This window comes from Sphaerimonospora mesophila (assembly GCF_001417795.1).
Classification (GTDB): Bacteria; Actinomycetota; Actinomycetes; order Streptosporangiales; family Streptosporangiaceae; genus Sphaerimonospora; species Sphaerimonospora mesophila.
Window position 1 is genome coordinate 31,632 of the sequence record NZ_BCBX01000037.1, and the last position, 113,230, is coordinate 144,861.

At 69.6% G+C, this 113,230-nt stretch carries 108 protein-coding genes, 1 tRNA gene, 1 pseudogene and 1 riboswitch (1 of these 111 running past the window's edge); of the genes and pseudogenes, 42 read left to right on the plus strand and 68 right to left on the minus strand.

Annotated elements, in window-relative coordinates; genetic code table 11:
* The 7 genes from AP234_RS17900 to AP234_RS17930 all read right to left on the minus strand — a co-directional run.
* The coding region (locus AP234_RS17900; protein WP_160330461.1) for an amidase at positions 1-753 on the minus strand (753 nt) is incomplete at its 3' end.
* The gene (locus AP234_RS17905) at positions 750-1,787 is read right to left on the minus strand and encodes a branched-chain amino acid ABC transporter permease (RefSeq protein WP_235558227.1); all 1,038 of its coding nucleotides are present in this window, start codon (positions 1,785-1,787) and stop codon (positions 750-752) included. The genes AP234_RS17905 and AP234_RS17900, both read right to left, overlap by 4 nt.
* Positions 1,784-2,650 (minus strand): branched-chain amino acid ABC transporter permease, encoded by an 867-nt coding sequence (locus AP234_RS17910; RefSeq protein WP_055480823.1) that lies wholly within the window; start codon positions 2,648-2,650, stop codon positions 1,784-1,786. Before AP234_RS17910 ends, AP234_RS17905 begins: the two co-directional genes overlap by 4 nt.
* Before the next feature lies 1 nt (position 2,651).
* Positions 2,652-3,392 carry an ABC transporter ATP-binding protein gene (locus AP234_RS17915; RefSeq protein ID WP_055480824.1) on the minus strand — a complete coding sequence of 247 codons (741 nt, stop codon included), beginning with the start codon at positions 3,390-3,392 and terminating at the stop codon, positions 2,652-2,654.
* Positions 3,389-4,153 carry an ATP-binding cassette domain-containing protein gene (locus AP234_RS17920; protein ID WP_055480825.1) on the minus strand — a complete coding sequence of 255 codons (765 nt, stop codon included), beginning with the start codon at positions 4,151-4,153 and terminating at the stop codon, positions 3,389-3,391. Before AP234_RS17920 ends, AP234_RS17915 begins: the two co-directional genes overlap by 4 nt.
* Complete coding sequence (locus AP234_RS17925; RefSeq protein ID WP_055480826.1) at positions 4,153-5,460, minus strand: ABC transporter substrate-binding protein; 1,308 nt, start codon at positions 5,458-5,460, stop codon at positions 4,153-4,155. The genes AP234_RS17920 and AP234_RS17925 overlap by 1 nt, the downstream gene beginning before the upstream one ends.
* A gap of 576 nt (positions 5,461-6,036) precedes the next feature.
* Positions 6,037-6,870: an IclR family transcriptional regulator gene (locus AP234_RS17930; RefSeq protein ID WP_235558228.1), complete on the minus strand. Its 834-nt coding sequence runs from the start codon at positions 6,868-6,870 to the stop codon at positions 6,037-6,039.
* A gap of 142 nt (positions 6,871-7,012) precedes the next feature.
* Between AP234_RS17930 and AP234_RS17935 the strand changes: the two genes are divergently transcribed.
* On the plus strand, positions 7,013-8,524 hold the full coding sequence (locus AP234_RS17935; protein ID WP_083502205.1) for an aldehyde dehydrogenase family protein: 1,512 nt from the start codon (positions 7,013-7,015) through the stop codon (positions 8,522-8,524).
* Between the two features lie 176 nt (positions 8,525-8,700).
* Entirely contained in the window at positions 8,701-9,054 is a 354-nt protein-coding gene (locus AP234_RS17940; RefSeq protein ID WP_055480827.1) for a hypothetical protein, read from the plus strand.
* 39 nt (positions 9,055-9,093) lie between these two features.
* Here AP234_RS17940 and AP234_RS17945 read toward each other — a convergent pair whose 3' ends face one another.
* Positions 9,094-10,161: an ABC transporter substrate-binding protein gene (locus AP234_RS17945; RefSeq protein ID WP_055480828.1), complete on the minus strand. Its 1,068-nt coding sequence runs from the start codon at positions 10,159-10,161 to the stop codon at positions 9,094-9,096.
* A 128-nt stretch (positions 10,162-10,289) separates the two neighbouring features.
* Between AP234_RS17945 and AP234_RS17950 the strand changes: the two genes are divergently transcribed.
* Genes AP234_RS17950 through AP234_RS17965 form a run of 4 tightly spaced genes read left to right on the plus strand, consistent with a single transcriptional unit; the run spans position 10,290 to position 14,105 of the window.
* Positions 10,290-11,372 carry a FecCD family ABC transporter permease gene (locus AP234_RS17950; protein WP_055480829.1) on the plus strand — a complete coding sequence of 361 codons (1,083 nt, stop codon included), beginning with the start codon at positions 10,290-10,292 and terminating at the stop codon, positions 11,370-11,372.
* On the plus strand, positions 11,369-12,397 hold the full coding sequence (locus AP234_RS17955) for an iron chelate uptake ABC transporter family permease subunit (protein ID WP_055480830.1): 1,029 nt from the start codon (positions 11,369-11,371) through the stop codon (positions 12,395-12,397). The genes AP234_RS17950 and AP234_RS17955 overlap by 4 nt, the downstream gene beginning before the upstream one ends.
* A 29-nt stretch (positions 12,398-12,426) precedes the next feature.
* Entirely contained in the window at positions 12,427-13,275 is an 849-nt protein-coding gene (locus AP234_RS17960) for an ABC transporter ATP-binding protein (protein ID WP_200926579.1), read from the plus strand.
* A 59-nt stretch (positions 13,276-13,334) separates the two neighbouring features.
* Positions 13,335-14,105, plus strand: a complete 771-nt coding sequence (locus tag AP234_RS17965; RefSeq protein WP_055480832.1) for a hypothetical protein — start codon at positions 13,335-13,337, stop codon at positions 14,103-14,105.
* 35 nt (positions 14,106-14,140) lie between these two features.
* Here the strand turns inward: AP234_RS17965 and AP234_RS17970 are convergent, their stop codons facing one another.
* Positions 14,141-16,708, minus strand: a complete 2,568-nt coding sequence (locus tag AP234_RS17970; protein WP_235558229.1) for a penicillin acylase family protein — start codon at positions 16,706-16,708, stop codon at positions 14,141-14,143.
* A 189-nt stretch (positions 16,709-16,897) separates the two neighbouring features.
* Between AP234_RS17970 and AP234_RS17975 the strand changes: the two genes are divergently transcribed.
* A complete protein-coding gene (locus tag AP234_RS17975; protein WP_152990477.1) occupies positions 16,898-17,245 on the plus strand; it encodes a hypothetical protein in 348 nt (115 codons plus the stop codon).
* A gap of 68 nt (positions 17,246-17,313) precedes the next feature.
* Here the strand turns inward: AP234_RS17975 and AP234_RS17980 are convergent, their stop codons facing one another.
* From AP234_RS17980 to AP234_RS17990, 3 genes are all read right to left on the minus strand, one after another.
* Complete coding sequence (locus tag AP234_RS17980) at positions 17,314-17,841, minus strand: DUF4276 family protein (RefSeq protein WP_063842978.1); 528 nt, start codon at positions 17,839-17,841, stop codon at positions 17,314-17,316.
* Positions 17,838-19,028: an AAA family ATPase gene (locus AP234_RS17985; protein WP_055480835.1), complete on the minus strand. Its 1,191-nt coding sequence runs from the start codon at positions 19,026-19,028 to the stop codon at positions 17,838-17,840. The genes AP234_RS17980 and AP234_RS17985 overlap by 4 nt, the downstream gene beginning before the upstream one ends.
* Before the next feature lie 354 nt (positions 19,029-19,382).
* Entirely contained in the window at positions 19,383-22,028 is a 2,646-nt protein-coding gene (locus tag AP234_RS17990; RefSeq protein WP_055480836.1) for an SCO7613 C-terminal domain-containing membrane protein, read from the minus strand.
* A 195-nt stretch (positions 22,029-22,223) separates the two neighbouring features.
* Between AP234_RS17990 and AP234_RS17995 the strand changes: the two genes are divergently transcribed.
* From AP234_RS17995 to AP234_RS18010, 4 genes are all read left to right on the plus strand, one after another.
* The gene (locus AP234_RS17995) at positions 22,224-23,243 is read left to right on the plus strand and encodes a serine/threonine-protein kinase (protein ID WP_083502206.1); all 1,020 of its coding nucleotides are present in this window, start codon (positions 22,224-22,226) and stop codon (positions 23,241-23,243) included.
* Positions 23,240-23,449 carry a hypothetical protein gene (locus AP234_RS18000; RefSeq protein ID WP_055480838.1) on the plus strand — a complete coding sequence of 70 codons (210 nt, stop codon included), beginning with the start codon at positions 23,240-23,242 and terminating at the stop codon, positions 23,447-23,449. Before AP234_RS17995 ends, AP234_RS18000 begins: the two co-directional genes overlap by 4 nt.
* The gene (locus AP234_RS18005) at positions 23,446-23,805 is read left to right on the plus strand and encodes a hypothetical protein (protein ID WP_152990478.1); all 360 of its coding nucleotides are present in this window, start codon (positions 23,446-23,448) and stop codon (positions 23,803-23,805) included. The genes AP234_RS18000 and AP234_RS18005 overlap by 4 nt, the downstream gene beginning before the upstream one ends.
* A gap of 76 nt (positions 23,806-23,881) precedes the next feature.
* Positions 23,882-24,469 carry a histidine phosphatase family protein gene (locus AP234_RS18010; RefSeq protein WP_055480840.1) on the plus strand — a complete coding sequence of 196 codons (588 nt, stop codon included), beginning with the start codon at positions 23,882-23,884 and terminating at the stop codon, positions 24,467-24,469.
* Positions 24,470-24,544: 75 nt separating this feature from the next.
* Here the strand turns inward: AP234_RS18010 and AP234_RS18015 are convergent, their stop codons facing one another.
* The 3 genes from AP234_RS18015 to AP234_RS18025 are packed head-to-tail and all read right to left on the minus strand — an operon-like array spanning position 24,545 to position 27,938.
* On the minus strand, positions 24,545-26,167 hold the full coding sequence (locus AP234_RS18015) for a pyruvate, phosphate dikinase (protein WP_055480841.1): 1,623 nt from the start codon (positions 26,165-26,167) through the stop codon (positions 24,545-24,547).
* Positions 26,161-26,790: a hypothetical protein gene (locus tag AP234_RS18020; protein WP_055480842.1), complete on the minus strand. Its 630-nt coding sequence runs from the start codon at positions 26,788-26,790 to the stop codon at positions 26,161-26,163. The genes AP234_RS18015 and AP234_RS18020 overlap by 7 nt, the downstream gene beginning before the upstream one ends.
* A gap of 14 nt (positions 26,791-26,804) precedes the next feature.
* Complete coding sequence (locus AP234_RS18025) at positions 26,805-27,938, minus strand: TetR/AcrR family transcriptional regulator (RefSeq protein ID WP_055480843.1); 1,134 nt, start codon at positions 27,936-27,938, stop codon at positions 26,805-26,807.
* A gap of 92 nt (positions 27,939-28,030) precedes the next feature.
* On the opposite strand from AP234_RS18025, the gene AP234_RS38710 reads away from it, so the two are divergent.
* Positions 28,031-28,273: an NAD(P)H-binding protein gene (locus AP234_RS38710; protein ID WP_055480844.1), complete on the plus strand. Its 243-nt coding sequence runs from the start codon at positions 28,031-28,033 to the stop codon at positions 28,271-28,273.
* Positions 28,274-28,411: 138 nt separating this feature from the next.
* Here the strand turns inward: AP234_RS38710 and AP234_RS18035 are convergent, their stop codons facing one another.
* The 4 genes from AP234_RS18035 to AP234_RS18050 all read right to left on the minus strand — a co-directional run bounded on the left by AP234_RS18035 (position 28,412) and on the right by AP234_RS18050 (position 33,609).
* On the minus strand, positions 28,412-30,046 hold the full coding sequence (locus AP234_RS18035) for a GH39 family glycosyl hydrolase (RefSeq protein WP_200926580.1): 1,635 nt from the start codon (positions 30,044-30,046) through the stop codon (positions 28,412-28,414).
* A 58-nt stretch (positions 30,047-30,104) separates the two neighbouring features.
* Positions 30,105-30,920, minus strand: a complete 816-nt coding sequence (locus AP234_RS18040; protein WP_055480845.1) for a carbohydrate ABC transporter permease — start codon at positions 30,918-30,920, stop codon at positions 30,105-30,107.
* 109 nt (positions 30,921-31,029) lie between these two features.
* Complete coding sequence (locus AP234_RS18045) at positions 31,030-31,983, minus strand: carbohydrate ABC transporter permease (protein ID WP_055480846.1); 954 nt, start codon at positions 31,981-31,983, stop codon at positions 31,030-31,032.
* A gap of 300 nt (positions 31,984-32,283) precedes the next feature.
* On the minus strand, positions 32,284-33,609 hold the full coding sequence (locus tag AP234_RS18050) for an ABC transporter substrate-binding protein (RefSeq protein WP_055480847.1): 1,326 nt from the start codon (positions 33,607-33,609) through the stop codon (positions 32,284-32,286).
* 192 nt (positions 33,610-33,801) lie between these two features.
* Here AP234_RS18050 and AP234_RS18055 point away from each other — a divergent pair, with 192 nt between their 5' ends.
* The 6 genes from AP234_RS18055 to AP234_RS18080 all read left to right on the plus strand — a co-directional run bounded on the left by AP234_RS18055 (position 33,802) and on the right by AP234_RS18080 (position 47,576).
* A complete protein-coding gene (locus AP234_RS18055) occupies positions 33,802-34,845 on the plus strand; it encodes a substrate-binding domain-containing protein (RefSeq protein ID WP_055480848.1) in 1,044 nt (347 codons plus the stop codon).
* Positions 34,846-35,212: 367 nt separating this feature from the next.
* A complete protein-coding gene (locus tag AP234_RS18060; RefSeq protein WP_063842991.1) occupies positions 35,213-42,850 on the plus strand; it encodes a type I polyketide synthase in 7,638 nt (2,545 codons plus the stop codon).
* 107 nt (positions 42,851-42,957) lie between these two features.
* Positions 42,958-43,977: a 3-oxoacyl-[acyl-carrier-protein] synthase III C-terminal domain-containing protein gene (locus tag AP234_RS18065; protein WP_055480850.1), complete on the plus strand. Its 1,020-nt coding sequence runs from the start codon at positions 42,958-42,960 to the stop codon at positions 43,975-43,977.
* Between the two features lie 4 nt (positions 43,978-43,981).
* Positions 43,982-45,667, plus strand: coding sequence for a fatty acid CoA ligase family protein (locus AP234_RS18070; RefSeq protein WP_055480851.1), 1,686 nt, complete (start codon positions 43,982-43,984; stop codon positions 45,665-45,667).
* Positions 45,664-46,653 (plus strand): NAD-dependent epimerase/dehydratase family protein, encoded by a 990-nt coding sequence (locus AP234_RS18075; protein ID WP_055480852.1) that lies wholly within the window; start codon positions 45,664-45,666, stop codon positions 46,651-46,653. Before AP234_RS18070 ends, AP234_RS18075 begins: the two co-directional genes overlap by 4 nt.
* A complete protein-coding gene (locus AP234_RS18080; RefSeq protein WP_055480853.1) occupies positions 46,650-47,576 on the plus strand; it encodes an alpha/beta fold hydrolase in 927 nt (308 codons plus the stop codon). The genes AP234_RS18075 and AP234_RS18080 overlap by 4 nt, the downstream gene beginning before the upstream one ends.
* A 216-nt stretch (positions 47,577-47,792) precedes the next feature.
* Here the strand turns inward: AP234_RS18080 and AP234_RS39570 are convergent, their stop codons facing one another.
* A complete protein-coding gene (locus AP234_RS39570) occupies positions 47,793-48,008 on the minus strand; it encodes a hypothetical protein (protein ID WP_055480854.1) in 216 nt (71 codons plus the stop codon).
* Here AP234_RS39570 and AP234_RS39575 point away from each other — a divergent pair.
* Entirely contained in the window at positions 48,007-48,390 is a 384-nt protein-coding gene (locus AP234_RS39575; protein WP_431998767.1) for an aldo/keto reductase, read from the plus strand. The genes AP234_RS39570 and AP234_RS39575 overlap by 2 nt on opposite strands.
* Positions 48,391-48,612: 222 nt before the next feature.
* On the opposite strand, the gene AP234_RS18095 is transcribed toward AP234_RS39575, so the two are convergent.
* The 5 genes from AP234_RS18095 to AP234_RS37300 all read right to left on the minus strand — a co-directional run bounded on the left by AP234_RS18095 (position 48,613) and on the right by AP234_RS37300 (position 52,488).
* Positions 48,613-49,401, minus strand: a complete 789-nt coding sequence (locus AP234_RS18095; protein WP_152990479.1) for a hypothetical protein — start codon at positions 49,399-49,401, stop codon at positions 48,613-48,615.
* Between the two features lie 168 nt (positions 49,402-49,569).
* On the minus strand, positions 49,570-50,229 hold the full coding sequence (locus AP234_RS18100; RefSeq protein WP_055480856.1) for a response regulator: 660 nt from the start codon (positions 50,227-50,229) through the stop codon (positions 49,570-49,572).
* Complete coding sequence (locus AP234_RS18105) at positions 50,226-51,380, minus strand: histidine kinase (protein WP_055480857.1); 1,155 nt, start codon at positions 51,378-51,380, stop codon at positions 50,226-50,228. Before AP234_RS18105 ends, AP234_RS18100 begins: the two co-directional genes overlap by 4 nt.
* Complete coding sequence (locus AP234_RS18110; protein WP_055480858.1) at positions 51,377-52,210, minus strand: CPBP family intramembrane glutamic endopeptidase; 834 nt, start codon at positions 52,208-52,210, stop codon at positions 51,377-51,379. Before AP234_RS18110 ends, AP234_RS18105 begins: the two co-directional genes overlap by 4 nt.
* Positions 52,211-52,341: 131 nt before the next feature.
* A complete protein-coding gene (locus tag AP234_RS37300) occupies positions 52,342-52,488 on the minus strand; it encodes a hypothetical protein (RefSeq protein ID WP_160330462.1) in 147 nt (48 codons plus the stop codon).
* An 81-nt stretch (positions 52,489-52,569) separates the two neighbouring features.
* Here AP234_RS37300 and AP234_RS18115 point away from each other — a divergent pair, with 81 nt between their 5' ends.
* Entirely contained in the window at positions 52,570-53,178 is a 609-nt protein-coding gene (locus AP234_RS18115; protein ID WP_055480859.1) for a dienelactone hydrolase family protein, read from the plus strand.
* A gap of 269 nt (positions 53,179-53,447) precedes the next feature.
* On the opposite strand, the gene AP234_RS18120 is transcribed toward AP234_RS18115, so the two are convergent.
* A complete protein-coding gene (locus AP234_RS18120; protein WP_083502209.1) occupies positions 53,448-54,677 on the minus strand; it encodes a PQQ-binding-like beta-propeller repeat protein in 1,230 nt (409 codons plus the stop codon).
* Positions 54,678-55,004: 327 nt separating this feature from the next.
* Here AP234_RS18120 and AP234_RS18125 point away from each other — a divergent pair, with 327 nt between their 5' ends.
* A complete protein-coding gene (locus tag AP234_RS18125) occupies positions 55,005-55,493 on the plus strand; it encodes a DUF5946 family protein (RefSeq protein ID WP_152990480.1) in 489 nt (162 codons plus the stop codon).
* Positions 55,494-55,515: 22 nt separating this feature from the next.
* Here the strand turns inward: AP234_RS18125 and AP234_RS18130 are convergent, their stop codons facing one another.
* From AP234_RS18130 to AP234_RS35090, 4 genes are all read right to left on the minus strand, one after another.
* On the minus strand, positions 55,516-56,181 hold the full coding sequence (locus tag AP234_RS18130) for a response regulator (RefSeq protein ID WP_055480862.1): 666 nt from the start codon (positions 56,179-56,181) through the stop codon (positions 55,516-55,518).
* The gene (locus AP234_RS18135) at positions 56,178-58,058 is read right to left on the minus strand and encodes an ATP-binding protein (protein WP_055480863.1); all 1,881 of its coding nucleotides are present in this window, start codon (positions 58,056-58,058) and stop codon (positions 56,178-56,180) included. The genes AP234_RS18130 and AP234_RS18135 overlap by 4 nt, the downstream gene beginning before the upstream one ends.
* Positions 58,059-58,098: 40 nt before the next feature.
* On the minus strand, positions 58,099-58,815 hold the full coding sequence (locus AP234_RS18140; RefSeq protein WP_055480864.1) for a hypothetical protein: 717 nt from the start codon (positions 58,813-58,815) through the stop codon (positions 58,099-58,101).
* A 114-nt stretch (positions 58,816-58,929) separates the two neighbouring features.
* Positions 58,930-59,109 (minus strand): transposase, encoded by a 180-nt coding sequence (locus AP234_RS35090; RefSeq protein ID WP_083502210.1) that lies wholly within the window; start codon positions 59,107-59,109, stop codon positions 58,930-58,932.
* A gap of 454 nt (positions 59,110-59,563) precedes the next feature.
* Here AP234_RS35090 and AP234_RS38065 point away from each other — a divergent pair, with 454 nt between their 5' ends.
* The 3 genes from AP234_RS38065 (at position 59,564) to AP234_RS18155 (ending at position 62,579) form a co-directional block, all read left to right on the plus strand.
* On the plus strand, positions 59,564-60,289 hold the full coding sequence (locus AP234_RS38065; RefSeq protein WP_200926581.1) for a hypothetical protein: 726 nt from the start codon (positions 59,564-59,566) through the stop codon (positions 60,287-60,289).
* Positions 60,290-60,368: 79 nt separating this feature from the next.
* Positions 60,369-60,602: a hypothetical protein gene (locus AP234_RS18150; protein ID WP_055480865.1), complete on the plus strand. Its 234-nt coding sequence runs from the start codon at positions 60,369-60,371 to the stop codon at positions 60,600-60,602.
* A gap of 87 nt (positions 60,603-60,689) precedes the next feature.
* Entirely contained in the window at positions 60,690-62,579 is a 1,890-nt protein-coding gene (locus AP234_RS18155; RefSeq protein WP_055480866.1) for an FtsK/SpoIIIE domain-containing protein, read from the plus strand.
* 77 nt (positions 62,580-62,656) lie between these two features.
* Here the strand turns inward: AP234_RS18155 and AP234_RS34320 are convergent, their stop codons facing one another.
* The gene (locus AP234_RS34320) at positions 62,657-62,977 is read right to left on the minus strand and encodes a winged helix-turn-helix domain-containing protein (protein WP_083502234.1); all 321 of its coding nucleotides are present in this window, start codon (positions 62,975-62,977) and stop codon (positions 62,657-62,659) included.
* A 108-nt stretch (positions 62,978-63,085) separates the two neighbouring features.
* Here AP234_RS34320 and AP234_RS18165 point away from each other — a divergent pair, with 108 nt between their 5' ends.
* From AP234_RS18165 to AP234_RS18175, 3 genes are all read left to right on the plus strand, one after another.
* On the plus strand, positions 63,086-63,391 hold the full coding sequence (locus AP234_RS18165; protein ID WP_152990481.1) for a hypothetical protein: 306 nt from the start codon (positions 63,086-63,088) through the stop codon (positions 63,389-63,391).
* 145 nt (positions 63,392-63,536) lie between these two features.
* Entirely contained in the window at positions 63,537-63,746 is a 210-nt protein-coding gene (locus AP234_RS18170) for a helix-turn-helix domain-containing protein (protein WP_055480868.1), read from the plus strand.
* Between the two features lie 56 nt (positions 63,747-63,802).
* A complete protein-coding gene (locus AP234_RS18175; RefSeq protein ID WP_055480869.1) occupies positions 63,803-64,393 on the plus strand; it encodes a hypothetical protein in 591 nt (196 codons plus the stop codon).
* A gap of 70 nt (positions 64,394-64,463) precedes the next feature.
* Here the strand turns inward: AP234_RS18175 and AP234_RS18180 are convergent, their stop codons facing one another.
* Positions 64,464-64,697: a hypothetical protein gene (locus tag AP234_RS18180; RefSeq protein ID WP_152990482.1), complete on the minus strand. Its 234-nt coding sequence runs from the start codon at positions 64,695-64,697 to the stop codon at positions 64,464-64,466.
* Positions 64,698-65,355: 658 nt separating this feature from the next.
* On the opposite strand from AP234_RS18180, the gene AP234_RS18185 reads away from it, so the two are divergent.
* The gene (locus AP234_RS18185; protein WP_152990483.1) at positions 65,356-65,748 is read left to right on the plus strand and encodes a hypothetical protein; all 393 of its coding nucleotides are present in this window, start codon (positions 65,356-65,358) and stop codon (positions 65,746-65,748) included.
* 158 nt (positions 65,749-65,906) lie between these two features.
* Here the strand turns inward: AP234_RS18185 and AP234_RS36365 are convergent, their stop codons facing one another.
* From AP234_RS36365 to AP234_RS18220, 9 genes are all read right to left on the minus strand, one after another.
* Positions 65,907-66,173 carry a hypothetical protein gene (locus tag AP234_RS36365; protein ID WP_055480872.1) on the minus strand — a complete coding sequence of 89 codons (267 nt, stop codon included), beginning with the start codon at positions 66,171-66,173 and terminating at the stop codon, positions 65,907-65,909.
* A gap of 54 nt (positions 66,174-66,227) precedes the next feature.
* Complete coding sequence (locus tag AP234_RS18195; RefSeq protein ID WP_055480873.1) at positions 66,228-66,803, minus strand: recombinase family protein; 576 nt, start codon at positions 66,801-66,803, stop codon at positions 66,228-66,230.
* 371 nt (positions 66,804-67,174) lie between these two features.
* Entirely contained in the window at positions 67,175-67,921 is a 747-nt protein-coding gene (locus tag AP234_RS18200; protein WP_055480874.1) for a hypothetical protein, read from the minus strand.
* Positions 67,922-68,031: 110 nt separating this feature from the next.
* Positions 68,032-68,199: a hypothetical protein gene (locus tag AP234_RS37305; RefSeq protein ID WP_160330463.1), complete on the minus strand. Its 168-nt coding sequence runs from the start codon at positions 68,197-68,199 to the stop codon at positions 68,032-68,034.
* Positions 68,196-68,495, minus strand: coding sequence for a hypothetical protein (locus tag AP234_RS18205; RefSeq protein ID WP_055480875.1), 300 nt, complete (start codon positions 68,493-68,495; stop codon positions 68,196-68,198). Before AP234_RS18205 ends, AP234_RS37305 begins: the two co-directional genes overlap by 4 nt.
* Positions 68,496-68,730: 235 nt before the next feature.
* On the minus strand, positions 68,731-69,921 hold the full coding sequence (locus AP234_RS18210; RefSeq protein WP_055480876.1) for an AAA family ATPase: 1,191 nt from the start codon (positions 69,919-69,921) through the stop codon (positions 68,731-68,733).
* Complete coding sequence (locus AP234_RS37310) at positions 69,918-70,271, minus strand: hypothetical protein (protein ID WP_055480877.1); 354 nt, start codon at positions 70,269-70,271, stop codon at positions 69,918-69,920. The genes AP234_RS18210 and AP234_RS37310 overlap by 4 nt, the downstream gene beginning before the upstream one ends.
* The gene (locus AP234_RS37315; protein ID WP_160330464.1) at positions 70,268-70,441 is read right to left on the minus strand and encodes a hypothetical protein; all 174 of its coding nucleotides are present in this window, start codon (positions 70,439-70,441) and stop codon (positions 70,268-70,270) included. The genes AP234_RS37310 and AP234_RS37315 overlap by 4 nt, the downstream gene beginning before the upstream one ends.
* A 140-nt stretch (positions 70,442-70,581) precedes the next feature.
* Positions 70,582-70,806 (minus strand): helix-turn-helix transcriptional regulator, encoded by a 225-nt coding sequence (locus tag AP234_RS18220; protein WP_235558231.1) that lies wholly within the window; start codon positions 70,804-70,806, stop codon positions 70,582-70,584.
* Positions 70,807-70,917: 111 nt separating this feature from the next.
* Between AP234_RS18220 and AP234_RS18225 the strand changes: the two genes are divergently transcribed.
* Together AP234_RS18225 and AP234_RS18230 are read left to right on the plus strand one after the other, a co-directional pair.
* On the plus strand, positions 70,918-71,319 hold the full coding sequence (locus tag AP234_RS18225; protein WP_083502213.1) for a helix-turn-helix transcriptional regulator: 402 nt from the start codon (positions 70,918-70,920) through the stop codon (positions 71,317-71,319).
* A 10-nt stretch (positions 71,320-71,329) separates the two neighbouring features.
* A complete protein-coding gene (locus AP234_RS18230; RefSeq protein ID WP_055480879.1) occupies positions 71,330-72,715 on the plus strand; it encodes a tyrosine-type recombinase/integrase in 1,386 nt (461 codons plus the stop codon).
* Between the two features lie 81 nt (positions 72,716-72,796).
* On the opposite strand, the gene AP234_RS18235 is transcribed toward AP234_RS18230, so the two are convergent.
* From AP234_RS18235 to AP234_RS18245, 3 genes are all read right to left on the minus strand, one after another.
* Positions 72,797-72,885, minus strand: a tRNA-Ser gene (locus AP234_RS18235).
* A gap of 214 nt (positions 72,886-73,099) precedes the next feature.
* Positions 73,100-73,903 (minus strand): alpha/beta fold hydrolase, encoded by an 804-nt coding sequence (locus tag AP234_RS18240; protein ID WP_055480880.1) that lies wholly within the window; start codon positions 73,901-73,903, stop codon positions 73,100-73,102.
* A gap of 75 nt (positions 73,904-73,978) precedes the next feature.
* Positions 73,979-74,623 (minus strand): dihydrofolate reductase family protein, encoded by a 645-nt coding sequence (locus AP234_RS18245; protein WP_055480881.1) that lies wholly within the window; start codon positions 74,621-74,623, stop codon positions 73,979-73,981.
* A 111-nt stretch (positions 74,624-74,734) separates the two neighbouring features.
* On the opposite strand from AP234_RS18245, the gene AP234_RS18250 reads away from it, so the two are divergent.
* Positions 74,735-75,232 (plus strand): winged helix-turn-helix transcriptional regulator, encoded by a 498-nt coding sequence (locus tag AP234_RS18250; protein WP_055481044.1) that lies wholly within the window; start codon positions 74,735-74,737, stop codon positions 75,230-75,232.
* Positions 75,233-75,298: 66 nt separating this feature from the next.
* Here AP234_RS18250 and AP234_RS38070 read toward each other — a convergent pair whose 3' ends face one another.
* Positions 75,299-77,794, minus strand: coding sequence for a MinD/ParA family ATP-binding protein (locus AP234_RS38070; protein WP_235558233.1), 2,496 nt, complete (start codon positions 77,792-77,794; stop codon positions 75,299-75,301).
* Between the two features lie 114 nt (positions 77,795-77,908).
* Here AP234_RS38070 and AP234_RS18260 point away from each other — a divergent pair, with 114 nt between their 5' ends.
* Positions 77,909-78,871 (plus strand): NAD(P)H-quinone oxidoreductase, encoded by a 963-nt coding sequence (locus AP234_RS18260; protein WP_055480882.1) that lies wholly within the window; start codon positions 77,909-77,911, stop codon positions 78,869-78,871.
* Between the two features lie 64 nt (positions 78,872-78,935).
* On the plus strand, positions 78,936-79,466 hold the full coding sequence (locus tag AP234_RS18265; RefSeq protein WP_055480883.1) for a bacterial proteasome activator family protein: 531 nt from the start codon (positions 78,936-78,938) through the stop codon (positions 79,464-79,466).
* Between the two features lie 99 nt (positions 79,467-79,565).
* Here AP234_RS18265 and AP234_RS18270 read toward each other — a convergent pair whose 3' ends face one another.
* Positions 79,566-80,369, minus strand: a complete 804-nt coding sequence (locus AP234_RS18270; protein WP_055480884.1) for an HAD family hydrolase — start codon at positions 80,367-80,369, stop codon at positions 79,566-79,568.
* 499 nt (positions 80,370-80,868) lie between these two features.
* On the opposite strand from AP234_RS18270, the gene AP234_RS18275 reads away from it, so the two are divergent.
* A complete protein-coding gene (locus AP234_RS18275; RefSeq protein ID WP_055480885.1) occupies positions 80,869-81,072 on the plus strand; it encodes a cold-shock protein in 204 nt (67 codons plus the stop codon).
* A gap of 300 nt (positions 81,073-81,372) precedes the next feature.
* On the opposite strand, the gene serS is transcribed toward AP234_RS18275, so the two are convergent.
* The 5 genes from serS to AP234_RS18300 all read right to left on the minus strand — a co-directional run bounded on the left by serS (position 81,373) and on the right by AP234_RS18300 (position 88,879).
* On the minus strand, positions 81,373-82,659 hold the full coding sequence (gene serS / locus AP234_RS18280) for a serine--tRNA ligase (RefSeq protein WP_055480886.1): 1,287 nt from the start codon (positions 82,657-82,659) through the stop codon (positions 81,373-81,375).
* Positions 82,660-82,695: 36 nt separating this feature from the next.
* Positions 82,696-83,616, minus strand: coding sequence for a prephenate dehydratase (gene pheA, locus AP234_RS18285; protein WP_055480887.1), 921 nt, complete (start codon positions 83,614-83,616; stop codon positions 82,696-82,698).
* Positions 83,617-83,781: 165 nt separating this feature from the next.
* Positions 83,782-85,509, minus strand: coding sequence for an ABC transporter ATP-binding protein (locus tag AP234_RS18290; protein ID WP_055480888.1), 1,728 nt, complete (start codon positions 85,507-85,509; stop codon positions 83,782-83,784).
* Entirely contained in the window at positions 85,509-87,401 is a 1,893-nt protein-coding gene (locus AP234_RS18295) for an ABC transporter ATP-binding protein (protein WP_055480889.1), read from the minus strand. The genes AP234_RS18290 and AP234_RS18295 overlap by 1 nt, the downstream gene beginning before the upstream one ends.
* Complete coding sequence (locus tag AP234_RS18300; protein ID WP_055481046.1) at positions 87,398-88,879, minus strand: MFS transporter; 1,482 nt, start codon at positions 88,877-88,879, stop codon at positions 87,398-87,400. The genes AP234_RS18295 and AP234_RS18300 overlap by 4 nt, the downstream gene beginning before the upstream one ends.
* 167 nt (positions 88,880-89,046) lie before the next feature.
* Between AP234_RS18300 and AP234_RS18305 the strand changes: the two genes are divergently transcribed.
* The gene (locus tag AP234_RS18305; RefSeq protein WP_083502214.1) at positions 89,047-90,249 is read left to right on the plus strand and encodes a sensor histidine kinase; all 1,203 of its coding nucleotides are present in this window, start codon (positions 89,047-89,049) and stop codon (positions 90,247-90,249) included.
* A gap of 146 nt (positions 90,250-90,395) precedes the next feature.
* Positions 90,396-91,055, plus strand: coding sequence for a response regulator (locus AP234_RS18310; RefSeq protein WP_055480890.1), 660 nt, complete (start codon positions 90,396-90,398; stop codon positions 91,053-91,055).
* Positions 91,056-91,143: 88 nt separating this feature from the next.
* Here AP234_RS18310 and AP234_RS18315 read toward each other — a convergent pair whose 3' ends face one another.
* The gene (locus AP234_RS18315) at positions 91,144-92,418 is read right to left on the minus strand and encodes a C39 family peptidase (protein WP_152990484.1); all 1,275 of its coding nucleotides are present in this window, start codon (positions 92,416-92,418) and stop codon (positions 91,144-91,146) included.
* A 75-nt stretch (positions 92,419-92,493) separates the two neighbouring features.
* The gene (locus tag AP234_RS18320; RefSeq protein WP_055480891.1) at positions 92,494-93,813 is read right to left on the minus strand and encodes a glycosyltransferase 87 family protein; all 1,320 of its coding nucleotides are present in this window, start codon (positions 93,811-93,813) and stop codon (positions 92,494-92,496) included.
* Between the two features lie 67 nt (positions 93,814-93,880).
* Here AP234_RS18320 and AP234_RS39580 point away from each other — a divergent pair, with 67 nt between their 5' ends.
* Entirely contained in the window at positions 93,881-96,127 is a 2,247-nt protein-coding gene (locus AP234_RS39580) for a hypothetical protein (RefSeq protein ID WP_431998778.1), read from the plus strand.
* Positions 96,128-96,311: 184 nt separating this feature from the next.
* Here AP234_RS39580 and mptB read toward each other — a convergent pair.
* The 3 genes and pseudogenes from mptB to AP234_RS18340 all read right to left on the minus strand — a co-directional run.
* Positions 96,312-97,595 (minus strand): annotated as a pseudogene (mptB, locus tag AP234_RS35100) (polyprenol phosphomannose-dependent alpha 1,6 mannosyltransferase MptB); the annotation flags it as partial.
* 299 nt (positions 97,596-97,894) lie between these two features.
* Positions 97,895-98,620 carry a glycosyltransferase gene (locus tag AP234_RS18335; protein WP_055480894.1) on the minus strand — a complete coding sequence of 242 codons (726 nt, stop codon included), beginning with the start codon at positions 98,618-98,620 and terminating at the stop codon, positions 97,895-97,897.
* Between the two features lie 4 nt (positions 98,621-98,624).
* Positions 98,625-98,975 carry an STAS domain-containing protein gene (locus AP234_RS18340; RefSeq protein WP_083502238.1) on the minus strand — a complete coding sequence of 117 codons (351 nt, stop codon included), beginning with the start codon at positions 98,973-98,975 and terminating at the stop codon, positions 98,625-98,627.
* Positions 98,976-99,199: 224 nt separating this feature from the next.
* On the opposite strand from AP234_RS18340, the gene AP234_RS18345 reads away from it, so the two are divergent.
* Positions 99,200-99,706: a hypothetical protein gene (locus AP234_RS18345; protein WP_152990485.1), complete on the plus strand. Its 507-nt coding sequence runs from the start codon at positions 99,200-99,202 to the stop codon at positions 99,704-99,706.
* Between the two features lie 53 nt (positions 99,707-99,759).
* On the opposite strand, the gene AP234_RS18350 is transcribed toward AP234_RS18345, so the two are convergent.
* Entirely contained in the window at positions 99,760-100,545 is a 786-nt protein-coding gene (locus AP234_RS18350) for a response regulator transcription factor (RefSeq protein ID WP_055480895.1), read from the minus strand.
* Between the two features lie 270 nt (positions 100,546-100,815).
* Between AP234_RS18350 and AP234_RS37670 the strand changes: the two genes are divergently transcribed.
* The gene (locus AP234_RS37670; protein ID WP_162842205.1) at positions 100,816-100,983 is read left to right on the plus strand and encodes a hypothetical protein; all 168 of its coding nucleotides are present in this window, start codon (positions 100,816-100,818) and stop codon (positions 100,981-100,983) included.
* A gap of 193 nt (positions 100,984-101,176) precedes the next feature.
* Here AP234_RS37670 and AP234_RS18355 read toward each other — a convergent pair whose 3' ends face one another.
* Both AP234_RS18355 and AP234_RS18360 read right to left on the minus strand, forming a co-directional pair.
* Positions 101,177-101,629 (minus strand): ATP-binding protein, encoded by a 453-nt coding sequence (locus tag AP234_RS18355; RefSeq protein ID WP_055480896.1) that lies wholly within the window; start codon positions 101,627-101,629, stop codon positions 101,177-101,179.
* A gap of 170 nt (positions 101,630-101,799) precedes the next feature.
* Entirely contained in the window at positions 101,800-103,728 is a 1,929-nt protein-coding gene (locus tag AP234_RS18360) for a PAS domain-containing protein (RefSeq protein ID WP_055480897.1), read from the minus strand.
* A 103-nt stretch (positions 103,729-103,831) separates the two neighbouring features.
* On the opposite strand from AP234_RS18360, the gene AP234_RS18365 reads away from it, so the two are divergent.
* Complete coding sequence (locus AP234_RS18365; protein ID WP_055480898.1) at positions 103,832-104,404, plus strand: methylated-DNA--[protein]-cysteine S-methyltransferase; 573 nt, start codon at positions 103,832-103,834, stop codon at positions 104,402-104,404.
* 6 nt (positions 104,405-104,410) lie between these two features.
* Here the strand turns inward: AP234_RS18365 and AP234_RS18370 are convergent, their stop codons facing one another.
* The 6 genes from AP234_RS18370 to AP234_RS18395 form a co-directional block, all read right to left on the minus strand.
* Positions 104,411-105,973 (minus strand): glycosyltransferase family 39 protein, encoded by a 1,563-nt coding sequence (locus AP234_RS18370; protein ID WP_152990486.1) that lies wholly within the window; start codon positions 105,971-105,973, stop codon positions 104,411-104,413.
* On the minus strand, positions 105,970-107,199 hold the full coding sequence (locus AP234_RS18375) for an acyltransferase family protein (RefSeq protein WP_083502216.1): 1,230 nt from the start codon (positions 107,197-107,199) through the stop codon (positions 105,970-105,972). Before AP234_RS18375 ends, AP234_RS18370 begins: the two co-directional genes overlap by 4 nt.
* A 270-nt stretch (positions 107,200-107,469) precedes the next feature.
* On the minus strand, positions 107,470-107,823 hold the full coding sequence (locus AP234_RS18380) for a hypothetical protein (protein ID WP_055480901.1): 354 nt from the start codon (positions 107,821-107,823) through the stop codon (positions 107,470-107,472).
* Positions 107,824-108,124: 301 nt separating this feature from the next.
* The gene (locus tag AP234_RS18385) at positions 108,125-109,492 is read right to left on the minus strand and encodes a cytosine permease (RefSeq protein ID WP_055480902.1); all 1,368 of its coding nucleotides are present in this window, start codon (positions 109,490-109,492) and stop codon (positions 108,125-108,127) included.
* A riboswitch (TPP riboswitch) is annotated at positions 109,483-109,608 on the minus strand. It overlaps the preceding gene by 10 nt.
* A gap of 359 nt (positions 109,609-109,967) precedes the next feature.
* Positions 109,968-110,291 (minus strand): rhodanese-like domain-containing protein, encoded by a 324-nt coding sequence (locus tag AP234_RS18390; protein WP_055480903.1) that lies wholly within the window; start codon positions 110,289-110,291, stop codon positions 109,968-109,970.
* 143 nt (positions 110,292-110,434) lie between these two features.
* Positions 110,435-110,893 (minus strand): MarR family transcriptional regulator, encoded by a 459-nt coding sequence (locus AP234_RS18395; RefSeq protein WP_055480904.1) that lies wholly within the window; start codon positions 110,891-110,893, stop codon positions 110,435-110,437.
* 75 nt (positions 110,894-110,968) lie between these two features.
* Between AP234_RS18395 and AP234_RS18400 the strand changes: the two genes are divergently transcribed.
* Positions 110,969-111,343: a cupin domain-containing protein gene (locus AP234_RS18400; protein WP_055480905.1), complete on the plus strand. Its 375-nt coding sequence runs from the start codon at positions 110,969-110,971 to the stop codon at positions 111,341-111,343.
* On the opposite strand, the gene AP234_RS18405 is transcribed toward AP234_RS18400, so the two are convergent.
* Positions 111,344-112,222 carry a DNA-formamidopyrimidine glycosylase family protein gene (locus AP234_RS18405; protein WP_055480906.1) on the minus strand — a complete coding sequence of 293 codons (879 nt, stop codon included), beginning with the start codon at positions 112,220-112,222 and terminating at the stop codon, positions 111,344-111,346.
* 28 nt (positions 112,223-112,250) lie between these two features.
* Positions 112,251-112,859, minus strand: coding sequence for a TenA family protein (locus tag AP234_RS18410; protein WP_055480907.1), 609 nt, complete (start codon positions 112,857-112,859; stop codon positions 112,251-112,253).
* Positions 112,860-112,923: 64 nt separating this feature from the next.
* On the opposite strand from AP234_RS18410, the gene AP234_RS38715 reads away from it, so the two are divergent.
* Positions 112,924-113,055 carry a GPP34 family phosphoprotein gene (locus AP234_RS38715; protein WP_235558234.1) on the plus strand — a complete coding sequence of 44 codons (132 nt, stop codon included), beginning with the start codon at positions 112,924-112,926 and terminating at the stop codon, positions 113,053-113,055.
* Positions 113,056-113,086: 31 nt separating this feature from the next.
* Here the strand turns inward: AP234_RS38715 and AP234_RS18415 are convergent, their stop codons facing one another.
* On the minus strand, positions 113,087-113,230 hold the 3' portion of the coding sequence (locus tag AP234_RS18415; protein WP_235558235.1) for an LCP family protein. Its footprint extends 1,173 nt past the window's final position; the window shows 144 of its 1,317 coding nt (coding positions 1,174-1,317); the start codon falls outside the window, past its right edge; it ends in the stop codon at positions 113,087-113,089.

Sequence of the window (113,230 nt, forward strand, 5' to 3'; positions counted from 1 at the left end):
CGCGTCGTACCAGCCGCCGAGCCAGCCGACCCGCGGCGACCGGGGTGGTACGGCACCGGGCACGGATGCGACGAGTCCGGACATCAGCAGCGCCGCGTCGTCCACCGTGCGGGCCAGCACGCCGAGGTGGTCGAGCGACGGGGCCAGCGGCAGCACGCCGTCGAGCGGGATCAGGCCGCGGGTCGGCTTGAACCCGACGCAGCCGCTGAGCGCGGCCGGAATGCGGACGCTACCGGCGGTGTCGGAGCCGAACGCGCCCAGGCAGCTCCCGGCGGCGACGGAGGCCGCCGAGCCGCCGGAGGAGCCCCCGGGGATATGCCCGTGGCGATAGGGGTTGTGGGTGGGCCCGAAGAACGCGCTGTCCGTGCGGCCGCCCCACGCGAGCTCGTGCGTGGCGTGCTTGCCGAGGATCACGGCCCCCGCTTCCCGCAACCGGCTCACCGCGCCGGCGTCCCGTACGGGAACGTGGTCGGTGAACCTGGGCGACCCGTAGGTCGTACGGACCCCCGCCGTGTCGATCAGATCCTTGATCCCGATCGGGATGCCGTGGAGCGGGCCGCGCCGTACGTCACCGGCGAGCGCGGCGGCCCGCTCCCTGGCCGCGTCGGCGGTCACCGTGGCGTAGGCGTTCAGCCGCGGCTCGGTGGCCTCGATCCTGGCCAGCATCGGCTCGACCAGCTCCACCGGTGACAGCTCGCCGCTCGCGATGGCGGCAGCGGCGGCCGTGGCCGTCTCGACTGGTGTGGTGCTCACGCGCCTCGCCCCCGTACGAAATAGCCGACGGGGAAGAGGCTCAGCCCGGTCCGGTCCCGCACCAGGCCCCACAGCCCGCCGGGCAGCCAGAGCGCGGTCGCGATGCCGATGGCGCCGAGGAGCACGAGATACCACGACCCGTAGTCGGCGAGCAGCTGCTGCAGCCCGAAGAAGATCAGCGCACCGAGCAGCGGGCCCTCGATGTGGCCGATGCCGCCGATCACCACGATGAAGATCATGTAAGCGGACCACTGCACGCTGAAGATGGCGTCGGGGTTGACGCTGAGCGAGCTCACGGTGATGACCCCGCCGGCCGCGCCGCATCCGGCCGCGGACACGAGATAGACCACGAGCTTGGCCCACCGCACGTCGATCCCGGCCGAACTCGCGGCGGTCTCCTCGTCGCGCACCGCCATGAGCGACAGACCGAGCCGGCCGCGCAGCAGCAGGTAGCACGCGACGATCGTGGCCAGCGCCAGCGCGAGAGCCACCCAGTAGGTCAGCGCGCCGCGCATGGTCTGGTCGAGGCCGGACAGCCCGGCCAGACCCTTGCCGCTGCCGCCGCCGACGGCGTCGATCCGTACGACCAGGAGCCGGTAGACCTCGGCGATCACCCAGGTCCCGACCGCGAAGTAGTCGCCGCGCAGCCGGAACGCGAGCCACGAGGTGGGCACCGCGAAGATCACGCAGGTGACGGCCGCGAGCGGGACCGCCAGGTACGGCTGCACGCCCTGGTCGGCCAGGGCGATCACGCTGTAGGCGCCGATGCCGATGTAGGCCTGCTGGCCCACCGAGACCAGGCCGCCGAAGCCGGCCAGCACGTTCCACATGCTCGCCAGCGCGATCAGCACGAACAGGTTGACCAGCGTGTCGGTGACGTTGCTGAACACCATGAACGGCAGCGCGGCGAGGAGCGCGACGACCGCGAGCATGGCGGCGGCCGACGGCTTCGACGACCGGGCCGCGCGGCTCACGTCCAGCGCGGCGGCCGCACGGGAGGTCAGCATCCCGGAGAGTGTCATGCGGTCCGTCATGCGGTCCGTCCTGCGATCAGGCCCTGCGGCCGGAAGGCCAGCACGGCGAGGAAGACGAGGTGGCCCGCGAGCAGGGTCAGCGCGGGGTCGATCTGCGAGCCCAGCGACTGGGTCACGCCGAGGACGATGCCGCCGATCAGCGTCCCCCACAGCGAGCCCAGCCCGCCGATGACGACCGCCTCGAAGGCGAAGATCAGCCGCGAGGGGCCGGTCGCGGGGTCGAACGACGAGCGCATCGCGAACATCAGGCCGGCGAGCGCCACGGTCGCGAACGCGATGGCGGTCGCGATGCCGTACACGTGCCGGCTGTCGGCGCCGACCAGGTTGGCGGTCTCGCGGTCGTCCGAGGACGCGCGCAGCATCCGGCCGAGGCCGGTGCGGGACAGGAACAGCTGGATGCCGACCAGTACGGCACAGGCCAGCACGAACGTCGCGAGCGACAGATAGCCGATCGAGATCGAGCCGTTGAGCTCGAACGATCCGGTGGCGAACGAGCCCCCGTCGAGGGTGCGGGTGTCCGCCGAGAAGACCTCGAGCAGCACGTTCTGCAGCACGATCGACAGCCCGAAGGTGACCAGCAGGGTGGCCAGCGGCCCGGAGGACAGGCTGCGCTGCAGCAGCACCCGCTGAGTCAGGTAGCCGAGCACGGCGAACAGCGGCACGGTCACCACCAGCACCACCCACAGCGGCAGCCCGGTCCCGCTGACCAGGGCGAGCGCCAGGAACGACGCCACCACGGCGAGGTCGCCGTGCGCCAGGTTGACGATTCTCATGACGCCGAACATCAGCGACAACCCGGTCGCGAACAGCGCGTACAGGCCGCCGAGCAGCAGTCCTTGGATGACGGCGTTGAGCCAGCCCATGTCAGTCGTGTCCCTCTCGGGCGCTCCCGGCGGGGAGTGCCTCTCCGATGCCGAAGTACGCGTGCTCGACCTGCTCGGCGGTCAGGTCCCGCGGCCGCCCTTCGAGTACGGACCGTCCCTCCAGCAGGCAGTGCACGCGGTCGGCCACCCGCATGGCCTGGGAGACGTCCTGCTCGACGATCAACGCGGTGGTGCCGGCGCCGACGATGCCGGGGAGGATCTCGTAGATGCGGCGCACGATCACCGGGGCGAGGCCCAGGGACAGCTCGTCGATGAGCAGCAGATCGGGGTTGGCCAGCAGCGCCCGGCCGATCGCCACCGACTGCTGCTCACCGCCCGACAGCTGCGAGGCGTTCTGCCTGCGCCGTTCCGGCATCCACGGGAACAGCTCGTAGACGCGGGCGACGGTCCAGGGGCCGGGGCGTCCGCGGTAGGCGCCGGTCAGCAGGTTCTCCTCGACCGTGAGGGAACGGAACAGCCGCCGTCCCTCCGGCACGAGGGCGATGCCCTCCGACACCCGCCGGTGCGCGGGTAGCCGGGTGATGTCGCGGTCGTTGAGTTGGATGGATCCCGACGTCGGGGCGTTCAGCCCGGCCAGGGCGCGCAGCAGCGTGGACTTGCCGGCGCCGTTGGCACCGATGATCGCGAGCACCTCGCCCTTGCGCAGCTCCAGGCTGAGGCCGTCCACCGCGCACAGCTGGCCGTGGTGCACGGTGAGGTCGCGGATCGACAGCAGCGTCACGTGCCCTCCTCGTCGGTCAGGCCGGTCTCCGGGCCGCCGCCCAGATAGAGCTCGCGCACCTTCTGGTCGGCGAGCACGCGCATCGGCTCGTCGTCCGCGATCACGTCGCCGCCGGCCAGGCAGACCATCCGGCCGACGGTCTTGACCAGCGCGTGCACGACGTGCTCGATCCAGACGATGCCGAGGCCCTCGGCGTGCAGCCGCTTCACGACCTCGACGAGCTCGAGCACCTCCGGCTCGGTCAGGCCGCCGGCCACCTCGTCAAGGAGCAGCAGCCGGGGGCCGGTGCCGAGCGCCCGGGCCATCTCGAGACGCTTGCGCTGGAGCAGCGCGAGCCGCCCCGCGGGGATGTTGGCCAGGTCGGCCAGGCCCGTACGCTCGAGCGTCTCCATCGCGTGCGTCCAGGCCTGCCTGCCCTTGAGCGCGGCGCCCTGGTGCGCGCAGACCAGCACGTTCTCGAACACGGTCAGGTGCTCGAAGGGCCGGGGCACCTGATAGGTGCGGCCGATCCCGGCGCGGGTGCGGGCGTGCGGCGGGACGTCGGTGACCTTCCGCCCCCCGAACCACACCGCGCCGCCGTCGGGGCGCAGGTCACCGGAGATCATCGCGAACAGGCTGGACTTGCCGGCTCCGTTCGGGCCCACGATGCCGAGTGCCTCACCGGGCCGGACCGTCAGCGTCAGGTCCTTGGCGACCGTCACCCTGCCGAACCTCTTGGTGATCTCGTCGAGGTGCAGCAGGGCATCCTGATGCCGCTCCATCAGCCGTTGGTGGGCCGCAGGTCGCCGCCGATCGGCACGGCCTTGTTCGGCGTGTTGTCCACGATCACGACGTCCCAGGGGAACTTCTCCCCCTTGCGCCACTGGCCGCCGACCGGGTGCTGGATCGCGATGCCCGGCTCGGGGCCGGCCGTGAAGTCCAGGTCGCCGCTCATGCAGCTGATCTTCATGCCGCGCAGCTTGGCCGCGACCTCGTCCCGGTCCTTGGGGTCGCCCGCCTCCTTGAACGCCTGGATCGCGATCTCGAACAGCGAGTAGACCGAGCCCAGGGCCTGGGTCCACTGCTTGCCGGTCTCGGCGGCGAAGTCGTCGGCGAGCTGCTGGGCGCTCTTGCCGTCCAGGATCGACTTGTACGGATGTGCCGGGCTCCACCAGAAGTCGGTGGCGATGTTGTCGGTGAGCGTGCCGAGCGCCTCGGCCTCCGACGGGAACAGCATGACCTTCGCGACCGTGGCCAGCTTGGGCCGGAACCCCTGCTGCTGGGCCTGCTTCCAGAAGGTCTGGAAGTCCGGGGGGATCGGGGTGCAGGTGAACAGCTCGGCGTCCGACTCCTTGAACTTCGCGATCTGCGCGCTGAAGTCGGTCGTGCCGTTCTGGTAGGCGCCGCCGTCGATCGGGGTGTAGCCGGCCTCCTTCATCATCGGGCCGAGGCCCTCGCGGAACGCGTTGGCGTCGGTGTCGTTGGGCCACAGCGCCGCCACGTTCTTGTTGGAGACGTCCATGCGCTCCCACATCGGGAAGAAGCAGTCGGCGAACTCCCGCATGCCGAAGAAGAACAGCGTCGTGTACTTGAAGCCCTCACCCGACTTGCCGTTCCGGCCGTGGAACCACGCCTCCCAGGGGGCGATCGTGGTGACGTTCGGGATGCCGTTGGCCTCGCACTGGTCGGCGACCGGGTTGGTGGTGTCGGGCGTGGAGGAGCCGACGATCAGATCCACCTTGTCGCTGTTGATGAGCTGCCGGGTGACCTCGGTGGCGCGGTTCGAGTTCGACTGCGTGTCCTTGACGATGATCTCGATGGTGCGCTTCTTGCCGCCTGCGGTGAAACCGCTGCGCACGGCCTCCTGGATCTGCTTGACCACGAAGTTGTCCGCGGTGGCGAAGCCGGCCAGCGGGCCCGTCTGCGGGCTGACGTACCCGATTTTGAGCACGTCCGACGACGAGCCGCCCGTGCCCTTCAGCCCGCCGCAGGCGCTCAGCAGGGAGCCGCCGCCGAGGGCGGCGGCGCCGAGACCGACCGCACTGAGGAAGGAACGGCGGCCCATCCCGCCGATGGAAGCGTCGCTCACGCCAAGGCTCCTTGCGTAAACGGTGTCCGCGCGCGGAGACGCATGGAACACCGGGGGTTGCTCTATGAGGGATCAGGCGAATCGCCCGAGATCGCTCGACCGGCCGGCGGCCGGGAACGACCTGGACCTTCGGCTATCGGGGAAGTTGCCCTGACCGTACGAGCACCCCAGAGCAGGGGCAACAGCCCGTTCCAAGGGTTCGAACGCGAATTGCCTCTTCAGAACACCCCTGGAGCCACCCCGGAAAACACCCCTGGAACCACCCTTGAGAGCACCCTCGTGAGGGCCCCCTTGCGGGCATCCTTGGCCGTGATCTTGTAGTTGCTCGCAGACCTGCTCCGCCACCTGCGGAAATCCACTTCATGATCTTGCAGTTTCTCGCACCTATGGGCGTCTACCTGCGAAAACAGCATTCGTGATCTTGCGGTCCGCCCTCGGCCACCGCTGCAAGATCCCGAAAGGAGCATTGCCTGGACAGTCCCCTTGGCTGCTGGTTTCTGCAAGATCACGAAGGGAAGAAGGCCAGGTGGGGCGCGTTGTATGCGAGAAACTGCAAGATCACGGTGGGGGGTGGCGTCAGGGGGTGGGGCGGTAGCCGAGTCGGCGGGAGATCTCGGCGGCGGTACGCCGCAGGGCCGGCTCGACGCGTCCCGCCAGAGAGTCGACGGAGGACGGTGCGATGGTCAGGTGGACGGCGATGTTCACCGCGGCGACGACCTCGCCGGTACGGTCCCTGACCGGCGCGGCGAACGACCGCAGCCCCGGGGCGAGCTCCTCGTCGTTGACCGCGACGCCGTTCTGGCGCACCTTGGCGAGGGTCGCCATCAGCTGCTCCCGGTTGGTGATCGTCTTGGGTCCTCTGCGCGCCATGTCGACGCGGTCGAGGATCTGCCGCAGCGTCGTCTGGTCCTTGTACGCCAGCAGGACCTTGCCCATCGACGTGCAGTAGGCGGGCAGCCGGGAGCCCGCGTGCAGATTGAGGTCCATGGCCAGGGACGTACGGCGGTTGCTGCGCCGGCGGTCCACGTAGACGACGTCCGGCCCGTCGCACAGGCCCATGCTGACGGTGTATCCGGTCTCGTCGGCGAGCGCCTGCAACAGCGGCGCGGCGATCCGGGTGAGCTCCATCGAGTCGATCGCCGCGAAGCCGAGGTCCACCACCTTGGGCCCGAGGTGGTACTTCTTGGTCTCCGGGTCCTGCTGGACGTACTCCAGCTTGGCCAGCGTGGCGACGTACCGGTGGGTGGTGCTCTTGTTGAGGCCGACGGCTCGCGAGATGTCGGCGATCCCGAGGGTGGAGCGGTCGCCGGTGAACGCGGACAGGATGCGCAGGCCGCGCTCCAGCGACACGGAGAAGGATGCGGAGGGCTCGGTACGGCCGCGGGGGCGTGGGGATTTCTCGGCGGTCACAAGCGTCAGAATACGGACAGAGCGTTTTACCCACTCGAACGATGCCTTGACCATCGGGCCGATCACGTGAACGCTTCTCGGTCAGTCGGCAGGGGCTGATGTGAGCTGGTGCGAGTGGACGCGAGCGAGGAGATCGAGACGGATGGCGCCGGGGGAACGCATCGGGCACTCCATTGGAGACTTCATCGGGCGCTCCGATGGAGGCTTCATCGGGCACTTCATCGGAGGCGAGTGGGTGCCCGCCGAGTCGGCCAGGTCGTACCGGAAACGCTCCCCCTGGTCCGGTGAGGTCGTCGCCGACGTGGCGGCCGGCGACGGCGAGGACGCGCGGCGGGCGATCGCCGTCGCCCATGAGGCATTCGAGAGCTGGGCCGGGGCGCAGCCCTGGCGGCGGCAGCAGATCTTCCTGCGCGCGGCCGACGTCCTCGAACGCCGCCGCGACGAGGTGCTCGACTCCCTCGCCGTCGAGACCGGGTGCGGCCGCGTCTTCGGCGAGGTCCAGGTCGACTTCGCGCTCAAGCTCCTCCGGCAGGCCGCCCAGCTGGGCTATCGCCCGATCGGGGAGCTGCTGCCGTCGGACGTGGCGGGCGGCAGGGCGGCGGCGATCCGGCGGCCGGTGGGCGTGGTCGGTGCGATAGCGCCGTGGAACGCCTCGCTCACGCTGGCCGGCCGGGCGGTCATCGGGCCGCTCGCCCTCGGTAACACGGTCGTACTGAAGCCCTCGGAGGAGTCTCCGTACACGGGGGGCGCGCTCTGGGCGGAGATCCTCCAGGAGGCCGGTCTGCCGCCGGGCGCGTTCAACGTCGTCACCCATGCCCCGGGTGAGGCCGGAGCGGTGGGCGACGCGCTGCTCGTGAGCCGCCTCGTCAAGCGGATCAACTTCACCGGGTCGACGCCGACGGGCAGGCGGCTGGCCGAGAAGGCCGGGACGTACCTGAAGCGCGTCGTGCTCCAGCTCAGCGGCCAGAACCCGCTGATCGTCACGGACGACGCCGATGTCGGGTACGCCGTGGACGCGGCGGCGTACGGCGCCTTCGTCCACCAGGGCCAGGTGTGCATGTGCGCGCGGCGCATCTATGTCGAACGGCCACTGGCCGAGGAGTTCACCACCCGATTCGCGGCGAAGGTGGCGACGCTGCCGACCGGCGATCCCTCGGATCCGGCGACCGTGGTGGGCCCGGTGATCAACGAATGGGCCCTCGCCCTCCTGGATCGCCGGGTCAACGAGGCGGTCGAGCTCGGCGCCCGCGTCCTGGCCGGTGGCGTCCCGGCGCCGCCCTGCTATCCGGCCACCGTTCTCGTCGACGTCCCGGACGAGGCCGAGATCGCGCAGGGTGAGACCTTCGGGCCGGTCGTGATCGTGGAGGCCGTCGACTCGGCCGAGGAGGCGGTCGCCCGGGCCAACGAGTCGGACCTCGGCCTGGCCGCATCGATCATCACCGACGACGTCCGCCGTGGCCTGCGGCTCGCGTCGAGGCTTGAGGCCGGCATCGTCCACGTGAACGACCAGCCCGTCAACGACGAGCCGCAGATGCCGTTCGGCGGGGTCAAGGACAGCGGCTGGGGGCGGTTCGGCCTCGGTTTCGCCGCCGAGGAGTTCTGCGAGCTCCAATGGGTCACCGTACGCGACCAGGACCGCGAGTTCCCCTTCTGATCGGGGCGGAAGGACCCCGGCGGCCAGGGGCGGAGGTCCTGGCCCCCTGGCTTCGTCGCCGCGGCTCGCTCTCGACTCCGTGGCCGATGCCTCGCTCACCTGTATGCTGCCCCATGCCGGGAAGGATGCTGCTTGGCCGCATATGAAGCTCCTTGCCGGTTATGAGGAGGGGCTTCATGGCACGTTCGGTGGTCGCCGGTTGGGCGGGCGCGATTCTCGCTGTTCTCCTGCTGGCCGGGTGCTCCTCCGATCAGTTGGGCGACCGCGGTGGCAAGGAAGGCGCACCGCCGGACAAGGTCGGCGACGTCGACCACATCGAGGTCTTCCGCAACGCGGACAGTTTCCCCAACATCGCCCGAATCTGCGTCGAGGGTCTGGCCTTCGTCAGCACGTCGAGTGGGAAGCGCGGTGAGAGCGGCGTCGCCAATCCGGCGCTGCTGCGCGTCCCCGAATGGGACGCCAAGTGCCGGGGCTACGCGAAACCCGGCACGGTCCCCGAGACGACCTCAGCACCGTCGCCGCTCGGCTGACGCGCCCGAGGCCCCAGGCCCGAGCGTTCTCCGGATGGGTCAGCCGACCTTCTTGGCGTTCTGGATGGCCTTGGCGAGGTTCTCCAGCATGGGGGCGGCGCCGGCGTACGAAAGGCGGGGCACCCCGCCGTCCCACGGCTCCACCTGGCCCGCCTTGACGGCGGGGAGCCGCGTCCAGGCGGGCTTGGCCGCGAGGGCGTCGGGCTGGAGGGCGCTGCTGCGGTTGTCGAGCATGATCACGTCGGCCTGGTACTTGTCGGAGTTCTCCCAGCTCAGGCTCTCGTAGTAGCCGCCGGTGTCGAGCTTGTCCGGCTGCACGAAGTCGACCCCGAGCTCGGCCAGGTAGATCAGGTCGGTGAGGGTCTTCGGGTTCGACACGTACAGCAGGTCGGGGCTGCCGGAAGCGGCCATGACCTTGATGCCGGGCTTGGCGGCCACGGCCTGGCGCACCGACTCGGAGGCCGCCTCGAACCGGGCCTTGGCCTCGGCCACCTTGGGTGCGTTGAGGTCGGCGCCGAGGGAGGCGGCCAGCTCGGCGTACCGCTCGATCGGCTCGGTGATCGGCACCCGGGCGACGTTGATCGCGATGCTGGGGGCCAGCTTCAGGATCTTGTCCTTGCTCTCGTCCGGGACGTACCACAGCGCGCCGGGGTCGTACATGTGGGTGACGAGGAGGTCGGGCCGCAGGGTGGCGTACTTCTCGATGTTGAACTCGCCCCACACGTTGCCGACGATCGTCACCTTGTCGACGTTCAGGTCGCCCGCCATGGGGTCGAGGGTGCCGTCGTCCCGCACGGTCTCGCCGAAGACCCCGACGATCTTGTCATCGAGACCGAAGTCGATGAGGGCCGCCGCCGTGCCGGTGAAGGCGACGACGCGTGACGGGGCGGTGTCGGCGGTGACGGTCTCCCCGCGGTCGTCCTTGAACGACCACGGCCCGGCGGCGCTCTCCTGTGTCGCCGGGGCGGACGACTCGGACGCCGTGCCCGAGCCGCTCGCCCCACATCCGGCGAGCAGGACACCGGCCGCGGCGGCGGCGCCCAGGGCCAGCAGGCGACGGCGGGATGGCCTGGCGGGGGCCGCCGAGTATGACGGAAGTTGCGACATGGGGCGGATCCGCCCTTCTTTCGTGACGAGGTTTTTGGTTAGGCTTACCTAATGGTGAACATATTTTTAGGGTAACCTAACCTAAATTGTCCAGCCAGCGCGGCGCCCCGCCCCTCCCGGAGACTCCCATGGTCGTCACACAGTCCTCCGAGGTGTCACGATCCTTCGTGTCGGCGCAGCCGTCCTCGGAGGAGGCCGTACCTGCCGAGGGGACGCCGGGGACACGGCACGCGCCGCGTGCGGCCGGTCTGCTGGGCGCGGTGCTCGTGCTCCTCGCCGTACTCGTGCTCAGCATCGGATTCGGAGCCAGGCAGCTGTCCGTCGGCGAGGTCTGGCAGGGGCTCTTCGACGAGGGCTCGGCCGCCTCGACCGTGGTGCTGGACATGCGACTGCCGCGCACGCTGCTCGGGCTGCTCGCCGGGATGGCGCTGGGCGTGGCGGGCTGCGTGATGCAGGCCCTGACCCGCAACCCGCTCGCCGATCCGGGCCTGCTGGGCATCAATGCGGGCGCCTCGGCCGCCGTGGCCACGGCCACCGCTGTCCTCGGGATGGCGGCGTTCGAAAGCTACGTGTGGTTCGCCATGGGCGGCGCCGCCGCCGTCTCGGTGCTGGTCTACGTCGTGGGCGGCGGGCGCGGCGCGACCCCGGCCCGGCTGACCCTGGCCGGCGCCGCGCTCAACGCCGCGTTCTACTCCTACGTCAGCGCGATGATGCTGCTCGACGGCGATTCGCTGGAGAAGATGCGCTTTTGGACCGTGGGCTCGCTGGCGAGCGCGCAGACCGCGACGTGGGCCGGGATGCTGCCGTTCGTGGCGGCGGGCCTGCTGGTCGCGCTGGCGCTGGCCCGGCCGCTCAACGCCCTCGCGCTCGGCGACGACTCCGCACGCGCGCTCGGCGCCCGGCCCGCCCAGGTGCGGGCCCTCGCGCTCCTCGCCGTGACGCTGCTGTGCGGGGCCGCCACCGCGGCCTGCGGCCCGATCGTCTTCGTGGGTCTGATGGTGCCCCATCTCGTCCGCTCACTGACCGGCCCCGACCTGCGCTGGATGCTCCCCTACTGCGCGGTGCTCGCACCCGTGCTCCTGCTCGGCGCCGACGTGCTCGGCCGGCTGCTCGGCAGTCCCGGCGAGCTGCAGGTGGGGATCGTGACGGCGGTGCTGGGCGGCCCGTTCTTCCTCTACTTCGTGCGCCGGGTCCGGATGGTGCGGGTATGAGCGTCATACGCCTTCCCGGCGATCGTTCCGTACGGGTGCACCCGCGGGCGCTGGCCGTCGTGACGGGCTGCGTGCTGCTGGCGCTCGCCGTCGGCGTGCTGACGGTCGGCGACGGGGACTATCCGATGAGCCCGGCCGAGGTGCTGCGTACCATCGCCGGCGCGGGCACCCCGGCCCAGGACTTCATCGTCAACGAGCTCAGGCTGCCCCGGGTGGTCACCGCGCTGCTCGTCGGCTCGGCCCTGGCCCTGGCGGGCGCGCTGTTCCAGTCGCTCGTACGCAACCCGCTGGGCAGCCCCGACATCCTGGGCTTCACCCAGGGCGCGGCGACCGGTGCCCTCGTCGTGGTCGTCGCGGGCGGCGGCAGCCTGGCGCTGTCCGCCGGCGCGGTGCTCGGCGGTGTCCTCACCGGCGTCGTGATCTACGCCCTGGCCTGGCGGGGCGGCCTCCACGGTCAGCGGCTCGTGCTGATCGGCATCGGCGCGGCGGCCATCCTCACCGGCGTGAACGGCTATCTGCTGACCAGGGCCCAGCACATGGAGGCGGCGCGTGCCGTGCTGTGGCTCACCGGCAGCCTCGACGGCCGGGGCTGGGACGACGCACTCCCGCTGCTGGCCGCGATGGCCGTGCTCGTCCCGGTGGTGCTCCTCGGCTGCGGACGGGCCCTGCACGTGATCGAGATGGGCGACGACCTGGCGGGCGGCCTCGGCATCCGGGTCGCACGCGTCCGCCTGGTCATGCTGGCCGCGGCCGTGCTGCTCGCCGCGCTCGCGGCGGCCGCCGCCGGACCGGTGGCGTTCGTGGCGCTGGTCGCGCCCCAGGTCGCCAAGCGGATGACCGGCGCGCCCGGGCCGAACCTGGTCGCCTCGATGTGCACGGGCGCCGGCCTGCTGGTGACGGCCGACTGGGCCGCGCAGCGGCTGTTCGGCGACCACCTGCTCCCGGTCGGCGTGCTGACCGGCGTGCTCGGCGGCGGTTATCTCGTCTGGCTGCTCGCCGTGGAACGCAGGGCGGGACGGATATGAAGGAATCGGGTAGCCGGAAGGTTGAGGGAATGGGACACGAAGGAGCACCGTCACGGCTGGGCGGCAGCGGGCTGACCCTCGCCTACGACAGGCGGGTCATCGCCGAAGACCTGACCGTGGCCATCCCGGACCGGTCCTTCACCGTGATCGTCGGACCCAACGCCTGCGGCAAGTCCACGCTGCTGCGTGCGCTGTCGCGGACGCTCAAGCCGGCGGCCGGATCCGTGCTGCTCGACGGGCGGGACATCGCGGCGCTGCCAGCCAAGAAGATCGCCCGCGTTCTGGGCCTGCTGCCCCAGACCTCCATCGCGCCCGACGGCATCACGGTCGCCGACCTGGTCGGCCGCGGACGCTATCCACACCAGTCGCTGCTGCGCCAGTGGTCGAGGGAGGACGAACGCGTCGTGCGGGAGTCGATGGCGGCGACCGGGGTGGCCGATCTCGCCGCCCGCCCGGTCGACGAGCTGTCGGGCGGCCAGCGTCAACGCGTGTGGATCGCGATGGCCCTCGCGCAGGAGACGCCGCTGCTCCTGCTCGACGAGCCGACGACCTATCTCGACATCGCGCACCAGATCGAGATCCTCGACCTGTGCGCGCGGCTGCACGAGGAGGAGGGACGGACGCTGGTGGCCGTGCTCCACGACCTGAACCACGCCGCCCGCTACGCCACCCACCTGATCGCGATGCGCGACGGCCGGGTGGTGGCCTCCGGGACGCCGAAGGAGATCGTGACCGCCGACCTGATGCACGAGGTCTTCCGGCTTCCCTGCCGGGTGATCGACGACCCGGAGACCGGCACCCCGCTCGTCGTCCCCGCCGCCCGGCGGAGCGCCGGACGGGTGGCGGAGGGCGTCGTGGCGGAAGGCGCGATGGCGTGAGCGTCGCCGTACGCCGAGGGCTTCCGGGAGATTCCGCACCATCCCGACAGGAGAGACCAGTGCCGCTGCTCGACACCCTTTCCAAGCACCTGGAGAACCTCGCCGCCGCGCAGGGCGGCGTGCTGGGAGTGCCGCCGGAGCTGGTCGCGGACGACTCCCCGGACTGGGTCCGCGCCACCGACCTGCTGCGGAAGCCGTACGACGGGCTGCTCGCGCTCGTGGAGGAAACGGCGGGCCGGTGGGGCGCGGCGCCCCACGTGGGGGCGGCGCTGCTGTGGAAGACGTACGGCTACTGGCACACGCTTCCGATGGTGCTCGGCTGGGCGCTCGAACGCCGGGTGCCGCTGATGCGCCTCGACGACACGCTGGTCAAATCGTCACCGGCGGGGGTGACCGTCGCCGCCACCGAGGTGACCGTCGCCGTCCTTCCCGACGATCCGCTGGCCGGCGCCCCCGGCACACTCGTCGTGCCCGACCTGGCGGCGGCCATCCGCGGGTCGCTCATGGACGGCCAGCTCCCGGTGATCAAGGCGTTGAACGACCTGACCAAGGTGGGCGAGCGCACGCTGTGGGGCTCCACAGCGGAGGCGATCGTCTACCCGATCACCCGCCTCGGCGCGGACGGTACGGACGGCGGGGCGGCCGACGCCCACGGCGAGGCGGCGCGGCTGCTGGACGCGATCGGGGCGCCCGTGGCCGGGCTGGTCGTGCCCGAGGGCGATTCCTTCCGCCGCCGCACCTGCTGTCTGTGGATCACCGTCGAGTCCGCCGACCCCTGCTCAACCTGCTGCATCCGATCCCCGGACCGTCTCGCCAAGGCGTCTCGCTGAGGCGTCTTGCCCAGGCGTCTTGCTGAGGCGTCTCGCTAAGGTGTGAGCGTGAGCGTGTCCGCGGCGTCGGCGCGGGCCGCCCGCTCCGAGGAGCGCATCGGGGTGCTCTTCCCGTCGGCCCACAGCTCGGCCTGGTCGTCGTAGTTGGCGTGGAAGGCGTGGCCTGATGCGCCGGTGAGGTTGATCCAGCGCGAACGGTCGAAGTCGGCCAGGTCGACGACCATGCGCATCGACGGCACCCAGCTCACCTCGTAGCCGTCCGGGGCGTCCCAGCCGGTCGCGTCCACGGTGTCCTTGCCGCCCTGGGTACGCAGCGGGCCCCGGTTGAACAGCCACTCGATCGGGGCGATGCCGGAGGTGCCGAACGTCTCGTGGGTGAGCTCCAGCGTGTGCAGATCACCCCACCGCCAGCCGGACGGGTCGTCGCCGAGCAGCTCGGTGAGCTCGGCCTTCGCGTCCGACAGGGCGGCGGTGAGCATGTCGTCCCTGGTCTCGGTCCTGTCCTTGGTGCGTACGTCGTCCCACCACGGGTCGTCCGGCCGCTCCAGCAGGGCGCGGATCACCTCATACCAGCGGTCGCCGCCACCGGGCCGGGCAGCGCCGGTCAGCTCGTCCTCGAACGTCCGCCGCAGCAGGTGCCGCCACACCGCGTTGAAGTAGGCCGCCCCGGCCGACTCGCGGTCCTGGCCGAAGTCCCAGCCGCGCAGCGGATCGCCCGCCCCGACGCGCAGCAGGTGCGGCACGAGCAGGGGGGCGAGACCGTTGTGGGTGTCGCGCTGGATGTCCTGCATGCTCTCGACCGAGACCTTGCCCCCGGCGAGTGCCTGCTCCAGCCGCTCGACGATGCGCTGGGAGCGATAGCCGTACGACCAGTCGTCGGTCAGGAACGGACCGCCGTCCTCCTGGCGGATCACCGCGTTGTTCGCGGTGACGATATAGCCCTCCCGCGGATTGTAGACACTCGGCAGCTTCTCGAACGGGATGAAGCCGCGCCACTCGTGCTCACCGGTCCAGCCCGGCGCGGGCCAGCGGCCGTCGCCCTTGGCGCGGATCGGGATCCGGCCCGGGGCCTGATATCCGATGTTGCCGTCCACGTCCGCGTAGATCAGGTTCTGCGCCGGGACCTCGAAGGTCGCCGCGGCCGCGCGGAACTGCTCGAAGTTCTCGGCCTTGTTCAGCAGGAGGATCGCGTCGGCGGTGCGGCCCGGGTCCAGCGCGGTCCACCGCAGCGCGACCTCCAGCCGCTGCGACGCGTCCGGCGACGGCTCGCCCAGCTTGGCCGCGGCGCCCGGTACGGCCGCCTCAGCGTCGCCGAGCACCCCGGAGATGATCGGGCCGTGCCCGGTGGTACGCATGGTGAGGTCCACCGTCTCGCCACCGGCGACCTTGATCTGCTCGACGCGGGTCTCCATGGGCTGCCATTCGCCCTTGAACCGGTAGGTGTCGCCCTTGGTCCGCTCGAGGTAGAGGTCGGTGACGTCCGGGCCGAGGTTGGTGAAGCCCCAGGCGATGCGGTGGTTGTGGCCGATCACCACGCCGGGCAGGCCGGCGAAGGTGTAGCCGGTCAGGTCGAAGGGACAGGCCGGGCCGCGCTGCCGGCAGTGCAGCCCCGCCTGATACCAGATCGAGGGCATACGCGGGCCGAGATGCGGGTCGTTGGCGAGCAGCGGCTTGCCGGTCGTGGTGTGCGCCCCGCTCACCACCCACGAGTTGGATCCGATGCCGGCGAGGTCGCCACCGGTGCCCAGCAGGGCGGGTACGGCGCGCAGCGCCTCGGCCGTCCGTGCGAGAGCCCGCGTTTCCCGTTGCTCGAGCCCGGTCCGCCGTACGACCCGCGTCATGTCGTCCGCTGCCTTCTCGGTGTCGCCGTCACCCGTGACGATCGGCCGGTGCCGGTCGAACGGGTAGCCGGGGAACAACTGCTCGGCCCGGTCGACCGGGACGGAGGCGGCGGTCAGCGCCCGGTCCAGCTCTTCGCCCATGTTGGAGCGCAGGTCCCAGGCCATCGCCTTGAGCCAGGCCAGCGAGTCGGCCGGGGTCCACGGCTCGGGGGTGTAGTCGCCGTTGGTCAGCTTGAGCACGGCGTACTCGAGGCTCCGGTCCGCCGCGTCCGTGTGCTGGTCGAGCCAGGCGTTCACGCCCGCCGCGTAGTCCTCCAGGACCTGACGGGTCTCGGGCGTGAGCAGCGCGATCTCCTGCTCGGCGACCCGACGCCAGCCGAGCGTGCGTACGACCTTGTCGATTTCGAGGGTGCTCGTGCCGAAGACCTCTGACAGGCGGCCGGCGGTGGTCTTGCGGCGGAAGTCCATCTCCCAGAATCGGTCCTGAGCGTGGACGTACCCCTGTGCCTTGAACAGGTCGGCCGAGCTGTCCGCGTAGATCTGCGGGATGCCGTACGCGTCCCGATGGACGGTCACCGGCGAGGTCAGGCCCGGCAGTTCGATCTCACCGTCGAGCTGGGGGAACGACTGCCGCACCGTCCAGATCACCACGCCGGTCCCGGCGAGCGCCGCCACGAGGACCAGGACCAGGATCGTGGTCAGGAAGCGGGCGAGCCAGCGAAGCGGACGCGGCAGACGAGCGAAGGGAGCGATCCTGACCACGGGCGACCTTTCATGACATGTAGCCACAGCACATGCGGCCATGGCCCAGCCTGGTGGGCGGCCGTGTAAAGCGGGTTACTTCCCGGTAGCGTTTCGGCCTCGCCCGTCCGTCGCCGGCCGGTGTGCCGGGACGACCGAGGCGGCTGCGACGGTCGGGGCGCCGCGAAGCGGACGGTTATGCTCGCGCCCGTGACTTTCAAGCCGTCGACATCCCCCGGTCCACGAGCCTCCGAAGGCCGGCGTACGCTACTGGGCCTGGTGTGGGCGTCCCTCGCCTTCCTGACGTTCGGCCTGGCCGTACCGTTCCTGCTGGCGCACGCCGCGTACCGGCTGCGCAGCCGGGCGCAGGCGATCGCGGTGGCCGTCTACTGCGCGGTTTGGGCGGGTGTGCTCGGCTTCCGCGCCACCCTCGCCGGAGTGCCGACCGGTGACTGGCGCTGGTCCGTCGCCGCCGCCGTCTGGCTGTTCGGACTCTGGGTCGGCGGCACGTTCCATGTTCTACTGCTCCGCGATCGGATGTTCCGTGACGGCCGGTGATTCGCTCACCGGATCAGGCGTTCCACGTCTCGCCAGAACTTGTCGAAGGAGGCCGCGTGCTTCCGGGCCTATGCCATGTCGAAGACGGCCGCGAGCGGTGCCTGGTCGATGGTCTCCTTGTACGGACTGCCATCGATCTTATGGTGTGTGAGCCATCCCTTGGCATCTCGGATTCCTTCGGGGTTCGACGGGGGTGGTAACGGGTCGGCGAGCCCCCGATGCCCGGCCAACGACGCGGCGGCGGCCAGGAACCATCCCTCGAACTCCCGGTTCGCCAGCACGACCGACATCGCTTTGTCGCTCCGTACGGCCTGGGCCCGCTTGAGCAGAGCGGGCCCATAGTCGGCGGGGCAGTCATCGTCCGCGTCGAACAGCACCAGGATTCCCCCGAGGCCGGTCACTTGACGGGACGCCTGAAGGACTGCGTTCTCCACTCCGCCCGCCGCGATCAGTTTGCCGCGGGGTATGCGGTGGGGTTCCGGAATCCGAGCATCCCATATTCCGCACTCCTGCATGATCCGGCGCAGCAGAACCGGCAGCGCGGTCACCTCGCCGTAGCCTTCGACGATCGAGGCGATTGTGATCCGTCCGCTCATCCGTCGCCCTCCGGCCGGAGTTGGCGACCCCGCATCAACTCGCCCACCGTGGCCAGCTTGTCCTTGACGAGACCGCGACTGATCCCGTCGATGCCCCCGATTTCTGTGACACCGCCGTCGATCGTCACCACGCGAACCCAGTCCGGATCGATGTCCTCGCGTTCAAGTAGATCGGCGCTCTGGGTCGTGACGATGACCTGGCAGCGCTCGCTCGCCTCCGTCAGCGCGTCGAACAGCGCCCCGGACGCGGCCGGATGAAGCGCTGTCTCCGGCTCTTCGATTGCGAGTAGCGTCGCCCTGCCCTCCAGAACAATGGGTTGAAACAGCGCCGCGAGCACTCCCGCCGCATGCAGCGTCCCCTCGGAGATCGACTCAGGGCCGAAGGCCCGCTCGCTTTCGCGAGTCCGCAGCTCCACTGTCGAGTAGGGGCCCGCGAGCCGCTGGTCCACGCCGGCGACCCCCGGAACGATCGCCGACATGTAGTCGTCCAGACGAGCCTTGAAGACGGGAAAACCCTGCTTCAGCGCTCCGAGTACTTCTCCCAGGCCTTCCCCCGAATAGCCGAGCTGCCTGCTTACCCGTTCAGGCTCGACTCGCCGCATGAGATCGGTGTCCAGGTGGTAGAAAAGCATGGCCCTCAGTGCCTGGTAGACCTCACTGAACTCACCCTGTGTGGCTGCCAGTGGGAGGTAGAGACGATCAGGCTCGATCTGGCCGCGTGTATTGCGGCGAGTTCGATTTGTTTCCCCGCTTTGCAGGACCCGGCCGGATTCCGCCTCGAATGCGGTCCACGAAGTCTCGTCCGCGCCGTTTCGCAGAAGGCATCGCTCGTGCCGTACGATCAGAGACCCACGGCTGGTGAGATCCCGGCCGATGGTGAAGCCGTACAGGACCGGGATCAGCTGTCCATGTACGTCGAGCGAGAGTTCGAGCTCGATGCTGAACTCATCCAATGCTTCGGGAACGCGTCGGATGACCGCATCCAGACCACCCCGCCTGGCCACGGCGTCGGCCGGTGTTGATTCCAGAACGTCGGTGACGAACAGCAGCGCATCGATGAAGTTGCTCTTCCCCGCACCGTTCGGGCCCACCAGGATGAGCAAGGGCGTGAAAACGACTTCGCAGGAAGCGATGCTTTTGTAGTTTGTCACTCGAACCCGGTTGAGGACCGGTGCCGGCTGCTTCATCGCACCCCCCTTGCCATTGCGACATCGACCTGGACAGCGGCTGCGGCTGTCATCACAGTCTGATACCGATCGGGAGATCGATCCATTCGACCGCTCCCAGCACAGCCGCCCCGGGGCGTTTCGGTCGCCTCCCAGATCCCAACCTTCTGTTTGCTGTTACCGATCTTCGCAGCGGCCCTGCTCGCCTTCCACATGAACGGAGTCAAACACATCGATCGTCGGGCTCGTCGCGGGCCGTCCGTACGACATCCTCACAGAGGGCGGCCGGTGATGCGGGAGGTTGGGAACCGCGGCCCATCTGACGGACCAACACAGGAGGCGCGGTCGCAGCATCTATGGTGATCCATCCCTCGACTACCGAAGGGATCGAAGACCGTCGCGTATCCGGCGGACGTCCCTCAGCCGGGCCTCGTAGGTCGCACCGATCAGGAGCAGCGCCAGGCCGCCGACGGCCACCGGGACCCAGCGCGGGACGAGCGTCATGAGCTGGGCGATCCAGGGCGCGAGCTCGTGGACGGCGACGGCGGCCAGCGTGAATCCGCCCAGTATGGCGGGTGCCTGAAGCCGGAATCTCGCTCCGGCCAGCAGGACCGTCATCGAGGCCAGGCCGAGCGCCAGCGGCCGGATCCAGCCCTCCGGCTGGATGTAGAGCGCCAGCAGACTCGGGAGCAGGGAGAAGGACAGGCCCGGACCGTACGCCAGCCACGACGACGACCGTCGTGCCCGCCACCAGCCGATCGCCAGCAGCACCAGGGAGAACGGCACGGTGTAGGCCTCCACCGCTCCCACCCCGTCCGCGAGGAGCCGGGTCCAGTGGGCCAGCAGCAGGAAGGCGGTCCCGGCGTATCCCGCCATCCGCCGGTCGGGGCGCAGTGCCGTACCGAACCCGAGGACACCCGCGACGGCGCACGCGAGGCTGAACATCCGCAGATCGGCGGCCAGGAGCAGCCCGATCGTCCCCAGCACGTATCCCGCGGTTTCCACCGCGGTTCCCGGGCCGGCGGCCCTGAGCCGCGCCGCGACGATCCCGGCCGCGCAGGCCACGGCGAGGAGGACGAAGGTGATGAACCGCGGTTGGAGGCCGGCGGCGATCCACAGCGCGACCGCCTCGCCGCCGACCAGCAGCGTCGCGGCCGCTGCGGCGCCGACGCGTACGGCACGCGCGCGAGCGGCGACGACCGTCACGGCGGCCGCGACGGCGAGAACGGGCAGCGTGATCAGCGTTGCCGGCTCGGCGGCGAGTGCCCATGTGCAGACCTCCAGCGCGGCCGCGAGCGCGGGCAGGCCGGCCAGAGGGATCCGCGCCGAGAGCAGCACGAGCGCGATCGCCTGCGCGAGCTGTACGGCGATCACCGCCGGATAGGGCAGATCGAGCGCGACGGGACAGACGGCCACGGTCACCGCGCAGAACGCCATGGTGACCATGGTGAGCACCTGGCGCGGACCGTACGGCGATTCGGCCCGGTCCGTCTTGCGAGATCTTCGGAGCAGCGGTGCGGCCGCCACGGAGGCGAGCGCGAGCACGGTGAGTACGACCAGGTCGGGGGGCCCGGCGACGGACCACAGGGCGCTCGATGTCGCATCGACGCCACCCCAGACCCCGACCCGGTGCAACGGTCCGGCGAGGGCGTCGGCCACCGGCGGCAGCACCGGCGTTGACAGCAGTGCCGTCATGATCGCGGCGGTGATCGCGGTGGCCGTCACGGGTGCCTGGACGGTCGCGGAAGCCGTACGCAGGGCGAGAACCGCGAGCATGGTCACGAGCAGCGCGGCGACGGGGCCGGGGACGACCGCCCAACGCCCCTCCAGGAGCAGGCGGCCGGGGAGCGCGAGCGCCATGATCAAGGTGATCGCCGATGACGCCGCGAGCAGGACCGACCATGATCTCCTTGTGGGCCCGCTCCCGGGCCCGCTCCCGGGTCCGCTCCCGGGCTCGTTCATGGGCCCGCTCCCGGGCCGGTTCATGGGTCCGCTCGCGCGGACGGCGAGGACCAGTCCTGCCACCGCGGCGACGAACAGCGCGGCGGACAGCCGCCAGGCGACGCGTGGTTCGTACGTTCCCAGGGATGCCACGATTCCGATCGCCACCCCGAGCGACCAGGTGGCGCCGAAGCAGACGGCGAGCGCCATCCGCTGCTTCACCAGCCACAGCGCGGCATCGGCGCAGGCGGTGGCGAGCAGCGCCGCGACGAGCCAGACCGTGCCCTGGCCGAGCGCCGGCACGGTGAGCGGGAACTGCGCGAGCACGACCGCTGCGGGAACCGGCCACCTGAGCCGGGCGAGCCGCCCATAGGCCGCGAACACCCCGGCGACGACCGCGACCAGCCCGGCCGTGTAGTGCTGGGGATGGATCCGGTCGAGATCGGCCAGCCCCAGGTGCCAGGCGGCGTACCCGTCGAGGAGCAGCAGCGCCAGGCCGAGCATGGCGAGGGTCTCCGCTGTGGCGCCCAGACCCCGGCTTCGCAGCCAGAGCGGGGCCGCGAGGACCAGGCCGGTGAAGCCGAGCAGGATCGCAGCGCGGCCGCCGATGCCGAGGTGTCCCCAGTTCACGGCCGTGAACACGACCGCCGCCACGGCCAGCAGGATCCCGCCGAGTGCCAGCAAGAGGTTCTGTACGGCTCTCGCGGACAGATCCCGTGGCCGTTCCGTGCCGGGCATCGGCGGCGGGAGAACGCCCGGGGCGTCTCCCACCTGTTCTGTCCCGACTTCGGTCCCGCCTGTCGTCCCGCCTGTCGTCCCGGCCGTCGTCCCGGCCGTCGCCCCGCCTGTCGTCCCGGCGCCGGCCCCGGCACGGGCCGCTCGCAGCATCGTGAGAAGCTCGCCGCGCCTCGCCATCAGCTGTGCCTCACGCCGTCTGAGCGCGGCGCGCTCCGCATCGACCCGCCACAGTTCGGCGGCGACGGGACCGGTCAGCGGCAGCGCGCAGCTCGGGCAGGCGGCGTGCGGGGCGGTGAGCGGTGCGCCGCAGTCGGGACACCCGGGGTGTCCATAAGGGGACATGGCAGTACCTTCCCGCAAACCGGTCGTCGGCGCATGCGCCTCGGTTGCTCGTCCACCCATGAAGGGCGCCGCCGAAAACCCGCTGCCGCGGGTGCGATCGTGGCCTCCTCGGCGACGGCTCTTCGCGCAGCGGCGGACCGATAGATCAATTACTCTCGAATCTTTCGCCGGCTGCCACTGACATTCGGAGGAACGATGCGGTCGGATCCGGGTCGGCCCCTCGGCATGGGAGACCCCGAGCGGATAGGCGGGCATGCGGTGCGCAGCGTGCTCGGCGAGGGCGGGCAGGGCGTCGTCTACTTCGCCGAAACCCCGGACGGGGCCAGCGTCGCGATCAAGGTCCTGCACGGGCACATCGCCAGAGATCCCGCTGTCCAGCGTCGTTTTCTCCGTGAAGCGGAGATCGCGCGCGAGGTCGCCACCTTCTGTACGGCTCGGGTCCTGGAGGTGGGCGTCGAGGGAGACCGCCCCTATCTGGTGAGCGAATACATTCCCGGCATCTCGCTGCAGGAGTTCCTCCGTACCACGGGGCCCTCCACGGGGAGCAGCCTGGAAAGGCTGGCCGTCACCACGCTGACCGCTCTGGCCGCCATCCACCGGGCGGGGATCGTGCACCGTGACTTCAAACCGGCCAACGTCATCCTCGGGCCGGAAGGCCCGGTAGTGATCGACTTCGGCATAGCCCGGGTGCTTGAACAGACGACCATTCATTCCGGGGTGCTGGGAACGCCCGCCTTCATGGCGCCCGAGCAGTTCAGCTCGGGCATGGCCGATCCGGCCTGCGACATCTTCAGCTGGGCGGTGACCATGGCGTACGCCGCGAGCGGACGCCTCCCTTTCGCGGGGGACACGCCGCCGGTCGTGATGCACGCGATTCTCACCCGAGAACCGGATCTGTCCGGCGTGCCCGAATCCTTGGCCGCCACCCTGGCCGCCTGCCTCGGCAAGGACCCCGCCCGGCGGCCGAGGGCCGACGAGCTCCTGCGCCATTTCACCGGCCTGGAGGTGCTGCCACCACCGGCGAAGCAGGCCCAGCGGGCGAAGCAGCCCGAGCGGACCGGGCGGACCGAGCCGGCGACCAGGCTGACCAGGCCGGGCGGACCGGGCGGGCCGAGCCGGTCGAGAGGGTTGAGCGGGCCGAGCGGGTTGAGCGGACCAGGCCGGTCAGGCGGACCAAGGCGGCGCCTTTCATCCTGGCGGCGGGTGCACAGGTGATCGTCGGAGTGGCCACCTTGATCGTGGCGCACTCCGACTACAACCGGCCACCGGTCCACCCCTGGTCGCCGATCCTCTGGATCCCGACCATGCTGTGGGTCGCTCTGGGGGCGGCGCTGCTCGCCGTACGCCTCGCGGCGCGACGGAAGAGGGCCGCCGTGGCCGGACCCGTTTCCGACCGAGCGGAAGGTGAAGAGCGTCAGTGAACGTAATACCGTTGCTCGGGTTTCTGCTCACCCCGATCACATGGGTGATCATCGCGTTTCCCCGGGTCAGGAGGGTCCTGGCACGCCACCGCGTGCTCGTGGCGGTCACGATGCTGCCGATCCAGCCGGGGGCGGCCGTCGCACTGATTCACTCCGCGTCGTTTTCGCTGCGCGAGCTCGACGTCTACTGGGAGGACATTCTCTTCGTCGTGGCCGCCTACCTGAACGGTTTGGTCGCCTTCCTCGTGGTCGTCCACCTCCAGGAGAACGTGGCTCGGATGAGGGCACGGTCCGCGCCGTCCCCGGGTCGGCCGGATGACGAGCCCGCGATCCGCCGTACGAACTCGTCCATCTGAGGTGGACATGACCCCTTCTGGCGTTTCCGGATGATGTTAGCATCTGGATTCTTGCAACATTCGGAGGGGGATGGGGATGGCGACGCGGCATCTGTACGTGGTGAGGCACGGCGCCGCGGACCCGTTCGGCGAGCTGACGGACATCGGGCGGCGGCAGTCGAAGCTCCTGGCGGATCGGCTCGCGCGTCTGCCGGTCGACGCGGTGTGGCACTCGCCCCTGCCCCGCGCGGTGCGCGCCGCCGAGATCATCGGTGCGCGCCTGCCCGGTGTTCCGGTACGGGAATCACCCGAGGCGGTGGACCATGTGCCGCATGTTCCCGATGATCCGCCACCGGCCTGGAGGGGGTTCTTCGATGGATACGACCCGGCGGAAGCGGCGGCGGGTGCCCGCCTTGCCGAGGCGCTGATCGAGCGGTTCGCGCACCCGGCCGAGACCGAGACCCATGAGGTGCTGGTCACGCACGCCTACCAGGTGGCCTGGCTGGTGCGACATGCGCTCGACGCGCCCCCGGCGCGGTGGCTGGGGTTGAGCTGCGGGAACGCGGCGCTCACCGCGATCGACTATTACGACGGTTCGAAACCGGCGCTGCTGCTGTACAACGACATGGGTCATCTGCCTGCCGACCTGCGCTGGACCGGATTCGGGCCGGGCGTTCGGCCCTGAAGGCGTTCGGCCCGTGTTCGGCCCACGTTCGCCCTGGCAGGAAGGCGGGCAGGCAGGCCGGTCGGCGCCGCTCGATCAAGACGATCGGGCCTGACGGAGCGCGGCCTGGGCGGCGGCCAGGCGCTCGGCCTCCTCATGCTCAGAGTGATCGCCTGACACCTCGTCCGCCCAGGTGAGCAGTCGGCGCAGGTGCGCGTCCGCGGTGTCCGTGACGATCCCGGGGCTGCCGAGCGCGACCTCTCCGCTGGTCCCGTCGATGGTCACGAGCGTTCCCGCGCCGATGAAGCGCCCGTCGGCGCGGATCCCGGTCGGGCCGACGGCGAGGTCGCCGATCCCGACGACGGCGGGTTTCGCCATCGCCCGTGCCACGACGGCGGCGTGGCTGGCCGCCCCGCCGCGAGCGGTGACGATTCCGGCGGCCGCGGCCAGGCCGGCCATGTCGTGCGGGGACGTCTCGGGACGCACGAGGATGACCGGGCCGTCGACGGCCATCCTGATCGCCGCGTCGGTCGTGGTCGCGATCTTGCCGACGGCCGTCCCGGGGCAGGCTCCGATGCCGCGGGCGAGGATGTCGGCCTGCGCCGATGGCGCGATGCGGGGCGTGCGGGCGTGCCGCAGATGCTGTGGTGAGACCCGGAGCAGCGCCTCCTGTCGCGTGATCAGGCCCTCGTCGGCGAGCTCGGTCGCGACACGGACCGTCGCGCCACCGACGAAGCGGCCGGGCCGCGCCTGCAGCAGCCACAGCTCGCCCGACTGGAAGGTGAATTCGACGTAGCACGCATCGCGGTCGTGCCGCTCGATCCGGGCCAGGGCATCGACCAGCGCCGCCCACACGGCCGGTTCTCGCGCGCCGAGTTCACGCAGGGGACGGGTCGGCGTTCGGCCCGAGACGACGTCGTCGCCCTGGTGTCCGAACAGGACATCGCCGAACGGGACGTTCTCCCCGGTGTTGGGGTCGCGGCTGAAGGCCACTCCGGTGCCGCTGTGCTCGTCGCGGTTTCCGTACACCATCGCCTGGACGATCACGGCCGTGCCCAGGTCGTGCGGGATGCCGTGAAGCTCGCGGTAGGTCCGCGCGCGTGGTGTGTCCCACGAGGAGAAGACGGTCTCGACGGCCAGTTCCAACTGCGCGAGCGCGTCGTCCGGGACCGCGCGTCCGTGGCGCCGCTCGATGACCGCTTCGATCGCCGCGATCTCGCTCGTCAGCCGTGCCGGTCCATCGGCGGTGTCCCGCCGGGCGAGAACGCCGGAGTCGGCGGCGCCGCCCGTGAGCGCGGCGGCGAAGGTCGAGAGGAGCCGCGAACGCGACTCCAGGGCGAACCACGCGTCGCCGGTCTCGGCGGCGAGTGCCGTCGTGGCGTCGGTCGTGAGGCCCAGGTTGAGGATGGTGTCCATCATGCCGGGCATCGACACGCTCGCCCCGGACCGGACCGAAACGGCCAGCGGAGTGCGCGTGCCGCCGAACCGGCGTCCCGTCGCGGTCTCCAGGCCGCCCATCGCGGTGGTCAGCTCCGCATGAAGCCCGTCGGGGAGGCGGCCCCGGCGCAGGAACGCCCGGCACGCCTCGGTGGTGACGACGAACCCGGGCGGCACCGGCAGCCCCAGACGGTGGAGCGTCACCAGACCGTGTGCTTTGGCGCCCAGCACCTCGGCGGTCTCGTCCGGCCGCGCGCTCAGCGGGCGAACCCATCTCACCATCGTGAGATCCCGAGGGTGGCGAGCAGATCTTCGTGCAGCTCGGCCCACACAGTGTGGTATGAACCGATGCTGTCGGCGACGTACTCCAGCTCGCCCTTGCGGGCGCGATCGAGGGCATCGGCGAGCCGGGTTCGGTAGCGGGCGAACCGGGGCAGTGCCGTGGCCAGTTCGCCACATATGGGTACGACCCGGTCGTGCAGCTCGGTGAATCGGTCGAGGACCCGGGCGTCGTAGGCGGAATCACCGTGATCGTTGATGGTCGTCACACCGTCGACGGACCGTAGCTGCCAGGCCGTGCAGAGGTCGAGCAGCTCCGGGTTGAGCACCATGAAGCGCTCGTAGGACGCGGTCACCGCCGGGCGGGCACCGGCCGAGTCCAATTCGTGGCCGATGCGCTCGGCATCGGCGGCCCGGCCGGCCTCCGTGAGGCCCCAACCGCCGAACTCGCCGCCGAGACGCGTGACGTGGCCGTCGAGCGCGAGGTCGATCAGCTCGGACTCGACGTCGGACTCGTCCAGTCCCGTGGCCGCCGCGACGCGGGCGATGCCGGAGTAGCCGGCGCAGCGCAGGGCATGGAGCACCAGAAGTCGGTCGCCGTACTGCGGGGAATCGCTAGGGGACATGTCCTGGCCTTCGGTCAGCGTGTGTCGTGTACGGCGTCGATGGTCGAGACGGCGTGGGCGGCGCCTCGACCATGGGCTCGGGCGATGATCGCGCCATCTCGGACGCGTACGGCGGCTTCGGTCTCGTCGTCGACGTCGGGCAGGCCGGCGGCCGAGGCCACCGCGGCCGCGTCGTCGATGACCAGCCGCAGGTGCCGCCAGGTCCGGGAGGGGAACACCCGCCGCAGGCACGCGACAAGATCGCCGACCCTGAAGCGGATGAGGTTGCCGGTCTCGGCCGGGTCGCTCGTGACGATCACCATCGTGAGCTGCTCGCCTGGGCGTGCCGACCGGACCGCCTCCTCGGCGGCGCCCACCCGCCGGGCGCCCAGCACCGTGACCAGACCGTCGACGCCGACGTCCACCGGAGCGCCGGTGATCTGGTCGGACAGGCCATGGGGCGGTGTCCAGGGATCGTGGCATGCTGCGGCGGGCCGGACGTAGGGCAGGTACGGCGGCGCCCAGGTGTCGGCGAGGTCCAGGCCGGCCAGGTGCTCGCAGGCGCGGGTCTGGTCGAAGGGGTCGCCGAAACCCGGCGCGAGCTCGGCGAGCATGCCAGAACCGCTCAGCAACGTGAGGACGATCTCGGCCAGCCGCACCCGTCGCGGCGCGGCGTCGTCCGGCGTCGCGTCATCCGGCGCGGCTCCTTCCGGCTCGGCGCCCTCCCGCTCGCACGCCTCCAACGCGACCGCGAGCAGCAGCGCCTCCAGCCGCGCGACCTGGGCGAGCACGGCCCGGCCGGGCTCGTCGTCGATCACGTTCACCAGGGAGCGCAGGTGCAGGCGGCCCTCCGTCACGGTGTCCCCGGCCAGCGGCAGCCGCTCCAGCCAGGCACGGGCGAACGCGCCGAGCGCGTCGCGCGTAGACTCCGGCCGCCGAGGCGGTTCGACGGCGTCGGCGCTCTCGACCAGGTCGGTGAGCACCGCCAGATACAGCGCCCGTTTGCTGGGGAAGTTCGAGTACACCGCGCCCCGGGTCAGCTCCGCCCGCTCGGCGATCCGATCGACCTTCGCCGGGCCGTAGCCGTACTCGACGAACTCCCGCCTGGCCGCCGCCAGCACCGATGCGCGGGTGCGCGCCTGCTGCTGGGCCCGCGTGAGCCGAGCCATCACACCGCTCCCTCCATCGACGTACGGCAATCAGGATACTCTGACAATCCAGATGTTGTCATCATCTGGATTCGAATGGGCGCGCGAAGCCGGTGATCGCGGTGTTCGGCGCGTACGGGCACACGGCCGGGTTCGTGACGGCGGAGCTGCTGGAGCGTGGGTGGACCCCGGTGCTGTCCGGCCGGGACGCGACAAAGTCGGCGGCGGCGGCCGCGGCCCACCCCGGCGTGGAGTGGCGGCTCGCCTCGGCCGACGACCCTGCCTCGCTCGACCGCGTGATCGCCGGCGCGGACGCGGTGATCAACCGCCGTTCGGCGACACCGCGCCGCCGCTGATCGAGGCCGCGCTGCGCGCCGGGATCCGTCGTCACCGCCGGGGAGATCTTCGATGCGGAGGACTTCCTACGATCCCTGCCGCTGGACGAACTACGCCTCCCCGGCGCAGGGTGAGACGCCCGGCGTGCCGTCACACGGTCATGCCGACGGCCGCAACGACATCACCGCCCACGGCGCGAGTTCGACGTCGAGGTCCAGCACCCCGGTGTCGGCCACGGTGAGCGTGAACCTGCGGAGCGAGTCGGCGACCTTGCTCAGATGCTCGCTCTCGGCCCGCGACGGGTTGAGCGGAGACCCGAGCCGATACCAGGCCTCGGCGGCGTTCCCGTGCTCCCAGTCCATGATCTCGACGAGGAACGTGGTGCCCGGCTCCAGTCCGCCGATCGAGTGGCGGATCCGCCGGCTCGGCCCCATCTCGGCCAACACGCGTGCCGCGGCGTACGAACTCGCCGAGCCGACTCCCCTCAGGGCCATCTCCTCCGGGTAGTTGAAGAACACCGCTGACACGGCCGACGTCCGGCTGTCACGGGTCACGACCCCGTCGGACGTCGCGCGGAGCAGCCGGTCGCCGAGCCGTTCCAGCATCGCGAACGCGTGGAACGTGGGCTTGTGGACGCCGTTCTCGTTCACGAGGCCGAACCCGCCGTGGAACGGCCCGATCCCGGCGCCTCCCTCCTCGAACACGTCCGTGAAGGTCCAGTAGGAGATCGAGTCGGCGAGGGCGGCGCACTTCAGATACGACCGTGTGATGAAGGTCGCGGCGAACAGCGTGTCGTGGATGAAGTCGCGGGACGACGGCGACGACGACCACTCGGTGATGTGGATCTCCGCATCGGGATACGCGCTGTTCCTCACGAGCTCGCGCAGGAGGGTCAGGTCGTCGAAGGTGGCATCGGCGTACCGGGTGATCTGCACGCCCTCGCCGTTGGCGTCGAACGCGAAGTCGGTGGGGTAGAGGTGGGTCGAGATGAAGTCGATCGGGAGTTCGCGCTCCGCGCACCAGGTGATGAAGTCCTCGATCCACACCGGGCGCCAGTCGAGCGCGTCCACGTCGACGGCGGCGGCCGTCTCATGGGTCGCGGAGCGGTCCTCGACCTCACCCCGGTAGCGGTCGTCGGGCACGAAGACGCTCGTCGCGGGCCCGCCGACCTTCAACGCGGGATCGATCTTTTTGATCGCCCGCACGGTCTGCTCGTAAAGCTCGAAGTATTCGGTTTTCGTCCCGGTCCAGAAGTGGGGAACCAGGTTCGGCTCGTTCCACACCTCGAATCGCCACTCCCGCACCTCGGCGAGGCCGTACCGGTCGATCCAGTGCTCGACCGACCTCGTGACCAGCTCGACCCAGCGCGCCATGTCCCTGGGCGGGCTGCAGTGGGCGCCCCACCAGAACAGCGTCTCGGTCACCGTCGCCAGCTCGCGCGGCATGAAGCCCAGCTCGACGAAGGGACGGACGCCGCGGTCGACGATGAAATCGAACACCTTGTCCACATAGCTGAACGTGTAAACGGGCGAGGCAAGGCGCGTGTTCTGGCCGAAACCCCCGCCATAGCTCTCCCGATACACGAACATGTCGTCGTGAAAGAGGCCGTGAAAGCGGACGTACTGGAATCCGAAAGCGGCGACGACCTCGGCGAACTGCTGCTGCCAGTCCGCGCGCAGGGCTTCGTTCGCCCGTCCGGCGCCGACACACCTGCTCCAAACATGCGGGAACGCACTGTCGCCGCATGGCTCACCGTCGATACTGATTTGGGATTCGAATACGTTTTCGCTCACGATGGTCTCACTTCTCTTCTCAGAATCGTTTGCGGATCGGGAGGCGGTCGGACGCTCCCTAGCCCTTGACGGCGCCCAGCGACAGGCCGGACCGCCAGTACCGTTGCAGGCCGAGGAACGCGACGACCATCGGGATGATCGTCAGCAGCGATGACGTGATCACGAGATTCTGGATGAGGGCGCCGTTCCCGGCCGTCGAGCCCAGCTTGTTCCACTGACTGATTCCGACGGTCAGCGGATACCAGGCGGGATCCTTGAGCATGATCAACGGCAGGAAGTAGTTGTTCCAGATCGACACGAACGAGAAGAGCAGGACCGTCACGCCTGCGGGCGCGAGCAGCGGGAGCGCGATCTGCAGAAAGGTCCGGAACTCCCCGGCGCCGTCGATCTTCGCGGCCTCGAGCAGGCCGGTCGGTACGGCCTCGGCCGTGAACACCCACATCAGATACAGCCCGAACGGGTTGATGAACGACGGGAGGAGAATCGCCCACGGGGTGTTGGTCATGCCGAGCTGCGCGAACAGCAGGAACTGTGGGATCGCCAGGGCGATGCCGGGGACCGAGATGGATCCGAGCACGACGAAGAGGAACACCCGTTTGCCGGTGAAGTCGAGCTTCGCCAGGGCGTATCCGCCGAGGGCGGCCAGGAAGGTCGACACGGTCGCGCCCACGACGACGTAGAGAACGGTGTTGAGAAGCCACCGGGAGAAGATCCCGTCCTGGTAGCCGAACACCTCCACGATGTTGTCCCACAGGGCGAACTCGCGACCGGGCGCGAGCCCGAACGACGACACGAAGTCGGCCTGCGACTTGGTCGCGTTGATGACCAGCCACACGAGCGGCAGCAGGCAGTACAGCGTGAACAGAGCCGTCATCACGGTGAGAGTCGTGCTCTTCCTGGGATTTCCCACCGTGTAGAGCCGGCGGGCGCGACCGGAATGACGGGTCGGCGTGCCGGAGGCCTTCCCGGCTTCGACTCGCCGGCTACTGATCGGATGCATTCCTCAACCCTCTGATCTGGACGGCGTAGGCGACCGCGATCGTGATCGCCGCCATGACGAGCGCGAGCGCTGCCGCATAGCCCTGCTGGGACCCGGTGAACGCCAGGTGGTACGCGTACAGGTTGGGTGTGTAGAAGGTGGTGACGCCGCTGCCCGCGACCATCGAGGGCAGGATCTGCGGCTCGTTGAACATCTGGAACGTGCCGATGATCGAGAAGATGGTCGTGACGACCAGGGATCCGCGAAGTGCCGGCACCTTGATCGCGCGGACGACCTGGAACTCGTTCGCCCCGTCGATCGCGGCCGCCTCGTACAGCTCACGCGGGACGGCCTTGAGCGCGGCGTAGAAGATGAGCATGTTGAAGCCGGTGAACGCCCACGTCACCATCAGGCCGATGGAAATGAGCGTGGTCCCGGGGGCGAAGGGGTCGAGGTCCGTACCCAGGGCGTCGTTGAGGCTGCCGAACAGGCCGTACTTGACGCCGAGCAGGAATCCCCACATGAGGGTCGACACGATCGCCGGCACCGCGTAGGGGAGGAAGATCGTCATTCGCATGAACTTGGCGCCGTGCACGCGCATGCCGTCCAGGGCCAGTGCCAGCGCCATGGCGAAGATCAGCATGATCGGCACCTGGATGAGCGTGAACCGGAAGACGCGTCCCACCCCGTCCCAGAACTGCGGGTCCCGGAACAGCTTGCCGTAGTTGGCGAATCCGACGAACGTGTCGCCCCCGATGAGCTTCTGCTGGAAGAGGCTGAGGTAGGCGGCGTACAGGATGGGCACGATGAACACGAGCGCGAACAGCGTCCCGAAGGGCGCGATGAACGCCAGCGCGATCCGTGTCCTCCGGTGCTTGCGGGTCGCCGTCTGAGGCCGCTTCGCGTCCGGCGACGCCGTGGCCGGAGGGTCGGCGTCGAACCGACGTGCCAGGTCCATGTCCGTGTTCCTTCCGATCCGTCGCGGTGCCCGGCTCGCCTCTTCACCGGCCGCGGTACGGCGCCGGCCGCGGTACGGCGCCGGCCGCCACCGCACTCCGCCCGGACACTCCTTGGGAGAGTCGGTCCAGTGATCGTGGGCCGGTGTGGCGGGGAGCGGAGCGGGAGGGAGTGAGGACCGCATGCCGGGCCCCGCCCGGTGGGGCCTGGCGGCGGACCGGAGCTTCCTCCCGGCGCAGCGACCGGAGCCGCCGATCGGGAACCGACGTTTCCTCGGGGGTGTCATTACTCGGCCGATGCGCTAGTCCACCTCGAAGCCCTGCTCGTTGCCGTACTGGATGCAGCGCTGCCTCCACTGTTCGAGGATCTCGGCGAGCGAGCCCTTGCCCGTGGTGTAGAACGGCGAGGCGATGTCGCCGTAGATCGAGCGGGCCCACTCGAAGAACGGCGGGTACTGCCAGCCGCTCCCGACGATCTCCGAGGCCTCGGCGAGCACGGCGCCGACCTTCTGGTCGCCGAAATACTCGTTGGCCTTGCTCTGGAACGCCTCGCTCTCCAACACCGACATGTTCGGCACGAAGGCACCCGCTGCCACCCGGGACGCGAGACCGCCGCCGTGCGTGAAGTGCTCGAGGAACTTGAAGGCCGCCTCCTTGTGCTCGGCCGCCGCGGGGATGCCGAAGGAGCTGCCGCCGTTCGCCGCTCCGACCTTCTCTCCCTGCTGCCACTGCGGCATCAGCGCGACCCTGAAGTCACCGGCGGCCTGCGGCGCACGCTCGGGCAGCGTCGAGGTCAGCCAGCCGCCCATGGTCTGGGTGGCGAGGGTTCCGTCGTTGAGCGCTCGGTTCCAGTCGTCGGACCACCCTGTGATCTTGGTGTTGACCAGGTCCTCGTCGAGCATCTTCTGCCAGAAGGACACGGCCTTGGTGGTTCCGGCGTCGGTGAAGTCGATGTGCACCTTGTTGCCGTCCACCTTGAACGGACGACCGCCTGCCTGCCAGATGAGCGAGAGCAGGAAGAAGAGGTCTCCCGTGTCCTGCGCGATGTAGTGGTCGTCGCCGAGAGCGCGCACCTTCTTGGCGGCCTCGTAGTACTCGTCCCACGTGGCGGGGGGCTTGTTCATGCCGGCCTTCTTGAGCGTGGCCGCGTTGTAGAACATCGCCGAGGGTCCGTAATCGGACGGTAGCGCGTAGACCTTGCCGTTGACCGTGACGTCGTTCCATGCGGCCTCGACGTAGTCCTGCTTGAAGTTCTCGACGCCGAACTCTCCGAGATCGGCGAGTTTGCCGGGAATGGCGAAGTAGGGCACCGCGAAGTACTCGAACATCACCAGGTCGGGTACGCCGGAACCGGCCTGGATGGCGTTGTCGAGCGCCTGGTACTCGTCCTGCGACGAGCCCGCGTTGACGACCTCGACCTTGATGTTCGGGTTCGCGGCCTCGAATCCGGGGACGGCCTGTGCGACGGTGCCGTCCCAGCTCCAGACCGTGATCTTCACCTGTTCTTCACCGCCGCCGCCGGCCGCATCGCCATCGCTCGAGCCGCCCCCGCCGCCGGAGCATGCGGCCAGCGCCAGCATCGGCACGAGTACCGCGGAAAGGAGCCTTACTTTCCGGGAGAGCCCCATGAGCCTCTCCTCTCGTCCTTGGCTACGAAACTATTTCGCAACTTATTCGGTGTTGCCAGGACAGTAGGTGCCGCTTCTGTCCTGTGTCAACGGGTAGGAAAGACAGAAATCACCGACAACAACGGGATAGCGGCGAAGGGAAAGGTAGCGTGGTAGGTTCGAAATAATTTCGTAGCCCCGAGAGGAGCCCTCATGCGACGGCGAGGTCGTTCCGAGCGAGCCACCCTGGCGGATGTCGCCCGACTGGCCGGTGTCTCGCCGACGACCGCCTCGAAGGTCCTCAACGGGCGTAGCGACGTGGGGACGAAAACGCGTGAGCGTGTCCTCGAAGTCATGGCCGAGATCGGCTACAGGCCGACGACGGCGCGTCACGAGCAGACACGGGACCGTTCCCTCGTCACCGTGCTCGACATCGTGGAGTCGCGTTACGCCGGGACCGTGCTTCAGGGGATACTCGTGGCCGCGACCTCCGCGCAGGCCGAGCTCCTCCTCCGTCTGCCGCCCGACGAGCCGATCAGCACGAGCCGTACGGCGGCCCGCGCCTGGATGGCGGAGCAGAAGGAGTCCGGCGTCGTCGGCATCATCGCGCTCGCCGTCGCCGTACCCGACTCGGTGCTCCTCGCCGCGGAGGATCTCGAGGTGGCCGTCGTGACGATCGACCCGATCGATACGACCGAATCACGCGTCGTCAGCATCGGCTCCACCAACTGGGCAGGCGGTCGTTCGGCGACCGAGCACGTCATCGGCCTCGGCCACCGCAGGATCGCCTGGATCGGCGGCCCGCTGGGCTCCGCCCCATCGGTGGAACGCTTCCACGGGTACCAGGCCGCCCTCGACTCGGCCGGCATCACGCCGGACCGCGCGCTGATCCGCCACGAGGCGTTCTCCGTCGAGGCGGGGCTCCGGCACGGCCGCGACGTCCTCTCACTCGGTGAGCGGCCGACCGCGATCGTCGCGGGCAATGACGAGATCGCCGTCGGGGTCCTCGCCGCGGCCAAGGAGCTTCAGATCGCCGTCCCGGATGAGCTGTCGGTCACCGGGTTCGACGACACGCCGCAGACCCAGTGGACCGCGCCCCGGCTCACGTCCGTACGGCAGCCTCTCGTCGGCATGGGCCGGATGGCCGTCGAGACCGTCCTCGGCATGGCGGAGGGCGTCCAGCCCGCCTCCCGGCACCTCCAACTGGCGACGACCCTCAGCGTCCGTGACTCGACCGGCCCCGCCCCGTCGTCCTGATCCGCCCAGGCCCGGATCCCGGGTATCAGGTCGCAGGTCTCAAATCTCAGGTCGCAGGTCTCGGATCTCAGGTCCGGATCTCAAATCTCCGGTCCGGATCTCAGATCTCGGGTCTCGGATCGAGCGGCTGGAATCGCGCTGGTGGAGCCGGGTGTCCTCGGCTGCCCCTCGCCGATTTTCCCATTACTCCTCATAACATCCTTCTCTTGGGCAAATACATAGAGTACCTAGGCATATACGAAGAGTTGTGATGACATAGTGCCGATCCGTCTAGCCCTACGCGAGGTGCGCTAGGCGGCCCCTGGCCGGGACAGCAAGCCGACCGGTGAGAAGCCGAGTCGTGGTGGACCTGAGCAGGAAGGGCGAGATGAGCGCGGACGACTCGTTGGCAGAGCGGGCATGGCCGGAGCACGCGGTGGCGGTGGTAGGCGTCGGATGCCGCCTGCCCGGTGGGATCGTGAACCTGGACGGGCTGTGGCAGGCGTTGCGGCAGGGCGCCGATCTGGTCGGTGAGATCCCGCCGAGCAGGTTCGAGGCCGATCGGTTCGTCGACGACACCATGCCGAGGCCGGACAGGAGTTACACCCGGGCCGGAGGCTTCCTCGACGAGGACATCACCGCCTTCGACGCCGCCTACTTCGGCATCTCCCCCAAAGAGGCCGCCGCGATGGACCCGCAGCAGCGGCTGCTCCTGGAGATCGCGGTCGAGGCACTGGACGACGCGGGCATCGATCCGGCGGCGCTGGCAGGCACGGACACCGGAGTGTTCATCGGCATCTCGGATCCCGCCTACGGCACCATGCAGGCGTTGGAGCCGGGCGGCATGGGCCCGTACTCGATGTCCGGGGGGACCCTGTCCATCGCGGCCAACCGGCTGTCGCACTTCTTCGACCTGCGCGGGCCGAGCATGAGCATCGACACGGCGTGCTCATCGTCGTTGACGGCCGTGGAGCGGGCCTGGCGGTCTCTCGCGGAGGGATCCAGCCGGATGGCGCTGGCCGGCGGGGTCAACCTGCTGCTCAGCCCATACCCCTTCGTCGGTTTCAGTCAGGCGTCGATGTTGTCGCCGTCCGGCCGGTGCCGGGCGTTCTCCGCTGACGCCGACGGGTTCGTACGCGCCGAGGGCGGCGGTGTGGTGGTGCTCAAGCGCCTGGCCGACGCGATCGCCGCCGGGGACCGCGTCCACGGCGTCATCGTCGGCGCCGCCGCCAACAACGACGGCCGCACCATGGGGCTGGCGTTGCCGAACGCCGAGGCGCAGGAAGCGCTGTTACGGCAGGTGTACGCCACGGCGGGCATCGGCCCCGACGAGATCGTGTACGTGGAGGCGCACGGCACCGGCACCCAGGCCGGTGATCCGGCCGAATGCCAGGCGTTGGGACGGGCGCTGGGCAGCCGGCGCACGCGCGGAGTCCTGCCCATCGGCTCGGTGAAGTCCAACCTGGGGCACCTGGAGCCGGCCTCCGGTATGCCGGGGCTGTTCAAGGCCCTGCTGGTGCTCCGGCATCGGGTGATCCCGCCCTCGTTGCACGCCGCGACGCTCAATCCCCGTATCGACTTCGACGCCCTGGGGCTGACCGTCACCGTCGAGCCGCGACCGCTGGACGAGGCAGGCGGACGTCCCGTGGTGGGAGTCAACTCCTTCGGATTCGGGGGCGCCAACGCGCATGTGGTGCTGGCCGCACCGCCCGCCCCCACGATGGCCGGGGACGAATCGGCGGCACCCCCCGCGGGGGCGCTGCCCGTCGTCGTGTCCGCGCGCAGCCGGTCCGCGCTGCGGGAAGCCGTGGAACGGACCGCAGCGCACCTGACGTCACTCGACGAACGGGATTTCTACCACGTGGCCTACACCGCGACTCGGCGGCGCGGCGGCCACCGGCATCGCGCCGTGGTGCTGGCCGATACCGCCGCCGCGGCGGCACGGGCGCTGACGACCCTGGCGGACACCCCGGAGTCGGCCGGCCGCGAGTCCGATGCGGGCAGACCATCCGATGTGGACAGACCGGGGGCCGGGGACGCGGCGGTCGCCGAGTCGGAGACGGTAGAGCACGGGCGGGTGGCGTTCGTGTTCTCCGGCAACGGTTCGCAGTGGGCCGGGATGGGCGCGGATCTGCTGTCCGACGAGACCTTCCGCTCGGCCGTGGCAGCGGTCGACGCCGAACTGACCGATCGGCTCGGCTGGTCGGTGCTCGAGGAACTGTCCCTGCCTGCCGACCAGGCGCGGCTGTCGGCGACCGAGGTGGCGCAGCCGTTGCTGTTCGCCGTCCAGGTCGGCCTGGTGGAGATGCTCAGGGCGGCGGGCGTACGGCCGGGAGCGGTGCTCGGCCACAGCGTGGGCGAGGTCGCCGCCGCCTACGCCGCCGGCGCCCTGTCACTGGCCCAGGCGGCACAGGTGATCGCCGAGCGCGGCATGGCGCAGTCGGTCACCCGGGGGTGGGGCCGGATGGCCGCGCTCGGGCTGTCCGAGGTCGCGGCCAGACAGATCCTGGCCGGCCACCCGCGACTGGAGATCGCGGCGGTCAACTCCGACCGCGACGTCACGATCGCCGGACCGGACGGATCGCTGAAGTCACTGGGCGAGGACCTCTCCTCGCGCGACGTCTTCTTCCGGGAGCTGGACCTCGACTACGCCTTCCACAGCGCCGCCATGGATCCGGTGCGGCAGCGTCTGGCCGAGGGACTCGCCGGGCTGCGGCCCGGCCCGGCGCGCATCCCCATGGCGTCAACGGTGACGGGCGACCTCGTCCGGGGGCCGGAGCTGGACGCGGCGCACTGGTGGCGGAACCTCAGAGAACCGGTGCGGTTCGCCGCGGCGGTCGAGCGGGTGCTCGGCGACGGCTTCGACGTGCTGCTGGAGATCGGCCCGCACCCGGTGCTGCGCTCGTACCTGCGCCGCGTGAGCGGCACCGCGCGGGTGCGCGCGGCCGTCGTGGCCACCTTGCGCCGGGACGAGCCGGGCCCGATGCGCGTCCGCTCCGCTGTCGCCGAACTCGTCGCGGCCGGTGCACGGCTCGACTGGGATCGCTACTTCCCCCGCCCCGGCGCGGTGCGATCGCTGCCGGCCTACCCCTGGCAGCGCGAACGGCACTGGATCGGAGGCCCGCACACCTGGGTGCCCACCCACATGGACACGACGATCCGGCATCCGCTGCTGGGACGGCGGATGCCGGTGCTGGACCCCACCTGGCAGGGGGAGATCGACCGGGTACGGGTGCCGTGGGTGGCCGACCACCGGGCCGGCGGCGCCGCGATCATGCCGGCCACCGGATACGTGGAGATGGCCATCGCCGCCGCCCGGCTGGCCATGCCGGACGCCGCCGAGGCGGTGGAGGTGGACAGGGTCGACATCAGCCGGGCCATGGTGGTGCCGTCACAGGCCGCAGCCGACCCGGTGTACGTGCAGACGTCGCTCCACGCCGAGACCGGGGTGGTCACCGTGGCCAGTGCCGAGCGGCAGGCCGAGCAGCCCCGCGAGCACTTCCGGGCCAGGGTACGGCCGCTGCTGCGCCGGATCCCGCCGCCGCTGGACGTGACCGCGCTACGCGCGCGCATCGGCACCCGCGTGGACGTGCCCGGCTACTACGCGCGGGCCGCGGAAGGCCACATGGTGTGGGGGCCGGAGTTCCAGGTCCTGACCGAGTTGTGGATGGGCGAGCGGGAGGTGCTCGGCGCCTACTCGTGTCCCGAGCAGGGGCAGGGGCGCTACCAGATGCATCCGGTCGTGCTGGACAGCGCGCTGCAGGCCGGCGTGCTGTGGCTGGTGGAGTCGCTGCACTCGGGCCGCGGCTACATGCCCGCCGCGATCGGCTCCGTCCGCCTGTGGGGCACGCCCGCCGCACAGGGGCTCGTGCACGTACGGGAACGTTCCAGCAGCGCCGAGGAGGTCTGCTGGGACATCGTGGTCGCCGATGCCGACGGTCGGATCGCCGCCGAGGTGGAGGGCTGCCGGCTACGCCGGATGCCCGGGGTCCACATCACCCCGGTCACCCGTTATGAGATGGCCTTACGTGCCGCGCCCCGAGCCGGCTCGCCCGGCACGTACGGCACGCCCGCCGAGCCGTGGCCGGCTCCCGGCCCCGGTCCGATCCTGTCCGGCGCGGCCGAGCAGATCGACCGGCTGCGCTCGGCGTGGCACGAGCTGGACTACCCGCGGTACGCGGCACGGCTCGAAGAGGTCTTCGCCCGCACGCTGGCCGGCGCGCTCGGCGAGTCGACCGCCGGACGGTCGATCGACGTCGAGGAACTGATCGAGGCGTGCCCGATGGCGCACCACCGGCGCATGCTCCACGCCGCCCTGCCGCTGCTGGAGCGGTACGGACTGCTGGAGCGGCCGGTCGAGGGCGGCCTTCGCCTGAAGCCGACGGGTGCGGCGGATCCGGGTGAGCCGCACCATGTCCACTGGGACCTTCACCGTGATCTTCTCTCCGGGGGAGCCGCCTTCGCCGCCCAGAGCGCCCTATCCGTCCTGGTCGGCCGGTGTCTGCCCGAACTGCTCGCGGGCAGACGTGCCGAATCCGACGTCCTGGGCTGCGGCGGCGGTCATGAGCTGATGGAGCAGTTTCACGACGTCGGGCCGGTCAACCTGTTCACCAATCGGATCGCGCGGGCGCTCGTCGAGCAGATCGTCCGGCGGTGGCCGGCCGACCGGCCGCTGCGTGTCCTGGAGGTGGGCGCGGGGACCGGCGGCACCACCGCCATGCTGCTGCCCGTCCTGCCCGCCGACCGCACCCGCTATCTGGTCACCGACCTCGCCGAGGCCACGTCGACCCGGCTGCGGCAGCGTTTCGCGGATGTCGACTTCATCGACCATTCCGTCCTCGACCTGGACGCCGACCCGGCCGAGCAGGGGCTGACCGCGGGCGCATTCGATCTCGTGGTCGCGGCCAACACCCTGCACCTGGCCCGTGACCTGTCCGCCGCGCTGCGTCATCTGGCCACCCTCCTGGCTCCCGGCGGCCAGTTGCTCATCGCAGAACCGCACCGGGTGGGCACCCTGCTGCCGTTCCTCGGGATGCGGGAGGAGTTCTGGGACTTCACCGACGGGCACCTGCGCCCGCGCTCGCCGCTGCTGTCCCGGGAAAGCTGGCGGGAGGTGCTGGCGGAGGCCGGCTTCACCGAGGTCGTCCAGACCGGAGACGACGACGAACGCGCGGCCGGCGACTTCTCGGTGATGCTGGCCGCCGCCGGGGCTTCGGCCGCCGCAGAGAGGGTTCCGGCCACGGTCGAGGGGGATTCGGCCACCGCGCATCCCGTGCCGGACGCCGTCGGCACGTGGATCCTCGCCGGTGAGGACGGCACCGACGAGCTGACCGCCGAGTTGCGCGCGCTGCTGCGAACCCGTGGCGGCGACGTGCTCGACACACCGCTCAGCGACGATCCCGACCACTGGATCGCGCACTTCCCGCCCACCGCCCAGACGATCACCATCGCGGTCATCCTGGGCGGAGCGGACGACACGGATTCGAAGGCGACCGTCGAGCAGATCACCCGGCGGGCCGCGGCGCTGCGGGCCATCGCGCTGGCCTGCGAGCAACTGCCCGAGCCCGTCGCGACCACGCTGTGGCTGGTGGCCCGCCCCTGCGCCGCGCTGCCGGAACCCCACCTCACCGATGTGCGGCTCCACCCCGAGGACGCGGCGACCTGGGGGACGACACGCTCGCTGAGCAACGAGCAGCCGCGGCCGGCGATACGCCGGATCTGCCTGCACCCCACCGGCGACGCCGTACGGGACGCCGGCCGCCTGGCGGCGGAACTGCTCGCCCCGGGTGAGGAGGACGAGATCCTGCTCACCCGCCGAGGACGTTTCGTGCCGCGGCTGCTGGAGTCGGACGAGCACGCACGCAGCGTGCCCGTCGGCTCGGGCGGCGCCTACCGGCTCAAGGTGTGCGATCCCGGGCTGTCGTACACGCTGGCCTGGGAGGAGATCCCGATGCCGCGGCCCGAGCCCGGCGAGGTCGTGGTCGAGGTACGGGCGATCGGGCTGAACTACCGCGACGTGATGTGCGCGGTCGACCTGCTGCCCACCGAGGCCGTCGAAGCGGTCTTCGGCGGGCATGAGCTGGGCCTGGAATGCGCCGGGATCGTCACCGCCGTCGGTGCCGACGTCACCGGGTTGCGGCCCGGTGACCGGGTCATGGCCGTGGGGCCCGTCGGATTCGCCAGCCACGCGAGGGTCAAGGCGTGGGCGGCCGTCTCCCTCCCCGAGGGGATGACCTTCACCGAAGCGGCCACCATGCCGATGGCGTTCTCCACCGTGCACCATTCGCTGGGGCACTGCGCACGTGTCAGGGCGGGCGAGACGATCCTGGTCCACGGCGGCGCAGGTGGGGTCGGCCTGGCCGCGCTGCAGTACGCCCGGGAACACGGGGCCCGCGTGATCGCGACCGCGGGCACAGCCGCCAAACGCGACCTGCTGTTCGCGATGGGAGCCGACCACGTCCTGGACTCGCGCAGCCTGCATTTCGCCGAGCAGGTCAGGGAACTGACCGGGGGCCAGGGCGTGGACATCGTGCTCAACTCGCTGGCCGGTGAGGCCATCAACCGGGGCGTGGAATGCCTGCGGCACGGCGGCCGGTTCATCGAGCTCGGCAAACGGGACATCTACCAGAACAGATCCCTGCTGCTGCGACCGTTCTCCGACAACATCGCGTTCTACGGCGTGGACGTGGGGACCCTCATGTGGAAGGCGCCCGAGCTGGTGGCCGAGAGCACCTCGCAGATCGCGGACCTCTACCGCTCCCGGCTGTTCCAGCCGCTGCCGCACACGGTGTTTCCGGCCGCCCGCGTCGCCGACGCCTTCGCCATGATGCGCCATTCCCGGCATATCGGAAAAGTCGTGGTGTCCTTCGATCCGCGCGACGAACCGGTCACAGTCCGGCCCCAGCGGGTGGCCCCGCGCCTGGACCCGGAGGGTACCTACCTGGTCACGGGCGGCCTGGGCGGGTTCGGGGCGGCGACGGCCCGCCGCCTCGCCCTGCGAGGTGCCCGCCACCTGGCCCTGGTCGGCCGCCGGGGCGCCGCGACGCCCGAGGCTCCCGCTCTGCTGGAGGAACTGGAGAGAACGGGGGTGGAGGTCCGCGCGTACGCGGCCGACGTGGCCGACCGCGACGCCATGCGGCGGATCCTGCACGACCTGGATGCCGGCGACCATCCGCTACGCGGCGTCGTACACGCGGCCATGCACCTCGACGACGGCCCGCTCGCCGACCTCGACGACGACCGGATCCGAGCCGTCCTGCACCCCAAGGTCGCCGGCGCGATGGTGCTCGACGAACTGACCCGGGATCGCCCCCTCGACCTGTTCGTCATGTACTCCTCACTCACCCCCATAGGCAACATCGGACAGACGTCGTACGTCGCCGCGAACCTGTTCCTTGAGGCGCTGGCCCGGCAGCGGAGCAGACAGGGCCTGCCCGGACTGACGGCCTGCCTGGGCGCGCTCGCGGAGACCGGGGTGCTGACCCGGGGCAGGCAGGGAGAGGTGCTGGCCAAGGCCGGGATCCCGCCGATGACTCCCGCACAGGCGCTGGACGCCGTGGAGGCCATGCTCGGCGAGCACGCCGACGTCGCCATGGTGGGCCGCTGCGACTGGGGCCGACTGCGGCAGGTCCTGCCCGGCCTGCAGCGTCCGTGGCTGTCCCCGGTGCTGCCGCCCGGCATCGAGCAGGAGTCAGACCCGCTGTCGCTGCTGACGGAGATGAGCCACGAGCAGGCGTACGCGCACCTCACCGAGCAGATCACCCGGTTGCTGTCCACCGTCCTGCTCATCCCGGCCGACCAGATCGCCGACGACCGGCGGCTGGACGAGTACGGACTGGACTCGCTGATGGCCACAGAACTGCTGACCTCCATCCGCGGCCGGTTCGGCGTCGACATCCCGCCGATGGAGCTGATGCGCGGCGGCGGCACCGTCACCGACATCACCAACAGCATCCTCGTCCGCCTCGGCCTGCGCGGCGAACGGCAGCCGGCCGAGGCGAGTCGCCGTACCGGAGAGCCGGCCTGAGCCTGACCAGGCCCGGCGCAGAAGACCGCGCAGAGACCGGCGCAGAAGGCCGTACAGAGACGGGCACAGAAGAGCGCGTAGAGACCGGCACAGAAGAGAGGCCAGCATTGACCCAGCCGCACACCCGGATCGCCGGGGTGGCCGCCCACCTGCCGAAGACCACGCTGAGCACGGCCGAGCTGGAAGATCGGCTCGCCGACCGCAACCCCACCCTGGACCTGCCCCGAGGGTTGATCCACGAGCACAGCGGGGTGCGGCGGCGGCATATCGCCCTCCCACACGAGAAACCGTCCGACCTGGCGGCGTACGCCGCCCGCCGGGTCCTGGAGGACAACGACCTGCAGGCCGCCGACCTCGATCTGCTCATCTACGCGGGGGTGTCGTCCGACGCCGTCGAGCCGGCCACCGGACATATGGTCGCCGCCAAGATCGGGGCCTGCTGCCCGGTGTTCGACGTACGCAACGCCTGCAACAGCGTGCTGAACGCCATCGAGGTGGCCGACGCGCTGATCTCCGGCGGCCGTCATCGGCGGGTCCTCATCTGCTGCGGAGAACTGCCCACCGCGGGCACGCCGTGGACCGTGGCCGACGTCGAGGAGTACATCACCGTCGCCGCCTCCTACACCGTCTCCGACGCCGGCGCCGCGCTGCTGCTGGAGGCGGGCACCGAACCGGGGGTGCTCGCCCACCGGTTCTCCGCTTACTCCGCCGGATGGCAGGCGGCGGTCTCCGCCGTGGACAACCTCACCACCGATCCGTGGTCGGGCCGGCCCACCGCCGGGCCGCTCATCGTCGACTCCGTCGAGTTGGTGCGCGGCATCGAGAACATCGACAACGCCGTTTTCCACAAACCCCTCGCCGATCTCGGGCTGACCTGGGACGACTTCGCGGCCATCTGCGTGCACCAGGCATCGCTGGCGGCGCTGTGGTGGTTCTGCGACCACGTGCGCATTCCGCAGGGGAAGGTCGTCGTCACCATCGCCCAGCACGGAAACCTCGTCGCGGCGACGCTGCCCGTGCAACTGGCGCGGGTGGTCGGCTCGGGACGGGTACGGCGCGGCGACCTGGTCGCCCTGGTCGGCCTGGCGAGCGGGGCCAGTGCCGGAATCGTCGTCGTGCGGTGGTGATCCGATGACCACGCAGGCGACGCCTCCGAGCGACTCCGGCTCGGCCGAGCCGGTGAGCGAGCTGATCGTCCGTGCCGAGCGCTGGTTTCGCGAGCAGCCCGACGTGATCGCCTGCCAGATCGGTGGTCGCACCCCGATGGCCACCACCTACGGGCAGTTGTCGCGATCGGTGGACCGTACCGTCGCGACTCTCGCCGATGCCGGGATCCGCCCGGGCATGCGTACCGGCCTGCTGGTGCCACCGGGTCCGGAACTGGGCGCGCTGGTCGTCGCCCTGGCGCGGCTCCGCGCGGTGCCGGTGCTGGTCGATCCCGGACTGCCGCTCAACGCGATCAAGCGCTGTCTGCGCCAGGCGGCGCCCGAGGCGTTCATCGGGATCCCCGCCGCGCAGGTGGCCAGGAGGCTGCTGGGCTGGACCCCCGACCTCAGAGTGTCCGTCACGGTCCCCTCGCGGCGACCCCGCGGCTCGGCCTGGCCGCACCTCGGGCGCGGCCTTCGGCCCGGCGATCCGGGACGACGGGCCTCCGCCGGCCCCGACGATCTGGCGCTGATCGCCTACACCTCCGGATCCACCGGCCCGCCCAAGGGCGTACCACTGCGTCATCGGCACCTGGCCGCGCAGCTCGACCTGTTGGGCCCGCTCGGCACGGTGGCGCCGGGAACGCCGGTGCTGTCGACGTTCGCGCCGTTCGCCTTGGGCGCGGCGGCGTTCGGGGCGACCGTGGTGATCCCGGACATGGATCCGCGGCATCCGGTGCGCGCCGACCCGGCCGCCCTGGTCGCCGACATCCGGCGATATCGCGTGGCCGGGATGTTCGCCCCTCCCGCGCTGCTCGACCGGCTCGCACGGCACTGCGCCGCCCATGGCCTGGTGCTGGACACGCTCGGCGACGTGGTGTCCGCCGGGGCGCCGCTGCCGATGCCGGTGATGGACCGCCTGCGCGGCTGCCTGCGCGACGACGCGCGGGTGCTGTCGGTGTACGGCGCCACGGAATGCATGCCGGTGGCCGCGATCGAGAGCCGCCTGCTCGCCGAGCAGGCCGCGGCCACCGCCGCCGGGGCGGGCACCTGCCTGGGGCCGCCGCTCCCGGGCACCGACGTGCGCGTCATCGCGGTCGGCGACGATCCCATCGAACGGTGGAGCGATGATCTGGTCGTGCCACCCGGCGCCATCGGGGAGATCGTCGTGGCCGCCCCCACCGTCGGCGACCCCTACCTGGACGATCCGGAGGCCACCGCGCTGGCCCGGATCGGCGATGGGGACCGCGTCTGGCACCGGATGGGTGACCTCGGGCGGCTCGACGAGCAGGGGCGGCTCTGGTTCGCCGGACGCAAATCGGAACGGGTCCGCACCATCGATGGCGACCTGTACACCGACCAGGTCGAACCCGTCTTCGCCGCCGTCCCGGGGGTCCGCCGCACCGCACTGGTCGGCGTCGGTCCCATCGGTGGCCGGCGTCCGGTCCTGGTCGTGGAGTGCGAATCGGGATCTCGGGACGACGACGCTCGCGCCAAGGCTCGGGTGAAGACCGACATTTTGGACATGGCGGCCCGTCATCCACACACAGCCGCGATTCGGGAGGTGCTGGTCCACCCCGGGTTCCCGGTCGACGCCCGGCACAACAGCAAGATCCGTCGGCACGAGCTCGCCCGGTGGGCGGCGCGACGCCTCCGGGGAGGCCGACGATGAGGGTCCTGGTGACCGGGGGCGGCGGCTTCCTGGGAGAGGCCGTCTGCCGGCGGCTGGCCGTACGCGGTGACACCGTACGCGCACTTCAGCGCCGCCACAGCCCCGCGCTGGCGGCACTCGGGGTCATCCAGCACCTGGCCGACGTCCGCGATCGCGCGGCGGTGCTCGCCGCCGTCGCCGGATGCGAGGCGGTCGTGCACTGCGCCGCGAAGGCCGGCGTACACGGGCGGGACCGTGACTACGAGGAGATCAACGTTTCGGGAACGCGGAACGTGCTGGACGCGTGCGAGCGCCACGGGGCACGCCTGGTCCACACGTCCTCGCCGAGTGTCGTCCACGACGGGCGGGACCTGGAGGGAGTGGACGAGTCCGTGCCCTACGCCCGTCACTTTCCCGCCGCCTATCCGCGTACCAAGGCAGAGGCGGAGCGGCTCGTCCTCACCGCAGCGGCGGCCGGGCGGGTGACGGCGGTCGCGCTGCGTCCGCATCTCATCTGGGGGCCCGGAGATCCGCACTTCCTGCCCAGGCTGGTGGCCCATCGCCGCCTGCTGTGGCTGCTGGGGGAGACCGACAAGACCATCGACACCGTCTACATCGACAACGCCGCCGACGCTCACCTGCTCGCGCTCGACCGGCTGCGTCCCGGCTCAGCGCAGGTCGGCCGGGCCTACTTCATCACCCAGGACCAGCCCTGCGGCTTCGGGGAATGGCTCAACCTGCTGCTGCGTGCCGCCGGGCTGCCTCCGGTGACGCGCCGGGCACCGGTCGGACCGGTCCTGTCGGCGGCCCGGCTGCTGGAGCGGCTGCGCCGGCTGCCGTTGACACGGCACCTGCCGCCGTTGATGTTCCTGGTGGAGCAGGCCTCGACGGCGCACTGGTTCGACATCTCCGCGGCCCGTCGCGATCTCGGCTACCGGCCTCGGGTGAGCACGGCGGAGGGACTGGGCCGGCTCACCGCCCACCTGGCCGCGGAGAACGCCCGGTGACCGGATTCCCGGACTACCCGTTCACCTCCCGCTGGTTCGCCTGCCGGGACGGCCTGCGCCAGCACTACCTGGACGAAGGGACGGGACAGCCGGTGCTGTTCCTGCACGGGAACCCCTCCTGGAGTTACCTGTGGCGGCGGCCGATTCTCGCGCTGCGCGAGGAGTTCCGCTGCATCGCCCCCGACCACATCGGCATGGGCCTGTCGGACAAGCCGGGAGCCGACCGTTACCCCTACGATCTGGCCGCCCGCGTGGACGATCTGGACGCCCTGATCGAACACCTCATCACCGGCGGCGGTGCCCCCGAACACGGCTGGACGCTCGTGCTGCACGACTGGGGCGGGCCGATCGGCATGGCCTGGGCCTGCCGCCACCCCGGCCGGGTCGCCCGCCTGGTCCTGCTCAACACCGCGGCCTTCCCCAATCCGTACGGCGAACGCGTACGGCCGCTGCTGCGGCTGCCGTTCCGGGTGCTGCGCGACACCCGGTTGGGGACCCGCCTGTTCCTGCGCCACAACCTCTTCGCCCGCGGCGCCACCTGGCGTCCGCTGGGAGTCCGGCGCAGGATGCCCGCCCAGGTGCGCTCGGCGTTCCTGGCCCCCTACGACCGGCCCGAGCATCGCGTGGCCATCCAGCGTTTCGTGCAGGACATTCCACTTCGTCCCGGCGACCCCTCCTGGCCCATGCTGCGGGACATCGGCACGTCGCTGGCGCAGTTCGCCGACCGGCCCATGCTGATCGCCTGGGGACTCGGCGACCCGGTCTTCGACCGCGCCATGCTGGACGAATGGCGACGGCGTTTTCCCGCCGCCCGGACTCGCCTGTATCCCGGTGCCGGTCACTACCTGCTGGAGGACGCCCACGCCGACCTCGTCCCCGCCATCCGCTCGTTCCTGCGCACCCCGCTCGATACCGAGGACTGACACGGGGTTGGTCGACTCAGACGAGAGGGCGGCCGTACACCCACCCGCGGCCGCCCCAGACCGGCCCCGGCGACGCATCGCCCATCGGGAGGCGCGAGCCGTGATCTTCCGTACCAGCCGTCCGGGACCGGCCGGACGGAATCGTTCCACTGCTCGGAGTTCCCCCGAGGCTGATTCGACATCACCGTGCACAACCGGTCCAGTGCCGACCGGCTCTCATCGTCCGCGGCACGGAAGATCACCACCCGCTGGTGGGGTGATCCCCTCTCGCATGAGGCGTTCCCGGTCGACGTGGAACTCGCGTATCTCCGGATGTATCAGGCACAGCCACGTCGAATTGCGCTGTGACGGAGGCAGGGTGTCGAAATCCAGCAGCAGCCTCGTCATTTCGTGGTTCCAGGCCAGGATGTCGTAGCGGTGGTTCATCAGCATGGCCGGCGGGGTGCTCACCGGCAAGTACAGCCGCGACGACCTGACCGCGGCGAACGTCGCATCCGGCGACGGCACCCGCAAGAGCTTCAACTCCAACCTGGGCCTTCTCACCGAGCGTAACCTCGCCATCGCCGATGTCGTGCGGGAGGTCGCCGCTGAGATGGGTCGCACACCCGCCCAGGTCGGGCTGGCCTGGACTGTGCGCAATCCGAGCGTGACGGCATCGATCATCGGCGCACGCACCCCGCGCAGCTGGAGGACGATCTGGGCGCCCTGGAGGTCGACTTCACCACCTCGCAACCGGCCCGGCTCGACGAGGCCAGCGCGTTCGAACTCGGCTTCCCGCACGACGGACTCGCCAGTGATCACGTCCGCAAGGTGACCTCAGGCGACCTGAAGATCGAAACCCGCCGCTGACGCCCGATGAAGCCCCGAGGGCGGCACAACCGCCGCGCTCGGGGCGACCATCGGCGAGTTCACCGCCTCAAGCGCCACCCGGCCGTGGCCGCGAGATACGACGAGCTTGCCGTCCGCTACGTACGACGCGACGGTGCCGGTCGCGGTCCTCGGCGAATGCTGTGACCGGCACTTCCGCCGGCGGACCCTAGCCCTTTCGGTCCGGCACCGGGGAGGCCGGTGACTGTTCGTGCGGCAGCAGATACCGCCAGGAGAGCACGAAGACCGTCCCCGAGCCGGTCCTGAAGAGCGACCGGTCATGTGTCCGCCCGGCGGGAACCGCCTTGGTGATCGCCCTGGCCGCCGCCCCCTCGACGTCCCTCTGCCAGACCGGGTCCACCACGCCGGAAGGCTCCGGAACGTCATCGGGCCACGGCGATGGCCTGCCCTCCGCCGACGTGACCCCTTCGGCGACCACCCTGACGCGGTCGGCGGCATAGTCGGTGCCCTCAGCGGCGGCCCGGGTCGCGAGCCCGTCCATCAGCTTCTCCGCGTCCACCAGTTGCTTCGGATAGAAGTCCGCGAGCTGCTCCAGGGCCGGGACCCGGACCTCCAGCATCTTTCCGTCCTTCCCCCGTACGCCGAGGACGGTGTCCGGCACGTCCGTCACCAAAGGTGCGCCCGGCTTCGGCTCCGCGGTCGGGGGTTGCCCGCTCAGGTGCTTCGCCATCCGCGCGACCACCTCGCCCGCCTCGGCATCGGTGAGCGTCATCCGCTTGCTCGCGTCGACGATCACCAGGCCGTCGCCGTACAGCACCACCCTCGGCGGACGCAGCACGTTCATGGTCGCGGTCACGAACCCGCCTTCCGCGCCCCACCAGGCGACCGGCCTCGCCGGTCCGTCGTCGGCCACGGCCACCGACGTGCCCGGTTCCACTCCTCCACAGGCCGCGGTCAGCGCCGTCGCCGCCACGAGCAGGATCATTCGCAGTCTCATGCCTCCACCACGTAAGCACCCTCACCGTGGTTCATCCTCGCGCGGCCATGATCCTTCAGCGTGGTGGAACCCCGGGCGTTCACGCCCGGGGTTCGCACACATAGCGCGTGGACGACGGTCCGTCCCCTGCGTACACCGGGATGTGTGTCCGATCGTGGTCGATGGGTCTCAGGTCACCAGGCCCCGGCGGTAGGCGTAGACCACGGCCTGTACGCGGTCACGCAGGTCGAGCTTGGTGAGAATGCGTGAGACGTACGTCTTCACGGTTTCCTGGCTGATCACCAACACCGCGGCGATCTCGCTGTTGGACAGGCCGTCGGCGATGAGGCGCAGCACCTCCAGTTCGCGCGGCGTCAGCGGGACGTCGCCCGGCGTGCCCTCGGCGGGACGGATCCGCGCCGCGTACCTGCCGACGAGCTGCCGCGTCACCTCCGGTGCCAGCAGCGCGGCACCCGTCGCGACGGTGCGGATGCCGTGCAGGAGTTGCGCCGGTGGGGCGTCCTTGAGCAGGAACCCGCTCGCCCCCGCGCGCAGCGCCTCGTACACGTACTCGTCCAGGTTGAACGTCGTGACCACGAGTACCTTGACCGGATGCGCCACCCCGGCGCCGGCGAGCAGGCGGGTCGCCTCGATGCCGTCGAGCACCGGCATCCGTACGTCCATCACCACGACGTCCGGGTTCAGCCGGCGGGCGAGGTCGACCGCGGCGCGGCCGTCCCCGCACTCGCCCACCACCTCCAGGTCGGACTGCGCGCCGACGATCGTGGCGAACCCGGTGCGGATCAGCGCCTGGTCGTCGCAGATCACGACACGGATCGGTGCGTTCACGAGGGCCTCCCGGCGGGGATGGACGCACGCACGGCGAAGCCGCCGTCCGCCCGCCGGTCCGCGCTGAACTCGCCGCCCAGGGCGTCGACCCGCTCGCGGAGCCCGGCCAGGCCCCGCCCGCTTCCGCCGGGGGAACCGGTCCGCGAGGTGGAACGATCGGTGTCGACCTCCACGGCGATCTCTCTCTCGCCATAGCGCACGCGCACCACGGTACGGCTGCCATGGGCGTATTTGAGGGCGTTTGTCAGAGACTCTTGCACGACCCGATAGGCCACGTACTCGGCGCTGCCGGCGGGTTCCGCCGGCTCGCCCTCCTCGGTGAACTCCACCGGCTGCCCGGCCCGGCGCGTCTGCTCCACCAGTGTCCGAAGTTCCCGGACGGACGGCGTCCTGACGTCGGTGTGATGGTCGGGGTTGAGCAGGTCGAGCAGGTGCCGAAGGTCGGTGATGGCCCGCCGGCCGGTGTCGGTGACGGCGCTCAGCGCCGCATCGAGTCGATCGGGTGCGGCGGTCAGGTAGCGTGCCGCCTCGGCCTGCACGACCATCGCCGTCACGTGGTGGGTCACGACGTCATGGAGCTCGCGGGCGATGCGGGTGCGTTCGGCAGTGCGGGTGGCCTCGGCGATGTGGCGGCGGCGTTCGGCCTCGGCGGCCCGGGTGGAGCGCAGCCAGGCCCCGATGCCCCACGCGAGGACCAGCACCAGGTAGAACGTCACGTATCCTTCCGGCCCCTCGACCGAGCCGGCCCGGTCGAGCGCGACCGCCAGCGGCAGGTACGCCGCGGAGAGCAGGGCCACGGTGACGCGCCGGTGACGCTCCAGACAGGCACCCGTGCTCACGAGCGCGATGGGCAGTGCGGTGCCCGCCACCGTGTGGTAGGCGCGGAGCTGGTCGAGGGCGAAGCCGAGCGACACCAGGACGAGACAGACGGTCGGCCACCGCCGGCGGACGGCGAGCGGGAGGCACTCGAGGGCGATCACCAGAACCGCCGGTGCGTCGAAGGGGCGGGTCGGCAGGTCGCCGAGCTGCGTCCCGTAGCCGCGCAACGCCGGCAGGAAGGAAGCGACGGCCAGCAGCAGCGCGAACGGGAAATCCCGGACCACGACGTCACACCGCCGCCACCGGTCCGGGACCCACCGCAAGTCGATCACCGGGCGAGCGTAGCGGTCGCGTCGGCCCGGGCGCCGCGCCGCCGGGGGACCAGATTGCCGCGCCGGCGTGCCAGCCACAGGAACACGATCGTCAGCAGCAGGCCGAACACGACCGCGTACGGGCTCGCCTCCGGCCCGAAGTCGCCGCCGGTGAGCAGGGCCGGGCCCGAGGACACGCCGTTCAGCAGCCCCTGCGTCGCGCCGCTGCCGGAGACCTCGGTGCTGAAAATGCCGGCCGCGGCGAAGTTCCAGCCGAAGTGCAGGCCGATCGGCACCCACAGGGTGCGGGTGGCGGCGTAGGCGGCGGCGAGCATGCCACCGGCCTCGATCGCGATGGCGATCGCGCCCCACAGAGTGGCGTGCTGGTTGGTCAGGTGCATCAGGCCGAACACCAGGCCGGTCAGCGTCAGCGCCGGCCAGGTGCCGGTCCGTTCCTCGACGATCCGGAACAGGATGCCGCGGAAGATCAGCTCCTCGCTCACGGCGACGGCGGCCATGACGCCGAGCAGCCCGATCGCACCCGTCACCGAGCCGAAGCCGTCGATCCGGTAGCCGCCCAGGAGGGCGATGTTCACGATGACGGCCGCGAACATCCCCATACCGATCAGTAGCCCCCGGCCGACGGCGGCGACGGCGCCTTTCCCGCCCACCTCCACCGGCGCGCGGCGCTCGGACCACCGCACCACCCGGGCGTACACGAACACCAGAAGTACGGCTGTCGCGACACCGAGGACCAGGGTGAGAAACGTGTTCCCCTGCACCGCACCCACGCCCATGCTGCCGACGAAGGCGACCACCCCGACGGCCACGAGCTGCTTCAACAGTCGCATGACGACTCCTTTACGAGATTCCGCGACACGAGCACCGCGGCTACGTCGAGAACGCTAGGGATTCGACGGCCTGGAATCGTCACCGCGCGGTGGACATTCGCGGGTAGCTCGCACGGGGGACAAGTACGCCGCTACTGATCTCGCGTCACCTGCCGGAGGTCGCCGGGACCGCGGAGCTCGGCATGGGCGGAGCCGGCGACCTTCTGCCCGACCGGTTTCCCCCGCCCCTCGTACGGCACCCGGACCGGCTCACCCGCTGAACCCCTGTCCGCGAGCATGACCAGGTCGGCAGCCCTGAAGACGGCGGGTCATACTCGTGCAGGGGCGCTATCCGGGTGCAGCGGCACGAGGGGAGAGACATGGCTGAGGTGCTGGTTTTCCACCACGGGCACGGACTGACCCAGGGCGTCCGCGAATTCGTCGAGCAGCTGCGACTGGCCGGACACACCGTCCACGTCCCGGACCTGTTCGAGGGGCAGGTCTTCGACAGCCTCGAGAAGGGCATCGGCTACGCCGAGAGCACCGGGTTCGGCACGATCATCGAGCGCGGAACCGCCGCCGCCGAGGGGCTGCCTGCGGAGCTCGTCTACCTCGGGTTCTCGCTGGGCGTCCTGCCGGCGCAGAAGCTGGCCCAGACCCGCCCCGGTGCAAAGGGCGCGCTGTTGCTCGAGGCATGCGTCCCGGTCTCGGAGTTCGGCGGTGCCTGGCCCCGGGACGTCCCGGTCCAGGTCCACGGCATGGACGCAGATCCGTTCTTCTCCGGGGAGGGCGATGTGGACGCCGCCCGCGCACTCGTCGACACGGCGGCAGATGCCGAGCTGTTCCTCTATCCGGGCGACAGGCACCTGTTCACCGACAGCGGTCTTCCGTCGCACGACGAGCACGCCGCAACGCAGGTCACCCATCGGGTGCTCGGCTTCCTCGATCGCATCAAATGGCCCGGCACCCTCGCGGCATGCTCGGCGTAGTCGTAGAGGACCTCCGCACCATCGGGCAAGGGGTGTTCCAACCCGAGTTCGTGTTTGATTGCGTCGATGGCAGGCCGGGTTCCCATCGTCACAGGTCCTTCTGGGACCTGACGAAGGACGAGCGTTGACGATGCTGACGTGCGGGTCGCTCACCGGAGGGCACCTTCGTCCACGCACAGCCCGTTGATGGTCTGCTTGAGGGGTTGTAGATCGTGCGGTGGCGCTGTCGCAGATGTCGCCGGTCGGCGGACAGAAACGGCTGGTCGGCCTTATCCCGTCGCCGCTCTCACGGCATGTACCTTGTCGCCGCTGGTGGAGATGTACACGACACCGTCGGCTACCACCGGCCTGTAGATCCCGCTGCCGGTTTCATAGGTCCAGCGTTGTTCGCCGGTCGCCGCGTCCAGGGCGTGCACCATGTTCTCGCCGTCATCGTCGAGATACACCACACCGTCGGCCACCACCGAATCATCGGGGTAGTAGTCGCCATCGGAAACCTCGTAGGTCCAGCGTTGTTCGCCGGTCGCCGCGTCCAGGGCGTACATATCGCCCTCGATGTTGCGGACGTACACGACACCGCCGGCCGGCGTCACGCTGACGTAGGGGCCGCTGGTTTCGGAGATCCAGCGTTGCTCGCCGGTCGCCGCGTCCAGGGCGTACACCCTGGCACTGCCGACGTACACGACACCGTCGGCCACCACCGGACGGACGTAGAGGCCGTAGCCGATTTCGTGGGTCCAGCGTTGTTCGCCGGTGGTCGCGTCCAGGGCGTACACCTTGCCCGTCTCGTCGCTGAAGTACACGGCGTTGCCGGTCACCGCCGGGCTGAAGTCGACCCTGGCGCGGTTACGGAGCTCGTGGGCCCAGCGTTGCTCGCCGGTGGTCGCGTCCAGGGCATGCACCACCCCGCCCGCTTTGTTGCCGACGTACACGACATCTCCGGCCACCACCGGCCTGAAGCCGCTGCCGCCGGTTCCGTGGGTCCAGCGTTGTTCGCCCGTGGCCGCGTCCAGGGCGTACACCCGGCCCGTCTCGTCGCTGAAGTACACGGCGTTGCCGGTCACCGCCGGGCTGAAGCCGACCCTGGCGCGGTTACGGGTGTCATAGGTCCAGCGTTGTTCGCCGGTGGCCGCGTCCAGGGCGTACACCCTGCCGTCATCGGTGGTGTATACGACACCCTCGGCCACCACAGGATCGGAATAGCCGACCGCTGAAGGAACTCTGGGAAGTCGGTGGGTCCAGCGTTGCTCGCCGGTCGCCGCGTCCAGGGCGTACATCCTGTCCTCGCCGATCTCGCCGCCGAGGACGTACACCACGCCGTCGGCCACCGCCGGCGCTGAGGTCCCGTAGCCGATGTCGTAGGTCCAGGAGGGGGTTATGGCCACGGTCGCCGTCACTGCCCGCCACACGAACCCTGAGACGACGACCAAAACGCCGATTGCCAGCCCTGTGACCGCCCGCTGCCATCTGCTCCACTGACGCCCGCCTACACTCTTCATCTCCCGGACTTCACCGCTATCTCTCCTCGGGGTGCTCGCATGCCTGGAGCCGGCTTTGGCTTCGCGCCCGGCGCGAAGGCTCCGAATGACGCTATGGGCGGGCGCTGGAGAACGGCTTGTCGATCACTGGGACGGTCGTGTCTGTCAACGGACGCCGACTACTGGCGCCGGGTAGTCCGATCGGCAGGGACGGGCCGCCGTCTACGGGTGCCGCTTCTAGCGTGTCGCCGGACGCGGCGGCAAGGTAGGCCAGGTGGTTCGTATGGACAGGTAGTGGCGCGGAAATCCCGTCGACAAGGCTCCTCCTGGCCACCTATGTTGCAGATCATGGCAGATAACCCCGTTGTGGGTCAGTGCGACTGCGGTGCAGCTGCCGGCCCGCTGGGCGTGTGCGTGGACTATTACCACGCAATCCTCTCTGAAGAGCAGGCCGATCCTCAGATGTACAGGTGGCACGCGCCTGTGGTCTGTGCCTATCTTCTGCAGCATCCTTCCAGAGCTCACGAGAAGTACCTTGATGGTCAGTTCCGCCAGCTGCAGCTCTATGTGGACAAGGGCCTTGACGCGCTGCTTCGCGCAGCGGCTTATCAGGTGGCGCGGAACAGGCACGGAGCACGGTCGAGCTACGACATGGCACCATTGGCGGCATATGAGCCGCTTCCGCCGGGCGGACCTCCCAGGCACTTCCGCGCTACGTTCTGCGGGTTGCCGTTCAGGGACGGCAGCTTCGTGTCTGATGGGCATCTGGCATACGGATACCGCATCGAGACCATTGCCGAGGCGACTGTGGAGTCCTGGAGATCTATCCAGGCCTGATACCCGAAGGCCGCGGCAGGGCTCAGGGGAGGCCGATCTGGGGTGCGTTCGTTCGTCCAAGCCGGCGCTCGTCTCCTCTGCGCATAAGCCGAGCGACGTCGTGCCGGTCCTCGGCCTGGAGCTTGAGCACAACGTTGGAGACGTAGTTGGCCACCGTCTTGCTTGACAACCCGAGACGTTCGGCGATGATCGGGTTCGGCAGCCCCTGGGCGAGCAGGTGGGCGATCGCCCGTTCCCGCTCGGTGAGCGACTGGTAGCCGGGCGGCTCGTCGTCCGTGGCCGGTGCCTCCAGACTCGGTAGCGGAACCCCCGGCCCGAGCATCGTCGCCCCGGACTCGGCGGCCCGGATCGCCGCGACGATCTGTGCCGGTAACGCGTCTTTGGTGACGAACCCGGCGGCGCCGGCCTCGAGTGCGCGGTGCACGGTCACACCGTCGTTGTACATCGTGATGACCACGACACGGACCTCGGGGTGCCGAGCGGTGATCTGGGCGGTGACCGTGATGCCCGACATATCTGGGAGTCCGAGATCCATGAGCACGACGTCCGGTGCCACGGCGTCGACGACGGCAACCGCCTCCCCGGCGCTGGCGGCCTCCCCGGCGACCTGCAGGCCGGACGCCTTCAGGAGCGCAGCGAGTCCGCGGCGGAAGACGGGGTGATCGTCGACGATGACGACGCGAGTCATGAGGTCACCTCCTCGACGGGCCGGGGTGGCGGGGCGGCGTGCGGGGTCGGACCGGAAGGCAACGACACGTGGACTCGAGCGCCGCCCCCCGGTGCGGCACCGAAGAACGCCGTCCCGCCGAGCTCGTGGGCGCGCTCCCGCATCGACGCGAGCCCGATCCCCTTCCCGCGGCCTGTCACCGCGGGGAAGCCGACTCCGTCGTCGGTGACCGTGATCTCGAGGGCCTCCTCCACAAGGGCGAGACGTACGGTGCACTCGGTGGCACGGGCGTGACGCCGTACGTTGGAGACGGCCTCCTGGACGATCCGCAGGGCGGCGATCTCGACTGCGGCGGCCAGCACGAGCCGGTTTGCGGGCGCGTCGATCCGGACCCGCAGACCGCCGCCCACCCGTTGCACCCGCGCCCGCACCGTGGCGACCAGGCCCTCGTCGTCGAGGATCGGTGGTCGAAGGTCGTGGGTCAGCTCGCGGGTCTGTGCCATCGCCGAGTTGACGTCCTTGACCAGCGTGTCGGCCACCGCGGCGGCCTCCGGGTCGCCGTCCCTGACGAGGGCGGCGACGGCCGCCGCCGACAGGCCCAGGCCGGCGAGGGTGGGGGCGAGGTCGTCGTGGATGTCGCGGCGCAGCGCCTTACGCTCCTCGGCGCGCAGCCGGACGACCCGCGAGCGCGCTTCGCTGAGTTCGGCGAGGGCCCGGGCACCGTGCAGCGCGGGGGCGGCATGCAGGGCCAGCCGCCGAAGCACGGCGGTGTCGCGCCGGGTGAGCGACGTCTCACCGCGCCGGGGCGAAACGACCAGGGTCGCCAGACGCTCATCCTGGTAGGTCACGGGAATCGCGAACTCCGGGTCGCCGACCGTCCGTACCCGTGCCCGCAGGACTCCGTCCCCTCGCAGCTCGGCACCGTCGAGGGAGAGCGCGTCGACGACGGCTCGCAGGACCACGGCGGGGACCCGGGCCGCGTCCGGCTCCTCGGCCAGCGCCCGGCCCAGGTCTCGTACGGCACGGCCCGGGTCCGGCCGGCCCCGGTAGACCAACCAGTCCGCTGCGGCGCCCGCGAACCGCGCGGCCGCGACCGCCGCGGCAGCGCCCGCCAGCGCGCCGATCCGACCGGCCGCCGGCGCCTCGGTGCCCAAGGCTTCGAGCGCCGTCGTCGTCGCCCAGTACGGGATGCCCACCGCGGCGAGGAGCACGAGGCCGGAAACGACGACGCGCAACGCGACATCGACATCGAGGAGCCGAGGCCGCAGGAGTCCGATCAGGAGCCCGACAGGGATGGCCAGCACGACCAGGTTGCCAACCGCGTGCACCAGAGCCGGGCTGTCATCCTCGATGGTCGTTCCCACGCCGACGAGGAGACCAACGCACCCGCTGAGCGCGACGAGCATCGACAGCACCACCCAGCGCACGCTCTCCCGCTCGGCGGTGGTGGCCCGCCGCCGGTAGCGGTAGATCTGGCCGGCGAGCAGGAGTAAAGTCGCCCAGCCGACCGCCCGCCACCACGGCTCCTCTATCACCGTGCCTTTGGTGACGATGGCCACCACCCCGAACCCGGAGAGTGTCAGGGCCGGTACGGCGAGCCAGCGTGGCGTGAACCTCCCATCGGGGTACGTGCCGAGCAGCACCGGCAGGGCGACGAAGCTTGCGCCCAGCACCACCGGGGTGATGCTCTCGCCCTGGGCCGCCGGGTTCAACACGTCGAAGACAAAGACAAGGCTCCAGGCGACCGACACGACCGCGAGGGCGCTCGCCACGATGGCGAACCTCGGCTCGGACCTCCTGCGCCGCACCGCGGTGGCCCCCAGGATCACGACCATGGGCCACACGACCCCGTGCCACGCGATCAGGGTGACCAGAAGGGCGATCTCCCCTGGCCTCATGAGATGAGCCTGCCAGGCCCGGGCGGGGCCGCCAATGGGCTCACCGGCTCCGGCGCAGCATCGACACCCCGGCGACGATGAACGCGGGCGCCGTCGCAAGGACACCGAACGGCTGGGACAGCGCAAGCATCGGCACGAGGCACACCGCCGCGGCGATCAGGGCGACCACCGCCGCAGGCAGCCCGATCACGCCCGCCCGGCGTCCCGTCCGCCCCAGGCCGATCAGCCAGCTGGCGGACGCGACAGCGGTCAGAGCGAGTACCCCGGCGATCACGACGCTGCCCATATGAAGTGCCACCCGCATGGTCGGCTCGTCCGCCCCGATCTCGGCCATGGCGCGCGCCACCGAGCTGTAGAGGCCGATGCTGAGCCCTGCCAGCAGGAGCCACCCGCAGGCGGCGACGATCCCCAGGACGTGCGCCACGCCCCACCACGGCGAAGCGTCCCGGGCACCGGTGCGCACGAGGCGGCCGACTCCGAGCACCGCGGCCAGGAGGCCGATGCCGACACCGGTGAAGACTGCCCCCTCCACCGGGCCCTGCCAGAAAACATCGGCGATCTCCGTGGGCGAGAGGAACACGTTCTCGGGGCCGGAACTGGTCGCCTCCATCACGGCTACCAGGATGGGCTGGAGGAAGTAGCAGACGCCGCTTAGCGCCGCCCCCCAACCCGCGAACCGGTACAGCTTCCGGCGGTCGACGGTGCCGGTGACGGAGGGGGTGGGCTCGGCGGACTGCGAGTGAGAGACGGAGGTCATATCGCGTTCCTTCTGCTTGGAGGCTGCTTGGTGTACTGGCTGACACTCCAATCAGTAGGAGCACGACTTCCCGGGAAGGAAGTGAGAGGCATTCCCAGGAAGCGTGGGACGCCCTCAGCATCCCGGGTGGCCTGCACCTGCGCGAGCAGACGCTCCAAGGTCCCGTCGGCCGACCAGTGGCCGCAGGTCCCGCCATGGCACCCCGGTACGAGCCCGGTACAGCACCCCGTTGATGACCATGCGGTGCTCACTCCACCGCGGCCGAGGGCTGCTCTTGGTGACGTATGGCTGCACGGCCTAGAAACGATCAACGGCGTCCGACCGGTGCGAAGTCGCTGGTCAGACGCCGTTTTAGCTGGGTGAGCGGAGAGCGTGGGATTCGAACCCACGAGGACCGTCACCGACCCTAGCGGTTTTCAAGACTCCTGCCCCGTATGGCGGCTCACGTTAGGTGGCGTTGACTGGCGTTGGCTGGCAGTAAACGCGCACGTCACAGCCGCTCTCATGCGTTGGCTGGCGTTGGTTGATCACGGCCGTATTCGGTCGTGTTGTTCCCATCGTGTTCCCATCCGGTCACGTGGACCTCCGGTCCCGATCAGGCAAGCCGTCCCCCTACAAGGCGGCCCCGGAAGGCGGTGATGGAAGCACCGGCCGGGGCCTTGATCGGAACAGAGGTCCGACCCATGCAAGACCGTACCAACCCCTGCCCTGCATGCTCTGCCGCCGCGATCCTCCTGGGGGTGGAGCTGTGACCCGTCGCTGGCCCCTCCTCCTGCTCGCGCTGCCCGCGTTCGTCGCGACCTGGTCCGGCTGGGTCGGCCTCGGCGAACTGACCGGCTTCGGCCCGGTCAAGCCGCTGCCCGGCATCTCCGACTTCGAGGTCAACACGGCGATCACGCTGCCCATCGGTGTCGAGACCTACGCCGCGTACGCCCTCGGCGCGTGGCTGTCCGGCCGCCAACTCTCGGCGGCGACGCGGACGTTCGCGAAGTGGTCGGCGATCGGCTCCCTCACCCTGGGCATGCTCGGCCAGGTCGCCTACCACCTGCTCGTCACAGCCGGGATGCAGCCCGCGCCCTGGTGGATCGTGACGGTCGTGTCGTGCCTGCCGGTCCTTGTGCTCGGGATGGGCGCCGCACTCGGTCACATGCTCCACCGGGACGCGGCAGCCGCCCCCGCGCAGGATGCGCCGGTCTCGGTCCCGGTCGTCGAGGTGGAAGCCGTGCCCGGTGACGAACCGGTCGAGCAGTCCGTCGAGGAAGCGCCGACCGCCCCGGAGCCGGACGACGACGCGCCCAGGTACGTACCTGAGGCCCTGCCCGAGGAGCTTGCGACGCAGGCCGCGAGCCGCTTCCTCGCCGATGTCATCACGGGCGACGTGCCCGGTGTCCGCCGTATCAAGGCCGAACTCGGCATCGGCCAGGACAAGGCGCAGCAGGTCAGGGCGTACCTGACCACCCTCGCGAACGCCTGACCCCCGTACCCGGCCCTCGGGTCCAAGCCGCCAAGCCGTACCTGAGGGCCGACCTTCCCAATGAGGAGAGGAGACCGTCATGGGTCTGTTCAGCAAGAAGAAGCCGACTCCTGAGCCTCCGGTACGTCGTGACCAGGTGCTCCGTCTGATCAAGCTCGGTATGGAGGAGACCGACGCGGCCGACCGGGACATCGACGAGATCGACAGCCCCCTGTTCAACGCGGCGAAGGCGCGCATGGATGCGGAGCTGAACCGGAGCACGCAGGCCGAGATCAACGCCGCCTACGACGCGCTCAAGCGACACGGCTACTGACCAGCACGTCCCTGTATCCGGCCCTCGGGTCCACGCCTGCAAGCCGTACCCGAGGGCCGACCTCCCACCTGGAGAGGAAGCCCCATCATGTCTCAGCCCGCCGAAGAACACGAGGGCATCGTCCTGCCGTTCCGTCCCGCAACCCTCGTGCGTGACGCACCTGACGTACCCGATGCGCTTGACGAGCCGATCGAACCTGCTCCGCGTGACCGGGTGCTCACCGCCGTCCGGGTACGTGCCCGCTCCGGCGCGCTCCGTCTCGCGACCGTACGGACACCACGGCGGCCCGTCCGCGCGACCCTCCGGCATGCCGGGTACGGCCTGCAGGGGTTGTCTCGTGGCGCGGGCCGGTGGTGGCGGTGGGTCACCACCGCGGAGTACGACAGGCGGAAGGACGTGCCGCCCGTCCTGGTCGAGACGGTACGCAGGCGCCGCCGTCGCACGTCCTACACGCTGGCCGGGCTCACCCTCGGCGGAGGGTTCGCCGGGTGGCTTGTGTGGTGGCCGGGCCCGGTCCTCGCCGCCGGGGTGGCCCTCGGCGTCGCGTCTGCTGTCGAGCAGCACATCACCCGCAAGGCCGCCCGCGAGCAGGGCAGGGAAGCGCTCGGCCCGAACCCTGGCAGCAAGGCCGTACGGCGCGCGGTGGCCGCCGCTGGAGAGCTGGGCAAGTTTGACGACATCCGCGTCCTGTCGCCTGGTGTCGTCCGCCTGGACGGAGCATGGTCGGCCCTGGTCGAGCTTCCGCCCGGCGTCACCGCCGCCAAAGCCGTACGGCGTCGTCTGGAGCTCGCGGCGGCGGTCGGTGTCGGCCTGGCCCAAGTGTCGATCGACCCCGTCAAGGGCCACGCGGGACGGTTCGAGCTGTGGGTTGCTGACGATGACCCGCTCGCAGGTGACGCCATCGCTTCCCCGCTGGTGTCCCAGACCGAGCCGTTCAACATCTGGTCGGACAAGGTCGCCGCAGGCGTGGACGTGCGCGGCCGACCGATCGCCTTCCGACTCCCCGAACGGTCACTGCTGACCGGTGGCGAGCCGGGTGCGGGCAAGTCCGTCGCGTCCAACAACCTGCTGTGCGCCGCGGGACTCGACCCACGAACGCGCCTGGCCCTGGTGGACGGCAAGGGCGGGGCTGACCTGCTCGACTACGAGCCGATCTGTGAACGGTTCCTCGACGAGCCCGACGTTGAGGCCGTGCTCGGTCTGCTCACCGACTACCAGGAGGAGATGACCGACCGGTACCGCAAGCTCAAGCAGGTCGGCGCTAAGAAGGTCACAGCGGAGATCGCCGAAGAGCTGGACATGCACCCGATCCTGCTGCACATCGACGAGTTGCAGGTGTTCACCACCGACGAGAAGAACGGCAAGAACATCGTCAACCTGCTATGGGACCTCGTGTCACGCGGCCGTGCGTCGGGGATTACCGTCTCGGGTGCTACTCAGCGTCCGGCCGCCGAGGTGGTGCCGTCCAAGCTGCGGGACATCCTGTCGATCCGGTGGGCGATGCGCTGCACCACCCCGCAAGCCTCGGACACGATCCTCGGCCAGGGCTGGGCGGGGCGCGGGTTCAACGCGGCCCTGCTCGACTCGACGCAGCGCGGCGCCGGTTTCCTTCTCGCTGAGGGTGCGCTGCCGCAGCCGATGCGGACCTACTTCATCGGCGACGACGAGGTGAAGTTGTTGATGCGGCGGGCGTACCGGTTCCGGGAGTTGGCCGGCACTTTGCCAAAATCGGATGCCCGGCCTGGTGTGCGGCTGCTGAAGGCGGTGCTCGCGGCGTTCGCCGACGAGGAGCGGCGTTGGACGATTGACCTGCTCTCCGAGTTGACCACGCATCAGGGGTTCGAGGGGTGGACCGCTGACCAGTTGGCGGACGCGCTACGGCCGTACGGCGTGACGCCCGGCCAGGTGAACATCGGCGGGACGAACCGCAACGGGTACCGGCGTGGGGACGTTCTCAGGGCGTTGGAGAGGGCCTAGAACCGGGTCTTAACCCCGTCTATGCGGGGTCTACAAGTAGGGCGGGAGGGTCTACCAAGTAGACACCCGCCCTACCCTCATAGACCCTCGTTGACCTGCGATGTAGACGGGTTAGACGGAGGTAGAGGGAGGCGGGGCGATCCCTCGTTTTCGGCCTCCTGCTGGCTGTCGTCGGTGGCCGCGACGAACGTTCCCTTCTGCGGCAGGGTGACGAGCACGCCTTCGTCTCGTAGGCGGGCGACAGCGCGACGGACAGTCCCGACAGCCACACCAAGTTCCTCGGCGAGCCGCCGTTCGGCAGGGATCGGCATGCGGGGCTGGTATCGGCCGTCCGCTATCCGGCGTTTGATCTCGTCCGCAACGGCCTTCCAGGCGTACACGTCGGGCGGGATTTCCATATGGTGCACGCTACTGAGCTGCACAGATGCGGTTACCAGCAGGTAGCAGCATGCTGCACTATCAATGAGGAGGTAGCAGTATGTAGCAGTGTGGTTCACACTGTGGGCATGACCGCCAAGCCAGACGACATCCCCGAGTTCCACGCCGTGCAGCGGGATCCGCATACGGGCCTGTGGTCGGCAATCCACACCCGCTCCTGTCGCGTCATCGAGGCCACCACCTTCGACGGCCTGGAGCAGCGGGCCTGCGCCGTCCGCATCGCCGAGTCCTGGCGCAACCCCGCCCCCGTGCGCGACCTCACCGACGCCGACCAGGCGCGCACCCATCTCCGCGAGACCGCCGAGCGTGCCCGCCAGGTGCTGCACCTGATCTCCCGTCGTTGGCGCGAAGAACAGGCCCGGCCCGCCGAATGAGCCCCCGGCCGTGCCCTGGACGTCCGGTCAGGGGCGCGGCTGGGATTCAGCGTGCGGCGGGGCCGACGCCCAGCGCGGGTGAGCCCACCGGCCCCGCCGTACTCTCCGGAAACCCGCCGAGTCGGGGCTGGCGTACCCTCACGTCATGCGTGGATGGGTCGATCTCGACGAAGCGGCTCAGCGGGCCGACGTGTCCCGCTCGACCATCAGTCGGTGGATCTCCTCCGGCCGGCTTCCGTTCGCTGAAGTCCTCGGCCGCCGCTACGTGAAGCTGCGGGACCTTCTGACGGTGGAGCGGGAACGCCATCTGTCACGAGGCCGCCCAGGCCCACGCCTACGGGTCAGGGACTCCTAGCCAGAAGCAACCCGGATCAGCCTCCAGTGCAACCTCTGTCGCGCTGGAATACGTCTGTGAGCAAGCACCAACATCGGAAGCCTGATCTCCTCCGCGCCGCAAGAGCTACCATCGCGCTGGGCGTCGTCGTGGCGATCCTTGGGATCATTCGGTTTCTCTATGCGGAGTGGCCAAACCGCGTCGATCTAGAGGCTGGCATTCAGTCTGTACTTGAGACATTCTCGAAGACACTGCTTATCTACGGGGGTGGCGTAGTTGCGCTTGCCGGAGCATGGCTCTATGAGCAGGGCACGAAGCGCGAATATCGGCAACGTCTGGAGAAAGCTGCCGAAGACCCCCGACAACGACTCGAGGAGCGGATCCAAGCGGTCAGCGCGGCGTTCGCCGAAGCAGCCGCACTCATGGGTGACCTACAACGTGACCTTGCTGCCCAGCAAGTTGCACGCGAAGCGATCCTGGCTCAAGCAGAGGAACAGCAGCGGCTACTGTCGCTGAACCAAGAGCAAGCGGAGAACATCCGGCACATCCTGCTCGGTGAAACCAAAGCTACGATCTGGGCCGAGCGGCGTCAGCAGTGGTTCTTCTTCGCCCTCGGTGCCCTGGTCTCGATCCCGATTGGCGCGCTCATCAACCTGCTGGTCCCGTAACGGGACTGCATTGGCCCTGAGCATGAATCACCTCCGCCGCCGGTCACCGAGGGGGCGGAGGTGATTGGTCTTAGCGTCGCCTTCTTAGCAGGCGGTCGATCACGTCGAGCGCTGCCGCCCGACGGGTCGATCGCCTCGACCAGACAGCCGGATAGATCACACCAAAGATCAGCGACGCGACCAAGGCCACACCCACGATGGCGACGGGCGTGGACAGTTCGGAGATCTCGGCCACGGCGGCGATAGAGAGCATGCGCCTTCCCGAATCGGCCAGCGTGGCGTCGAGTAGTACCGTGGTTTTCAAGGGCGGCACCCTTCGTAGGTCGTCCTACCTGCAATGAACGGCCCTTCCGCTGCAACGGGAGGGCCGTTCGCTTGCCAGCGACACCCTCCGGGCCTCCACGAACAATAGAGCGGCGGTACGTGAGCTGTTTCACGTACTCACGTCCCCGCGAAGGCAGGGAGCGTCTATATGCCCAGCTCAGCGCCTTTCTGCTACTCACGGATTTAGCGCACGCGGAAGATCGCCTTGGCCTCTTTCTCCTGGTAGATGACGGTGGCCCGTGGCAGGGACATCCATAGTTGTCCGAGTCGGCGAATAAGTCGTAGGAGAGAGCAGGAGCGCTCTGGGCCTGCATCTCGTTATGACAGGGAGGCCCTGCAGCCAGCACGTCTACACGCTGGGTCGACAGTTCATATCACTACTATGTCGACGGTCTGCTCTACCTCTTGGGAGTCTCATGGAGCAGGATTCCCAGCCAGAGCGGCAAGGGCTCACGATGCTGGTCTCGGTTACGAATGGATCAAGACGCCTTCCAAGTCCGGCAAATCCGATGGAGTATCGGCTTGCTTTGAATGGATCGACGGAGGTCGTCATGGGTTGGTTCAGCAGGCGTAAGATCGCGACACCACAGCCGCAGCCACGTCAGCGGCAGATGTCGGAACGCGAGCTGGAGACCCGCATGGCCCAGCTCGACCAGACCAGCCGCATCCGAGAGGCTGCCGAGCGTGCAAGCCGGGTGGACGGCCGCCGTCTCACCGATTGGATTCCTATCCTCGACCAGCTTCGAGCCCAGAAGCGGGAAGACGAAACCCTCGCACTGCTGGAGCGGCTGTTCCCAGCCAACGAGGCATTCGCACAGATCATGAGGGATGCGCCCCTTGCCACGGACACCGATGTCAATCCCTTGGTGAGCTTCTACGAGCGGGCCGCGATCATCTACCGGCGTAGGAAGAGCTACGCCGCCGAGGTCGCCGTCATCGAGCGGTACCTGTCCCACTGCCTGCCCGGCCAGGCATATCCGAAGATGGTCGAACGCCTCGACAAGGCGCGCAAGCTCCTTGCGGCCGGATAAGGCAGTAGCCAGCCGGTGATCCGCCGCCCGCACACGCGGGCACGCCCGTCCACACGGCTAGGCTCGAACCGTCGAGCATGACGGACCGTCCTCGGCAGGCCCGGAGACGAACGACGGCCGTGCACCCACACCGCCTGGGGTGCACGGCCGTCGCGTTCTCACCGCCAGCCCAACCGCTCCTCCAGCTCCACGACCGCCGGATCGTCGTCAGGCACACCATCGGCCCGCAGATCCGCCAGCCGCACCACCGCCAGCGACTGATCCCGGTCGAGCCGCGCCACCTCGCCGGCCTCGTCGTGGATGCCGGTCACCGTCCACCACATGGCGGCGACCATGCCGCGCTCGTCAAGGGCGAACCGCTGCAACGCGATGGTCATGCCGTCGAGGGTGCTGCGGATCACCCCGTCGCCGAACCTGATAGCCACACGATCAGCATGCCGTCTCGGCCAGCCCGGCGAGCAGGCCGGATACGCGGGTCGTCAGTCCTGCTTGAGGTAGCCGTATACGGTCGTGCGCTTCACGCCAAGCTCGTCGGCAATCTGCTGGACCGTCCACTTCCGCTTGCCGTCCTCGCCCACCTCGTCGTACATCTCCCGGGCGAGCTGGGCCTGACGGTCGCGGAGCTTCTTCGGCCGGCCCCCGTTGCGCCCACGGGCTCGCGCGGCGGCCAGCCCATCATGGGTGTTCGCGATGATGAGCTCCCGCTGGAACTCGGCGAACACGGAGAACATGCCGTACATGGCGCGGCCTTCGGGGGTACGGGTGTCGATGCCCTGCTCGGTGACGAGGAGGTCGATGCCGCGCTCCCGCAGCTCGTGGCCGAAATTGACGAGGTGGACCATCGAGCGGCCGAGCCGGTCCAGCCGGGTGACGACGAGGGTGTCCCCTTCGCGGAGGAGCTGCATCACGAGGTCGAACTTGGGTCGGCTCGCCTTGGACCCGCTGATCTTGTCCAGATGGATGTTCTCGGGGGCGACTCCGGCGCGAGTGAGGGCGTCGGTCTGGTGGTCGGGGTTCTGGTCCGTGGTCGAGACGCGCGCATATCCGATCAACATGTGTCGATAATAGCGAGCCAAGACCGTTTATCGTCATAGTTTTCCGACGCGAGTTTTCGACGTTCTTGACCTCATGGAACGCGAAACGATCACTCCTGTCGAGAAACGATCGTTTTTCGACAGCCCGTAGCGCTCCGGAGTGGACGCTTTCGCCACTCCATCACTAGCGTCACATCATGATCCGCTCTCTCAAGCGTCTCAGGTCCACGCAGAGACACGATTAGCACCATGCAAAGGTAAAGACACCAGGACGCTAGCAAAGCGCGTCAGAAACGCTCTCGGCGCTTCCTGAGGCATTTCAGCACGTCAGAACGCGAGAAAGCCCCGCACCGTTGCAGTGCGGGGCTTCCCAGCAAGCAGCGACGAGGAGATCACGCCGCCGCGCCGCCGAAGTCACCACCCGACCGCGACGGCACCCGCCGCTCCACCACGCCGTTCGTGACGCTGATGCCCGAGCCGTTCGCCTCGATGTCGGCCAGCAGCTCGTCACGACGCAACCGGGCCGGACTGTCCCCCAAGGCTGTGATGTGGGCGCGGCCCTCGTTGAGCGCCCGCGACACCTCCTCGGACTGCTCGGCCAGCTTGTAGCGCATCCGCTGGGCGACACCGGCCGTGCCGGGCGTCACGTCGGCCGCCGCGCGCTGCGCCGCGTCGAGCACCCCGCGGATCGTGGCCGGCGACACACCCCGGTCGCGCGCCCATGTGTCGTACTCCTCGGCGAGCGCCCTCAGCGCGGCCCGGTCCTTCTTCGACCTCGCCTCGGTGATCAGCGCGTCCACCTCGTCGCCGAGGTCGAGCCGCTTACGGGCGCGCTCCCAAGCGGCCTGCTTGCGGGTCTCGTCGAGTAGCTGCGTCTGCATGTCCGCGACCTCGGCCGACTTCTCGTCGATCCACCCGTTCATCTCGTCACGGGCGCGGGTCGCCTCTGCCCCGAGCTGGTCGAGCTGCGCGCGGGCCTCCTCACGCAGCCTCGCGGCCTGGCGCTCCTTCTCCTCGGCGTTCCAACGCGGGTCACGCTTGAGCGCGCCCAGGTCGTGCACCAGCTTGCGGCGGATCTGCGTCGCCTTGCCGGTGATGGCGGCCAGGGTCAGCTCTGCGTCCAACGTGTCGTACGGCAAGATCCTTCTCCCCCTTGATCATTCTCTTTTCGGCCCTTCCGACCGAACATGCCTTCGGTTTCGGCGTTAGCTCGTCTTGTGGGTTGTCTGTCGAGTGGTGTTTGTGCTGGTCAGTGGCCTATGCCGAGGTGGGCGACTTTGACCAGGGCGGCGTTGGTGTCGGCGTGGGTGGCGCTGTTTCGGGACGAAACCAGCTCGTTTCGGAGTGTTTTGACGTGGTTTTCGAGCAGGATCAGCCGGGTTTCGAGGGCTCGTAGCCGGTCGTCGTGGTCGCTCATTGGGTGATCCTCACCTTGGCGTGGGCCTGGTCGAGATCGCGTCGGAGCATCACCGGCGGCTGAGGTTCCGTCACGACTTCGAGGGGTGTTCCGCTTGCCTGGCAGGGCTTCCCGTTGGGGGCGCGGTGGTACCTGATCAGGCTGTCCAGCCGGCGGGCGATGTCACGGCCGCATCCGGGGCAAGTGGGGCGCTCGAAGGTCGCGATGAACTTGGCCAGGCGCTGCGCCATCTGCTGGGCAGTGATCCCGAGGTGCTGCGACAGCATGTTGATCGCGTTGGGCATGGTGTCTGCCATACGTTCCTCCTCGCGTAATTACGATGAGATGAAATAATTGGGAATATTGGTTCTGACCTGCGGTTTTACGGTGGAACGTATGGTGGAACGCATGGGCACGTATGGAACGTATGGACGGCCCTCGTGTTCCACCATTCGTTCCATACGTTTCACGCTCCCCTATGGATAAAAGCCCAGGTCAAGCCCATTCGTTCCATACGTTCCATGCGTCTCAGACACGTAGGAGGGATCGTGATCATTGATCGTCATCCGGTTGCGTGCCAGGCAGGGACCAGAACGAGGTGCGGTCTTTCCCGAACCCGGTCTGCTGCATCTTGACCTTGAGCTTGCCCCGCGCACGGTGAAGGCTGGAGGCACTGATGCCCTCCTTGCGTGCTGCCGCCTTAATGGCCGAAGACTCATCGCATCCGCCTCGGTCAAGCAGATAGCTGCGGAGCCACACCACCGTCTCGTTGGTCTCCTCCCGGTTGGCGTCCGGCATCGCTTCCCCGCGCATCACCTCGCGGACCGACGTGTCTGTCTCCGGGCCGAGAACGAACCGCGAGACGTGCGACGGCCCTTCCTCGGTCTCGACCGTGACCGGCTGGATCGTGTACGTGTACGACGGCACCTCCAGACGCCCCAGGTTGTTCTTCTCTTGGGAGACGACGAACTCCGTTCCGCCGTCCTCGGTGTCCCGCTGGGCGAACGCGATCAGGGAGCGGATGAGCTGGCCGAAGGCGCCGGAGCCTGCAACACGGGCGAGCGGGTCGGCCGACCCGCTTTTCGTGAAGTGGGCCAGGCCGAGGATCGTGAAGTGGTGCTTGTCCGCTGCGGTAACGAGCGGTTCGAGAGCCTGACGGACCTCAGCGGCCCGGTAGTCGTTGATGCCCTTGTCGATCATCGACAGGAGCGGGTCAGCGACAAGGAGCGCAATGCTGTAAGCCTCAGCGGCCTGCCCAAGGAGCGAGGTGTCCACCGGCAGCGTGAGCCGCGCATGCGGCTGTCCGTCGTCCTTCACATCAACGCGGAACACAAGGTCGAGGTCGGCACCTGCCGCGACAAGCCGCGGCGCGATGGTCTGCGACCAGGAGTCTTCCGTGGCCGCGTAGATCACCCCTCGCGGCTTGCCGTACAGCTCCCCGTGCAGTTCACCGCGTGTGATACGCGCGGCCAGCCACACGGCGAACTGCGACTTCCCCAGGCCAGGCCCACCAGCCGCGATCGAGAGTGTGTTCATGGGGATGCGCCCGTGTGACGTGGGCGGGGCACCTTCTGGGGTGGTGTCCCACAGCCACCACACGGGCCGGATCCGAATCGCCGATGCAGGCGTGAGGACCAGTTCCCGCCGAGGTTGATCGGCTGGCACCTCTTCGGGCCAAGGAACATCCTCGTCGGCGGCCTCCTGACCGTCGATGATTCGCAGGACGCGCTTGTGCTCGCTCACGCGGCCCCCCTCGTCGCCTGCTGGCCCAGGTAGTCGCCGCCGCGACGGCGGACCGAGTCGGCGCGGATGCACATCGAGCAGCGCCCGCACTTCGTGCTGCACGGCAGGCCGGCCGCGTCGGCGGCAACCCACCGGGCAGGGTCGGCACGGGTCGTGGTCCTGCGGACCTGCTCGGCCATGCCCCGCCACTCGGCGGCCATCTCCTCGACGGCGCGCTGGTAACCGACGTCGTATCCGTCCTGGTAGCCGACGTTGAAGCCCTCGGCGAACGCCTGGGTTTCGCGGCGGCGCTGGGCGTCGAAGTCGTCGACGAGACGGGCAGCGGCGAGAAGACCTTCACGGTCGATCACGCGGCCACCCCCTCGAACCGGGCTTCGAGCTCCCACGCTTGCCAGCCATCACGGATGCGGCGCTGCACCTCCAGGTACAGCTCCAGTCGGGTGAGGCCGAACGTGCTCGGCCCGCCCGCGCTGGCGAGGCAGTCGAGCGGGTCACGGTGACCGCAGGGGAGCGGCAGCATGCGCCACGCCGCGTTCCTGCGCCTTGTCGTTGTGTCGGCCTTGTCGTCGTCTATGCTGAGGGCAGTGTTGATGCCCCTCATGGACATCTGATCCGAAGGCCGAGCCCCGCCAGGCTCGGCCTTCGGCGTCTTAGAAGGGATCACGCGGACTCCCGCGCCTTCTCCTGCTCCCAGCGGAGCAGCTCGGACTCGCGGTAGAGCACCTTGCGCCCGAACTTCTCGCCTGTCGGGCCGCAGCCGATGTGGCGCCAGTAGCGGATGGTGCTGGGGGAGGTGCGGTAGCGCTGGGCAACCTCGGCTGTGGTGAGGAAGGCGTCCCCGAGGGTGCTCTTAGAAGGTGCTGCGTGTGCAGCGGGGGGCATCATGGATTCCCTTCTAGGTGAAGCTGTTTCACGTAAACGAGATACAGGTGTCCCGTTTGTAGTCGTTGATACACGATGATTGCGCGAGTCGCAACTTCTCTTTAAGGTGAAACCATGACACCTGAGGACCCCGTGCGAGTGGTAGCCCGCCGCGTGCGGGAACTCCGCCGCCGCAAGGGATGGACAGCGGCTCAGCTAGGGGAAGCCCTCACGGCACAGGGGGTGCCCTGGGACCGCTTTACAGTGTCGAACCTGGAGAACGGCAAGCGGCAGAACGTCACCCTGACCGAACTCCTGGCGCTCGCGACGGTGCTGGACGTTGCCCTGGTGCACCTGTTCGTCCCGCTGAACGACAATCCGGTCAAGGTCACCCCGAACCGCACCGAGGACGCCGACACCGTTCGCGCGTGGGTGCGTGGCCAGGAACCGCTGCCGGGGATGGACGAGCGAATCTTCATGACCGAAGTCGCCATCGCTGACCTGATCAGCGCGCGGCGGGCGAGCCGCGGCGAGTAGGAGGCCCAGAATGAAGGCGTCGTACTCCAAGCGGTGCGGCTGTACCGACCCCGAGACGGGTAAGCCGGTCGGTTCTCGGTGCCCGCGGCTTTCCAGCCGCCGGCACGGCACTCACGGGTTCACGACGCGCCTGGACACCACGGGCCAGCGTGCCCGCCAGCTCAAGCGGTTCGGCTTCCTGACGCAGAAGGCCGCGAAGGACGCCTTCGACCACGTGTGTGACCTGGTCAAGCTTGCCCGTGACGACGAGGCGATGCGCCGCAGGATCGGTGACCTGATCTTCGAGTGCAAGCGTGGCGAGCCCTTCCCCGACGTGGAAGAGGTACGGCGCAAGCTCAAGCTCGGCGTGGACCTGGCCGCCTCGATCGGCACCGTCGCCGAGTTGCTGGAGGACTGGTACGCCTCCAAGCGCGCGAAGAAGGAATCGACGCGGCGCGGCTGGCGGCAGCACCTGGACCACTACCTCATTCCGCAGCTTGGGGACATACCTCTCGACCGTCTTCGCGCTGCCCACATCGACGGCCTGTTCGACACGATCGAGGAGTGGAACGCCGAGATCCGAGCCGCCGCCGAGGAGAAGCGCGCACCGCATCTGCCCGGCGATGTCCGTGAGCGGCACAAGGTCACGGGGATCGCGACGCAGCACAGGATCTTCGCCACGCTACGGAACGCCTACAACTGGGCGGTGAAGCGGCGCATGGTCGAGTTCAACCCGTGCCTCGGAGTCGAACTCCCACCGGAAGAGCGTGACCCGGCACGAGTGTGGTCACCCGAGCAGGTCGGGACGTTCCTGGACGCAACTGAGGACGATCCGCTCGGCCTGCTGTACCGCATCGTGCTCCTGCGGGGACTGCGCCGCGGTGAGGCGTGCGGCCTGCGGTGGGATGACCTGGACCTGGCGGCCGGACACGCGAAGGTCGCACAGACGGTTCTCCAGCTCGGCGGCCGGATCGTCATCGACACCCCGAAGTCCAAGGCCGGGAACCGAGTGGTGTCCTTGGACGCGGAGACTGTGGCGCTGCTCAAGGCGCACCACAACGCCCAACGGCGTGAGCGGTTCGCGGCGGGCGACACGTACCAGGACCACGGGCTGATGTTCCCCCGGTCCGATGGCCGGCCGCTTCCTCCGGACCGGGTGACGGAGCGATTCAAGCAGCTCGCGAAGGGCGCCGGGCTACCGGTGATCAAGCTGCATGAGGCGCGGCACACGGCGGCGTCGCTCGGCCTGGAGGCTGGGCTGGATGTGAAGGTCGTCTCGGTGCAGCTCGGCCACTCGACAACGACGATCACGCGGGACCTCTACCAGCACGTTCGCCAGGCCGTACTCGACGACGCGGCGGAGAAAGTGGTCGCGCTGATTCCGGAGCGGAAGCCGGTTCGGGAGGCGCGATCATGACGCCGTGTTCCCATTTTGTTCCCATCGGAGCCGCCTCGGCGGTGATCGCCGAGACGACTATCCGACGTTTTCCCTGGTCAGCGGAGAGCGTGGGATTCGAACCCACGAGGACCGTCACCGGCCCTAGCGGTTTTCAAGACCGCCGCCATCGTCCACTAGGCGAGCTCTCCTCGGCCGACACCCGAAGGTGTCATACCGCACCTTAGTCTCTCATCACCCGCGCGGAGACCGCGACGGAAATAGGCGATCACTTGCTCCGGCAGTCCGTACCCGCGGCTCTGGGGTTGGGCGTCTCCCGGCTCGTCGTGCCGACCAGCCGGGATCGAGCATGCTCCGTCCTGGGTGAGCAGCGTTGGAGTCGCCGGGTGGCCCTTCGGCCGGCCTTCAGCCGAAGAACTTCGCGAGAATCGCCGCCAGCGCCGTCGGCCGCTGCAAGACCGCGTGGTCCTCCCCGGCCATCACCCGCAGTTCGGCACCCGGCACGGTCGCCGCGACCATCTTCGTGGCCGCCGCCAGGCCGGGTGAGGTCTGGTCGCCGTAGACCGCCAGCACCGGCACCTTGATGCCGGCGATCCGATCGAGTGGCATCAGCTGCCACGGTGTGCTGAGCAGCACGTCGTACGGCAGGCTCGGGGCCTTGTCGACCAGGAACGGCCACGTCTCTCCGGCCTTCATCCCGGCGATCACCTCGGCCGGGACACCGACCACCTCGCCGAGAAAAAGCTCTGTGGCGCCATCGCGGTCCCCGGCGGTGAGCAGGCCCTTGAGCCGGTCGTGGACGTCGGCCGGTGGCTTCGGCTGGTTCTCGTCGGCGCAGTACGAGGGCTCGTAGACGGCGACCCGGTCGATCGGCAGCCCGTGCATGGCCCCCTCCAGAACGAGGACGGCGCCCGAAGAGTGGCCGAACACCGAGGCCTCGCCGCCGACGTGCTCGATGACCGCCGCCAGGTCGTCGATCTCGTTGGCGACCAGGTAGTCGTCGCTTCTGTCATCGCTGGCTCCCCGGCCGCGCCGGTCGTAGGTCACCACCGTGAACCCCGACGCCAGTTCGGCACCCAGCTCGGCCACGGTCGAACGGTCGTTGAACGCGCCGCCGATGAGGATCACCGGTGCGCCCTGACCGATCGTGTCCACGGCGAGGGTCGTGCCGTCTTTGGTGGTGATGTTCGTGGTGATGTTCGTGGTCATGTCTGTTGTCTCTCCTGGCTTGCTGAAGGGAAGCATCGGGGTGCCGCGCCGTCCGAGGACGGTCAGAGCCGCGGACTACGGTCGTGTGAAGGTCATGTGAGTAACGCCACTGGGAGTGGTCACGGACTCGATCTGGAAGCGCTCCTCGAGTCCTTCGAGCCCGTCCCACAGCCGCTCGCCGCGGCCCAGGATGATCGGGACGATGACGACATGCAGGTGGTCGATCAGGTCGGCGGCCAGGAACTGGCGGACGGTGCTCGGTCCGCCGCCGATGTGCACGTCCAGGTCACCCGCGGCCTCGCGTGCCTGACGCAGCGCCTCCTCGGGGGTGGCGTCGATGAAGTGGAACGTGGTGCCCCCTTCCATCTCCAGGGTGGGGCGGGGGTAGTGGGTCAGGACGAACACCGGCGTGTGGAACGGCGGGTTCGGCCCCCACCAGCCGGTCCACTCGTGGTCCTCCCACGGCCCGCGCTGGTGTCCGAATTTGTTGCGACCCATGATCTCCGCGCCGATGTCCACGTTCCACCTGCGGGCCACGGCATCGTCGACTCCGGCGCTGCCGCCGGTCTTCCCTTGCCTGGCGTGGAAAGTTTGCGTTTCGAAGAACCACCGGTGGAGCCGGTCACCGGCGTGGCCGAACGGTGCGTCGAGGCTCTGCCCGTCACCTGTGCCGAAGCCGTCCAGGGAGATGGCGAAGTTGTGGACCCTGACACGCGACATGGATGATCCCCTTTTCTTCCTTAGTGGTTGCAACGTGCAATCACTAGAGGAGAAGAGTAGTCTAGGTGGTTGCGAACTGCAATCACCGAGGAGTCGTCAGGGAGGTTGTTCATGCGCGACGAACCGCGATCAGGGTGTGCGATCAACGCCGCAGTGGAGGCACTCGGGGACAGATGGAGTCTTATCGTGCTGCGTGACGTGATCTTCGGCGGCCGTCGGCACTTTCGCGATCTCCTCGTCAACTCGGAGGAGGGGATCGCGTCGAACATCCTCAGCAGCCGCCTCAAGGCCCTCGTGGCCGGAGGTCTCCTGACGCACGAGGAGGCGGAGCGAGGACGGCGAGGGACCTACAGTCTCACCGAGGCGGGCATCCAGACCGTACCGATCATGGTCGCGCTCGGCTCGTGGGGCCTTCGGCACCGCCCGACGACACCGGAGTTGAGCGTGCGGGCACGCCTGCTGGAGGAGGCCGGCCCGTCCCTGTGGAAAGACCTGATGGACGAACTACGCGAGGTGCACCTGGGCATCTCGCGCCCGAACCCCGACCGCCCACTGGCGTCCCGACTCCTGCAGGAGGCTTACGAACGCGTCATGGCGGAGTCGGCCTGACCCAGGAGTCGACCGATCCAAGAGGCCGACCAATCCAGGAAGTCGGCCTGACCAGGAGTCGACCGGCTACAGGTGGTCCGGGATCTCGGAGAACCGGCGCTGCGTCAGCGCCTGCGCGCCGACGAACCCGTCGCCCACGCTGGCGGCCAGCCGCAGGTACGCGTCCCGCGTCGCCTCCTGCAGCCGCTCGAGATCGATCTCCGCACCCTCCTCCAGGTGCGGGTCGTACGGCACGCGGACCACGGACCGGCAGCGGGCGGCGAAGTGGGACTCGAGCTTGTCCAGGTCGATGGTCGACTTCGACCTCGGCCGTACGCTGCAAAGCACCACGCTGGCGGCCCGCACCAGGTCGTCGTAGTGGTGCGCCTCCAGCCAGTCGAGCGTCGCCGACGCGGCGCGCGCGCCGTCCACGGACGGTGAGCTGACCAGCACGATCTGGTCGGCCATGCCCAGGACGCCCGACATCGCGGAATGAAGCAGGCCGGTGCCGCAGTCGGTGATGCAGATCGAGTAGAAGTTCTCCAGCACCTGCGCCACCGTGTGGTAGTCCGTCGCGCTGAACGCCTCGGACACCGACGGGTCACGGTCGGATGCCAGGATCTCCAGCCGCGAGGGCGTCTGGGAGGTGAATGCCCTGATATCCACATACCGGGTGATCTGTGCGCGTTCGTTCAGCAGATCCCGTACGGTCGCCGCCGTCTCCAGTTCGACCTTGTCCGAGAGCGTTCCACGATCGGGGTTGGCGTCGACCGCGATCACGCGATCTCCCCGTACCTGTGCGAGGGTGGCCCCGAGACCGACGGTCGTGGTGGTCTTGCCCACCCCGCCCTTCAGACTGAGCACGGCGACCCGATGATGCCCGCCCGCCACCGGCGTCCTGGCGCGGTTCATCAGCTCGCGGCGACGCCGCACCTCCGCGGGCTCGCCCGGCTTGATCAGCCCGGCCGACGCCCGATACACGAGCCGCCGCCACCCGGACGTGGGAGCGTTCCGACGTCCCCGCAGCAGGCTGACCGGGTCGAGACTGTCCGCGGTCGGCTTCCCCGCGCCCGCGCCGGTCCCGCGTGCCGGTTTGCCGCCGAACGGCGGGTTCGCCGGCGCCTGCCGGCGCCTCGGTTGGTACGGCTCCCGCTCGCCGGAGGCCGCCCGGTCGCGCCGGTGCTGTTCGTGCTCGCGCTCAGCGCCCGGACCGCGATCTCGATCGTTCAACCCGGAGTCGCCGTCCCGGTCGCCGGCCGGCTCACGGTCCCGCTCGTAGGCCTCACGCGCCTTCGTGACCGGAAAACCCCTGATAGGACCGGTGGAGCGGTCGTCCGGGAATCCGCCGGACTCGGCGAGGCCGGTCGCCGACTCACTCGACGACCCGGTGGCGAAGGTCGGCTTGGCGATCTCGCCGGTGTCGAACTCTCCGGTGTCCGACTGCCTTGCTTCCGGCTTCCCGCTGCCGAACTCACCGGTGCCGAACTCACCCGTGGTGAAGAGCGGCTTGCCGTCGAGAGGAGTGGGCGTCTTGCTCTCGGTGGAGGTGAAATCGGCGGAGGAGAAATCGGCCGAGGCGAAACGCGACGTGCTCTCCGAGTCGGGGGAGGCCGACGAGGAGGAGAAGGCGGGGAACGCGGGGAAGGTCGGCGACAGCGTGGCCGAGGAAGCCGGGGACGAGGGAATGTGTCCGAACTCCGGCTCTTCCTGCGCGTGCGGGTCGGCCGACGCCGCCTTGGCCGAGGGATCCACCGGCACAGCGGGCTCCAACCAGCCGCGCAGCGGCTGATCCCGCCCAGAGCCGGAAGACTCCGACGAACCCGAACCCGAACCCGAAGCCGAACCCGAACCCGAAGCCGAACCCGAAGCTGAGGCCGCAGTCGAAGCCGACGGAGCAGAAACCGAAGAAGACGAAGAAGACGAAGAGGAAGAAGACGAGGAGTCGTCCCCGAGGCCCGCCCAGGGCTTGTACGGCCCGTCGGCGCCACCGGCTCCGCTGGCCCCGGTTCCGCTGTCGCCGAAGGCCCCCAATCCACCCAGACTGTACGAGTCGGTGTCCGCCGGAGAGGACGCGAAGGCACCGCGGCCGAGGGCGGCCCCGTCTTCACCGGCGTCCCGCTCCGAAGTCTTGGCCTCGGCCGTGTCCGTCGCCGTCGGCGCGCCGTACACCCCGTCGGCCGTCGTACCGCTGAAGAACGGACCGGATGCCGGTCCCGAGAGCGGGTCGGCCGTCAGGGGGCCGGGGAGGGAGTCGGACGGCACCAGCCGCCAGGGGTCCGATGGGTACGGCGAGGCGCTCTCGGGCTCGGCTGCGGGCTGCTCGGCGCGTCGTACGCCGAAAGAAGCGCTGTCCTGCACCCCGAACGATCCGGTGCCCTGACCGCCGAAAGACACGGTGTCGTGTCCACCGCCCTGTTCCGCGTCCTCATCCTGCGCCGGCGTGGGCGGCTGCGGCGGACGTGCGAGGGTGGCCGAGGTCACGGCGCTCACCGCGATCTCCACCTCGTCGGGCATCTCCTTGATGGCGTCCAGCCATGCGAGCTGGTCCTCGAGGTGGGGATCCTCTCGATCATGTTTCGCCACCGGGTACCCCCTCGGGATGGGCTAATGGGGTAGCAAACACATTGCAGAGTAGCGCCATGTAATACGGTCAATGTGGGCAACTGTACGCTTCCCCGCCACGCTACTTTAGGTCACATGCGTGCCGTCGTGATTTCGGAGCCCGGTGACCCGGGGGTTTTGGTCTGGCAGGAACTCCCCGATCCGCGTCCGGCGCGAGGTGAGGTGGTCATCGACGTGGTCGCCTCTGCGGTCAACCGTGCCGACGTCCTCCAGCGCAGGGGCAACTATCCGCCGCCTCCGGGCGCGTCGGAGGTCCCCGGCCTGGAGTGCTCGGGTGTGATCGTGGAGGTCGGTGAGAACGTCGAGGGGTTTCGGACCGGCGACCAGGTCTGCGCGCTGCTCGCCGGCGGCGGGTATGCCGAGCGGGTGGCCGTCCCCTGGCAGCAGGTCATGCCGATCCCGGCGGGCGTCTCGCTGACCGAGGCCGCGGCCCTCCCCGAGGTGGCCTGCACGGTCTGGTCGAACGTGTTCATGGCCGCGCGGCTGCGCAAGGGCGAGACGCTGCTCGTACACGGCGGTGCCAGCGGCATCGGCACGCTGGCCGTACAGCTCGCCAAGGCGTACGGCTCGCGCGTGCTGGTGACGGCGGGATCGGCGGAGAAGGTCCGGCGCTGCCTCGACCTGGGCGCGGACGAGGCCGTGAACTACCGCGAGGAGGACTTCGCCGAGCGGTTCTCCGGCCAGGCCGATGTGATCCTCGACATCATCGGCGCCAAATATCTGCCACGGAATCTCAAGGCCCTCGCCGTCGGCGGGCGGCTCGCCGTCATCGGCATGCAGGGCGGCGCGAGGGGCGAGCTCGATCTCGGCAGACTGCTCGCCAAGCGCGGCACCATCCTGGCCGCCGGTCTACGGGCCCGTCCGGTGGACGAGAAAGGGGCCATCTGCCGCGGTGTCGTGGACAACGTCTGGCCGCTGATCGGCGCGGGCGCGATCCGGCCGGTGGTCCACGCCACCGTGCCCCTCGCTGACGCCGCGGCAGGCCACCGCATGATGGAAGCGGGCGAGCATGTTGGGAAAATCCTGCTGGTCCGGTGAGTTAGGTTGGACCGCGAGTCCAATCGCGAGCCCAGCCGAAGCGAATCAGGAGTGGTACCGACCGATGAACGCAGACGAGAGCACCCCACAGATCGTGGTCGTGGGGCCGGACGGCCTCTCGATCTCCGGCGGCGACGGCGGCAAGGGGGACGGGCAGGAGGAGCGCTCCGTCGCCGACCTCGTCGAGCAGCCCGCCAAGGTGATGCGGATCGGCAGCATGATCCGCCAGCTTCTCGAAGAGGTGCGGGCGGCGCCCCTGGACGAGGCGAGCCGCAAGCGACTCAAGGAGATCCATCAGAGTTCCATCAAGGAACTCGAGGAGGGTCTCGCGCCGGAGTTGGTGGCCGAGCTGGAACGGCTGTCACTGCCGTTCAGCGACGAGAACGGCAGCGCGCCCAGCGACGCCGAGTTGCGTGTCGCGCACGCCCAGCTCGTGGGCTGGCTGGAGGGCCTGTTCCACGGCATCCAGACCACGCTGTTCGCGCAGCAGATGGCGGCGCGGGCCCAGCTCGAGCAGATGCGCCGCGCCCTCCCGGGCGGCATGACGCAGCAGGGGCACGACGACGGCCACCGCGCCGGCGGCCCCTACCTCTAGATTCACCTCTGATCCTCCAGAGCATCCCCGGGCCTCGATAGGTCGTCCAGGCCGCTGGAGCGTCGGTCGAGTCAACGCGACGATCGCTTGGCCGACCCGCTAGAGGCCGAACAGGTCTTCCAGCACGAGGGCCACCCCGTCGTCGTTGTTGGCCGCCGTCACATGGTCGACGGCGGCCAAGACGTCGGGGTGGGCGTTGGCCACCGCGTACGCCGTACCGGCCCAGGTGAGCATCGGCAGGTCGTTGGGCATGTCGCCGAAGGCCACCACCTCCTGCGGCCTGATCCCTCGCTCGCTTGCCAGCGCGGCGAGCGCCGTCGCCTTGGTCACGCCGCGGGCGCTCATCTCGATCAGCGCGTGTCCGCTCGAATGGGTCGGCGTCACCAGGTCTCCGACGAGCTCGAGGACCTGACGATGCAGCTCGTCCGGATTCATCGAAGGATGCTGCGCCAGCAGCTTCGCGCACGGCCGGGAGGCCAGGGCCGTGAGCGCCGCCACCCGCACGCCGTGCGACCGCCGGGAGTCCCAGCCGTTGAGCACGTAGCCGGCCTCGTGGGCGAAACCCCCTTCGTACTCAACGGAGAACGCCAGCCCGGGCAGGCGCATGCTGAGCCGCTGGATCGACTCCTCCAGGACGGTCGGCTCGATCAGATGCGACTCGACGATCTCCTCGGTGTGCAGGTCGTAGACGAGCGCACCGTTGGCGCAGATCGCCAGCCCGTGATGCCGTACGGCTTCCGCGACGTCGTGCATCCATCGGGGCGGCCGCGCGGTGACGAAGACCAGCGTGCCGCCCGCGTCCTCCACCCTCGCGAAGGCGGTGGCCGTGCGGGGAGAGATCGTGCCGTCGGAGCGCAGTGCCGTGCCGTCGAGGTCCGTGGCGACAAGGCGGGGGAGGTTCATGGCAAGTTCCCGTTCACACCGTGGCGTGCCGACTTGCGGCTGCCCTTCCGGGCATGAGGTTACCCGTCGTGGACGACAGGACAGAGGCCGCCGCTCCGGCCACGACATCCGGTAGGGTGTTCGAGGTGCGGGATGAAGGGCCAGGTCCGGAGTTCCGCGCCGGCACGACTGACACAATTCACATGGCCACCGTCCGCCACCGTCCACACGGCGCAGCGTCGCCATCGGGATGGTGGAGACCGCGATCGTCCGGCTGCGGGCGTACGGCTCTGAGTAGGGAAGCCCTCGCGTCGACCACCTGGGTCCGCGCGGCGCGGACGGAAATCCTGCCCTTTGCGACTTGGCAGTGCGCCGAATAGTGTTAGATGTGTAGGCGTTGTATTAGCTGTTCCCGTAGCGAAAACCAGTTTGACTGTATGAGCCACCCGGGGAGCTGTGCGACACACCGGGGCCACGAGGTGTGGTCCCGAAAGATTCACTTCCTTAGGGAGAACGTTAAATGGCTCAGGGAACCGTCAAGTGGTTCAACGCTGAGAAGGGCTTCGGCTTCATCGCTCCGGACGGCGGGGAGCCCGACGTCTTCGTGCACTTCTCCGCGATCTCCGGTAGCGGCTACCGCAACCTGGAGGACGGTCAGCGGGTGGAGTTCGAGGTCATCGCCGGCCCCAAGGGGCCCCAGGCGTCCAACGTCCGCGGCATCTGACCCGAAGACGAAGTCACCCGAACGTGTCTGATTGACCGAAGACACCACATAGGAGGCGGGCCCCGCTCACGCGGGTCCCGCCTTCGTCATTTCACGGGAGGTCATGAAACATTCATGATGGGTCTTCCCGCAGATCACGATCCGGTTCCTGACCCGATCTGTGGGGGGCGACGCCCCGTCAAGTCAGGTAGGCGCAGGTCAGAGAGGTCTTCCGAAATTTCACCCGGCCAAGCATTTGCTCGGTCCCGGCCTGGCCGACCAGACCGGGCCCGTCGGGAGGACCGGTGACCAGAGGGTCGGTCAAGCAGTCGTCGGTCGGGGTGGCAGAGAGTCCGGCCGCAGGACGTCGAGGCCGACGTACGGCTGCAGGGCCTTGGGCACGACCACGGAGCCGTCGGCCTGCTGGTGGTTCTCCAGGATGGCCACGATCCACCGGGTGGTGGCGAGCGTGCCGTTCAGGGTGGCCACGTTGCGCGGCTTGCCGTCCTCGCCTCGATAGCGCACCCGCAGCCGCCGGGCCTGGAAGTCCGTGCAGTTGGACGTCGAGGTGACCTCTCGGTAGCGGCCCTGGCTCGGCAGCCAGGCCTCGCAGTCGAACTTCCTGGCCGCGGAGGTGCCCAGGTCGCCGCCCGCGATGTCGATCACACGGTAGGGCAGCTCGACCTTGGCCAGCATCTCCTTCTCCCATTCGAGCAGGCGCAGGTGCTCCTCGTGGGCGTCGTCCGGGTGGCAGTAGGAGAACATCTCCACCTTGTCGAACTGGTGGACCCGGATGATGCCGCGGGTGTCCTTGCCGTACGACCCGGCCTCGCGGCGGAAGCAGGACGACCATCCGGCGTACCGTATCGGCAGCGAGCGGGTGTCGAGGATCTCGTCGGCGTGGTACGCCGCCAGCGGCACCTCAGAGGTGCCGACCAGGTAGAGGTCGTCCTCGGGCAGGCGGTAGATCTCCTTGTCGTGGGCGACGTGGAAGCCGGTGCCCTGCATCGCCTCGGGCTTCACCAGCACCGGGGTGATCATCGGGGTGAAGCCGGCCTCGATCGCCTGCTGCATGGCCATGTTGAGCAGGCCGAGCTGGAGGCGGGCGCCGACGCCCTTCAGGAAGAAGAACCGCGCCCCGGAGACCTTGGCGCCGCGCTCGACGTCGATGGCGCCGAGCCGCTCGCCCAGCTCGAGGTGATCGCGGGGTTCGAAGTCGAAAGAGGGCCTTTCGCCGATCTCCTCCATGACGACGTAGTCGTCCTCGCCACCCGCCGGTGCGCCCTGTTCCACGATGTTGGGCACGTTCTGCAGCACCGTGTCGAGCTCGGCCGCGAGCTTCTCGGCCTCGGCCTCGGCGGCCTTCACCTGCGCGGCCAGCTCCTTGGCTCGGTCGAGCAGCGCCTGCCGCTCGTCCCCGGAGGCCCGTGACACCGACTTGCCGACGCTCTTCTGCTCGGCGCGCAGCGACTCGAAGCCGGTCAGTGCGGCCCGGTGCCGCTCATCGAGCGACAGCAGGGTGTCGACGACCGAGTCGTCTTCGCCGCGGGCGCGCTGCGACGCCCGGAGCCGGTCAGGGTTCTCACGAAGGGTACGCAGGTCAATCACGGATCAAAGGCTACCGGAGCGGGTCGGCCCCCGCTGTCACACGAGACCTGCGCGTACGCGGCCCAGCCAGTCGGCGGCCTCGGCGAAGTCCGCGTCGGCCGTACCCCGCTTGACCTGCGGCGCGACCGCGTCGGCGCGCGGATAACTGCCGAGGAAACGGATGTCGGAGGAGAGCCGGCGCAGGCCCGAGATGGCCTCGCCGACCCGGGCCTCCGCGACGTGGCCCTCACAGTCGAAGTGGAAGAAATAGTGGCCGATGCCGTCGCCGGTCGGGCGCGACTCGATGCGGGTGAGGTTGACGCCGCGCACCGCGAACTCGCTCAACATCGCCAGCAGCGCACCGGGGTGATCGTCTTGCAGGTACGCGACCAGCGACGTGCGGTCGGCGCCGGTCGGCTCGGGTAGCGGGCCGGGCAGACTCACCCGGATGAACCGGGTGACCGTGTCGGAGCGGTCACCGATGTTCGAGGCGATCTCGACGAGACCGTAGAACTCGCCCGCGATCGCCGGGCTGATCGCCGCGTCGTACGGCGAGGCGGGCGCGGCCACCTCCTGCGCGGCGGCGGCCGTGGACGACGCCGCGATCACGACGGCGCCGGGCAGCTCACGGTCGACGAACCCGCGGCACTGGGTGTGCGCGGCGGGGTGGGTGGTCACCCGCTTGATCTGGGCGAGCTCGGTGCCGGGCCGGACCAGCAGGGAGAACTCCACGGGCAGCAGCAGCTCACCGGTGATGAGGAGCGGCGTCCCCCAGGCCAGTTCGTCGAGGGTCTGCGTGATCGCTCCCTCGACCGAGTTCTCCATGGGGACGACGGCACCCTGGGCCACGCCGTTGCGGGCGGCTTCCAACGCGGCCGACACGTTCGCACACGGCACGCCCTCGACTTCGGGTGCCAGGAGCCGTAGTGCCGCCTCGCAGAAGGTGCCCCGGGGGCCCAGGTAGGCGAGCTTTGACATGCCATCAAGGTTATCCCCGCCTGACCACTCGGTGAGTGCATTCACACACCCCGCCACTCACCGCCCCCTCCCCACACAATCCCCATAAGCCGCAAACCCGCACAAGCCGTACAAGTCGCATAAGCCGTACGAGGCGCTGGGGCACGTCGCCAGGCCGAGAACGCTTCAACCCGCCGCGGTGTCACCCGCGAGCGATGTCGGCACCACCGACCAGAAGTCGGCGTAGCGGCCACCTCGGCGCAGCAGCTCGTCGTGGCCGCCTTCCTCCACGATCCGGCCGCCGTCCAGAAAGACGACGCGATCGGCGCGTCGGACGGTGCGCAGGCGATGCGCGACCATGACCACCGTCCGGCCCGCCATCAGACGCTCTATGCCCTCGTGGACGGCCGCCTCGTTGACCGGGTCCAGCGCGGAGGTCACCTCGTCCAGCAGCACGATGGGCGCGTTCTTCAGCAGTGCCCGCGCGATCGAGACACGCTGGCGCTCACCACCTGACAGCAGCGCGCCGCCCTCGCCGACGTTCGTCGTCCAGCCGCCGGGCAGTCGTTCGATCACCTCGTCCAACCGCGCGGCGGCCGCCGCCGCCCGCACCTCGGCCTCGCTCGCGTCGGGACGGCCGAGCCGTACGTTCTCCTCGATCGTGCCCTCGAAGAGATAGACCTCTTGGAAGACGATGGCGAACTGTGCCATCAGCACCTCGGGGTCGATGTCGCGCACGTCCACGCCGCCCACGCGTACGGCGCCCGCGTCCACGTCGTAGAACCGTGCCGTCAACTGCAGCAATGTGCTCTTCCCCGCACCCGACGGCCCGACGACGGCGAGCCGCCGTCCCCGCGGCACGGACAACGACACGCCGTCGATCACCGTGCGGTCGCCGTGCCGGAAGGATACGGAGTCGAATTCCAGGTCATGGCGTTCCGGCCGGATCGGCCGGCGGGCCTCCGGCAGCGGCTCGGTGCGCAACACCGTGTCGAGTCTCACCAGCTCGGCACGGGCGCCGCGCAGCCGGCCGCCGATGTCCGACAGCGACAGCAGCGGGTCGGCGCAGCGGGCGGCCAGCACCAGGATCGCCAGAACCTCCGCCGCGCCGATGTCCCCGCCGAGCGCGAGATAGGCGCCCAGCGCCAGCAGCGCGGTGAACATCGTCTGCACCGTGAGCGTCAGGCCGAGCACGCCGGGCAGCGCCGACAGCATGGAGCGGTGGGACGCGCGCTGGAGCTCACGCAGCGAGTCGTCGAGCAGCCGGAAGCGTTCTGCGGTCCGGCCGCCGGCGCGCAGCACGGGCTGCGCCTGGAGATACTCGATGACGCGCCCGGCGGCCTCGTGGTCGCGTTCTGCGCGTTCGGCGTCGGCGGCGGCCATCGAGCGTCCCGTCCAGACCTGGATCGCCGCCACGACCGGTACGGCGACCAACGCGGCCAGCCCCATCTGCCAGTTGAAGACGAGCATCACGGCGACGATCGTCAGCGGCGTGACGCAGGCGGATATGTACGGCGCCAGCAGATGCGCGATCACGCTCATCGCCTGCAGCACGCCCTGGCCGGCCAGGACGGACACCTCTCCGACGCGGCCCGCGCCGTACCAGCCGATGGGCAGCCGGGCCAGGTGATCGCCGAGGCGGTGATACATGCCGTGCAGCAGCGTGGTCCCGGCGCGGAAACCGGACAGATCGCTGATGTAGCGCAGCGCGGCGTAGACCGCGACCGCGGCCCCGAACGCGATCAGCCAGGGCATGGCGTCCGCCGGCGTGCTTGCGAACAGCGCCCGCAGCACCGGAACCAGCAGGGTGTAGGACAGTCCCTCGACCACCGCGGTCGCCGTCATCAGGGCCACCGTGCGGCGGACCGGTGGGGCGTACTCGTCTCCGAGCACGCGCAGCAGCATTCGGATCATCAGGGTTCGTCTCCTCGCGGTAGGCCGCCACGGGTCTCGATCTCGCCGGCGGCCGCCGATCGGTTGGATCGCCAGAAAGCGGCGAACCTTCCGTTCCGCGCCAGCAGCTCGGCGGGCCTGCCGCGCTCGACGATCGACCCGTTCTCCAGCAGCACGACGCTGTCGGCGTCGGCGATCGTCTCCAGACGGTGGGCGATGACCAGGATCGTGCGATCGACGGCCAGCGTCGTCAGGGCCCGGCGCACCGCCTGTTCCGTCCGGGGGTCGGCGAAGGCGGTCGCCTCGTCGAGCACCAGAACGGGCGCGTCGGCGAGCAGCGCGCGGGCGATCGAGATCCGCTGTGCCTCGCCGCCCGACAGCCGGGCGTCCGCACCGAGCACCGTTTCGTATCCGCGTGGCAGATCGAGGATCCGATCGTGAACATCGGCCAGCCGGGCGGCGCGGACCACATCGTCATGGTCGGCGTGCGGTACGGCCAGCGCGATGTTGTCCGCCACCGATGCGCGCAGCAGACGGACGTCCTGGAAGACGAAGGAGACCAGGCGGTAGAGCTCCCGGCTGTCGATCTCCCGTAGATCGACACCGCCGAGGGTGATCGAGCCGTGGGTGGGGTCGAAGAACCTGGGCAGCAACCGGACCAGCGTGGACTTCCCGCTTCCGGACGGCCCCACGACCGCGGTGACCGTACCGGGCTCGAGCACCAGGTCGATCCCGCGCAGCACCTCGTGATCGGCGGTGTCGTGCTGCCGGTGCCTGCGGCGCTCGCCGGCGAACTCGGGAGGGCGAGCGAGCTCGTGTTCCTCGCGCCGCACGCTCTGGTAACCGAATCGGACGCCGCGCAGCTCCACCCGGTGCCCCCGTGGTGTGACCGGGTGCGCGGGCTCCGGGAGCGACCGCACCGCGAGCACGTCCCGGATCCGCCCCACCGCGCGCCGGGCGGCCTGCGCATCGTCGAAGCCGTGGCCGATGAGAGCCGCCACCGGAGCGGTCAGTCCCAGTCCCAGCAGCAGGAAGGGCAGCAGGTCTGCGGGGGTCATGCCGCCGGTGCCGAGCAGAGCCGCACCACCGATCAGCACGGTCAGCAGCACGAACGGCGGGGACAGCGCCAGCTGCATCCCCGCGGCGATCCCGGCGACGCCGCGCACCATCCGGTAGAAGCTGCCGACGAAATCGTCCACGGCCGTGCGGAATTTGCGGTGCGCACGCCCCGACCCGCCGAACGCCTTGACCACGGCGATGCCCTGGACGAACTCGACGACCGAACTCGAGATCCGTCCCATGGCGTTGTCGAACTCCTTCTGCTCGCGCAGCCGAGCCGGGGTCATCACCAGGGGGACCAGCGCCACCGCCAGCGCCACCGGTATCAGCGTGATCAGCGTGAGCCGCCAGTCGACGGTGAACAGGTAGATCAGCGACACCAGCGGCACCACGAAGGCGGAGACGAGCTCGCCGGGAATGTGGGCGATGAAGGGGTGCACGGCACTCACGTCGTCCCCCGCGATTTTGGCCAGCTCGCCGGTGGTGCGTCGGGACAGCCAGCCGATCGGGACGCGCCCCAGCCGCGCGGCCAGTCGCCGGCGGAACGACAGCTGCACCCGTCCGTCGAGAAGATGCCCGATCGCGGACGAGGCCCCGGTGAACAGCAGTCGTACGAACAGGCCGGACGCGCCCGCGATCACGACGATCCAGACCCGGCCGTGGTCGATCGGGCCGGGCGACAGCAGGGCACGACCCAGCTCGACGACCGCCAGCAGCGGCACCAGTCCCGCGACGGCGCCGATGATCTGCAGGATCACGACAGCGGCGAATCCCCAGAGATAGGGGCGCAGCAGTCCTGCCACGCTCTGTCCGAAGGCGGAGTCGGCATCCGGTGCCACGTCGAGGCGGCTCACCGGTCGACCCCCGCGGGGAGCGAATCGCGGACATCGCTCCGCTCGGCCCCCGGGGACGGCGGACCGGTCCGCGGCAGGACGATCAGGGCCACGAGGACGGCGGCGACCAGGAGTACGGCGCCGAGCGTCAGGCCGAGCGCGTACCCGGCGTTGAGGGCCTCGGGAGTGGCGACCTGGCCGGTGCGGTCGTGCGCGGCGGTGCCGAGGGCGGCCAGCCCGAGCGAGGCGCCGATCTGGCGTGAACTGTTGAGCAGACCCGAGGCGGTGCCGGCCTCGTGGAGCGCGACACCGGCGGTGGCGGTGGAGACGACCGGTCCGAGGCAGAGCCCGAAGCCGATGCTGGCGACGATCGAGGGCCCCAGGACGTCGGTGAGGAAAGCGCCGTCCGGGCTGATCAGGCCGAACCAGGCGCAGCCCGCCGCGGTCAGCAGTCCGCCGATGACCATGAGGGTCCGCGGCGCGAGACGGTAGCCGAGTTTGACGGCGAGCACGGAGCCGACGACCACGCCGAGGGCGAGCGGCAGGAACTCGATGCCGGTCAGCGCCGGCCCGGCCCCGAGCACACGTTGCAGATAGAGGGAAAGGAAGTAGAACGCCGAGGCCAGGACCGCCCCGACCAGGAGGGTGTAGGCGTTCGCGCCGGCGACCGAGCGGTTGGCGAACAGGCCGAGCCGGATCAGCGGCTCGCGCGTGGTGGTCCGCTCGACATGGACGAACGCGGCCAGTAGCGCGGCGGCCACCGCCAGGGTGGCCACCGTGACCGGGGAGGTCCACGCGTACCGGTCGGTGCGTACGACGCCGAACACCAGCAGGGTCATGCCCGCTGTGGCCAGGACGGCGCCGAGGACGTCCGGACGGCCGCCGCGAACCGGGGCAGGGCCGGGGGCGATCCGCCAGGCCAGGGCCAGCGCGCACACGGCCATCGGGACGTTCACGAACATCACCCAGCGCCAGCCGGCGTACTCGGTGAGCAGGCCGCCGATCAGGACGCCGAGGGCGGCGCCGGCGGCGTTCATCGCGCTCCATGCGCCGAAGGCCCGGATGCGGGCCCTGCCCCCGGGGAACGCCGCGGTCAGCAGCGCCAGCGCGGCCGGAGCCAGCGCGGCGGCCCCGACACCCTGCGCCGCGCGCGCGGCGACCAGATGGCCGCTTTCCTGGGCGAAGCCGCCGGCGAGCGAGGCGAGGCCGAAGACACCGAGCCCGAGCAGCAGGACCCGCTTGCGGCCGTAGGAGTCGGCGACCTTGCCACCCAGCAGGAGCAGTCCACCGAAGGTGAGCGCGTAGGCGTGGATCACCCAGGTCAGGCCCACCGCGCTGAAGCCGAGGCCGGTGGCGATCTGCGGGAGTCCGACGTTCACGACCGACAGGTCCAGCGACACCATGAACTGCACGACGGCCACAGCGGCGAGGGTGAGCCCCGGCCGGGCGACCTCCGTGCTCACATGGCGGGAATCACTTTTGACTCGGATCGTGTGCATGCCGGACATCGTGCTGTTCGGGCAGGCCGCAGGTCATCATGCCCGGGAAGACTCCTCAGCGTGGTACCCGGGGAAGCGGCACCGGCCCGACTACTCCGCGGGGAGTAGGGATTTATTACGACGTACCGCGGACGACCTCCGGGGGAAAGGGACCGTAACCTACACGAATGAGCCCTACAGACCGGCGGTCGCTCGCCCAGGACGGCCTGCTCGCCGCGGTGATGGCCATCCTGCTGTCGGTCATCGTGTTGGCCACGCCGCGCGCGGGCGCGGTGGATCTGGCGGCCGTTCTCGTCGGCTCGCTCGCGCTCGTCGCCTGGCGGCGGGCGCCCCTGGTGTCGTTGCCGGTCAGTACGGTCTGCATGATCGTGGTCACGGCGCACATCCAGCCGGGCCCACCGGCCGCCTTTCCCGTGCTGGTGTCGGTGTTCGCCGCGGTCAGGGCAGGCCATCCGCTGGCCGCCGCGCTGGCGGGCGCGGCCTTCCTCGGCGCGGACCTGGCGGTGAAGCTGCCCGGCGCCGACGCGGTCGTCGAGAACCTGCAGAGCACCTCACTGCTGGTCGGCTGGTTCGTGGCGGCCGGGGTGGCGGCGACGGTGACCCGGCACCGGCAGGCGTACCTGGAGGAGGTCGAGCGGCGGGCCGCCGAGGCCGAGCGCACCCGCGAGGAGATGGCCCGGCGCCGTGCGGGGGAGGAGCGGCTGCGCATCGCCAGAGAGCTGCACGACTCGCTCACCCACAGCATCTCGGTCATCAAGGTCCAGGCCGGGGTGGCCGTCCACCTGGCGCGCAGGCGTGGCGAGGAGGTGCCCGCCGCGCTGCTGGCCATCCAGGAGGCGGGCAGTGACGCGCTGCGCGAACTGCGCGCCACCCTCGAGGTGCTGCGCGACCCCGACGGATCCGAGGGGGAGCCCGCGGCCAGCGGCCTCGACCGGCTCGACGACCTGGTGGAGCGGGCCCGCTCGACCGGGCTGCGGGCCGCCGTGACGATCTCCGGCACTCGGCGGGAGCTGCCCGCCGAGGTGGACCGGGCCGCCTACCGGATCGTCCAGGAGTCGCTCACCAACGTCTCCAGGCACGCCGGCGGGGCGGCCGCCACAGTCCGCATCGACTACGCGGACGAGAAACTGATCGTGCAGGTCGACGACGACGGCACGGCCGACCCGGACAGGCCGCCCGTGCCCGGTACGGGACTGCTCGGCATGCGCGAGCGCGTCACGGCGCTCGGCGGCCGGCTGCGGGCCGAGCCCCGCCACGGGGGCGGGTTCACCGTGCGCGCCGAGCTGCCCCTTGGGAGTGTTGAAGAAGTGCTGTCCGTCGTGAGCGAGGATCCAGATGGATGCATCGAAAGGCCGAGAGGGAACCCATAGCCGGAGCTATGGGTGATCTTCCCGGACCCCGCGGAAGTCCCGAGCCTGCGAGGAACTTTCGCGGGCGGGGCGAGAACGCGGCGAGGCGCCATCTGGGCCACGCGTATCAGGACATGACTTTTGAAACACGACTTTGGAGAAGCATCATGATCCGTGTGCTGCTCGTGGACGACCAGGCGCTCATCCGCGGCGGCTTCCGTGCCCTGTTGGAGATCGAGGACGACATCGAGGTGGTGGCCGAGGCCGCGAACGGTGAACAGGGCGTCGCGCTCGCCCGCGAGCACCGGCCCGATGTCGCACTCATCGACATCCAGATGCCGGTGATGGACGGCATCGAGGCGACCAGGCTGATCGCCGCCGACGAGCGGCTGAGCGGCGTCCACGTCGTGATCCTCACCAACTACGGCCTCGACGAATACGTCTTCAACGCGCTCCGCGCCGGCGCCTGCGGCTTCATGCTCAAGGACACCGAGCCCGTCGACCTGCTGCAGGGAGTCAGGGTCGCGGCCCGCGGCGACGCGCTGCTGTCTCCCGCGATCACCCGCCGCCTGATCGGCGAGTACGTCGCCCGCCGCCCTGACCCCGCGTTCAGGGGGGCCGACGTGCTGACCAACCGCGAGCGCGAGGTCACCGCGCTGGTGGCCCGCGGCCTGTCCAACGACGAGATCGCCGCCCACATGGTGATCAGCCCGACCACCGCCAAGACGCACGTCAGCAGGGCGATGACCAAGCTGGGCGCCCGCGACCGCGCCCAGCTCGTGGTGTTCGCCTACGAATCCGGCCTCGTCACTCCCCGGCGCCGCTGATCACGTGCCGCTCGACCGGTGGACGTTCGCCGCGAGGCCCGACGTGGCCGAGCTGCACCGAGAGTTCCGACGTTCTCGCCGCCGCCGGTCACCAGTTGGCCGGTAGCCCCGGCGTGGTGGGCAGCAGTGGGTGCCCCTTCGGGTGGATGACGTACACGATCCCGCCACTGCCGGTGCTGCGCAGCCAGACGTTCTCGAAGTTCGCCCGGGGGTAGACGCGGCGCACGGCTTCGTTGTCCGGTGAGGCCGGGTCGTTGGCGATCACGTCGCCGGTGGCGGTGAAGCCGATGATGACCATGAGATGGCCGTTGGTGCCGTACCCTGCGCCGGGCAGCTCCTCCGCCTTGAACGACTGGGAGGTCACGACGGGGATGCCGGCCCGGACCAGCCGCTCCATCTCGGTCAGCGAGCGGAGCCGGGTGACGAATCCCTCCAGCCCGTACCGTCCCGCGTAGGCCGTGTTGAACGGCCAGTTGCCCGCCCCCTCGTAGGCGTAGTCGTAGGTGTGTCGAGCGGCGTAGTCGACCTCGGGGTCGGGATCGGAGGGGTCCACCCAGGAGGTGTCCTGCCTGCTGGGCCACCTGCCCCAGTAGCCGAGGACCATGGTGGTCGAGGTCGGGCTGCACCACGCCTCTCCTCCGCCGTCCCACTCGGGGTAGTGGCCCTCGTGGACGTTCTGCGAGCGCCGGGGCACGGGCAGCTCGACGCCCCAGGCGATGCCGCCGGGGCTCACCGGGACGGTCGCCCGCTCGGGGACGGCGGACGCCATCGCGCCGAGCGTGCGCACGACCGGCCGTACGGAAGAGCCCGGCGTGCGGTACAACGTGACGCGCAGTTGGTACGCGGTGATCTCCTTGCCCGTCGCGGCCACGAACGTGTCGACGGAGACCGTGCCGTCGGCGTCGCGCTGCCCCGGCAAGGATGTGCGGCGGATGTCCTCGTCGCCGTACGCCCAGCGGCCGAGCACGTACCACTTCGTCTGCCCGGCCGCGTGGCGGCCGCGCATCTCGACCTGCAGCCAGCTTCCGGCGGGCACGTCGGCGGTCCAGGAGGCCACCAGCTCGTCGGCGGCGAACCCGATCGGCCGCTCACGGCCGGTCCACCGGGCGTACTCCCAGCTCTTCGTGCCCAGCGCGTCGGTGTAGGAGATCGTGCCCGCGGGGGCGGCGAAGGACAGGGTGTTGCCCGCCCGCACGCCCTCGCGCTCGCCGGGGCCGAAGTGGGCCCGCTGGTAGACGACGTCGACGGCGGCGGGTGGTGGTGGTTTGGCCGCGGCCTCGGCGGCCGTGGCGGTGACGGTGATGGCGGACGTCGTCAGGACGGTGGACAGGAGAACGGGCAGGAACACGCTCGGCACGCGCATGGCTCACCTCGGCGGGTCGTCGGCGCCCTCGACGGTAAAGTCCTCCGCCCGCCCGCGCATCGGCAGGAATACGTATTAACGGGCGATGGACGGCTCACTGCCGGAACTTGCAAGATCACGGCGGGAGGTGTGCCGGGGGAGCCAGGAGCCGAGCAGCCAGACGAGGGCGATGGCGCCCAGGCCGAAGGCGTTCTGCACGATCTTCCCGACGACCGGGCTGAACACCGGGATCTCCATCGCCTTGAGCGACACGCCCCACCAGGGGATGGGCAGCACGTAGTAGAGCCACACCCCGCCGGCGACCGACAGCCGCGTCCGGTCGCGGCCCGTCCCGGCCAGCGCGGCGAGCACCACCGTCACCCAGGCCAGATGGTGGATCCACGCGACCGGCGACAGCAGTACGGCCATCAGCCCGGTCAGCGCCACCCCGGTCAGCCCGTCGCCGTCCCGGAAGGCCCGGCGGGCGTGGCGGAAGCCGTACCAACCGATCACGGCGACGGCGGCGAGCCAGATCACCTGGGTCAGCGGGCCGGGCAGATAGAGCCTGAGCAGCATGCCGCGCAGCGACTGGTTGGTCGTCGCGGCGTTGGCGCCCAGACGCTCGGAGTCGAGCAGCGCGCCGAGCCAGAAGTCCCACGCGTCCTGCGGGATCACCAGGAACGGCAGCAGCGTGAGCAGGGCCGCCGTGAACACCGCCATGAAGAACGCCCGGCGCTGCTCGGGATCGCCGTCCCGGCGGGTGAACCCGGTGATCGCGAGGTAGATCAGGAAGACTCCCGGGGTGAGCTTCACCGCCGTCGCCAGGCCGATCAGCATCCCGCGCGGCCAGCGCGGCCAGCGCGGCCGACGGGCCACGCAGTCGAGCAGGCACAGCGCCACGAGGAAGAGATCCACCTGGCCGAACCGCACCTGGTCCCTGATCGGCATCAGATAGGTGCACGCGACGGTCAGCAGGGCGAGAAGCAGCGGTACGGCCGCCGCGCCCCCGCCCGCGAGGCCGGTCCGAGCCCGTACGGCCGAGGCCGCCGTACGGACGCCGTCGAAGAGCGGGCGGAAGGCGAGCCGGACCGTGAGGGCGAGCACGACGAAGATCGCTATCGTCCACGCCCACTGGGCGGCCGGCCAGGAGATCACCGCGAGCGGCACCGCCAGCATGGCCCCGACAGGCGGGTAGGTGAACGGCAGCAGCTGCGGCGCCGGCGTGATCACGTCGTAGAGGGGAAGCCCGCGCAGGATCGCCGATCCGCCCGTACGGTAGACGTCCAGGTCCACCAGCCGCTGGTCTTCTGGGTTGGTCAGCCAGTGGGCGACCAGGGGGGTCGCGGCCAGGACGATGGCGACGAGGGCGAGCGCCCACGCCCACACGGGTCTCCTGATCGTCCGGCCGGTCGTCATGGAAATGGAGGCTACCGTGGGGTTCCCCGTCCCTGTCGTTTCGCATCAGAGCCGAGGAGCCCGAACAGTGCCGAGTGTGGAGACCACGAGCCTTGGCCTGTGGGTACGAGCCGGTGGCGTGGGGCGGCGGGTGCTGACGCTGCTGACGGCGCTGCTGGCCTGCCTCGTCGCCGTGGGTCTCCCGTCCCAGGCCGACGCGCAGGTGAAGGGCCAGGTCGTGGTGATCGGGGTGCCCGGTCTCCGGTGGGACGACCTGGACCCGGCGCGTACTCCCAACCTGTGGGGCCTGGCGGCCAAGGGGAGTCTGGCCTCGCTGTCGGCCAGGACCATCCCGCCGCAGGGCCGTTCGATCAATTGCCCGGTCGCCGGATGGCTGACCGTCTCGGCGGGGCAGCGCGCCGGGGCTCCTCCGCTCTTGGCGGAACACCGGGCATCCGGTGGGGACTGCGCCGCGGCCCCGGCGCCTGTCGTGACCGCTGACGGGTCCGGCTCTGCCGTCATCCCGGACTGGGCCGGTCTCGTCGCCCACCAGAAATCGAGCCCCTACAAGGCACGCATCGGACTTCTCGGGCAGACGATCACGGCTGCCGGAGGGAAGATCGCGGCGATCGGCCCGGGTGCCGCGCTCGGTGCCGCCGACGAAAGCGGAAAAGTCCAGACATATGCGGCGACCGCGGCCGAGTTGGCGGACCTCAGTCCGTACGTCGCGGTCTTCGCCGAGGCGGGCCAGATCGCCGCGGAATGGCTGGCACGCGGGGGAGCCGATCTCCCGCCCGACGTACGGCGGAACGCGGCCGCCGCCGCTGACCGGACGATCGGGGAGGTGCTCTCCCGCGCCGCCCCCGACGCGACCGTGCTCGTCGCCGGCCTGTCGGACACCGCCGCCACCGCCCACCTCCACGTCGCCGTCGCCGTCGGCGACGCCGGCCCGGAGCCGTACGGGCGGGGGTGGCTGACCGCGGCCTCCACCCGCCAGGACGCGATGGTCACGATCACCGACCTGACCGCGACCGTCCTGCGCGCGCTCGGCCTCGAAACGCCGAAGGAGGTGGTCGGCAAGCCGTGGCGCGGCGACGGCGACGCCCACGCCGACACGGGCGAGGCGGTGGCCGGTCTCGCCGACGCCGATCTGGCCGGTCAGGTGCTCAGGCAGGTGCGCGAGCCGTTCTTCATCGCGCTCGTCGCCGTACAACTGCTCTTCTACGGCCTGGCCGCCGTGGTGGTCCGCAGGCGCCATCGGATGCCCGCCTCCGTCCGGGTGGTGGCGGTGGTCAGCGGCGCGCTGCCGATCTCGGCGTTCCTCGCCCAACTCGTGCCGTGGTGGAGTTTCGCCCACCCCATGTCCGCGCTGATCGGCACGATCCTGGCCGTGGCCGGCCTGATCGCCGGGCTCGCGTTCGCCGGACCGTGGCGGGGGCACGTCCTCGGACCGCTCACCGTGGTCGCCGGGGTGAGCTCGCTGGCCCTGCTCGTCGACGTCATGACCGGGTCGCGGCTCCAGGTGAACGCGGTGAGCGGCTACGAGCCCGTGACCGGCGGCAGATTCTACGGCTTCGGCAACATGGCGTACGCCGTCTTCTCGACCGGCACGATCCTCATGCTCGCCGGGGTCGCGCATCTGCTCCGGCACCGCAGGTGGATCGCCGTCGCAGTGTGCCTGGCGTACGGCCTGCTGGCGATCTTCGCGGACGGCTGGCCCGGCTGGGGTGCCGACTTCGGCGGGGTGCCGTCGTTCGTCGTCGGGCTGGCGGTGTTCCTGCTGCTGCTCACCGGACGGCGCGTGTCGGTCGTCAGGCTCGCCGTCGTCGGGCTGGCCGGTGCCGCGCTGATCGGGCTGATCGCGGTCGCGGACTGGTCGCGGCCCGCCGACCGGCGTACCCACCTCGGCGCGTTCGTGCAGCAGGTGATCGACGGCGAGGGCGGGTCGGTCATCGGGCGCAAGCTGGGTGCGATGCTGAACACGCTGGGCAATCTGCCGCTGACGCTGCTCTCGCTGGTCGCGCTCGCTTTCCTGTTCCTGGTGCTGTCACGGCCGTCCCGGTGGGGCGCCTCCGCGCTCAGTCATGCGTACGGCAGGGCGCCGGAGCTGCGGGCCGGGCTGCTCGGCGCGCTGACCGCGGCCCTGGTGGGATTTTTGATCAACGACTCGGGGATCGCGATCCCGGCGATGGCCCTGACCGTGGCCGTGCCGCTCACGCTGGCCGCGTCCGTCCGGGCGCTTCGGCTCGCCACCGCCGCCGAGCCGTCACCGCCGCCAGGGCCAGCAGACCGATCGTCAGCACGGCCAGGATCGCCGGCACCACCTGCGCCCTGACCACGTCGACCAGCCAGCCGAGGTCGGGAGGCTGATTCCGCTGGCGTGCCGGGAGGTAGCCGAGCGACAGCACGGCCAGCCGCGTCACCACGAACGCGTCCAGCCACGAGGCGGAGACCAGCGCGAGCAGCGCGAAGGCCAGCCCGTCGTACCAGGGCAGTGCGTACGGCGTGGCGAACAGCCAGGCCACGACGGCGACCAGGGAGATCATTGGGCCTGCCGCTGGATCGCCGGTGCGGCCGAAGCGCCGGAACAGGACGACCGCGAGCGCGGCCAGCAGGAGCAGTGAGCCGACCTGGATCCACAGATGGTACGCCCCCGGACCGAAGACGGCCTGCAGCGCCTGCTTGACGAGCTTCCACGGGGTGGCGAGCGACACCGTCTTGCTCGCGTTGCGCACCTGGTCGAGCGCATGCGGTCCGGCCGCCCAGTAGCAGGCCAGCACGGTGGCCAGCGCCGACCCCGCGACGAGGGCCGGCCTCGCCGGGCGTCGCCGCAGCTCCCAGGCCGGGCCGAGGGCGACGAGTCCGGTCGTGACCTTCACGGCGATGCCCGTGCCGAGCGCCACCCCCAGCGGTACGGCGAGGGCCGGGCGGTCGGGCGCACGCCTCATGGCCGCCAGCGCGAGCATGCCCGCCACGGCGGGCGCGATCGCCAGCGTGTCGAGGTGCATGCCGGCCACCAGGTGATAGACGAGCAGCGGATTGACCGTCCAGAGGAGGGCGGCCCGGCGCTGCCGGACCGGATCGCCCCTGGTGAGGCGGTGGAGCAGGAGTGCGGTGACGATGAAGGCGGCCGAGTTGACGACGGCCAGGACGAACACCGTCAGCCGGACCGAGTCGCCGCCGACGTGGCTCGCCAGGGTCTGTACGGCCGTCGCCACCGGGCCGTAGACGCTGGGCGTTTTGCGCCACTCCTCGACCGCGCGGGCCACCGGGTCGGCCGGCAGATCGGCGGGCACGGTCACGTACGGGTCGTGCCCGAGCACGGCGATCCTGCCGTACGCCGCGTAGTTGAGGTGATCGGAGGAGCCCGAGGGCGGCAGGAAGGCCAGCACGCCGGCGGCCAGACACCCGGCGATCAGGAGACGACGGGCCGAGGGCATCAGCCGTACGGCGAACAGACCGGCGGCGAGGCCGATCGCGCCGAGGACGATGGCGGCCGCGGCGATCCCGATGACGAGGTGGCCGTCGGGGGACAGGTCGAGCGAGTACGGCGGCTGCCGGCCCACCGCACTCAGACCGATGCTTCCAGTGCCACCCGCGAGCGTCGGCCCGGGGTTGCCGGAGCCGTACGCGTGCTCCGGCGCGGGGTTTCCGTGGCCGTCGGCGAGTTCCGGCACCATGGCCGACGGGCCGAGGACGCCGATGGTGATCGTGGCGAGGATCGACAGCGAGATCGCCACGAGACCCACGGCCCGGACGACCCGGAGGCTCCGGAGGCTCCGGAGACCCGCCACCCCAGCCATCCCGGCCACCACCCCTCCACCGTGATCTTGCGAATTCTCGCATGGTACGGCCGCGACCTGAGCGGTCACACTCCGTGATCTTGCAGTTTCTCGCACGGTGTGGCCATGACCTGGGCGGACGTCATTCGTGATCTTGCATTGTCGGGCAAGTGCAAGATCACAAAAGCCATCGGTGCAGGTCGGGCGATGTCCATGCGAGATTCTGCAAGATCACGAACGGAGGATTCGCTGGTCGGAGGGCATGTGTGCGAGAAAACGCAAGATCACGGCGGAGGGGTGGAAGTCGGGGTGGCGGGGTGTCAGGGGAGGAACGAGGGGAGCTCACGGGCGGCGAGAGCCCGGCCGACATCGCGGAGCTGCCTGGCCCGGTGGAGCTGCCCCCGCAGGTCGTTGCCGGTCGCCCGGTGGGCCATCTCGACCTCGACCTCGATCACTCGGAAGCTCTTGCGCAGCAGATCGATGGTCATGCCGGTCTCGACACCGAAACCGTGGGCGAGCGGACGGGCCGCCTCGAAGGCCGCCCGGGTCAGGCAGCGCTGCCCGTTGAGCGGTTGGGACGGCGTCCAGCCGGTCAGCCGCTTGATCCCCTCGCGGGCGAGCCGTACGACGATGCCGTGCCCGCCCAGCTTGACGCGGGTCGCGAACGTCGCGATGGTCATGTCCGCCTCGCCGGCCCGCACCGGCGTGATCAGCGCCGCCGCGGCCTGCGCGGTCTCGCCCAGATCCGCGTCGAGGAACAGCAGATGCCGCGCGACCTCGCCACCCTCGTCGAGGAGCCGTACGGCCTCCGCGCCCGTCTCCATCGCGGCGGCCTTGCCGCGGTTACGGCTGTGCCGTACGACCCGGGCGCCCGCCGCCCTGGCCACCCGGCCGGTCTCGTCGGACGAGCCGTCGTCGACGACCACCACGAGATCCACACCGGGCAGCTTCAGGGCGGCGGTCACCGTGCCGCCGATCCGGTCGGCCTCGTCCTTGGCCGGGATCACGACGGCGGTGTCCTGCTCAGGTACCACTACATCACCCATGCGGTCAGCCCTGCTGATCGGCCGTGAGCATGTCGGCCGGCACGGCCTCATGCACGGTGAACACCGAGTCCAGGCCGGTGACCTGCAGGATCTTCCGTACGGCAGGCCGGGGCGCGGCGACCTCCAGCGTACCGCCACGCTCGCGCAGGCGTTTGAGCGCGGACAGGAGGACGTTCATGCCGGTGGAGTCGCAGAACTCCACCCCGGACATGTCGATGACCACTCGGTCCGGCCCGGCCTCCAGCACGCGGGTGAACTCGGCCTGCAGCCGAGGAGCGGTGTATAGGTCGATTTCGCCGTAGATGGCCATGACGGCCTGGCCTGCCTGAGATCGGGTCGCGACTTTGAGCTCCACGAGGCGCACACTAGCGCCGTACCGGCCTCGGGTCACGCTCCGCCGGAAACCCCGAAGAGTCGTCCGCCCTTTGTCCCCGATTTCGGGGGCGAGCAAACGCGGAGTGCGCGAAGCTTGACGGTGTGCGACGCCGGTAGGGCCGGATGGAAAGCCCGGAACCTCCTGGTCTTGGTCATCGCTTCGCGAAGGAGGGCGGGCGCCGAGGACAGTGGGCCCGGAGAATCATGAACGCTGAACAACCAGAAGACCCCCAGCGGCGGTCGTTGCGTGAGCGGCTGGAGAACGTACAGGTCCGCAGTGCCAAGGCGTCGTCGTGGCGCGAAACCGCAGATCCGCTGCGCTCGCTGATCAACCGGGAGGGGTACGTCCCGATCAGCGCGAAGCTGACGGGCGGGGACCTCGACTTCCTCGCCACGGCCCGCGAAGATCTGCTGTGCCTGGCCGAGCTCGGCATCCGGCTGCTCGATCTCCATCAGCCGAGGGACGCGGGCGGGATCACGAGCGACACCGCCAATCCGATCCTGCGCTGCCGCAGCTGCATGTGGCGCTGGCCGTGCCCGACGTTCCGCGCCATGTCCGATGCCTTCTCACCGGGGGCACCAGGAGCACCCGGAGCGCCCGGAGCCCTTGGACTGTCCGGAGTGCCCGGAGCACCGGGAATTCCCGGTACGGCCGGCCCACCCGGCGTGATCGCCGTACCCCATGGCCTGCCACCCGACATGTCAGACTGACCGATGAACTATCGCGAATTCGCCTGCTATCTCGACCCGTTTCCATCCGGGTGTCACGGCAACGGCTCATAGCGGTAGCCGACGCCCCAGACCGTGACGATCCGCTTGGGATCGGTCGGATCCGGTTCGATCTTCTCGCGGAGCCTGCGCACGTGGACGGTCACGGTCGAGGAGTCGCCGAAGGACCATCCCCAAACCCGATTGAGCAGCTCGGCTCGGCTGAACGCCTGACGCGGGTTGCGCAGCAGGTAGACGAGCAGGTCGAACTCCCGCGCCGTCAGCGTGATCTCCCTGTCGGCCAGCCACGCCTGGCGGGTCCCCGGCTCCACGACCAGGTCGCTGTCGCGCAGCACGGTCGTCCCTGCGGGGGCGAGGGCATGGGACGTGGCCGGCAGGGTGCCCCGGCCGCCCTGGCCTGATCGGGTGGTCCGGGCGGGCCGGTGGTCGTCGGGGGCGGCCGGGCCGCCGCGCGCCCGGCGCAGCACGGACTGGACGCGGAGCGCGAGCTCGCGCGGGCTGAACGGCTTGGTGACGTAGTCGTCGGCACCCGTCTCCAGGTCGGCGACGCGGTCGATCTCGTGTCCGAGAGCGGTGATCATGATGACGGGAACCGGTAGCTGCTCGCGTACCTTCCGGCAGACCTGGAGGCCGTCCAGCCCGGGCAGCACCAGATCGAGGACGATCAGGTCGGGAGGGTCGGCGATGGCCCGGCCGAGCGCCTCGACGCCGTCGTCCACGCATTCCACCTCGTGGCCCTCGCGTTCCAGGTAGTGGGCCACCACCTCGGCGACGGCGGGGTCGCTCTCGGCGACCAGGACGCGGGAGGCGCGCTTATGCATCAGTCGTTTCCCATCAGCCGGTTCGCGTGGGGCGATTCTCCGCAACGCACATCCCCACGTTAAGTCTGGCCGAGCTGTTTCCGCCGCCTATCAGGGGCTCCAGCTCTGGCGACCTGACATCCATGTCTCTCATACCGAGAAGGCATGATTCACGTGAAACCTGGACATGATCTCTTGACCTGGGGTCACTGCCCGACGCCCGGTACGGCGATTGCTCCGACGCATGCGATCAAGCTCGCACTTGTCGGTGCCACCGCGTACCTTGTGGCTATGGCCCGTATCGCGCTGACCGTCCTGGGGATCATCCTCGCCCTCTGGCTGGTGTTCGGATTCATCATCCCCGCGTTGTTCGCGACGCTGAAGTTCCTGCTCATCCTCGCGATCGTCGCATTCTTCGTCGTGGCGGCGATCACCGTGGTCGGGAAGCTCTCCCGATGAACGAACCGATGAACCGCTAAACCGAGAACCGATAAAGGTGATCCCCGTCCGGGCCCTCCCCGGCCCGTTCGTCTGACTCCTGGCCGGGCTGGTCATCCTGCCCGGCCGGTTCGGCGGGTCCTGGCGGAATGTGACGGATGGCGCGGATCGGATTACTCGACCGGCTTGGCGCGCTGCTCGGTCCAGTCGCGGTTTAGCCCACCTCGCGGAGGGCGGGAGTGCCGGTTGTCCGGTTGTTGCCGTTTCGGCTGGCCCAGGAGGCGGCCAGGACGGCCCAGACGGTGGTCGCCTCCGCCTCGTGGCGGACCCCCCAGCGATCCGCGAGGTATTCGACGATGCCCAGCCCCCGGCCGCCCAGCGACGAGAGCGTGGGACGGCCGGCCCGCGGCTCGGTGGTGGCCCCGCCATCGCTGACCGCCACCTCAATCTGGCTCTCCGAGCAGTGCCAGGCGGCTCTGAGCTGGCCGGACGGCAGGGGATGCGCGTGTCGCAGGGCATTGCTCAGCAGTTCACTCATCACCAGGACCACGTCATCGACCACTCCGGCGCTCACACCCGTGGCCAGCAGCTCGGCACTGAGGCGCTGACGTGCGACGGCGACGCTCGACGGTGCGTACGGCAGTAGCACGACGCTCGTCGCACTCACCTCCCCGATTCAGTCCCGCAGAAGACCGTCCCTTGGCAGAGACACCGCCTCCTGAGGAGAACAACAGCCCCAGTACGACCGAAATGCCCCGTTGGATCGACGGGGAAACCGTGCTCCGATCACAGCTTGTGCACATTGGACAATAGATCAGCTCTTGCCAGGCAAGCCTGTTACCCCTCCGGTGTGTCGGATGAGGTATCGGATGAGCGGTCCGGGCGGGCCCGGTTGAGAACGACCCGCATTCGGGTGCCTCCTCCGGACCTGGGCAGAGCGGTGACATCACCACCCTGGGCCCTGGCGAGGCTACGCACGATGTGGAGGCCGAGGCCGACCCCGCCGAACCTGCGCCGGTTGCCGCTGTCGGCCTGGACGAACCGTTCGAAGATCCGCTCCCGGTCGCCGGGTGCGATGCCGATCCCCTCGTCGTCGACGACGAGGACGACCAGGTCGTCCTCCGGCCACGCCCCCACCCGGATCAGCCCGCCGTCGGGGGAGTACTTGAACGCGTTCTCCAGCAGCTGGCCGAGCAGGATGTCGGTCGCCAGCGGGTCGCCGTACACGGACGGCAGGCCGGGCGGGATGTCCACCTCGACCCGGTGCCGGTCGGACAGCACCGGCAGTCCCAGGGTCGCCGCGCGGACCCGATCGGCCAGATCGAAGAGCTCGACCTTGACCTTGAGTTCGTCGGCGCCGGCCCGTGCTCCGAGCAGCAGGTGATCGATGAGCTGCCCGAGTGCCCGCGACCGCTCCGCGATGGTCCGTACGGCGGAACGCCGCTCGTCGTCGGACAGGTGATCCCAGCGGGCGTCGAGCGTGCTGGCGAACCCGCGCACGATCGTGATCGGGGTGCGCAGCTCATGGCTGGTGGTGGCGAGGAACAGGTCCTTGGCCTCCTCCAGCTCCTTCGCCCGGGTCACGTCGCGGAAGTCCACCACGATCTCCCCGGTCTCGGGGATCTCCGCGCACAGCACGTCGAGCCACCGGCCAGGGGGAAGGCGGTCGCAGTGAAGCTGGAAGGTGAGCTTGGCCCCCGGCTCGGGCAGCGGGAAGGGCGGCGGACCGCCGATCGCGTCCTCGGCGGCGACGTCGGTCAGCTCGGTCGCCGCCGGGTTCCACCGGACGACCCGTCCGCTCCCGTCCAGTACGGCTATGCCGTCGGCGCTGGCGTCGAACACCGCGCGTTCGTGGGCGCGCTGCCGCACCGCCTCCTGATAGGCCATGGCGTTGCCGACCGCGATGCCGGCGTGGCCCGCGAGCAGTTCGAGGAGCTCCAGCTCCAGGTGGCCCGCCTTGCGCTTGGAGAACAAGGCGTAGAGCGCCCCATAAGGACGTCCGCCGACGACCGCCAGCCCCACGGCGATCGTGTGCAGGCCGGGAACCCGAGCCCAGACCAGATCGCCGAACCCCTCCGGGCCGGTCTCCAGCAGCACGGTCTTGCCGGTGCGCAGCAGCTTGTCCACAAGGCTGGTGTGCAGATCGGCGGTGACCCCGCGCAGCGCCTCCGGCAGCCGGTGGACGCCGACCAGGCGCAGGCGATCACCCTCGATCGACACGAAACCGCCGGCGTCGGCGCCGGTGAGGTCGGTGAGACTGGCGGCGATGCGGTCGAGCACGACGGGAAGGTCGAGCGCCGCGTTGATGTCCCCGACCACGTCGGTCAGCCGCCGGACCAGCAGCGCGCGCCTGACGGCCCTGCCCTGGGCGGCGTCGTCGTCCTCGGCCGAGTGATAGACGCTGACGTAGCCGAGCAGCGCCCCGCCCTCCGAACGCAGCGCGCTCGTGTCCACCCGCAGGTCGAGGAGCGCGCCGTCCCGGTGGAAGCGCTTGGTGCGCAGGGACACCCGGCCCCGGGCGTCCGAGGCCGTGCGCACGCGTTCGAGCACGGCGTTGTGCTCGGCCATCAGCTCGTCCGGCACGATCGGCGGCCGGCGGCCGACGATCTCCTCGGCCGGCCAGCCGAACAGCCGCTCGGCCGCGGCGTTCCAGCTCAGCACGGACAGGTCCCGGTCGAGGGCGACGATCGCGTCGGGGGAGCCGGCGACGACGGCGCGCGCGATGCCGTCCTCGTCCCACGCGTCCTTGGCCTTGAAGTCACCCACGTCACCATCGTGCCCCCTTTCACCTTTTGATCTTGGGCTTTTCCGGCAGCTTGAGATGGCTCCGATACGCTGCTGCCACGGAGTGAGAGAAAGCGGGGCGCCAATGTCCACAGAGGACCTCGAGGCCCTGTTGCGCGTGACCGCGCCGGGTTATGTCGGCGAGTCGCCCCCCGAGGTGGCGTTCGGGCATGTGGACGCCCCGGTCGGACGGCTGACCCTGGCGGTGACCGGCCGCGGCGTGGCGATCTGCAGCTATGACGACGAGCACGCGGTCTTCGAGCGCGTCTCCCGTGCGATCGGCTCGTTCATCGGGCCGGATCCGCGTCGGCTCGACCCGGTCCGCCGGGAGCTGGACGCCTATTTCGCCGGTCGGCTGCGCACGTTCTCCACACCGGTCGATCTCCAGCTCGTCACCGGCTTCTCGCGGACGGTCGTGCGGATGATGCTCGCCGTGCCGTACGGCCAGGTCACGACATATCAGGAGATCGCGCAGCGGATCGGGCGACCGCAGGCGCTGCGCGCGGTGGCCAACGCGCTGGCCGGCAACCCGGTGTGCGTCATCGTCCCCTGCCATCGCGCCGTCGAATCGCCGGGCTCGCCGGGATCCGCCTATGCGGGCGGCCCGGCGGCCAAGGAACACCTGCTCCGCCTCGAGGGTGCCCTTTCTAGCCTGTAGGGGTTATCAGAGATGACCCGGAGACCCCTCCCCTGTCAACCTTCGGTTGTCGGATCGACGATCGCTTGTCGAATGTCCTGTTCTGACATAGAGGGTGAGGGTGAGGCTGCGCACTCGCCATCGCCCGTCTTGGCGGAAGCTTTTCTCTAGTGCGTCCACCTTGGCCTGGTTGAGGGGATCCAGGGTGGGGCCACGCCAGAGCTGTTCGCCTTCCAGCAGCCATACCCGCGTCAGGGCGGCGTCGCTCAGCCGGCGGCGGATCTCCTGTGGGGTGGCCTCGATGCCGCCTAAGTTTCCCGCGCTCGCCGGTGACACGTTCAGGGTCACATCCCGGAGTTTTTGAAAAGCGTCCGGGTATGCCTCGGCGACGGCCCGCCGGTTGGTGGGTAGGTAGACGATCGCCTCGCCGGGCGACGCATGACTACTGATGATTCGCGCCGCTTCGCGCAACTGGTCGGGCTCGCTCGACTGTCGACGCTGAGCCATGTGTGAGGGGGCGGCCAACGCGCCGTACAGAACGAGCGGGATCAGCCATGTGATGCCTGGTACGCGGGTGACTCCGACTGAGGCGAGCAGGGCTAGCGCCGGCAGGCACATGCTCACATAGCGGGCGGAATAGAGCGGGTAGAGCTGAGAAATCAGCAGCAGGATCGTGGGCGGCACGAGAAGCCAGGGCGCCGCCAGCGACCAGAGCATGGGCGTTCGCTGGATGTACTTTCCGGCGTCCTTGCTGGTGAGGACAGTGCCCGAGATTATGGCCACGGCCATGAAGAAGATCAGCGCTCGCGAGCCCGAGAAAACCGTGAGCAGCGCAGACACATCGCTCCATCCTGGAGGTCTGAGCCAGCTCACCTGATTTCGCTGTGTTATGGCGATGACGATCAGCGGGCTCAGGACGGTGGCCACCGCGGTCACGGTGATGAACCAGGGCCGTAGGCGCGTGCGCCCGTCTCTGAGGAGGGTGAGCGTGACCAGATGGGCGATGACCACCAGCAGGGCGAACAGGTGGATCATGCCCAGCAGTACGAGCGAGCCGCCATAGACGAGATGGGACCGTCGGCCCGGTCGCTCAATGGTTCCGAGGAAGAAGATCGTCGCCAGCACCGTGAACATCGTCGCGATCGCGTACGGCCGGGCCTCGTGGGCGAACCGGCTGGCGAACGGCGCGCCGGCGTACAGCAGTCCGGCCGCTAGCCCCGCCTTCGGCATTATCAGGCGATTGGCGAGATGGGCGGTGGCCGCCGCCGTGACCGCGGTCGCCAGGATAGACGGGAACCGCAACGTGAGTTCTCCGGTGCCGAACATGTCGGCGACAGGATGAAGCAGCAGGTAGTAGGCTCCATGCACTGCGTCCAGGTTTGCCAGAAACCGGAAGATATCCGGGATCGTCCGACGTGTCACCCCGGCTGTCACACCCTCGTCTCGCCAGAATGACAGGCCAGGTTGCCAAAGGCCGAGCAGGAGGGCCAGAAAGGCGGGCGGCAGGATCACCAGCGCACGCGTTCTGGTGGTGGGCGCATCGCCCATTTGTGGTGCCCGGCTCTTTGACACCGACCGTGTCAGGATCACCGTGAGGCCGCCCGTTGAATGATCTTCCGGCCTTGTTGCTGCATTGGCTTCTCAACGTACCGGTAGGTCACCCAGCAGATCGGCAGCAGCACCAGGAGGAATACGATGAGCGGAATCGGATTGTCGTACTCCCGCCAGCGGCCGACCGTCGCATCGGACACCTTCAGCACCAGAGGGTGGAGCAGGTAGACCGAGAAACTCGTGAGCCCCAGCAGCGACAGCCATTTCGGTGTCCTGCGACGCAGTACCACCATGCCGAAGCCGAATGCGACCGCGGAGGACAGCATCGAGATCGTCCACGCGATGGGTCCACCCTCGGTTTCGTCTGGATGTAGCCATCCCTGAACGATCACGATTACGAGCACACTCCCGGCCGTCAGCGCGGCCGTTCGCCGGTGCACCTGTCCATGTTCGGCTCTGTACAGGACGGTGCCGGTGAACATGACGGCCAAGATGGACAGCCCGAACCACGGTGACAGCCTGCCGTTCAGGGTTACCAGCATCAGGGCGAGTACGGCTCCCGCGAGCAGTGCGGCCTTTCGCAGCTTCGGGCCGGCGAGGTATGCGGATCCGATCGCGAAGGCCATGATCAGCGTTGTCACGGCAACGGCGGCGGGAGCGCCGATCGCCCCGGTGAAGAACGTGACCGGGCCCAGGAGACTGAGCAGCAGCCCAGCGGAGATGAGAGAGGCCGCGGTGCCTACAGAACGGCGGTGCCAACGGATCGCGAACATTCCTGCGACCAGGAGATAGAACGCCATTTCATACGAAAGTGTCCACAGCACATTGACTGCGTTGGGAACGGTCAACAGATCCTGCATCATGGTTACATGGGACAGAGTCGCCGTAACCGAATCAAACCGACGTAATTCCCCGCGTAATTCGCTGATGCCGGTCACGGCCAGCACGACTAATGCGGCCACCCCAACGGCCCAGAGCGGGTAGATCCGGAATATCCTGCTAGTCCAAAACCGTGATAAGTCGCCGTGCCGTTCCAAGGATGCGGGGATGATGTACCCGCTGATCAGGAAGAACACCATGACGCCCCAGAATCCTGGGTTGAACCACTGTAACAGTGCTTCTCGCGCGTGCGGTGTGTAAACGAAGGTGGCATGGTGGACGGCCACCGCGACCGCCGCCACCCCACGTAAGCCGTCCAGCCAGTCAAGGCGAGATGATTTTTCGCGAACGCCGTGGTGGTCGGATAGGGCAACAGAAAGATTCATTGGTTAATTGCCAATATTTGATGGGTGGGTCAATCATTGATTGACTATTATGACTCCCGGGCATCTCCATAGTACAGCTGGTTGGATTGTTCTGCCGCTTATATTGGATCCCGTGGATCGCTGGAAGTGGGTGGCGGCCGCACTTCGTCATGCGGACGGTTGCTTGGTCACGTGAATCCTGGCCGTCTTCAAGCGGCCGGGTCCCACTCCGCTGACTCAAGCTGCCGTACCGAAATGCGGCCGCCGTGAACTAGTTAACTATGACTAGCTCTACCTGGTGTCGCCGCTCATTGCGATGGCGCCGATGCCGACCGGACATTCAGCCCTGTTGGACTGGTAGCGCCAGTAGGGGCTGCTGTTGTAGGTCTTACCGTTGTTGCACTTGACGGTTACGCGTACATCGACATTCTGTGAGCCGCAGTTGATGTGCGCCCGGCCTCGGTCGGTGTAGTCCATCCAAGCGGCGCAGCCAGGCGGGATGGCCATGATGCCGGCGTCGGAGCTGGATGAGACTGCAGCGTCGGACGACGGTAGGGGATCGGGGGTGGCTGTCGCGGGAGCCGCTGTGAAGCTGAAGGCGGCCAGCGAACAGGCCGCAGCGGCCATGGCGAGTCTGGTGCGCATGCGCGTACACTCCTCTTGTTCGAAGTCGGGTCACGGGCGGAGTTCTTTGGCAAGGGTCCCGCCCGTGGCCCTATCGGCTTGTCTCGTTCCACAGCCTGCCGGACCGATCGCCCCCTTTTCAAGATCTTGACTTGGTTATGGTCTTTAGTAAGAGGTAAGACGTTTTTCCTAACGATTAGGCGATGAGCTGGCTGAATGGTTCCCATCCCACCCTTTTGGGCGCTGGTTTCCGTCTGTCAGGGGCGGCCCGTCGCGGTTTGCCGAGAGGGCGACAAGCCCTGTGGCGGCTCCGCCTACAGGGTCACGCGGCGCTGCGGTGCTGGCGGCGGGTGATCGGGTGGAGGAGCAGCGTCACCAGGGCGGCGGCGAGGAACGCGGCGAGCGTGGCGCTCATCCACGGCTGGTGGACGAACCCGATGGCCTCGCGCACCTCCACCCAGGCGCGGTCCCACCAGCTCATCTCCTCGGGGGGCGCGGTGACGATCCAGAAGGCGACGAACCCGAGGATCCACGGGACGATCATCGACCAGCGGGCGGGCGCGTCACCGGCGGTGTTCCAGCGCGAGGCGCCCCTGAGAAGGAAGTAGTCGACCACGAGGACCGCGAACATCGGGACGAAGACCGCGCCGATCACGCTGAGGAACGCGCCGTAGGAGTTCACGTCGGCGAGCAGCGCGATCCCGATCGTGAACACCCCGATCACGACCGAGACCACCCGCCGGTCCCAGCGCGGCGCGAGGTTCTGGATGGACATCGTGGTGGAGTAGACGTTCGCGAACGACTGGTCCACCTCGCGCAGCACGAGGATGCCGAAGAACAGCCCGCCGAGCGGCGCGGCCACGAACGGGTCCCAGACCCTGTCCACGTCGTTTCCGACCAGCGCGAGCGCGGCGATGCCCAGGGCGAGGCAGGCGACCTGCGCGATGGTGTAGCCACCGACCACCCCGGTGAACGCAGCGCCGCTCGACCTGGAGTGCCGGGCGATGTCGGCGGCCATCGGCACCCAGGAGACCGACAGCGCGATCACGTAGTCGACGGCCGGCGCGAACGCCTCCCAGGAGCCGCCGTCCGCGAGCGTCGGTCCCTTGGCCACCAGCGCGACGGCCAGCCAGATCATGGAGATCACGACCCCGACCGTGACGTAGCGACGCAGCAGCCGCAGCGCCCCCAGCGGGCGGATCGTGAGCGCGATCGTGACCACCCCGGCCACGATCACCCACACGCTGTACGGCACGGCCGTACCGAAGATCGCCTGTGCGCCGATGGCGATGACCCACAGCTCGAAGGCCCCCCAGCCGAGCATCTGCACGATGTTGAGCACGGTCGGGATGTACGACAGCCGTGCCCCGAAGAGCCCCCGGAGCAGCACCATCGCCGGCTTGCCCGTCCGGGTGCCGGGGATCGCGGCCAGCCCGACCATGACAGTCCCGATCAGGCTGCCGATGACGGCGGCGAGCAGCGCCGCCGTGAGCGTCACCGGCTTGCCGCCGAGCGGGTCGAGCAGGAACAGCGCCCCGGAGAAGCCGAGAAGGCTCACGCCGAGGTTCGCCCAGAACGCCCCCTGGTCGAGCAGCCCCAGCGTCTTGGGGGCCTCCTCGTCGAGGGTCAGGGGGACCTCGGACCGCTCGGGGTCGACGAGACCATCGGGTTCGACATGGGCGGACGTCATCGCACGCTCCCTACGCCGGCATTATCCGGACAGGTTCAGGCGGTCGGCGGCACGCCTCTCGTCTCGAGGAGCCGCCCTCTCAGCCCGGTCACGCCCGAGCTCCCGCGGTTATTCAGCTGTCAAACCGGGATTATGGCATCCCTTTGTCCCAATTTGAACCTCACCCCCCTCGCGACCCCCACCGCGTGATCCCCCAACCCCACCGCGTGATCTTGCGAATACTGTCAAGCTTGCCCGTCTACCTGCACACTTCCTTGTCGTGATCTTGCAGAAACTCGCATCCATGGTGGGCTGCCTGCATGAACACCTTCCGTGATCTTGCACTGCAAGATCACGGAAGGCTCCGTTGCAGGTGGGGCGCGCTCCCTGCGAGAAAGTGCAAGATCACGAAAGGGGTTTGTGCAGGTCGTAGGACATCGCTGCAAGCTTTTGCGAGATCACGGCGAGGGTTTGGGGGGCTGATCCGTGGAGACTTCTAGGCGACGTAGGGGGGTGTGCCGGTCTCGCTGACCATGGAGCGGCCGGCGGCGGCCCATGACTGCATGCCGCCGTCGACGTTGATCGCCTTTCTGCCGATGTGGTTGAGCCACATGGCGGCCTGGGCGGACCTGCCGCCCACACGGCAGATCACATAGACCGTGTCGCCCTGGGGAAGCTCGTCGACCCGGGCCTGAAGATGGCCCAGGGGAATGTGGACGGCATGCGGCGCGTGTCCCGCCTGCCACTCGTCGATCTCGCGGACGTCCAGCAGATATGCGTTCTCGGGTACGGCGTTCGCCGCGATTTCCGGCACCATCATGCGCTCATTCTCGCCGGTCTCAGGAGATGTTCGGGCGGTGTCCCGGCGGAGACGGCGCCGGCATGTCTCCGCCGATCTCGTCACGAGCAGGTTGTCCACAGCCTGTGGATTACTTCGCGGGCTGTGGACGAGCCGGTGGGCGGCTACCAGACGGGCCGTGGCGGGGTGCGCCCGCCCGCCGAGTCCACGAGGGCGCACAGGTCCTCGTAGATCTGGTCGAGCCGGTCGGATCCGATGAGGGCCGCCCAGCGATCCTCGGTCCGGCCCCGCAGTTCGTTCGCGCGCTCGACGTACTCCTGTCCCTTCGGGGTGAGGCCGAGCGCCCGGGCTCGCCGGTCGGTCGGGTGCGGGCGGCGCGTCACGTATCCCCACTGCTCCAGCTCTTCCACGATCTTGGATGCGGCCTGCTTGGTGATGCCGAGGTGGTCGGCCAGGTCGACGGTGGTCGCGTCATCGCGGTCGAGCAGGAACTTGAACGTGTACCCATGGGCCGGACGCAGGGGGTCGCCGCCTTCCGCCTCGATCTGGGCGTGCAGATCGTCGATCATGATCCGATACGCCATCGCCATGAGCAGCGGGATCTCGCCTCGCCTGCGCTTCATCGTCAATCCCCTTGACCATATGGTCAACTTGGTTTACTTTATCGTCAGCTTGATTGACCATTTTAGGAGGTATTCATGCCCGTGGCCAAGGGGGCCGACGCGCCCGCGTTCGAGTTCGACGGAGTCACCTTCCGCCCGCTCGCCGTACCGTCCCGGGGCACCGAGGAACTCGCCGTCTGGCGGGCCGAACTGCCGCCGGGCCGGACGGGATCCGCGCACACCCTGACCCATGAGGAGGTGCTGCTCGTCATCAGGGGCACCGTGCGAGGCGTGATCGACGGGCGGACCTGTGAAGCGGGCCCCGGAGACGTCATCATCTTCCCGGCGAACACTCTCGGCCGGATCGGCAACGCCTCGGACGTGGCGCCCGCCGAGTTCGTCTGCTGCACCACTGCCGGAGTGCAGGGCCTCATCGGCGATGAGAAGATCACCCCGCCGTGGTCCGTCTGATCATTTGAGCAGCCGCGACAGGCGGCGGTCCGCGAGGGGCTTGCCACCGGTCTGACAGGTCGGGCAGTACTGCAACGCCGAGTCGGCGAACGACACCTCGCGGATCGTGTCGCCGCAGACCGGGCACGCCTGGCCCGTACGGCCGTGCACCCGCAGGCCCGACTTCTTCTCGGACTTGAGATCCTTGGCCGCCAGGCCCCTGGCCCGGCCGACCGCGTCACGGAGGGTCGTCACGATGGCCGTGTGCAGGTCCGCCACCTGGTCGTCGGTCAGCGTTGCCGCGATCTTGAACGGCGACATCCGCGCCACGTGCAGCACCTCGTCCGAGTACGCGTTGCCGATGCCGGCGATCACCTTCTGGTCGCGCAGCAGCCCCTTGATCTGGGTACGGCTCCCGCCGACGATCGAGGCGAGCGTCTCGACGGTGAAGTCGTCGGCGAGGGGGTCCGGGCCGAGGCTCGCTATCCCCGGCACCTCATCCGGATTTCTCACCACATAGACGGCCAGCCGTTTCTGGGTGCCCGCCTCGGTGAGCTCGAATCCCGGGGCCCGGCCGTCCTCGGCGGGCGAGAGCCGTACCCGCACCGCGAGCGGACCCTTGCCGGGGCGCACCGGTTTCGCGCCCGTGAGGTCGTCGCGCCAGCGCAGCCAGCCGCCCCGGGCGAGATGCGTGACGAGGTGCAGCCCGTCGCAGTCGAGGTCGAGGAACTTGCCGTGGCGGCCCGCCCCGGTGACGGTCAGGCCGCCCAGCGCCGTGACGGGCGGGTCGACGGTCTTCAGCGCCTGGAACGCCACCACGTCCACACCCACGACGGCGTGTCCGACGGCATGCTCGCGCAGGAACTCGGCAAGGGCCTCGACCTCGGGCAGCTCCGGCATGTGTCCACGGTAACCCGAGGGGGTCCGCCTACACGGGAACGTCCCAGAAGGCGAGCTCGTGGTTCATGGCCTGGACGAACAGCTCCTTGGTCCGCTCCGGCTCGGGTTCGATCTCGTCGATCATCTCCGCGATGCGTACGGCCAGTGCCGCGAAGCCGGGATCGGCGTAGGTGTCCACCCACCGCTTGTAGCGCGGCTCGGCGGGCGGGTTCTCGGCGAGGATCCGGCCGAGGGTGGAATATCCCCAGGCGCAGGGGTAGAGCGCGGCCAGGCCCTCGGCGTAGTTCGCCGCCGACTCCAGCAGGAACGACGTGTAGGCGACGCAGGCCGGCCCCTTCTTCGCGCCTTCGAGATCCGCGCCGAATTCGGCGGACAACGAACGGTGCAGGTCGAGCTCGTCGTGCCAGGTCGAGTACGCGAGATCGACGAGGTCGCCGAGGTGGTTGTCCGGAGCCTGCCAGGCCAGCCGGGAGAAGACCCGCACGTAGTCGAGCAGATACAGGTAGTCCTGCTCCAGCCAGGACCGGAACACCGGCTCGGGCAGGTCACCTGCCGCGATGCCGCGTACGGTCGGGTGGGCGAGCTGGGCGTCGAGCATCGGCCGCCCGATGGCATGAAGTTCCGCAGAGATCCCCATAAGCCCCATTGTGGCCGCACGGTGCGATGACCCGGACATTAGGCTCCATCGTGCGACGCGAACGTTGACGATCGCGGAGGAAGTCCTCCTGCCGGCCTACCGTGACGACACCGGTAGGCCGCTGGTCGGTTCGGTGGAGCTCGACGCCGCGGTGGCGGGGGCCGTCCTCGCCCGGTCCAGGCGGCCGTCACGGTAGCGGTGATCGCCGGCGCGACGGTCGCCCGGTCTCACTTGGTGATGACGTCCTTGGGGACGGGCTTGTCCTCCGCAAGGGCGTTGAACAGGCGCAGCGCCTTCTCCCTGTCCCACTTCACCACCGCGGCGCCGTTGATCGTCGGCAGTGACCCGATCGGGACCGCCGTGGTGATCGG

What these genes read in the sequence shown, in the direction of transcription:
- AP234_RS18375 (WP_083502216.1), bottom strand. Translation starts at nt 107,199, where the DNA reads ATGAATCTTTCTGTTGCCCTATCCGACCACCACGGCGTTCGCGAAAAA.
- AP234_RS18010 (WP_055480840.1), top strand. Translation starts at nt 23,882, where the DNA reads ATGGCGACGCGGCATCTGTACGTGGTGAGGCACGGCGCCGCGGACCCG.
- AP234_RS18345 (WP_152990485.1), top strand. Translation starts at nt 99,200, where the DNA reads ATGAACGCTGAACAACCAGAAGACCCCCAGCGGCGGTCGTTGCGTGAG.
- AP234_RS18060 (WP_063842991.1), top strand. Translation starts at nt 35,213, where the DNA reads ATGAGCGCGGACGACTCGTTGGCAGAGCGGGCATGGCCGGAGCACGCG.
- AP234_RS18230 (WP_055480879.1), top strand. Translation starts at nt 71,330, where the DNA reads ATGAAGGCGTCGTACTCCAAGCGGTGCGGCTGTACCGACCCCGAGACG.
- AP234_RS18220 (WP_235558231.1), bottom strand. Translation starts at nt 70,806, where the DNA reads ATGATGCCCCCCGCTGCACACGCAGCACCTTCTAAGAGCACCCTCGGG.
- AP234_RS18245 (WP_055480881.1), bottom strand. Translation starts at nt 74,623, where the DNA reads ATGTCGCGTGTCAGGGTCCACAACTTCGCCATCTCCCTGGACGGCTTC.
- AP234_RS18195 (WP_055480873.1), bottom strand. Translation starts at nt 66,803, where the DNA reads ATGTTGATCGGATATGCGCGCGTCTCGACCACGGACCAGAACCCCGAC.
- AP234_RS18395 (WP_055480904.1), bottom strand. Translation starts at nt 110,893, where the DNA reads ATGAAGCGCAGGCGAGGCGAGATCCCGCTGCTCATGGCGATGGCGTAT.
- AP234_RS18185 (WP_152990483.1), top strand. Translation starts at nt 65,356, where the DNA reads ATGGCCCAGCTCGACCAGACCAGCCGCATCCGAGAGGCTGCCGAGCGT.
- AP234_RS17985 (WP_055480835.1), bottom strand. Translation starts at nt 19,028, where the DNA reads ATGAAGCAGCCGGCACCGGTCCTCAACCGGGTTCGAGTGACAAACTAC.
- AP234_RS18405 (WP_055480906.1), bottom strand. Translation starts at nt 112,222, where the DNA reads ATGCCGGAGCTGCCCGAGGTCGAGGCCCTTGCCGAGTTCCTGCGCGAG.
- AP234_RS18115 (WP_055480859.1), top strand. Translation starts at nt 52,570, where the DNA reads ATGGCTGAGGTGCTGGTTTTCCACCACGGGCACGGACTGACCCAGGGC.
- AP234_RS17905 (WP_235558227.1), bottom strand. Translation starts at nt 1,787, where the DNA reads ATGACGGACCGCATGACACTCTCCGGGATGCTGACCTCCCGTGCGGCC.
- AP234_RS37670 (WP_162842205.1), top strand. Translation starts at nt 100,816, where the DNA reads ATGGCCCGTATCGCGCTGACCGTCCTGGGGATCATCCTCGCCCTCTGG.
- AP234_RS17950 (WP_055480829.1), top strand. Translation starts at nt 10,290, where the DNA reads ATGGTCGTCACACAGTCCTCCGAGGTGTCACGATCCTTCGTGTCGGCG.
- AP234_RS18380 (WP_055480901.1), bottom strand. Translation starts at nt 107,823, where the DNA reads ATGCGCACCAGACTCGCCATGGCCGCTGCGGCCTGTTCGCTGGCCGCC.
- AP234_RS18225 (WP_083502213.1), top strand. Translation starts at nt 70,918, where the DNA reads ATGACACCTGAGGACCCCGTGCGAGTGGTAGCCCGCCGCGTGCGGGAA.
- AP234_RS17990 (WP_055480836.1), bottom strand. Translation starts at nt 22,028, where the DNA reads ATGTCCCCTTATGGACACCCCGGGTGTCCCGACTGCGGCGCACCGCTC.
- AP234_RS18390 (WP_055480903.1), bottom strand. Translation starts at nt 110,291, where the DNA reads ATGATGGTGCCGGAAATCGCGGCGAACGCCGTACCCGAGAACGCATAT.
- AP234_RS18170 (WP_055480868.1), top strand. Translation starts at nt 63,537, where the DNA reads ATGCGTGGATGGGTCGATCTCGACGAAGCGGCTCAGCGGGCCGACGTG.
- AP234_RS18015 (WP_055480841.1), bottom strand. Translation starts at nt 26,167, where the DNA reads ATGGTGAGATGGGTTCGCCCGCTGAGCGCGCGGCCGGACGAGACCGCC.
- AP234_RS18275 (WP_055480885.1), top strand. Translation starts at nt 80,869, where the DNA reads ATGGCTCAGGGAACCGTCAAGTGGTTCAACGCTGAGAAGGGCTTCGGC.
- AP234_RS18040 (WP_055480845.1), bottom strand. Translation starts at nt 30,920, where the DNA reads ATGACGGCTCTGTTCACGCTGTACTGCCTGCTGCCGCTCGTGTGGCTG.
- AP234_RS34320 (WP_083502234.1), bottom strand. Translation starts at nt 62,977, where the DNA reads ATGGAAATCCCGCCCGACGTGTACGCCTGGAAGGCCGTTGCGGACGAG.
- AP234_RS17920 (WP_055480825.1), bottom strand. Translation starts at nt 4,153, where the DNA reads ATGGAGCGGCATCAGGATGCCCTGCTGCACCTCGACGAGATCACCAAG.
- AP234_RS18350 (WP_055480895.1), bottom strand. Translation starts at nt 100,545, where the DNA reads ATGCATAAGCGCGCCTCCCGCGTCCTGGTCGCCGAGAGCGACCCCGCC.
- AP234_RS18165 (WP_152990481.1), top strand. Translation starts at nt 63,086, where the DNA reads ATGACCGCCAAGCCAGACGACATCCCCGAGTTCCACGCCGTGCAGCGG.
- AP234_RS18020 (WP_055480842.1), bottom strand. Translation starts at nt 26,790, where the DNA reads ATGTCCCCTAGCGATTCCCCGCAGTACGGCGACCGACTTCTGGTGCTC.
- AP234_RS18305 (WP_083502214.1), top strand. Translation starts at nt 89,047, where the DNA reads ATGAGCCCTACAGACCGGCGGTCGCTCGCCCAGGACGGCCTGCTCGCC.
- AP234_RS17955 (WP_055480830.1), top strand. Translation starts at nt 11,369, where the DNA reads ATGAGCGTCATACGCCTTCCCGGCGATCGTTCCGTACGGGTGCACCCG.
- AP234_RS37300 (WP_160330462.1), bottom strand. Translation starts at nt 52,488, where the DNA reads ATGCTCGCGGACAGGGGTTCAGCGGGTGAGCCGGTCCGGGTGCCGTAC.
- AP234_RS18250 (WP_055481044.1), top strand. Translation starts at nt 74,735, where the DNA reads ATGCGCGACGAACCGCGATCAGGGTGTGCGATCAACGCCGCAGTGGAG.
- AP234_RS18320 (WP_055480891.1), bottom strand. Translation starts at nt 93,813, where the DNA reads ATGACGACCGGCCGGACGATCAGGAGACCCGTGTGGGCGTGGGCGCTC.
- AP234_RS18400 (WP_055480905.1), top strand. Translation starts at nt 110,969, where the DNA reads ATGCCCGTGGCCAAGGGGGCCGACGCGCCCGCGTTCGAGTTCGACGGA.
- AP234_RS17945 (WP_055480828.1), bottom strand. Translation starts at nt 10,161, where the DNA reads ATGTCGCAACTTCCGTCATACTCGGCGGCCCCCGCCAGGCCATCCCGC.
- AP234_RS18110 (WP_055480858.1), bottom strand. Translation starts at nt 52,210, where the DNA reads ATGCGACTGTTGAAGCAGCTCGTGGCCGTCGGGGTGGTCGCCTTCGTC.
- AP234_RS39570 (WP_055480854.1), bottom strand. Translation starts at nt 48,008, where the DNA reads ATGCTGATGAACCACCGCTACGACATCCTGGCCTGGAACCACGAAATG.
- AP234_RS18075 (WP_055480852.1), top strand. Translation starts at nt 45,664, where the DNA reads ATGAGGGTCCTGGTGACCGGGGGCGGCGGCTTCCTGGGAGAGGCCGTC.
- AP234_RS18025 (WP_055480843.1), bottom strand. Translation starts at nt 27,938, where the DNA reads ATGGCTCGGCTCACGCGGGCCCAGCAGCAGGCGCGCACCCGCGCATCG.
- AP234_RS18135 (WP_055480863.1), bottom strand. Translation starts at nt 58,058, where the DNA reads ATGAGGCCAGGGGAGATCGCCCTTCTGGTCACCCTGATCGCGTGGCAC.
- AP234_RS18095 (WP_152990479.1), bottom strand. Translation starts at nt 49,401, where the DNA reads ATGAGACTGCGAATGATCCTGCTCGTGGCGGCGACGGCGCTGACCGCG.
- AP234_RS18055 (WP_055480848.1), top strand. Translation starts at nt 33,802, where the DNA reads ATGCGACGGCGAGGTCGTTCCGAGCGAGCCACCCTGGCGGATGTCGCC.
- AP234_RS18070 (WP_055480851.1), top strand. Translation starts at nt 43,982, where the DNA reads ATGACCACGCAGGCGACGCCTCCGAGCGACTCCGGCTCGGCCGAGCCG.
- AP234_RS18410 (WP_055480907.1), bottom strand. Translation starts at nt 112,859, where the DNA reads ATGGGGATCTCTGCGGAACTTCATGCCATCGGGCGGCCGATGCTCGAC.
- AP234_RS17940 (WP_055480827.1), top strand. Translation starts at nt 8,701, where the DNA reads ATGGCACGTTCGGTGGTCGCCGGTTGGGCGGGCGCGATTCTCGCTGTT.
- AP234_RS37315 (WP_160330464.1), bottom strand. Translation starts at nt 70,441, where the DNA reads ATGCTGCCGCTCCCCTGCGGTCACCGTGACCCGCTCGACTGCCTCGCC.
- AP234_RS18050 (WP_055480847.1), bottom strand. Translation starts at nt 33,609, where the DNA reads ATGGGGCTCTCCCGGAAAGTAAGGCTCCTTTCCGCGGTACTCGTGCCG.
- AP234_RS18130 (WP_055480862.1), bottom strand. Translation starts at nt 56,181, where the DNA reads ATGACTCGCGTCGTCATCGTCGACGATCACCCCGTCTTCCGCCGCGGA.
- AP234_RS18205 (WP_055480875.1), bottom strand. Translation starts at nt 68,495, where the DNA reads ATGGCAGACACCATGCCCAACGCGATCAACATGCTGTCGCAGCACCTC.
- AP234_RS18265 (WP_055480883.1), top strand. Translation starts at nt 78,936, where the DNA reads ATGAACGCAGACGAGAGCACCCCACAGATCGTGGTCGTGGGGCCGGAC.
- AP234_RS18155 (WP_055480866.1), top strand. Translation starts at nt 60,690, where the DNA reads ATGTCTCAGCCCGCCGAAGAACACGAGGGCATCGTCCTGCCGTTCCGT.
- AP234_RS18300 (WP_055481046.1), bottom strand. Translation starts at nt 88,879, where the DNA reads ATGCACACGATCCGAGTCAAAAGTGATTCCCGCCATGTGAGCACGGAG.
- AP234_RS18270 (WP_055480884.1), bottom strand. Translation starts at nt 80,369, where the DNA reads ATGAACCTCCCCCGCCTTGTCGCCACGGACCTCGACGGCACGGCACTG.
- AP234_RS18240 (WP_055480880.1), bottom strand. Translation starts at nt 73,903, where the DNA reads ATGACCACGAACATCACCACGAACATCACCACCAAAGACGGCACGACC.
- AP234_RS18150 (WP_055480865.1), top strand. Translation starts at nt 60,369, where the DNA reads ATGGGTCTGTTCAGCAAGAAGAAGCCGACTCCTGAGCCTCCGGTACGT.
- AP234_RS18045 (WP_055480846.1), bottom strand. Translation starts at nt 31,983, where the DNA reads ATGGACCTGGCACGTCGGTTCGACGCCGACCCTCCGGCCACGGCGTCG.
- AP234_RS18120 (WP_083502209.1), bottom strand. Translation starts at nt 54,677, where the DNA reads ATGAAGAGTGTAGGCGGGCGTCAGTGGAGCAGATGGCAGCGGGCGGTC.
- AP234_RS18290 (WP_055480888.1), bottom strand. Translation starts at nt 85,509, where the DNA reads ATGATCCGAATGCTGCTGCGCGTGCTCGGAGACGAGTACGCCCCACCG.
- AP234_RS18385 (WP_055480902.1), bottom strand. Translation starts at nt 109,492, where the DNA reads ATGACGTCCGCCCATGTCGAACCCGATGGTCTCGTCGACCCCGAGCGG.
- AP234_RS18365 (WP_055480898.1), top strand. Translation starts at nt 103,832, where the DNA reads ATGTCCACAGAGGACCTCGAGGCCCTGTTGCGCGTGACCGCGCCGGGT.
- AP234_RS17995 (WP_083502206.1), top strand. Translation starts at nt 22,224, where the DNA reads ATGCGGTCGGATCCGGGTCGGCCCCTCGGCATGGGAGACCCCGAGCGG.
- AP234_RS39575 (WP_431998767.1), top strand. Translation starts at nt 48,007, where the DNA reads ATGGCCGGCGGGGTGCTCACCGGCAAGTACAGCCGCGACGACCTGACC.
- AP234_RS18310 (WP_055480890.1), top strand. Translation starts at nt 90,396, where the DNA reads ATGATCCGTGTGCTGCTCGTGGACGACCAGGCGCTCATCCGCGGCGGC.
- AP234_RS17935 (WP_083502205.1), top strand. Translation starts at nt 7,013, where the DNA reads ATGGCGCCGGGGGAACGCATCGGGCACTCCATTGGAGACTTCATCGGG.
- AP234_RS17980 (WP_063842978.1), bottom strand. Translation starts at nt 17,841, where the DNA reads ATGAGCGGACGGATCACAATCGCCTCGATCGTCGAAGGCTACGGCGAG.
- AP234_RS18315 (WP_152990484.1), bottom strand. Translation starts at nt 92,418, where the DNA reads ATGCGCGTGCCGAGCGTGTTCCTGCCCGTTCTCCTGTCCACCGTCCTG.
- AP234_RS17910 (WP_055480823.1), bottom strand. Translation starts at nt 2,650, where the DNA reads ATGGGCTGGCTCAACGCCGTCATCCAAGGACTGCTGCTCGGCGGCCTG.
- AP234_RS37305 (WP_160330463.1), bottom strand. Translation starts at nt 68,199, where the DNA reads ATGAGCGACCACGACGACCGGCTACGAGCCCTCGAAACCCGGCTGATC.
- AP234_RS18125 (WP_152990480.1), top strand. Translation starts at nt 55,005, where the DNA reads ATGGCAGATAACCCCGTTGTGGGTCAGTGCGACTGCGGTGCAGCTGCC.
- AP234_RS18335 (WP_055480894.1), bottom strand. Translation starts at nt 98,620, where the DNA reads ATGGGTGATGTAGTGGTACCTGAGCAGGACACCGCCGTCGTGATCCCG.
- AP234_RS18260 (WP_055480882.1), top strand. Translation starts at nt 77,909, where the DNA reads ATGCGTGCCGTCGTGATTTCGGAGCCCGGTGACCCGGGGGTTTTGGTC.
- AP234_RS18140 (WP_055480864.1), bottom strand. Translation starts at nt 58,815, where the DNA reads ATGACCTCCGTCTCTCACTCGCAGTCCGCCGAGCCCACCCCCTCCGTC.
- AP234_RS17960 (WP_200926579.1), top strand. Translation starts at nt 12,427, where the DNA reads ATGGGACACGAAGGAGCACCGTCACGGCTGGGCGGCAGCGGGCTGACC.
- pheA (WP_055480887.1), bottom strand. Translation starts at nt 83,616, where the DNA reads ATGTCAAAGCTCGCCTACCTGGGCCCCCGGGGCACCTTCTGCGAGGCG.